The 113,978-nt window shown below is 58.9% G+C and carries 104 protein-coding genes, 4 tRNA genes, 1 pseudogene and 1 riboswitch (2 of these 110 running past the window's edge); of the genes and pseudogenes, 42 read left to right on the top strand and 67 right to left on the bottom strand.

The features are described from left to right. Together AB4N91_RS04640 and ttcA are read right to left on the bottom strand one after the other, a co-directional pair. Positions 1–423, bottom strand: partial view of a DNA-3-methyladenine glycosylase I gene (locus tag AB4N91_RS04640; RefSeq protein ID WP_077749200.1) — the 5' portion only. The gene continues 252 nt to the left of window position 1, outside the view; only the first 423 of its 675 coding nucleotides appear in the window; its start codon is at positions 421–423; its stop codon lies off the left edge, out of view. A 130-nt stretch (positions 424–553) separates the two neighbouring features. Continuing rightward, positions 554–1,378, bottom strand: coding sequence for a tRNA 2-thiocytidine(32) synthetase TtcA (gene ttcA, locus AB4N91_RS04635; RefSeq protein WP_010457122.1), 825 nt, complete (start codon positions 1,376–1,378; stop codon positions 554–556). Positions 1,379–1,817: 439 nt separating this feature from the next. Here ttcA and AB4N91_RS04630 point away from each other — a divergent pair, with 439 nt between their 5' ends. Both AB4N91_RS04630 and AB4N91_RS04625 read left to right on the top strand, forming a co-directional pair. Further along, on the top strand, positions 1,818–2,420 hold the full coding sequence (locus tag AB4N91_RS04630; RefSeq protein ID WP_010457124.1) for a Yip1 family protein: 603 nt from the start codon (positions 1,818–1,820) through the stop codon (positions 2,418–2,420). 149 nt (positions 2,421–2,569) lie between these two features. Continuing rightward, positions 2,570–3,064, top strand: a complete 495-nt coding sequence (locus AB4N91_RS04625; protein ID WP_010457127.1) for a SprT family zinc-dependent metalloprotease — start codon at positions 2,570–2,572, stop codon at positions 3,062–3,064. Between the two features lie 135 nt (positions 3,065–3,199). Here the strand turns inward: AB4N91_RS04625 and AB4N91_RS04620 are convergent, their stop codons facing one another. Next, positions 3,200–4,381, bottom strand: a complete 1,182-nt coding sequence (locus tag AB4N91_RS04620) for a CaiB/BaiF CoA transferase family protein (RefSeq protein WP_460112146.1) — start codon at positions 4,379–4,381, stop codon at positions 3,200–3,202. Between the two features lie 144 nt (positions 4,382–4,525). Continuing rightward, complete coding sequence (locus AB4N91_RS04615) at positions 4,526–5,860, bottom strand: dicarboxylate/amino acid:cation symporter (RefSeq protein ID WP_010457131.1); 1,335 nt, start codon at positions 5,858–5,860, stop codon at positions 4,526–4,528. Positions 5,861–6,199: 339 nt separating this feature from the next. Between AB4N91_RS04615 and AB4N91_RS04610 the strand changes: the two genes are divergently transcribed. Then, positions 6,200–7,198 carry an AraC family transcriptional regulator gene (locus tag AB4N91_RS04610; RefSeq protein WP_083377274.1) on the top strand — a complete coding sequence of 333 codons (999 nt, stop codon included), beginning with the start codon at positions 6,200–6,202 and terminating at the stop codon, positions 7,196–7,198. A gap of 103 nt (positions 7,199–7,301) precedes the next feature. On the opposite strand, the gene AB4N91_RS04605 is transcribed toward AB4N91_RS04610, so the two are convergent. The 4 genes from AB4N91_RS04605 to AB4N91_RS04590 all read right to left on the bottom strand — a co-directional run bounded on the left by AB4N91_RS04605 (position 7,302) and on the right by AB4N91_RS04590 (position 12,782). Continuing rightward, positions 7,302–8,264 (bottom strand): IS110 family transposase, encoded by a 963-nt coding sequence (locus tag AB4N91_RS04605; RefSeq protein ID WP_017341458.1) that lies wholly within the window; start codon positions 8,262–8,264, stop codon positions 7,302–7,304. A 1,729-nt stretch (positions 8,265–9,993) separates the two neighbouring features. Next, positions 9,994–11,340, bottom strand: a complete 1,347-nt coding sequence (locus AB4N91_RS04600; protein ID WP_460112145.1) for an ATP-binding protein — start codon at positions 11,338–11,340, stop codon at positions 9,994–9,996. Next, positions 11,337–12,014, bottom strand: coding sequence for a response regulator (locus AB4N91_RS04595; RefSeq protein ID WP_077749196.1), 678 nt, complete (start codon positions 12,012–12,014; stop codon positions 11,337–11,339). The genes AB4N91_RS04600 and AB4N91_RS04595 overlap by 4 nt, the downstream gene beginning before the upstream one ends. A 165-nt stretch (positions 12,015–12,179) precedes the next feature. Next, positions 12,180–12,782 carry a membrane protein gene (locus tag AB4N91_RS04590; protein WP_010457138.1) on the bottom strand — a complete coding sequence of 201 codons (603 nt, stop codon included), beginning with the start codon at positions 12,780–12,782 and terminating at the stop codon, positions 12,180–12,182. Between the two features lie 147 nt (positions 12,783–12,929). Between AB4N91_RS04590 and AB4N91_RS04585 the strand changes: the two genes are divergently transcribed. Continuing rightward, entirely contained in the window at positions 12,930–13,721 is a 792-nt protein-coding gene (locus AB4N91_RS04585) for a dienelactone hydrolase family protein (protein ID WP_460112144.1), read from the top strand. 174 nt (positions 13,722–13,895) lie between these two features. Continuing rightward, positions 13,896–14,622: pseudogene (locus AB4N91_RS04580) on the top strand (4'-phosphopantetheinyl transferase family protein). A gap of 141 nt (positions 14,623–14,763) precedes the next feature. Here the strand turns inward: AB4N91_RS04580 and AB4N91_RS04575 are convergent. Further along, on the bottom strand, positions 14,764–16,374 hold the full coding sequence (locus AB4N91_RS04575; RefSeq protein WP_010457144.1) for an ATP-binding protein: 1,611 nt from the start codon (positions 16,372–16,374) through the stop codon (positions 14,764–14,766). Further along, on the bottom strand, positions 16,371–17,084 hold the full coding sequence (locus AB4N91_RS04570; protein WP_010457146.1) for a response regulator: 714 nt from the start codon (positions 17,082–17,084) through the stop codon (positions 16,371–16,373). Before AB4N91_RS04570 ends, AB4N91_RS04575 begins: the two co-directional genes overlap by 4 nt. A gap of 732 nt (positions 17,085–17,816) precedes the next feature. On the opposite strand from AB4N91_RS04570, the gene AB4N91_RS04565 reads away from it, so the two are divergent. Beyond that, positions 17,817–20,711 (top strand): ribonucleoside-diphosphate reductase subunit alpha, encoded by a 2,895-nt coding sequence (locus AB4N91_RS04565; RefSeq protein ID WP_010457148.1) that lies wholly within the window; start codon positions 17,817–17,819, stop codon positions 20,709–20,711. A gap of 286 nt (positions 20,712–20,997) precedes the next feature. Here AB4N91_RS04565 and flgE read toward each other — a convergent pair whose 3' ends face one another. The 6 genes from flgE to AB4N91_RS04535 all read right to left on the bottom strand — a co-directional run bounded on the left by flgE (position 20,998) and on the right by AB4N91_RS04535 (position 26,111). Next, positions 20,998–22,311 (bottom strand): flagellar hook protein FlgE, encoded by a 1,314-nt coding sequence (gene flgE / locus AB4N91_RS04560; RefSeq protein ID WP_077749191.1) that lies wholly within the window; start codon positions 22,309–22,311, stop codon positions 20,998–21,000. Positions 22,312–22,342: 31 nt separating this feature from the next. After that, positions 22,343–23,068, bottom strand: coding sequence for a flagellar hook assembly protein FlgD (gene flgD, locus AB4N91_RS04555; RefSeq protein ID WP_077749190.1), 726 nt, complete (start codon positions 23,066–23,068; stop codon positions 22,343–22,345). Positions 23,069–23,083: 15 nt separating this feature from the next. Next, the gene (gene flgC, locus AB4N91_RS04550; protein ID WP_010457154.1) at positions 23,084–23,527 is read right to left on the bottom strand and encodes a flagellar basal body rod protein FlgC; all 444 of its coding nucleotides are present in this window, start codon (positions 23,525–23,527) and stop codon (positions 23,084–23,086) included. A gap of 3 nt (positions 23,528–23,530) precedes the next feature. Continuing rightward, positions 23,531–23,938, bottom strand: a complete 408-nt coding sequence (flgB, locus tag AB4N91_RS04545; protein WP_010457156.1) for a flagellar basal body rod protein FlgB — start codon at positions 23,936–23,938, stop codon at positions 23,531–23,533. A gap of 366 nt (positions 23,939–24,304) precedes the next feature. After that, entirely contained in the window at positions 24,305–25,132 is an 828-nt protein-coding gene (cheR, locus tag AB4N91_RS04540; protein WP_010457158.1) for a protein-glutamate O-methyltransferase CheR, read from the bottom strand. A 46-nt stretch (positions 25,133–25,178) separates the two neighbouring features. Then, positions 25,179–26,111, bottom strand: a complete 933-nt coding sequence (locus AB4N91_RS04535) for a chemotaxis protein CheV (RefSeq protein WP_010457160.1) — start codon at positions 26,109–26,111, stop codon at positions 25,179–25,181. An 82-nt stretch (positions 26,112–26,193) separates the two neighbouring features. On the opposite strand from AB4N91_RS04535, the gene flgA reads away from it, so the two are divergent. The 4 genes from flgA (at position 26,194) to AB4N91_RS04515 (ending at position 28,802) form a co-directional block, all read left to right on the top strand. Next, positions 26,194–26,955 (top strand): flagellar basal body P-ring formation chaperone FlgA, encoded by a 762-nt coding sequence (gene flgA, locus AB4N91_RS04530; RefSeq protein ID WP_077749189.1) that lies wholly within the window; start codon positions 26,194–26,196, stop codon positions 26,953–26,955. 165 nt (positions 26,956–27,120) lie between these two features. Further along, the gene (gene flgM, locus AB4N91_RS04525) at positions 27,121–27,447 is read left to right on the top strand and encodes a flagellar biosynthesis anti-sigma factor FlgM (RefSeq protein WP_010457164.1); all 327 of its coding nucleotides are present in this window, start codon (positions 27,121–27,123) and stop codon (positions 27,445–27,447) included. Between the two features lie 48 nt (positions 27,448–27,495). Then, positions 27,496–27,963: a flagella synthesis protein FlgN gene (locus tag AB4N91_RS04520; protein ID WP_010457166.1), complete on the top strand. Its 468-nt coding sequence runs from the start codon at positions 27,496–27,498 to the stop codon at positions 27,961–27,963. Between the two features lie 92 nt (positions 27,964–28,055). After that, on the top strand, positions 28,056–28,802 hold the full coding sequence (locus tag AB4N91_RS04515; protein WP_042932643.1) for a flagellar brake protein: 747 nt from the start codon (positions 28,056–28,058) through the stop codon (positions 28,800–28,802). A gap of 66 nt (positions 28,803–28,868) precedes the next feature. Here the strand turns inward: AB4N91_RS04515 and AB4N91_RS04510 are convergent, their stop codons facing one another. The 4 genes from AB4N91_RS04510 to AB4N91_RS04495 form a co-directional block, all read right to left on the bottom strand. Beyond that, positions 28,869–30,239, bottom strand: a complete 1,371-nt coding sequence (locus AB4N91_RS04510) for an MFS transporter (RefSeq protein ID WP_083375939.1) — start codon at positions 30,237–30,239, stop codon at positions 28,869–28,871. Positions 30,240–30,309: 70 nt separating this feature from the next. Continuing rightward, positions 30,310–31,551 (bottom strand): glutamine synthetase family protein, encoded by a 1,242-nt coding sequence (locus AB4N91_RS04505; RefSeq protein WP_460112644.1) that lies wholly within the window; start codon positions 31,549–31,551, stop codon positions 30,310–30,312. Between the two features lie 201 nt (positions 31,552–31,752). Then, positions 31,753–32,445 (bottom strand): sensor histidine kinase, encoded by a 693-nt coding sequence (locus AB4N91_RS04500; RefSeq protein WP_077749187.1) that lies wholly within the window; start codon positions 32,443–32,445, stop codon positions 31,753–31,755. Next, entirely contained in the window at positions 32,442–34,046 is a 1,605-nt protein-coding gene (locus AB4N91_RS04495; protein ID WP_010457175.1) for a tetratricopeptide repeat-containing response regulator, read from the bottom strand. Before AB4N91_RS04495 ends, AB4N91_RS04500 begins: the two co-directional genes overlap by 4 nt. Before the next feature lie 204 nt (positions 34,047–34,250). Between AB4N91_RS04495 and AB4N91_RS04490 the strand changes: the two genes are divergently transcribed. Next, on the top strand, positions 34,251–38,402 hold the full coding sequence (locus AB4N91_RS04490) for a CheR family methyltransferase (protein WP_460112143.1): 4,152 nt from the start codon (positions 34,251–34,253) through the stop codon (positions 38,400–38,402). A 1-nt stretch (position 38,403) separates the two neighbouring features. Here the strand turns inward: AB4N91_RS04490 and AB4N91_RS04485 are convergent, their stop codons facing one another. After that, positions 38,404–38,943 (bottom strand): hypothetical protein, encoded by a 540-nt coding sequence (locus AB4N91_RS04485; protein WP_288111616.1) that lies wholly within the window; start codon positions 38,941–38,943, stop codon positions 38,404–38,406. Between the two features lie 145 nt (positions 38,944–39,088). Next, a tRNA-Arg gene (locus AB4N91_RS04480) sits at positions 39,089–39,165 on the bottom strand. Between the two features lie 290 nt (positions 39,166–39,455). Between AB4N91_RS04480 and AB4N91_RS04475 the strand changes: the two genes are divergently transcribed. After that, the gene (locus AB4N91_RS04475; protein ID WP_077749184.1) at positions 39,456–39,689 is read left to right on the top strand and encodes a hypothetical protein; all 234 of its coding nucleotides are present in this window, start codon (positions 39,456–39,458) and stop codon (positions 39,687–39,689) included. A 23-nt stretch (positions 39,690–39,712) separates the two neighbouring features. After that, a complete protein-coding gene (locus tag AB4N91_RS04470; protein ID WP_010457208.1) occupies positions 39,713–39,892 on the top strand; it encodes a PA3371 family protein in 180 nt (59 codons plus the stop codon). Here AB4N91_RS04470 and phnN read toward each other — a convergent pair. Next, positions 39,867–40,439: a phosphonate metabolism protein/1,5-bisphosphokinase (PRPP-forming) PhnN gene (gene phnN, locus AB4N91_RS04465; RefSeq protein WP_172792575.1), complete on the bottom strand. Its 573-nt coding sequence runs from the start codon at positions 40,437–40,439 to the stop codon at positions 39,867–39,869. The two genes, AB4N91_RS04470 and phnN, sit on opposite strands and share 26 nt — an antisense overlap. Positions 40,440–40,824: 385 nt before the next feature. Here phnN and AB4N91_RS04460 point away from each other — a divergent pair, with 385 nt between their 5' ends. Then, entirely contained in the window at positions 40,825–41,151 is a 327-nt protein-coding gene (locus tag AB4N91_RS04460; RefSeq protein WP_003178899.1) for an Arc family DNA-binding protein, read from the top strand. A 101-nt stretch (positions 41,152–41,252) separates the two neighbouring features. Here AB4N91_RS04460 and mgtE read toward each other — a convergent pair whose 3' ends face one another. Then, a complete protein-coding gene (gene mgtE / locus AB4N91_RS04455) occupies positions 41,253–42,695 on the bottom strand; it encodes a magnesium transporter (protein ID WP_010457218.1) in 1,443 nt (480 codons plus the stop codon). Between the two features lie 319 nt (positions 42,696–43,014). On the opposite strand from mgtE, the gene AB4N91_RS04450 reads away from it, so the two are divergent. Continuing rightward, positions 43,015–43,533, top strand: coding sequence for a cell envelope protein SmpA (locus AB4N91_RS04450; RefSeq protein ID WP_460112142.1), 519 nt, complete (start codon positions 43,015–43,017; stop codon positions 43,531–43,533). 19 nt (positions 43,534–43,552) lie between these two features. Here the strand turns inward: AB4N91_RS04450 and AB4N91_RS04445 are convergent. The 7 genes from AB4N91_RS04445 to ltaE all read right to left on the bottom strand — a co-directional run bounded on the left by AB4N91_RS04445 (position 43,553) and on the right by ltaE (position 49,525). Then, a tRNA-Arg gene (locus AB4N91_RS04445) sits at positions 43,553–43,629 on the bottom strand. A 71-nt stretch (positions 43,630–43,700) separates the two neighbouring features. Continuing rightward, positions 43,701–43,777: transfer RNA gene (locus tag AB4N91_RS04440), tRNA-Arg, on the bottom strand. Positions 43,778–43,884: 107 nt separating this feature from the next. Further along, positions 43,885–43,975 (bottom strand) — tRNA-Ser (locus AB4N91_RS04435). Positions 43,976–44,037: 62 nt separating this feature from the next. Then, a complete protein-coding gene (gene csrA, locus AB4N91_RS04430; RefSeq protein WP_003178872.1) occupies positions 44,038–44,226 on the bottom strand; it encodes a carbon storage regulator CsrA in 189 nt (62 codons plus the stop codon). Positions 44,227–44,416: 190 nt separating this feature from the next. Beyond that, the gene (locus AB4N91_RS04425; protein WP_008033100.1) at positions 44,417–45,658 is read right to left on the bottom strand and encodes an aspartate kinase; all 1,242 of its coding nucleotides are present in this window, start codon (positions 45,656–45,658) and stop codon (positions 44,417–44,419) included. Between the two features lie 91 nt (positions 45,659–45,749). Beyond that, positions 45,750–48,374 carry an alanine--tRNA ligase gene (gene alaS / locus AB4N91_RS04420; protein ID WP_010457228.1) on the bottom strand — a complete coding sequence of 875 codons (2,625 nt, stop codon included), beginning with the start codon at positions 48,372–48,374 and terminating at the stop codon, positions 45,750–45,752. Between the two features lie 146 nt (positions 48,375–48,520). Then, complete coding sequence (ltaE, locus tag AB4N91_RS04415; protein ID WP_010457230.1) at positions 48,521–49,525, bottom strand: low-specificity L-threonine aldolase; 1,005 nt, start codon at positions 49,523–49,525, stop codon at positions 48,521–48,523. 197 nt (positions 49,526–49,722) lie between these two features. After that, a riboswitch (FMN riboswitch) is annotated at positions 49,723–49,894 on the top strand. A gap of 102 nt (positions 49,895–49,996) precedes the next feature. Here ltaE and AB4N91_RS04410 point away from each other — a divergent pair. Further along, a complete protein-coding gene (locus AB4N91_RS04410; protein ID WP_007943897.1) occupies positions 49,997–50,506 on the top strand; it encodes a 6,7-dimethyl-8-ribityllumazine synthase in 510 nt (169 codons plus the stop codon). Positions 50,507–50,631: 125 nt separating this feature from the next. Here the strand turns inward: AB4N91_RS04410 and astE are convergent, their stop codons facing one another. The 7 genes from astE to AB4N91_RS04375 form a co-directional block, all read right to left on the bottom strand. Further along, positions 50,632–51,642 carry a succinylglutamate desuccinylase gene (astE, locus tag AB4N91_RS04405; RefSeq protein WP_010457232.1) on the bottom strand — a complete coding sequence of 337 codons (1,011 nt, stop codon included), beginning with the start codon at positions 51,640–51,642 and terminating at the stop codon, positions 50,632–50,634. A 12-nt stretch (positions 51,643–51,654) separates the two neighbouring features. After that, the gene (locus AB4N91_RS04400; protein ID WP_010457234.1) at positions 51,655–51,942 is read right to left on the bottom strand and encodes a hypothetical protein; all 288 of its coding nucleotides are present in this window, start codon (positions 51,940–51,942) and stop codon (positions 51,655–51,657) included. Positions 51,943–51,962: 20 nt separating this feature from the next. Continuing rightward, positions 51,963–53,309: an N-succinylarginine dihydrolase gene (gene astB / locus AB4N91_RS04395; protein WP_083375932.1), complete on the bottom strand. Its 1,347-nt coding sequence runs from the start codon at positions 53,307–53,309 to the stop codon at positions 51,963–51,965. Positions 53,310–53,470: 161 nt separating this feature from the next. Further along, complete coding sequence (astD, locus tag AB4N91_RS04390) at positions 53,471–54,940, bottom strand: succinylglutamate-semialdehyde dehydrogenase (protein WP_167362295.1); 1,470 nt, start codon at positions 54,938–54,940, stop codon at positions 53,471–53,473. Then, a complete protein-coding gene (gene astA / locus AB4N91_RS04385; RefSeq protein ID WP_010457241.1) occupies positions 54,937–55,962 on the bottom strand; it encodes an arginine N-succinyltransferase in 1,026 nt (341 codons plus the stop codon). Before astA ends, astD begins: the two co-directional genes overlap by 4 nt. Before the next feature lie 70 nt (positions 55,963–56,032). After that, complete coding sequence (gene aruF / locus AB4N91_RS04380; protein ID WP_154913983.1) at positions 56,033–57,052, bottom strand: arginine/ornithine succinyltransferase subunit alpha; 1,020 nt, start codon at positions 57,050–57,052, stop codon at positions 56,033–56,035. Between the two features lie 202 nt (positions 57,053–57,254). Next, positions 57,255–58,475: an aspartate aminotransferase family protein gene (locus AB4N91_RS04375; protein WP_010457244.1), complete on the bottom strand. Its 1,221-nt coding sequence runs from the start codon at positions 58,473–58,475 to the stop codon at positions 57,255–57,257. Between the two features lie 286 nt (positions 58,476–58,761). Here AB4N91_RS04375 and AB4N91_RS04370 point away from each other — a divergent pair, with 286 nt between their 5' ends. Then, positions 58,762–63,627, top strand: a complete 4,866-nt coding sequence (locus AB4N91_RS04370; protein WP_154913981.1) for a dermonecrotic toxin domain-containing protein — start codon at positions 58,762–58,764, stop codon at positions 63,625–63,627. A 2-nt stretch (positions 63,628–63,629) separates the two neighbouring features. On the opposite strand, the gene AB4N91_RS04365 is transcribed toward AB4N91_RS04370, so the two are convergent. The 7 genes from AB4N91_RS04365 to acs all read right to left on the bottom strand — a co-directional run bounded on the left by AB4N91_RS04365 (position 63,630) and on the right by acs (position 71,669). Beyond that, on the bottom strand, positions 63,630–64,610 hold the full coding sequence (locus tag AB4N91_RS04365; RefSeq protein WP_010457247.1) for a GlxA family transcriptional regulator: 981 nt from the start codon (positions 64,608–64,610) through the stop codon (positions 63,630–63,632). A 247-nt stretch (positions 64,611–64,857) separates the two neighbouring features. After that, positions 64,858–65,622 carry an ABC transporter ATP-binding protein gene (locus AB4N91_RS04360; RefSeq protein ID WP_010457249.1) on the bottom strand — a complete coding sequence of 255 codons (765 nt, stop codon included), beginning with the start codon at positions 65,620–65,622 and terminating at the stop codon, positions 64,858–64,860. 27 nt (positions 65,623–65,649) lie between these two features. Continuing rightward, positions 65,650–66,762 carry a M14 family metallopeptidase gene (locus AB4N91_RS04355; protein ID WP_154913979.1) on the bottom strand — a complete coding sequence of 371 codons (1,113 nt, stop codon included), beginning with the start codon at positions 66,760–66,762 and terminating at the stop codon, positions 65,650–65,652. 1 nt (position 66,763) lies between these two features. Further along, positions 66,764–67,462 carry an ABC transporter permease gene (locus AB4N91_RS04350; protein ID WP_010457252.1) on the bottom strand — a complete coding sequence of 233 codons (699 nt, stop codon included), beginning with the start codon at positions 67,460–67,462 and terminating at the stop codon, positions 66,764–66,766. Continuing rightward, positions 67,459–68,148: an ABC transporter permease gene (locus tag AB4N91_RS04345; RefSeq protein WP_010457254.1), complete on the bottom strand. Its 690-nt coding sequence runs from the start codon at positions 68,146–68,148 to the stop codon at positions 67,459–67,461. The genes AB4N91_RS04350 and AB4N91_RS04345 overlap by 4 nt, the downstream gene beginning before the upstream one ends. Before the next feature lie 91 nt (positions 68,149–68,239). Continuing rightward, positions 68,240–69,013 (bottom strand): ABC transporter substrate-binding protein, encoded by a 774-nt coding sequence (locus AB4N91_RS04340; protein ID WP_102595633.1) that lies wholly within the window; start codon positions 69,011–69,013, stop codon positions 68,240–68,242. A gap of 700 nt (positions 69,014–69,713) precedes the next feature. Beyond that, positions 69,714–71,669 (bottom strand): acetate--CoA ligase, encoded by a 1,956-nt coding sequence (gene acs / locus AB4N91_RS04335; RefSeq protein ID WP_288110395.1) that lies wholly within the window; start codon positions 71,667–71,669, stop codon positions 69,714–69,716. A gap of 460 nt (positions 71,670–72,129) precedes the next feature. Between acs and AB4N91_RS04330 the strand changes: the two genes are divergently transcribed. The 4 genes from AB4N91_RS04330 to AB4N91_RS04315 all read left to right on the top strand — a co-directional run bounded on the left by AB4N91_RS04330 (position 72,130) and on the right by AB4N91_RS04315 (position 75,598). Next, the gene (locus AB4N91_RS04330) at positions 72,130–72,393 is read left to right on the top strand and encodes a DUF2790 domain-containing protein (protein ID WP_010457261.1); all 264 of its coding nucleotides are present in this window, start codon (positions 72,130–72,132) and stop codon (positions 72,391–72,393) included. Between the two features lie 188 nt (positions 72,394–72,581). Further along, the gene (locus AB4N91_RS04325) at positions 72,582–72,866 is read left to right on the top strand and encodes a hypothetical protein (RefSeq protein ID WP_077748655.1); all 285 of its coding nucleotides are present in this window, start codon (positions 72,582–72,584) and stop codon (positions 72,864–72,866) included. Between the two features lie 517 nt (positions 72,867–73,383). Further along, positions 73,384–74,634, top strand: a complete 1,251-nt coding sequence (locus AB4N91_RS04320) for a ribonucleotide-diphosphate reductase subunit beta (protein ID WP_017340233.1) — start codon at positions 73,384–73,386, stop codon at positions 74,632–74,634. Positions 74,635–75,064: 430 nt separating this feature from the next. Further along, positions 75,065–75,598, top strand: coding sequence for a BRO-N domain-containing protein (locus AB4N91_RS04315; protein WP_010457265.1), 534 nt, complete (start codon positions 75,065–75,067; stop codon positions 75,596–75,598). 160 nt (positions 75,599–75,758) lie between these two features. Here AB4N91_RS04315 and AB4N91_RS04310 read toward each other — a convergent pair whose 3' ends face one another. After that, positions 75,759–76,856 (bottom strand): HNH endonuclease, encoded by a 1,098-nt coding sequence (locus AB4N91_RS04310; protein WP_154912431.1) that lies wholly within the window; start codon positions 76,854–76,856, stop codon positions 75,759–75,761. A gap of 285 nt (positions 76,857–77,141) precedes the next feature. Between AB4N91_RS04310 and AB4N91_RS04305 the strand changes: the two genes are divergently transcribed. Continuing rightward, on the top strand, positions 77,142–78,146 hold the full coding sequence (locus tag AB4N91_RS04305; protein WP_154912430.1) for a hypothetical protein: 1,005 nt from the start codon (positions 77,142–77,144) through the stop codon (positions 78,144–78,146). Here AB4N91_RS04305 and AB4N91_RS04300 read toward each other — a convergent pair. Both AB4N91_RS04300 and AB4N91_RS04295 read right to left on the bottom strand, forming a co-directional pair. Next, a complete protein-coding gene (locus AB4N91_RS04300; RefSeq protein ID WP_154912429.1) occupies positions 78,132–79,304 on the bottom strand; it encodes a hypothetical protein in 1,173 nt (390 codons plus the stop codon). The two genes, AB4N91_RS04305 and AB4N91_RS04300, sit on opposite strands and share 15 nt — an antisense overlap. A 101-nt stretch (positions 79,305–79,405) precedes the next feature. Next, a complete protein-coding gene (locus tag AB4N91_RS04295; protein WP_154912428.1) occupies positions 79,406–80,221 on the bottom strand; it encodes a sulfite exporter TauE/SafE family protein in 816 nt (271 codons plus the stop codon). 112 nt (positions 80,222–80,333) lie between these two features. Here AB4N91_RS04295 and AB4N91_RS04290 point away from each other — a divergent pair, with 112 nt between their 5' ends. From AB4N91_RS04290 to AB4N91_RS04280, 3 genes are all read left to right on the top strand, one after another. Continuing rightward, complete coding sequence (locus AB4N91_RS04290) at positions 80,334–81,101, top strand: AraC family transcriptional regulator (RefSeq protein ID WP_154912427.1); 768 nt, start codon at positions 80,334–80,336, stop codon at positions 81,099–81,101. Positions 81,102–81,194: 93 nt separating this feature from the next. Further along, a complete protein-coding gene (locus AB4N91_RS04285; protein WP_010457271.1) occupies positions 81,195–81,512 on the top strand; it encodes a helix-turn-helix domain-containing protein in 318 nt (105 codons plus the stop codon). Between the two features lie 11 nt (positions 81,513–81,523). Next, positions 81,524–81,796 carry a helix-turn-helix domain-containing protein gene (locus AB4N91_RS04280; protein ID WP_010457272.1) on the top strand — a complete coding sequence of 91 codons (273 nt, stop codon included), beginning with the start codon at positions 81,524–81,526 and terminating at the stop codon, positions 81,794–81,796. 101 nt (positions 81,797–81,897) lie between these two features. Here the strand turns inward: AB4N91_RS04280 and AB4N91_RS04275 are convergent, their stop codons facing one another. Together AB4N91_RS04275 and AB4N91_RS04270 are read right to left on the bottom strand one after the other, a co-directional pair. After that, complete coding sequence (locus AB4N91_RS04275; RefSeq protein WP_154912426.1) at positions 81,898–83,427, bottom strand: amidase family protein; 1,530 nt, start codon at positions 83,425–83,427, stop codon at positions 81,898–81,900. 113 nt (positions 83,428–83,540) lie between these two features. Beyond that, on the bottom strand, positions 83,541–84,617 hold the full coding sequence (locus tag AB4N91_RS04270) for an MBL fold metallo-hydrolase (RefSeq protein ID WP_077748662.1): 1,077 nt from the start codon (positions 84,615–84,617) through the stop codon (positions 83,541–83,543). Positions 84,618–84,830: 213 nt separating this feature from the next. Here AB4N91_RS04270 and AB4N91_RS04265 point away from each other — a divergent pair, with 213 nt between their 5' ends. Then, positions 84,831–85,439 (top strand): TetR/AcrR family transcriptional regulator, encoded by a 609-nt coding sequence (locus AB4N91_RS04265; RefSeq protein ID WP_010457275.1) that lies wholly within the window; start codon positions 84,831–84,833, stop codon positions 85,437–85,439. Between the two features lie 139 nt (positions 85,440–85,578). Next, positions 85,579–86,115 (top strand): DUF1003 domain-containing protein, encoded by a 537-nt coding sequence (locus AB4N91_RS04260; RefSeq protein WP_077748664.1) that lies wholly within the window; start codon positions 85,579–85,581, stop codon positions 86,113–86,115. A gap of 8 nt (positions 86,116–86,123) precedes the next feature. On the opposite strand, the gene AB4N91_RS04255 is transcribed toward AB4N91_RS04260, so the two are convergent. Beyond that, the gene (locus AB4N91_RS04255; RefSeq protein ID WP_154912424.1) at positions 86,124–87,065 is read right to left on the bottom strand and encodes a LysR family transcriptional regulator; all 942 of its coding nucleotides are present in this window, start codon (positions 87,063–87,065) and stop codon (positions 86,124–86,126) included. 15 nt (positions 87,066–87,080) lie between these two features. Here AB4N91_RS04255 and AB4N91_RS04250 point away from each other — a divergent pair, with 15 nt between their 5' ends. Together AB4N91_RS04250 and AB4N91_RS04245 are read left to right on the top strand one after the other, a co-directional pair. Further along, positions 87,081–87,785, top strand: a complete 705-nt coding sequence (locus AB4N91_RS04250; RefSeq protein WP_154912423.1) for a CTP synthase C-terminal region-related (seleno)protein — start codon at positions 87,081–87,083, stop codon at positions 87,783–87,785. After that, entirely contained in the window at positions 87,782–88,111 is a 330-nt protein-coding gene (locus AB4N91_RS04245) for an antibiotic biosynthesis monooxygenase family protein (RefSeq protein ID WP_154912422.1), read from the top strand. The genes AB4N91_RS04250 and AB4N91_RS04245 overlap by 4 nt, the downstream gene beginning before the upstream one ends. A gap of 113 nt (positions 88,112–88,224) precedes the next feature. On the opposite strand, the gene AB4N91_RS04240 is transcribed toward AB4N91_RS04245, so the two are convergent. Next, positions 88,225–88,551 carry a DUF2025 family protein gene (locus tag AB4N91_RS04240; RefSeq protein ID WP_010457284.1) on the bottom strand — a complete coding sequence of 109 codons (327 nt, stop codon included), beginning with the start codon at positions 88,549–88,551 and terminating at the stop codon, positions 88,225–88,227. 235 nt (positions 88,552–88,786) lie between these two features. Between AB4N91_RS04240 and AB4N91_RS04235 the strand changes: the two genes are divergently transcribed. The 3 genes from AB4N91_RS04235 to AB4N91_RS04225 all read left to right on the top strand — a co-directional run bounded on the left by AB4N91_RS04235 (position 88,787) and on the right by AB4N91_RS04225 (position 91,783). After that, positions 88,787–89,914 carry a glycerophosphodiester phosphodiesterase gene (locus tag AB4N91_RS04235; protein ID WP_154501429.1) on the top strand — a complete coding sequence of 376 codons (1,128 nt, stop codon included), beginning with the start codon at positions 88,787–88,789 and terminating at the stop codon, positions 89,912–89,914. 232 nt (positions 89,915–90,146) lie between these two features. After that, positions 90,147–90,452: a PepSY domain-containing protein gene (locus AB4N91_RS04230; RefSeq protein WP_154912421.1), complete on the top strand. Its 306-nt coding sequence runs from the start codon at positions 90,147–90,149 to the stop codon at positions 90,450–90,452. 137 nt (positions 90,453–90,589) lie between these two features. Beyond that, positions 90,590–91,783, top strand: a complete 1,194-nt coding sequence (locus tag AB4N91_RS04225; protein WP_010457290.1) for a GAF domain-containing sensor histidine kinase — start codon at positions 90,590–90,592, stop codon at positions 91,781–91,783. On the opposite strand, the gene AB4N91_RS04220 is transcribed toward AB4N91_RS04225, so the two are convergent. Then, positions 91,780–92,109, bottom strand: a complete 330-nt coding sequence (locus AB4N91_RS04220) for a hypothetical protein (RefSeq protein WP_154912420.1) — start codon at positions 92,107–92,109, stop codon at positions 91,780–91,782. The genes AB4N91_RS04225 and AB4N91_RS04220 overlap by 4 nt on opposite strands. A gap of 208 nt (positions 92,110–92,317) precedes the next feature. After that, positions 92,318–93,940, bottom strand: a complete 1,623-nt coding sequence (locus AB4N91_RS04215; RefSeq protein ID WP_460112141.1) for a methyl-accepting chemotaxis protein — start codon at positions 93,938–93,940, stop codon at positions 92,318–92,320. A 275-nt stretch (positions 93,941–94,215) separates the two neighbouring features. On the opposite strand from AB4N91_RS04215, the gene AB4N91_RS04210 reads away from it, so the two are divergent. Together AB4N91_RS04210 and AB4N91_RS04205 are read left to right on the top strand one after the other, a co-directional pair. Continuing rightward, a complete protein-coding gene (locus tag AB4N91_RS04210; protein WP_010457297.1) occupies positions 94,216–95,238 on the top strand; it encodes a transporter in 1,023 nt (340 codons plus the stop codon). 213 nt (positions 95,239–95,451) lie between these two features. Next, entirely contained in the window at positions 95,452–97,068 is a 1,617-nt protein-coding gene (locus AB4N91_RS04205) for an inorganic phosphate transporter (RefSeq protein ID WP_010457300.1), read from the top strand. A gap of 128 nt (positions 97,069–97,196) precedes the next feature. Here the strand turns inward: AB4N91_RS04205 and AB4N91_RS04200 are convergent, their stop codons facing one another. Beyond that, the gene (locus tag AB4N91_RS04200) at positions 97,197–98,093 is read right to left on the bottom strand and encodes a LysR family transcriptional regulator (RefSeq protein ID WP_145309286.1); all 897 of its coding nucleotides are present in this window, start codon (positions 98,091–98,093) and stop codon (positions 97,197–97,199) included. Positions 98,094–98,214: 121 nt separating this feature from the next. On the opposite strand from AB4N91_RS04200, the gene AB4N91_RS04195 reads away from it, so the two are divergent. After that, positions 98,215–98,973: an SDR family NAD(P)-dependent oxidoreductase gene (locus AB4N91_RS04195; RefSeq protein ID WP_010457302.1), complete on the top strand. Its 759-nt coding sequence runs from the start codon at positions 98,215–98,217 to the stop codon at positions 98,971–98,973. Positions 98,974–99,130: 157 nt separating this feature from the next. Here the strand turns inward: AB4N91_RS04195 and AB4N91_RS04190 are convergent, their stop codons facing one another. Continuing rightward, positions 99,131–99,565 carry a multidrug/biocide efflux PACE transporter gene (locus AB4N91_RS04190; RefSeq protein WP_200666852.1) on the bottom strand — a complete coding sequence of 145 codons (435 nt, stop codon included), beginning with the start codon at positions 99,563–99,565 and terminating at the stop codon, positions 99,131–99,133. A gap of 90 nt (positions 99,566–99,655) precedes the next feature. Between AB4N91_RS04190 and AB4N91_RS04185 the strand changes: the two genes are divergently transcribed. Continuing rightward, positions 99,656–100,510 carry a LysR family transcriptional regulator gene (locus tag AB4N91_RS04185; RefSeq protein WP_077748674.1) on the top strand — a complete coding sequence of 285 codons (855 nt, stop codon included), beginning with the start codon at positions 99,656–99,658 and terminating at the stop codon, positions 100,508–100,510. Between the two features lie 120 nt (positions 100,511–100,630). Here the strand turns inward: AB4N91_RS04185 and AB4N91_RS04180 are convergent, their stop codons facing one another. From AB4N91_RS04180 to AB4N91_RS04165, 4 genes are all read right to left on the bottom strand, one after another. Continuing rightward, the gene (locus AB4N91_RS04180) at positions 100,631–101,866 is read right to left on the bottom strand and encodes an RNA polymerase sigma factor (protein ID WP_460112140.1); all 1,236 of its coding nucleotides are present in this window, start codon (positions 101,864–101,866) and stop codon (positions 100,631–100,633) included. Then, positions 101,866–102,357, bottom strand: coding sequence for an SRPBCC family protein (locus tag AB4N91_RS04175; RefSeq protein ID WP_010457306.1), 492 nt, complete (start codon positions 102,355–102,357; stop codon positions 101,866–101,868). Before AB4N91_RS04175 ends, AB4N91_RS04180 begins: the two co-directional genes overlap by 1 nt. Positions 102,358–102,384: 27 nt before the next feature. After that, entirely contained in the window at positions 102,385–102,729 is a 345-nt protein-coding gene (locus AB4N91_RS04170) for a YciI family protein (RefSeq protein WP_010457311.1), read from the bottom strand. 81 nt (positions 102,730–102,810) lie between these two features. Further along, entirely contained in the window at positions 102,811–103,236 is a 426-nt protein-coding gene (locus tag AB4N91_RS04165) for a YybH family protein (protein ID WP_154912416.1), read from the bottom strand. 140 nt (positions 103,237–103,376) lie between these two features. On the opposite strand from AB4N91_RS04165, the gene AB4N91_RS04160 reads away from it, so the two are divergent. Together AB4N91_RS04160 and AB4N91_RS04155 are read left to right on the top strand one after the other, a co-directional pair. Continuing rightward, positions 103,377–103,862, top strand: a complete 486-nt coding sequence (locus tag AB4N91_RS04160; RefSeq protein ID WP_460112139.1) for a GNAT family N-acetyltransferase — start codon at positions 103,377–103,379, stop codon at positions 103,860–103,862. A gap of 7 nt (positions 103,863–103,869) precedes the next feature. Beyond that, a complete protein-coding gene (locus AB4N91_RS04155; protein WP_010457318.1) occupies positions 103,870–104,475 on the top strand; it encodes a pyridoxamine 5'-phosphate oxidase family protein in 606 nt (201 codons plus the stop codon). A gap of 135 nt (positions 104,476–104,610) precedes the next feature. Here AB4N91_RS04155 and AB4N91_RS04150 read toward each other — a convergent pair whose 3' ends face one another. The 3 genes from AB4N91_RS04150 to AB4N91_RS04140 all read right to left on the bottom strand — a co-directional run bounded on the left by AB4N91_RS04150 (position 104,611) and on the right by AB4N91_RS04140 (position 106,633). Continuing rightward, positions 104,611–105,099, bottom strand: a complete 489-nt coding sequence (locus tag AB4N91_RS04150) for a GNAT family N-acetyltransferase (protein WP_010457320.1) — start codon at positions 105,097–105,099, stop codon at positions 104,611–104,613. Positions 105,100–105,412: 313 nt separating this feature from the next. Then, positions 105,413–105,901: a GyrI-like domain-containing protein gene (locus AB4N91_RS04145; protein WP_010457321.1), complete on the bottom strand. Its 489-nt coding sequence runs from the start codon at positions 105,899–105,901 to the stop codon at positions 105,413–105,415. A gap of 69 nt (positions 105,902–105,970) precedes the next feature. Beyond that, positions 105,971–106,633, bottom strand: coding sequence for a LysE family translocator (locus tag AB4N91_RS04140; RefSeq protein ID WP_077748680.1), 663 nt, complete (start codon positions 106,631–106,633; stop codon positions 105,971–105,973). 138 nt (positions 106,634–106,771) lie between these two features. Between AB4N91_RS04140 and alaC the strand changes: the two genes are divergently transcribed. Continuing rightward, complete coding sequence (gene alaC, locus AB4N91_RS04135) at positions 106,772–107,989, top strand: alanine transaminase (protein WP_102594217.1); 1,218 nt, start codon at positions 106,772–106,774, stop codon at positions 107,987–107,989. Positions 107,990–108,182: 193 nt separating this feature from the next. On the opposite strand, the gene AB4N91_RS04130 is transcribed toward alaC, so the two are convergent. Further along, a complete protein-coding gene (locus tag AB4N91_RS04130; RefSeq protein WP_169858032.1) occupies positions 108,183–109,535 on the bottom strand; it encodes a GntP family permease in 1,353 nt (450 codons plus the stop codon). 82 nt (positions 109,536–109,617) lie between these two features. Next, entirely contained in the window at positions 109,618–110,151 is a 534-nt protein-coding gene (locus AB4N91_RS04125; RefSeq protein WP_010457327.1) for a gluconokinase, read from the bottom strand. A 215-nt stretch (positions 110,152–110,366) separates the two neighbouring features. Between AB4N91_RS04125 and gntR the strand changes: the two genes are divergently transcribed. Then, positions 110,367–111,398: an HTH-type transcriptional regulator GntR gene (gene gntR / locus AB4N91_RS04120; protein WP_010457329.1), complete on the top strand. Its 1,032-nt coding sequence runs from the start codon at positions 110,367–110,369 to the stop codon at positions 111,396–111,398. A gap of 51 nt (positions 111,399–111,449) precedes the next feature. Here gntR and AB4N91_RS04115 read toward each other — a convergent pair whose 3' ends face one another. Next, positions 111,450–112,064: a DUF998 domain-containing protein gene (locus AB4N91_RS04115; protein ID WP_412070807.1), complete on the bottom strand. Its 615-nt coding sequence runs from the start codon at positions 112,062–112,064 to the stop codon at positions 111,450–111,452. A gap of 103 nt (positions 112,065–112,167) precedes the next feature. Continuing rightward, the gene (locus AB4N91_RS04110) at positions 112,168–113,040 is read right to left on the bottom strand and encodes a LysR family transcriptional regulator (RefSeq protein ID WP_010457333.1); all 873 of its coding nucleotides are present in this window, start codon (positions 113,038–113,040) and stop codon (positions 112,168–112,170) included. A 121-nt stretch (positions 113,041–113,161) separates the two neighbouring features. Here AB4N91_RS04110 and AB4N91_RS04105 point away from each other — a divergent pair, with 121 nt between their 5' ends. After that, positions 113,162–113,593: a PACE efflux transporter gene (locus AB4N91_RS04105; protein ID WP_304873457.1), complete on the top strand. Its 432-nt coding sequence runs from the start codon at positions 113,162–113,164 to the stop codon at positions 113,591–113,593. Between the two features lie 57 nt (positions 113,594–113,650). Then, on the top strand, positions 113,651–113,978 hold the 5' portion of the coding sequence (locus AB4N91_RS04100; RefSeq protein WP_010457337.1) for a glutathione S-transferase family protein. 305 nt of this gene lie beyond the right edge of the window; the window shows 328 of its 633 coding nt (coding positions 1–328); the start codon lies at positions 113,651–113,653; the stop codon falls past the right edge of the window.

Genomic DNA, 113,978 nt, shown 5'->3' with positions numbered 1-113,978 from the left:
GTACGTCCACAGCCCGACGATGTCCGTCACCGGCCAATCGGCGATCAATGCGCCGAAGCTGCCCTTCTCATGCGCCACGTCCAGTACGAACTGCGCATTGCGCGGCACGCTCTTGAGCTTGCCCAGGTGTCGGATGATCCGCGCGTCCTGCATCAGGCGCTCAAGGTGTTCGGCGCTCATCAGCACCACCTTTTCCGGGTCGAACTTGAAGAACACTTCTTCGAACGACGGCCACTTGGCGTCCACAAGACTGTGTTTGAGGCCGGCGCGAAACACGCGCAGGGCCATGGTCGAGAGATAACGATCGTCGCTGATCTTGCGCAGTTGCGCCGGGGTCTTGGGAACGGGCAGATGGGCTTCCAGTTCAGCTGCTGAACCGAAGCGATTCAGACAGTATTCGTGCAGCCACTTGTAATCGCGCATGCCCTCTCCTGGAGGTTGAAACAAAAAACAATTGCAGGAGTGAGCCTGCTCGCGATAGCGGTGTGTCATTCAACGTTGATGTCGACTGACACGACGCAATCGCGAGCAGGCTCACTCCTACAGTTTCTGATTAGAGGTTGACCACGTTGACGAACCGCGAAGCGGCGGTTTCGTCGATCTTGAGGCTGGTGAAGTCGAACAGGTTACGGTCCGCCAGTTGCGACGGTTGCACGTTCTGCAAGCTGCGGAAAATGCTTTCGGTGCGGCCCGGGGTCTTGCGTTCCCACTCTTGCAGCATGTCCTTGACCACCTGACGTTGCAGGTTTTCCTGGGAGCCGCAGAGGTTGCACGGGATGATCGGGAATTGCTTGAAGTCCGAGTAGGCCTGAATGTCTTTTTCGTTGCAGTAGGCCAGCGGCCGGATCACCACGTTGCGGCCGTCGTCGGCGCGCAGCTTCGGCGGCATGGCCTTGAGCGAACCGTTGAAGAACATATTAAGGAAGAACGTCTCGACGATGTCGTCGCGGTGGTGACCGAGGGCCATTTTGGTCGCGCCGATTTCGTCGGCAAAGGTGTAGAGCGTGCCGCGACGCAGGCGCGAGCACAACGAGCAGGTGGTCTTGCCTTCCGGGATCAGCTCCTTGACCACCGAGTAAGTGTCTTTCTCGACAATGTGGTACTCGATGCCCAGCGTTTTCAGATAGGCCGGCAACACGTGTTCAGGGAAGCCTGGCTGTTTCTGGTCCATGTTCACGGCCACGATCTCGAACTTGATCGGAGCGACCTTCTGCAAGTGCAAGAGCACGTCGAGCATGGTGTAGCTGTCCTTGCCACCGGACAGGCAGACCATGACCTTGTCGCCGTCTTCAATCATGTTGAAATCGGCAACAGCCTCACCCGCCTGACGGCGAAGGCGCTTTTGCAGTTTGTTCTGGTTGACCGTGAGAGTACCCATGACGCGAGATCCGTAAGGTGTGACGAAAGGCCGGCATTTTACGCAAAAACCCATCGTCGGCGAAGTGCCTGGCGACTGCACTTTATCTGAGCGGAGCATACCCCTGTGGCGAGGGAGCTTGCTCCCGCTGGGTCGCGCAGCGGCCCCAAAACCATCCTGCACCATCGGGTCAGTCAAACCCCGTCGGCCGTTTTTGCGACGGCTGCGCAGCCGAACGGGAGCAAGTTCCCTCGCCACATAGGTCGCGCAAGACCCTACGGCGATTAACAGCAGGGTTTACAGCGCAATTTGCTCTAACGCCCTACAACCTGCGTCGTGAAGACCTTTCTATACTGCGACATAAGGTCGCATACATATCCAGACCTTTTACTTACTTGGCCACTTTGGCCTGTAGGCGCTCCACTGGGGGGCGACGGTAAAAACAAGAGGAGTGACTGGCATGATCCATCACGTAGTGGGGCTCTTCACCCACCCCGACCAGGAATGGAAAGAAATCCGTGGCGACCAAGAGGAAAGCATCAGCCACATGTACCTGACTCACACGCTGATTCTGGCGGCAATTCCCGCTGTGTCGGCGTTTATCGGCACCACTCAGGTCGGCTGGGTCATCGGCAATCGAGCGCCGGTCATGTTGACCCAGGAAAGCGCGCTATGGATGACGATCATGTCGTACCTGGCGATGCTCGGCGGCGTCGCGGTCATGGGCGCATTCATCCACTGGATGGCCCGTACTTATGACGCCAATCCAAGCCTGGCCCGCTGCGTTGCATTTGCGACCTATACCGCGACCCCGCTGTTCATCGGCGGTCTGGCGGCGCTGTACCCTCATATGTGGCTGGGGATGATCGTCGGAACGGCGGCCATCTGCTACACGGTGTACTTGCTGTATGTGGGGCTACCCACTTTCATGAACATTCCATCAGACGAGGGCTTTCTGTTTTCCAGTTCGGTACTTGCCGTAGGCCTGGTGGTGCTGGTCGCCATCATGGCGTTTACAGTGATTGTCTGGGGACTCGGCGTGGGGCCGGTCTACACCAATTAGCAACTCACCACCCAAAAACAAGATCTGCCAACACAGGCCGCCGCAAGGCGGCCTTCTAATGTGTGAGGGGTAACGACCATTCGGCGCCTCGGCGATTCGCAAGGCCCCGGGGTTGCGGCATACTCGACGTCTCTGGAGATCCATCAAGCATGCCCGAGCAACTCAATACCCGCGTCGAAGACTGTTATCAGCTGGCCGAATCCTTTTTCAAACGAACTTTCAAACGCCCCGTGGTGAGCCTCAAGCTGCGCGGTCAAAAAGCCGGTGTCGCGCATTTGCACGAGAACCTGCTGCGCTTCAATCCGCAGCTGTACCGGGAAAACACTGAAGACTTCCTCAAGCAGACCGTGGCCCACGAAGTCGCGCACCTGATCGCCCATCAACTGTTCGGCGACCGCATTCAGCCGCACGGTGAAGAGTGGCAATTGATCATGCGCGGCGTGTACGAACTGCCGCCCAATCGCTGCCACACCTACGACGTCAAACGCCGCAGCGTGACGCGCTACATCTACAAATGCCCGTGCGTCGACAGCGATTTCCCGTTTTCGGCCCAGCGCCATGGCCTGGTACGGCAAGGGCGGCGGTATTTGTGCCGGCGGTGCCGCAGCACGTTGGTGTTCAGTGGGGAGATGCGGGTCGAGTAGTCAGATTTGTGGTGGCGGTGCCGGACTCATCGCGAGCAGGCTCGCTCCCACAGGTATTGATTTCGAGCACAAGCTTTGTGAACGACACAGATCCTGTGGGAGCGAGGCTTGCCCGCGAAGAGGCCGGTACAGACGCTAGAGAATCACCTTGGCACGGCGCAATTCTGCAATCCGCTCAGCACTCATCCCCAACTCCCCCAACACCTGATCCGTATGCTGCCCCAACACCGCGCCGATATGCCGCGGCGCCGGCAATCCCTCTGAGAATTTCAACGGGCACGCCATCTGCGCCTGCGCAGAACCGTCCCCCCGCGGCACCTGCGTCACCAACTCCCGCGCCTGCAACTGCGGATGCTGCACCGCCTCGGCCAAACTCAGCACCGGCTCGACACACGCATCGACCCCGGCAAACAACTCGCACAGTTGCGCAAAGTCATGTTTCTCGAATTCGGCTTTCAACTCATTCTTCAGTACCTGTTGCTCGGCGGGTTTGGGCGACAGGCCCTTGGCCGCCAGCTCCGGCCGCCCCAGCGCGCTGCACAGTTGCTGCATGAAGGCCGGTTCCAGACTGCCCACCGATAACCAGCGCCCGTCCCGCGAACGGTAGTAGTCGTAGAAGCTGCCGCCATTGAGCATCTGATCCTCCCTGCCCGGCTCCACACCACAGGCCAGGTACCCGGCGCCGGCCATGGCGTTGAGGCTGAAGGCGCAGTCGGTCATGCTCACATCCAGATGCTGCCCCACCCCGCTGTGCTGGCGAGCGATCACCGCCGCCAGCAGCCCGATCACTCCGTGCAACGAGCCGCCGGCGACATCTGCCACCTGCATGCCCAATGGCAGCGGCCCGCTCTCGGTGCGGCCGGTGTAGCTCGCCAGCCCCGCCAGCGCCAGGTAGTTGATATCGTGACCGGCGCGGTCCTTGTAGGGGCCGCTCTGGCCATAACCGGTAATCGACACGTAAATCAGCCGCGGATTGATCGCCTTCAAGGCTTCATAGCCCAGGCCCAGGCGTTCCATCACACCGGGGCGGAACTGTTCCAGCACGATGTCGTGGTCCGCCAGCAATTGCTTGATCACCTCCAGCGCCTCGGGCTGCTTGAGGTCCAGCGCCAGGCTGCGCTTGTTGCGATTGAGGTAGGCGTGGCTGGCCGACACCCCGTGATCGTGCGGCGGCAACACCCGGAGCAAATCCATACGGGTCGGCGATTCGATGCGCAGGACTTGCGCGCCCATGTCCGCCAGCAACAACGAGGCAAACGGCCCCGGCAGCAGTGTCGAGAAATCCAGAACCTTGAGTGATGCCAGTGGACCGGGCATGAGCGACCTCCGTGAACGATGCCTTCAGCCTAGGCAGGCAAACGCATTGCAGCAATCACCTGAAGTGTCAGCAGCTGTGACCGTTGCGCTCAAATCACGGGCAAGAAAAAACCCGCCGAAGCGGGTTTTTCAATGCAGCCAGTCTTACTTGACGTTGCTAGGGGTTGGGCCTTCGGCCACGCCCAGGTCGTCTTCTTCACGGGTGTCGGAGATACCGCGACCACCGGAAGCCAGCTCGACTTGCAGCTTGTCTTCGTCCAGCTCTTTCACCCACTTGGCCACGACCAGGGTCGCAACCGCGTTACCGACCAGGTTGGTCAGCGCACGGGCTTCGGACATGAAACGGTCGATACCCAGGATCAGCGCCAGGCCGGCAACCGGCAAGTGGCCAACGGCCGACAGGGTTGCTGCCAGCACAATGAAACCACTGCCGGTCACGCCTGCAGCGCCTTTGGAGGACAACAGCAACACCAGCAACAGGGTGATCTGGTGGGTGATGTCCATGTGGGTGTCGGTCGCCTGAGCGATGAACACAGCGGCCATGGTCAGGTAGATCGACGTACCGTCGAGGTTGAACGAGTAGCCGGTCGGGATTACGAGGCCGACAACGGACTTCTGTGCACCCAGGCGTTCCATTTTGATCAGCATGCGCGGCAGAGCGGATTCCGAAGAGGAAGTGCCCAGTACGATCAGCAGTTCTTCACGGATGTAGCGAATCAATTTGATTACGCTGAAGCCGTGCGCGCGGCAGATGCCGCCCAGTACCACGAGCACAAACAGGATGCAGGTGATGTAGAAGCAGATCATCAGCTGACCGAGTTGCACCAGCGAACCGACACCGTAGGCACCGATGGTGAAGGCCATCGCACCGAACGCGCCGACTGGAGCGAGCTTCATGATCATGTTGATGATGTTGAACATCACGTGGGCAAAGCGATCGATGAAGTCCAGAACCGGCTTGCCGTAGGCACCCAGGCGATGCAGGGCGAAACCGAAGATCACCGAGAACATCAGCACTTGCAGGATGTCGCCGTTGGCGAAGGCGCCGACGATGGTGTTCGGGATCACATTGAGGATAAAGGCAACGATGCTCTGGTCTTTACCGGCCGAGATGAAGCCAGCGATTTTGCTGGTGTCCAGAGTCGTCACATCGATGTGCATGCCGGCGCCCGGTTGCACGACGTTGACCACGACCAGACCGATCAGCAAGGCAATGGTGGAGACGATTTCGAAGTACAGCAGCGCATAGCCACCGGTCTTGCCGACCGATTTCATGTTCTGCATGCCGGCGATACCGCTGACGACCGTACAGAAGATGATTGGCGCGATGACCATTTTGATCAGTTTGATGAACCCGTCACCCAGTGGCTTGAGGGCCACACCGGTCTGCGGATAGAAGTGACCGAGCAGGATGCCGATGGCGATAGCAACGATCACCTGGAAATACAGGGATTTATACAGTGGCTGACGAGTCGTCATTGCAAAGTTCCTCAAGAGTGCCCCGTGACAACATCCGTCTGTTGCCCAAGACACTTCAATTGCGAACCCTCCTGCACTGGAGGGATTTGTTTTGTCGAGCTGCGCAACGGCAGGCATCTGCTTGTTGTATCGCAAGGCCCGTGCCACCTTTAAAAAAATGCCTGCATGCCTTTTGACATCAAGGGTTACAGGTCCAGCCTTGCCACTGACGGGTTACCACAATGTGGCGGATTTCCGCCCATCGACCAGGTCTCGTCCTACAATTTGGCGGATATCCGCCTGTTCATAACGAGGGTCGACAGCTACCATCCGTCGTTCATTGGGTCGGACCTGCCTGCCATGCGTGAACGCACCATCGCCAGTCATTTCGCCCGTGCCGCATTAGGTGGCGCGCGTCGGTTGGGTTATGACTATTCAAATCTGCTGCAACAACTCGGCATCAGCCCCGAGTTGCTCGATGAGCCACGGGCGCGAATTGCGCCGGAGCAGTTCACGCGATTGATCCAGGCGTTGTGGCTGGCCCTCGACGACGAATACCTCGGTTTCGGGCCGACGCCCAGTAAAACCGGGACCTTCGCAATGATGTGCCACGCCGTGATTCACTGCCGCAACCTCGATAAGGCGCTGCATCGCGGTTTATTGTTTTACAGCCTATTCCCTGACGGTCCGCGCCTGACCCTGACCCGCGAAGACGAATGGGTCCGCCTGAGCCTCGACGACTCAAAGTTCCAGGACCCTGATCATTTCCTCACCGAAAGCCAATTGATGGTGTGGCACCGCCTCGGCAGCTGGCTGATCGGCCAGCGCATTCGGCTGGAGCAGGCGACGTTCAGTTATCCAAAGCCCGAACACGGCGCCGAATACGATTTGCTGTTCCCCTGCCCCATGGAGTTTTCCACGGCGCAGAGCAGTTTGCTGTTTCACAGCCGCTACCTGCACATGCCGTTGTTGCAGGACGAACGCACGCTCAAGCATTTCCTCCAACATTCTCCCGCCGACCTGCTCTCGCGCCCGGATGACGGCGACAGTCTGAGCAGCCAGTTGCGCCGCTTGCTCAGCCGCGACAGTGCACGCTGGCCGGACCTGGAAGCAGTGGCTGCGCACCTGCACATCAGCCCGCAGACGTTGCGTCGGCACTTGCGCGAAGAAGGGTCGAGTTTTCAGGAATTGAAGGATCAGTTGCGCCGGGACATTGCGATTTATCACCTGGGGCGAGCGGATCTGTCGTTACAGCAGATTGCCGAGCAATTGGGGTTTTCCGAGCCTTCGGCGTTTCATCGGGCGTTCAAGAAATGGACCGGGTTGACACCGGGCGCCTATCGCGCGCAAGAGAACTGAATCTGCGTTGAATTGACCGGCCTCATCGCGAGCAGGCTCGCTCCTACAGGTGATCGGTGTGAACGCAAATGATGCATTCACTGAAGATCTCCTGTGGGAGATTCTATGTTTGGGGGGAACACCCAAACATAGAATTTGGCTTGTATTCGGTTTGGTTTTTCATCAGGGCAAACATCACTCTGGCCAGCTTGCGTGCCAGGATAACCAAGGCCTGAGTGCCTTTTAGACCTCTGGCCAGATAGCGTTCGTAGTACGGCTTCCAGGTCGGCGAACGGCTGGCAGCCATAGCGCTATTGTGAAACAAGCGCCGGAACTCCGAGTCCCCTCGTTTAGAGAGTCGGCGCTTTTGATCCTTTTGTCCTGACTGCCTCACACGCGGATCCATGCCGAGGAAGGCGACGTACTCGTCGCTGTTGGCAAATTCCCCACGCATAAAAGCAGTGGCCGCTGCGGTGGCCGTCAGGAGCCCTACGCCCTCGATGGCCTGGCAACGCTTCACCTGATCATCAATCCCACCTTCCTCAGCAATTTCCTTGAGCGTTTTCTGAATCATCTTTTCGAACTGGGCAATGGCGGCCAGAAGCTGGTTGAAGTGCTCTTTCAGCAAGGATTCGTTTTTCCAGCTCTGCTTGAGTGCAACACAGGCCCGGACCAACTGAGCCCGACGGCGAAGCAGGCTTTTCATTTGTGTGTAAGCCTTCGGTGGCGGATTCCAGATCCTCAATCTGTCGGATTCGCGGCTCAAGTAACGGGCCAGCAGTTCGGCATCCAACGTATCTGTTTTCGCCCTCATGCCTATTCCATCGCGGTATTTGTTGAGGCGACTGCCATCGATGACGTAAACGTCATGGCCCATTTCATGGGCCATTTCCGTTGTATCAAGGTGATAGATATTGGTCGCTTCTAGCGCGATAGCGCTGTGCGCTGGCAGCGTCTTGAGCCATTGCTTCAAGGTTGATCGCTTGTTCGCGATATTTAGGGTCTTTTCCAGGTCGGATCGATAGATAACGATCTCGTCCTTCGCCACATCCACACCGACGACCACCTGCGAATCCAGGATTGTCATGGCACACCCTCCGAGCTAGGGTTTAGATACTTGACGGGGTTCACCGTTGCGCTGGCTTGTTTCTATCGTCGGTCCGAGCCGATGCATTCCTTATCGGCGCATTAGGTGAAGGGGTGGGACGAAGTCTCCCACGGTCTGTACTGGTCAGAGTCAGATGACGAGCTTTAGTCCCACCCACCCCTTCAAGTCTAAACATACAAGCGAGCCTGCTCGCGATGAACGATGACGCGGTCTACCTGACTGAACGACTACGGCGGATCAAGCCTGTCCAGCATCCGAAACTGATTTTTGGGTTGAATTGACCGGCCTCATCGCGAGCAGGCTCGCTCCTACAGGTGATCGGTGTGAACGCAAATTATGCATTCACTGAAGATCTCCTGTGGGAGCGAGCCTGCTCGCGATGAACGATGACGCGGTCTACCTGACTGGACGACTACGGCGGATCAAGCCTGTCCAGCATCCGCAACTGATTTTTGGGTTGAGTTGACTGGCCCCATCGCGAGCAGGCTCGCTCCTACAGGTGATCGGTGTGAACGCAAATGATGCATTCACTGAAGATCTCCTGTGGGAGCGAGCCTGCTCGCGATGAACGATGACGCGGTCTACCTGACTGAACGACTACGGCGGATCAAGCCTGTCCAGCATCCGAAACTGATTTTTGGGTTGAATTGACCGGCCTCATCGCGAGCAGGCTCGCTCCTACAGGTGATCGGTGTGAACGCAAATTATGCATTCACTGAAGATCTCCTGTGGGAGCGAGCCTGCTCGCGATGAACGATGACGCGGTCTACCTGACTGGACGACTACGGCGGATCAAGCCTGTCCAGCATCCGCAACTGATTTTTGGGTTGAGTTGACTGGCCCCATCGCGAGCAGGCTCGCTCCTACAGGTGATCGGTGTGAACGCAAATGATGCATTCACTGAAGATCTCCTGTGGGAGCGAGCCTGCTCGCGATGAACGATGACGCGGTCTACCTGACTGAACGACTACGGCGGATCAAGCCTGTCCAGCATCCGAAACTGATTTTTGGGTTGAATTGACTGGCCCCATCGCGAGCAGGCTCGCTCCTACAGGTGATCGGTGTGAACGCAGATTATGCATTCACTGAAGATCTCCTGTGGGAGCGAGCCTGCTCGCGATGAACGATGACACGGTCTACCTGACTGAACGACTACGGCGGATCAAGCCTGTCCAGCATCCGAAACTGATTTTTGGGTTGAATTGACCGGCCCCATCGCGAGCAGGCTCGCTCCTACAGGTGATCGGTGTGAACGCAAATGATGCATTCACTGGGGATCTCCTGTGGGAGCGAGCCTGCTCGCGATGAACGATGACGCGGTCTACCTGACTGAACGTCTACGGCGGATCAAGCCTGTCCAGCATCCGCAACTGATTTTTGGGTTGAGTTGACCGGCCCCATCGCGAGCAGGCTCGCTCCTACAGGTGATCGGTGTGAACGCAGATTATGCATTCACTGAAGATCTCCTGTGGGAGCGAGCCTGCTCGCGATGAACGATGACGCGGTCTGCCTGAACGAACGACTACGCCGGATCAAGCCTGTCCAGCATCCGAAACTGATTTTTGGGTTGAATTGACTGGCCTCATCGCGAGCAGGCTCGCTCCTACAGGGGATTTGCGGAGCATGCACTTTTCACGAGCGCCGCAGACTCAATTGTAGGAGCGAGCCTGCTCGCGATGAGGCCCGAAAAACACCGCCAACCCCTCGATCAAACCACCGAAAAATGAATCCGGAACGCCGCCCCGCCCATCGGCGAATCCCCCAGCGTCAGCTTCGCGTTGTAGCTCTCGATAATGTCCTTGACCACCGCCAACCCGATCCCCTGCCCCGGGTGCTGGCGATCCAGCCGCTCGCCCCGTTGCAGAATCCGCGCCCGCTGATCCGGCGGCACGCCCGGCCCGTCGTCTTCAACGCACAACTCGACCCCGCTCAGGGTTTCGCGCACGCTGATGCGCACTTCGCTCAGGCACAGGCGAAAGGCGTTTTCCAGCAGGTTGCCCATCATCTCCAGCAGCGCGCCCTGTTCGATCGGCACGTAACACGGCTCCGGCAGGTTGAAAGCAACGCGCACGCGCTTGTCGCGATAGACCTTGTCCAGCGTGTCGCACAGACTTTGCAGCACCGGCTGCAGGCGCACCTGGTGGCGTACCAGCCCACTTTTACGCAGGCTGGCGCGTTGCAGTTGATAGCCGATCTGCTGGCTCATGCGCTCGATCTGGGTTTGCAGCAACCAGGCCTGATCTCGGTTTTCCGGGCGCTGGGCCATGTCTTCGCTGACGCCTTGCAGCACGGTCAGCGGGGTTTTCAGGCTGTGGGCCAGGTCGTCGAGGGAATCGCGGTAGCGGCTGCGCTGCTCGCGTTCGCTGTGCAGCAAGCGGTTGAGGGAGCCGGTCAGGCGCAGCAGCTCACGCGGGTGTTGTTCGCTGAGGCTTTCGCGGGCGCCGCTTTCGATTTCGTCCAGCTCCTGACTGAGCCGACGCAAGGCCTGCAAGCCCCAGGTCAGGCCGATCCACAGCAGCGCCAGCAGCACCAGCAACGCGGCACCGAAACCGAGGTAGAGGTTTTCGCGCAGGCCTTCGAGGGTGACTTCGTACTCGTGCACCGGTTGCAGGGCGACGATGCTGAACGCCGCGCTTTTGCCGCTGAGCAGTTTGACTTCGACGTCGTAGACGAAGAATTCCTGACCATCGGCCTCACGAATGCGCGCGAATTCGTTGCCGCGTCCGTCGTAACGCGGTTTGTAGTTGATCTTCTCTTCGCCGGTGGCCTTCGAGCGCCAGACCAAATGACCTTCGCGGTCATAGATGTAACCGAGCAAGCGGCTGTCAGTCAGGTTGAAGCGCTCATCGGGCAACTGCGCCGGCATCTGCAGGGCGTTGTTTTCCACCCGCGCGGCAGAAATCAAGGTGTTTACGTCCGACGCCAGGCGTTGCTCGATGGAATCCTGCAACGCCAGGCTGAACGCGCCCTGCATCGCTGGCAGCAACGCCAGCATGAACAGCACCGCCAGGGTGGCGGCGGCCAGCATCAAGCGGACACGAAGGGAGCGAATCAAGTGCAGCGCTCATTGAACAGGTAGCCGAGGCCACGCACAGTGTCGATCGGTTTGAAACCGGCCGGGCCTTCGAGTTTGCGGCGCAGACGGCCGACCAGCACTTCGATGACGTTCGGATCGCGCTCGTCGTCATCCGGATAGAGCTGCTCCATCAAGCGGTCCTTGGCCACCACTTGCTGGTGATGGCGCATCAGGTACTCGAGGATTCGATACTCGTAGGCGGTCAGCGCCAGCGGTTGTTCATCGAGGGACGCTTGTTTGCGATTGAGGTCGAGCAGCAGCGGCCCGGCGACGATGGTCGACTGGGTGAAACCGCTGGAGCGGCGCAGCAAGGCATTCAGGCGCGCATCGAGCTCTTCGAACTGGAACGGCTTGACCACGTAATCGTCGGCGCCGGCGGCGAGGCCTTCGACCTTGTCTTGCCAGTTGCCACGCGCCGTGAGGATCAGGATCGGGAAGGCCTTGCCACGCGAGCGCAGATGACGGATCAGGTCGAGCCCGCTCATGCCCGGCAGGCCGAGGTCGATCACCGCCAGGTCGTGGTTGAACTGCTCGGTCTGGTACAACGCCTCCTCGGCGTTGGCCACGGACTCGACCACGTGGCCGCTGTCCGTCAGGCGGGTTTGCAGGTGATGGCGCAACAGCGCTTCATCTTCGACGACCAGCAGTTTCATAACGCTCTCCTAGGCAAATCGTTATCTCCAGCAGCACAGTTCTCAGTCACACCGCAGAACCCTGTAGGAGCGAGCCTGCTCGCGATGGCGCCAGCACATTCGACATTGATGTCGACTGACACGCCGCTATCGCGAGCAGGCTCACCCCTACAGGGATTGCACTTATCAGAAAGCGTAGTTCGCCGACAGGTAGGTCTGGGCGCTGCTGGTCAGGTCCAGCGAACCCTGCTTGCTGCCACCGCGCTCGCTCATCTCGGTGCTGGCGTTGCTGCGCAGGTAACGGTAACCCAGTTCGACCGAGGTGTTTTGCGACACTTGCTGCAACACGCCAACCTGGCCGCCAATGGCGTAGCCGATGTTGCTGTCGCGGCTGAACCCTGGGGACTCCTGGGTCATTTTGGTCAGGCCGGCCGTGGCACCGCCGAACAATTTGGTGCTGGCGCCTACCGGGTAGAACAGATCGTAGCTGCCCAACAGGTTTTCCTGACGCAGTTTAATGCCATTGTGCGAACCCGACACGTTGTCGTAAGTGGCGTAGTAGCGGCCCTCGCTGTTTTGCTGGCCCAGACGCACACCCCAGGTGGTGTCCTTGCCGATCACGCCGTCGGCGTTCGGGTGGTTGAGGTTGTCGTTCAGGGCGTGGGACTTTTTGACTTTGTCGCTGGTCTGTCCAAGAGTAAGGCTGGCGAAATTATCGTTGGAAGCGAAAGCCGCGGTGCTTGCGCCCATGACGGTGAAAGCCAGAAGCAGTTTTTTAAAGTGAGTCATTGGGGAATTTCCTCATGCGCTATTTGCTTTTTGGGTACGGGGCAAGGTTACGCACCCACCCCTGAACTCCCCCTGAACGCACTCTGAACCTAAGCTGAATCAACTCCACCCGGCTGTTTTGATGACTTTTATGCAGGAGATCCGACCATGCGCGTTTTCCTCGCCCTCCTATTACTGGCCTTGAGCGGGCTCAGCCACGCCGAGATCAAGACTCAGGAGATTCCCTATCAGAGCCCCGATGGCACGAAGCTGATCGGCTATTACGCTTACGACGATGCTATTAAAGGTCAACGTCCAGGCGTGGTGGTGGTGCATGAATGGTGGGGCCTCAACGATTACACCAAGCGCCGCGCCCGTGATTTGGCCGGACTGGGTTACAGCGCGCTGGCCATTGATATGTATGGCGATGGCAAGAACACCGAGCATCCCAAGGACGCCATGGCCTTCATGCAAGCGGCGTTGAAAGACAGTGCCGCGTCCAGCGCCCGCTTCCAGGCCGGGCTCGATTTGCTGAAGAAACAGCCACAGACCCATCCGGATAAAGTCGCTGCCATCGGTTACTGCTTCGGCGGTGCCGTGGTGCTGAATGCAGCGCGTCAAGGCGTTCCGCTGGCGGGCGTGGTGAGTTTCCACGGCGCGCTGGCGACCAAAACGCCCGCAACACCGGGCAGCGTGAAAGCGAAAATCCTGGTGGAGCATGGTGCGCTGGACAGCATGGTGACGGCGGACAACGTCGCGGCGTTCAAGGCTGAAATGGACAAGGCCGGGGCCGACTATCAATTCGTCAGCCTTGAGGGCGCCAAGCATGGGTTCAGCAATCCAGATGCGGATCGGTTGGGCCATGGCGATCATGGTGGGCCGGATATCGGGTACAGCAAGACGGCGGATGAAAAATCCTGGGCGGATATGCAGGCGTTCTTCAAAAAAATCTTCGGTTAAGCAGAAGACCGAGGCGTGGCCTTCGCGGGCAAGCCTCGCTCCTACAGGGCTTGTGTCGTTACGCCATTTCGTGATCGGCTCAAACCTGTAGGAGCAAGGCTTGCCCGCGAAGAACGATAACGCGGTCTACGTCAGGGCTACCCAGCCCGAAGGCAACCCGGCAAAATGCGCGACATGAATTCCACCCCCGCCCTGCCCGTCTGCTGCACCCCGCTCGATGCCCATTGGCCGCTGCCGTTTGTGCTGCCTGATACGGTGCTGTTGAGCACGCACTTCGATACCTCGCAACTGGCCCTCGATGATTTCACGCGCAGCGCCATCGAGCCGCCAGCGAGCATCCAGCGCTCGGTCGCCAAGCGTCAGGCCGAGTTTCTGGCCGGTCGGGTCTGTGCCCGGGCGGCGTTGCAGAAGCTGGAAGGGCTGAGTTTCAGCCCGGCCATCGGCGAAGACCGGGCACCGGTCTGGCCTGCGCATATCAGCGGCTCAATCACCCACAGCACCGGCCGGGCCGCGGCGATTGTCGCAAACAAGACCCACTGGCGTGGATTGGGGATGGACCTGGAAAACCTGCTAAACCCTGAACGTGCCGAACGCCTGGCCGGGGAAATCCTTACCCCGGCGGAATTGCAGCGCATGGCCGCAGGTCATCGTGATCAGTTGGCGATGCTGGTCACGCTGACGTTTTCGGTGAAGGAGAGTCTGTTCAAGGCGCTGTATCCGATTGTTCGGCAGCGGTTTTATTTTGAACATGCGGGAAGTGCTGGAGTGGAGCGAGAGCGGTGAGGTGCGGCTGCGATTGCTGACAGATCTGTCCAGCGAGTGGCGCAATGGCACTGAGCTGGATGCGCAGTTTGGGGTGGTGGATGGGCAGTTGTTGAGTCTGGTCAGCATCAGGGCCTGAGGATTTTTGGTGTTGGCTCGGGCCTCATCGCGAGCAGGCTCACTCCTACAATGGATCTGTGCAACACCGAAGATTCCCTGCAGGAGTGAGCCTGCTCCGGGCGGCGTTCCGACGATGAGGCCAGTACAGACGCCGCAAATCTCACCGCTTCTCCTGATTCCTCGGCCAACTCAGGCTGAAGCACGCCCCGCCCAGGCTCTTGCTCTTGCTGATCAACGCCCGCCCGTCATGCCAATGGATAATCCGCCGCACAATGGACAGTCCCAAGCCATGCCCGCCCGACGCCCGGGTACGGCTGTCATCAAGGCGCAGGAACGGCGTGAAGATTTTTTCCCACGCCGACTCTGGCACGCCCGGCCCGTCATCTTCGATGTCCACCCGGCAACGCTGCTGCCCCACCTGATAACTGACCGTCACCCGCGACGAGGCATGGCGCATGGCATTGCTCACCAGGTTCTGGATCGCCCGGTGTAAATAGCGCGGCTCGGCCTCGACCCAGGCATCGTCACAATCGGCGGCGGACAAGCACAACCCGCGCTGCACGGTGACGTCGGCGCGTAGCGGTGCCAATTCCTCGATCACCTGATTGACCAACGCATCCAGATCGATCCGCTGGAAATTCAGCGCGGGCGAGCCCTGCTCCAAACGCGCGTAGGTCAGCATTTCGTCCACCAGCTTGTCGAGGTCCTCGATGTCGTGGTCCATGCCTTCGCGGTACTTCTCCAGAGCCTGTGGCGTGGTGGCCGAGCCGATCATCTCCAGGCCAAAACGCAGGCGCGCCACCGGGGTGCGCAATTCGTGGGACACCGCGCGCACCAGTTCACGCTGGATCGCCAACAACTGTTGCAAGTGCTCGGCCATGCCATTGAACGCCGAGGCCAGCCGCCCCACCGAATCCGCGCCGCGCGCCGGCACGCGGGTTTCCAGGCTGCCCTTGGCAATACGCGTGGCAGCGGCTTCGAGGCCACGCAAGCGACGCTCAAGTTGTCGCACCAACAGATAGACGATCAAACCGATCAGGCTCAAACCAAGGGCCGCGATCAGCACCAACCATTCGGGCGGATAAGGATTCATCTGGTACAGCGGGCCGATTTCCAGGACCCACGGCGTGCCGACCATGCCGGCAAACACCCGGATCGAGTCACCGCCCTTGCCCAATGCCATCACCGTGTCGCCTTCGGAGATCCGGCGGCTCTGGTCCTCGTCCATGTCCGCCTGGTCGACGGTGACCAGGCGCAAGTCGAAACCGAAGCCTTTGTCTTGTTTCAATTGCGCCAGGCGCTTGGGCTGCTCAGCCACCGGCACGCGCACCAGTTCGTCGGCCAGCAGATAGATAGTCGCTCGCGCCAGTTGCTCGCTGATCTGCTGGACTTCTCCCGTCAAAACCAACTGCTCCTTGTCGCTGACCAGCCGATACACCTTCGCTGCATGCGGGCCGGTCTGTTCCACCAGCGCCTGGCCGCGCAGCACGCGGGTACGCTGCGTCAGGTCGAGGTCGGTCTGGGCGAAGGTCTTCAGCGCCAACGGAATCCCCAGCAAACGCTCCCACACCAGCAAGGCCCGGTGGCGTTCGGTTTCGTTCATCGGTTGCAGGTTGTCGGCCATCAGCGAGAAGGTGCCGTGGGCCAGGCGTTCGCGGTATTGCTCACTGCGCACCTGGTTGAGCAGGTGCAAGGCCAGTACGCCAAGCACCGCGACCAGAATCAGCGCCGCACACATGCCGCCGTAGATGCGCAGGAAGATCGAGTTCACAGGGTGCAGGCTTCCGGAACGAACAGATACCCTTTGCTGCGGATGGTCTTGATCAGTCGTGGATGCTCCGGATCGTCGCCGATTTTGGGACGGATGCGCGAGATGCGCACGTCGATGGAGCGATCCTGGCCGTCATAGCCGATGCCGCGCAGGGCGGTGAAAATTTCTTCCCGGGACAGGATGCGCCCGGCGTTGGCCACAAGCAGCCACAGCAGATCGAATTCGGCGCTGGTCAGTTCGATGCCGTTGTCATTCAGCCAGGCCTCGCGCAATGCGTTGTCCACCACCAGCGGGCCAAACTGCAGGCGTCGTTGTTTTTCCGGGGCCACCTCAGGGGCTTCACTGCGGCGCAACAGCGCCTGGATGCGCGCCAGCAGCAGGCGCGGACGCACTGGCTTGCACACGTAATCGTCGGCCCCCAGGTCCAGGCCAAGAATCTGATCGGTATCGTCGGTGCGGGCGGTGAGCATCAGGATCGGGCCGTCATATTTATTGCGCACCTTGCGGCAGATGCTCAGGCCATCTTCGCCCGGCAGCATCAGGTCGAGGATCACCAGGTCCGGCTTTTCATTAATGATGCGGGCCGCGGCCAGGGCGCCATTGCCCTCGATCGATACGCGCAGGCCATTGGCTTCCAGGTAATCGCGGGTCAGTTCGGCCAGACGCTGGTCGTCCTCCACAATCAATATCTGCCAGGCTTCTTGCTCCACGGTGACCTCTGCTTGCCAACAACACTTATAAGGAAGGATCCGCCCGTCTTTTTGTAATGATTGGGGAGGATAAGAATGCATACACACTGGCCGATTGTATAAACGCCGAACGCCGAGAACACAAGCCGGCAAATGCGTTCGGACAACCCGGATTTTTGTGATAGGGTTCGCGCCCTTAAAAATCCGAATGACTGTTTTCAATCGCTGAAAATCAGTGAAAAACGGTTCGCTCCCGCTAGGTCGCGGCCTACACGCCTGTTCCTTCTTTCACACACAATTTACGCACAGGTTTATCCACAGGTAGTACGTTGCAACACCCTCCAAAACGCATTATCTTGTAGCCCGGCGCCAAAAAAACCCTACATGTAGGGTTTTGGCTTAAAAAGCCTAACCACATTTCAGACCAGAAACTCAAGCGCTTTATTGCTGTTTCCGGTTGAACCAAGCGTGAATTTGAAAGCCCAAACCGCACCTGCGGATGGCACCGTTTTTTGAGGCCAGAACAGCCGGAACGGTACGGGTGTTGCAGTCATTACTGTCACCCTGAATGGAATCCGGTTTCGGGCCCTGGCTCGAGACCAAAGACTTCGGCAAGGAAGCGGCATCATTAGCCTTTTCCTACTGTCCCGAAGTTGTTATGCCCGAGGCCCCTCGGTTGTAGTGCTTCAGGACAGAACGGTGGGCACCATGAAGGTGCTCAAACAAACATAGAGAATGTGGAGACACTCCCCCATGCAAACCGACACAACTCGCGAGAACCCGCAGGGCACCTTGCCGCAGGCCGCTGATTCGACTTCGGATCTGTCCGCCACCGCGCCTGGCCAACTGCGCGTGATCAAGCGTAACGGCACTGTCGTTCCTTATACCGATGACAAGATCACCGTCGCGATCACCAAAGCGTTTCTCGCAGTTGAGGGCGGCACCGCTGCCGCCTCGTCGCGAATCCATGACACCGTTGCGCGCCTGACCGAACAAGTCACCGCGACCTTCAAGCGTCGCATGCCTTCGGGCGGCACCATCCACATCGAAGAAATCCAGGACCAGGTCGAACTGGCCCTGATGCGTGCCGGCGAGCAGAAAGTGGCCCGCGACTACGTGATCTACCGTGACGGTCGTTCGAAAGAACGCGCTGCCCACGCACCGGCCGAAGAAGCGGTCAACGCTCACCCGTCGATCCGCATCACCCGCGCCGATGGCTCATTTGCGCCTCTGGACATGGGCCGCCTGAACACCATCGTCACCGAAGCGTGCGAAGGCCTGGAAGAAGTCGACGGCGACCTGATCCAGCGCGAAACCCTGAAGAACCTGTACGACGGCGTGGCCCTGACCGACGTCAACACCGCCCTGGTGATGACCGCCCGTACCCTGGTCGAGCGTGAGCCGAACTACTCGTTCGTGACCGCTCGCCTGCTGATGGACACCCTGCGTGCCGAAGGCCTGAGCTTCCTGGAAGTCGCCGAAAGCGCGACCCACCACGAGATGGTCGACCTGTACGCCAAGGCCTTGCCTGCGTACATCGCCAAGGGTATCGAATTCGAATTGCTGAACCCGGTCCTGGCCACCTTTGACCTGGAAAAACTCGGCAAGGCGATCAACCACGAGCGCGATCAGCAGTTCACTTACCTGGGCCTGCAAACCCTGTACGACCGTTACTTCATCCACAAGGACGGTATCCGCTTCGAACTGCCGCAAATCTTCTTCATGCGCGTGGCCATGGGCCTGGCGATTGAAGAGAAGCAGAAAGAAGACCGTGCCATCGAGTTCTACAACCTGCTGTCGTCCTTCGACTACATGTCGTCGACCCCGACCCTGTTCAACGCCGGTACCCTGCGTCCACAGCTGTCCAGCTGCTACCTGACCACCGTGCCGGATGACCTGTCGGGCATCTACCACGCGATCCACGACAACGCCATGTTGTCGAAATTCGCAGGCGGCCTGGGCAACGACTGGACGCCGGTTCGTGCATTGGGCTCGTACATCAAGGGCACCAACGGCAAATCCCAGGGCGTTGTCCCGTTCCTGAAAGTGGTGAACGACACTGCCGTCGCCGTTAACCAGGGTGGCAAGCGCAAAGGCGCTGTCTGTGCCTACCTGGAAACCTGGCACATGGACATCGAAGAGTTCATCGAGCTGCGCAAGAACACCGGTGATGATCGTCGTCGTACCCACGACATGAACACCGCCAACTGGATCCCTGACCTGTTCATGAAGCGCGTCTTCGATGACGGCAAGTGGACCCTGTTCTCGCCGTCCGAAGTACCGGACCTGCACGACCTGACCGGCAAGGCTTTCGAAGAGCGTTACGAGTACTACGAAGCCCTGACCGAGTACCCGGGCAAGGTCAAGCTGTTCAAGACCATCCAGGCCAAAGACCTGTGGCGCAAAATGCTGTCCATGCTGTTTGAAACCGGCCACCCATGGCTGACCTTCAAAGACCCGTGCAATCTGCGCAGCCCGCAGCAGCACGTCGGCGTGGTCCATAGCTCGAACCTGTGCACCGAGATCACCTTGAACACCAACAAGGACGAGATCGCCGTTTGCAACCTGGGCTCGATCAACCTGCCGAACCACATCGTCAACGGCAAGCTGGACACCGCCAAGCTGGAACGCACCGTGAACACCGCCGTTCGCATGCTCGATAACGTAATCGACATCAACTACTACTCGGTGCCACAAGCGAAGAACTCCAACTTCAAGCACCGTCCGGTCGGCCTGGGCATCATGGGCTTCCAGGACGCTTTGTACCTGCAGCACATTCCTTACGGTTCCGACGCGGCCGTCGAATTCGCCGACAAGTCGATGGAAGCGGTCAGCTACTACGCGATCCAGGCTTCCTGCGACCTGGCCGACGAGCGCGGCGCCTACGAGACGTTCCAGGGTTCGCTGTGGTCCAAAGGCATCCTGCCGCTGGATTCGCAACAGATCCTGATCGAGCAACGTGGCCAGAAGTACATCGACGTTGACCTGAACGAATCCCTGGACTGGGCACCGGTTCGTGCCCGTGTGCAGAAAGGCATTCGTAACTCCAACATCATGGCCATCGCACCGACCGCGACCATCGCCAACATCACCGGCGTATCGCAGTCGATCGAACCGACCTACCAGAACCTCTACGTGAAATCGAACCTGTCGGGCGAATTCACCGTGATCAACCCGTACCTAGTTCGCGACCTGAAGGCTCGCGGTCTGTGGGACTCGGTCATGATCAACGACCTGAAGTACTACGACGGTTCGGTGCAACAGATCGAGCGCATCCCGCAAGAACTCAAAGAGCTCTACGCGACCGCGTTCGAAGTGGACACCAAGTGGATCGTTGACGCGGCAAGCCGTCGTCAGAAGTGGATCGACCAGGCTCAGTCGCTGAACCTGTACATCGCTGGCGCTTCGGGCAAGAAGCTGGACGTGACCTACCGCATGGCCTGGTACCGTGGTCTGAAAACCACTTACTACCTCCGTGCCCTGGCCGCGACCAGCACCGAGAAGTCGACCATCAACACCGGCAAGCTGAACGCTGTTTCCAGCGGCGGCAACCACGGTGAAGATTCGGTCCTGGCAGCGCCAGCCGGCCCTGCTCCAGTGCCGAAGGCTTGCGCCATCGACGAGCCGGATTGCGAAGCTTGCCAATAAGCTGAGCCGGTGAGCGCCGCAAGGCGCTCGTCTGGATAACCCCCGATCAGTCCTCTGGATTGTCGGGGGTTTTCTTTTGCCCCAAGGAAAGTGGTGACCGGGCTGACGCCTTCGCGAGCAGGCTCGCTCCTGAACTGGACAGGCGCCGCACTGAAGATCCTTTGTAGGAGCGAGCCCGCTCGCGTAGGGGCCATCACTGACAACGCAAAATTCGGCACTCGAGACAAATCCCGCTCATAAAAAAAGCCCCTCTCACGAGGGGCTCTTTATTCAGCGCGAACCAGCATCAGGTCATCTGAATGATGGTCTGCATGATGGTGCTCTGAGTGGAGATGGTCTTGGCGTTTGCCTGGTAGTTGCTCTGCGCCTTGATCAAATCGACCAGTTCGTTGGTCAGGTTGACGTTGGACTCTTCCAGGGAGTTGGACACCACCGCACCCAGCGTACCGGTTTTCGGAGCATCGACACCCGCCTCGCCCGAGGCGAAGGTTTCTTTCCAGCGCGTACCACCGATGGGCTGCAGGCCTTGCTCGTTGGCGAAGCTCGCGACCGCCACCTGGCCGATGGCCTTGGTTTGCTGGTTGCTGAAGTTAGCGGTCATGACACCGGTTTCGTCGATGGTCAGGCTGGAAATCTGGCCAGTGGCGTAGCCGTCCTGAAATTGCTGGGTACGGGCAGTCGGCGAATTGTAAGAGGTAGTCTTGGTCATGTCGAAGGACAGGCCGCCAGTGGCCGCAACCGAACCGTTAGGCCCCCAGACTTTTGGCGTCACGTTGGCATTGGTGACCACGCCCGGCACCCAACCGGTCAACTGGAAGACTTTACCGGTCACAGCAAAGCCAGGACTGCCGGTCATGGTGTTGACGGTACCGTCAGAGTTGAAGGTCACGTTGGCCGTCACTGGCACCGGTGGCTCGGCGGCCGGGTTGGACGGCGAACGACCGTCGACGTAGGTGTACACGGTCCACGCGTTGGTACCGGTTTTCACGTAGTACTGGTCCAGGTTGTGCTGGTTACCCTGGCTGTCATAGATATGCGTGGAGATCGGCTTGTTGTAGCTCAATGGCTCGGCCGGGTTGAACGGTGTAACGGTCGGCAGGGTTTCCGAGGAGTTCAGGTTAATCGTCTGGTCGACGCGAGTGGTGGCCTTGGGCGACAGGCTCGAGGTGTCGATTTTCAGGTCGGTCAGCACGCCATTGATGATCTTGCCGTTGTCATCAACGCCGTAACCTTGCAGGCGGTTGCCGTTGTTGTCGACCACGTAGTTTTCGGCGTCAGTCTTGAACGCACCGGCACGGGTGTAGCTCAGGGAACCGTTGTCGCTGAGGATGAAGAAACCGTTGCCCTGGATGCCCATGTCCAGCACGTTGCCGGTGTTGTTCACGTCGCCCTGGCCGAACTGCTGGGAAACGTTGGCCAGACGCACGCCGTTGCCGACGGTCTTGCTGCCGGTACCCAGGCGAGTGGCCGAGTACACGTCTTCGAATTCTGCACGGGACGATTTGAAACCGGTGGTCGCGACGTTGGCGATGTTGTTGCCGGTCACGTCCAGTTGTTTGTTGGCTGCATAGAGACCGCTAAGGCCGATATTGAAAGACATATTCCACTCCTTTGTGCCGTGTTAGTCGGCTCTATATACCAATGGTCTGTACTTTGGACAGGGCGATACTGCCCAGGCCTGCGAGGTTCAGCATCAACTCACCGCCGGTCTGGCTGATGGTCACGCTGTTGACGGTGGCTGGCAGGTAAGTCACCAGCGCGGTCGCCTTGCTGTCGTAAGTCGCGGTGGCGGCGAATTTGTACGTGCCGGCCTTGGCCACTTCGCCCGCATCGTTTTTGCCGTCCCAGATGAAGCTGGCGTTGCCGGCCTGCTGGCTGCCCATGTCGATGGTGCGAATCACTTTGCCATCGGCGTCGGTGATCTTGATCGTCACCGGATCCACCGATGCCGGAACCACGGCCGTGCCGTTGAAGCTCTTGGAGGTATCGACCACCGCTGTGTCGGTCTGCGCGACCACCGAGCGGCCCACCAGCGAAGATGCTTGCAGCGCTTGCGACGAGTTGTAGTTGCCGGCAATGCCGCTGACCGTATCGTTCAGCGTGGTGATGCCTTCCAGGCTACTGAACTGTGCCAGCTGAGCCACGAAGTCACCGTTGTCTTGCGGCTCGAGCGGGTTCTGGTTCTTCAGCTGGGTAACCAGCAATTGCAGGAACGCGTCCTTGCCCAACGCCTTCTTGCCGGTGGCGCTGTTGGTGGCCGAGGCCAGGCCGTCGCTGCTGGTGTTATTGGCCTTGACCGAAGAGTTGGCCAAGACGTCCTTGATGTTCACGCCGCTGGTGGTATCGGTAACACTCATCTGAGTCGCCCCTTATCACTGACCGAGGGTCAGGACCTTCTGCATCATGGTTTTGGCGGTGTTCATCATTTCAGCGTTGGTCTGGAACGAGCGACTGGCGGAAATCATGTCGGCCATTTCTTCGACGACATTGACGTTCGGGTAGTAGACGTAGCCCTTGGCATCGGCGGCCGGATGGTTCGGCTCGTAACGCGCGTCAAGGTTGCTTTGGTCTTCGACCACGCCCAGCACTTGCACGCCTTGGCCGGCGGCGTCCTGGTTCTGGAACAGCGAATCGCTGCCGCCGCTCTGGCCGCCCTGGAACATGGTGGCGAACACCGGGTGACGGGCGCGATAGGTCTGGTCGATGCTCGACGAGACGGTTTCGGCGTTGGCGATGTTCGAGGCCACGGTGTTCAAGCGCGTGGTCTGCGCGCTCATGCCGCTACCGGCAATGTTGAAAACACTGGATAGGGACATGACTTACTCTCCGCGCAGGGCTGACATCAGCCCTTTGAATTTGCTGTTGAGCAGGGTGAAGCTGGCCTGGAAGCCGACGGCGTTTTCCGCGTAGTTCGACTGTTCCAGTTGGGCGTCCACAGTGTTCTGGTCGATCGACGGCTGCATCGGCGTGCGATACATCAGCGACTCGTCGCCATTGCCCAGGCCTTCGGCCTCGATATGGCGGTTGTTGGTCATGTTCAAGGCAAACGTACCACCCTTGGTTTTCTCGTTCTGTGCGGCGAGCACTTTGGAGAACTCCAGGTCCCGAGCCTTGTAGTTCGGGGTATCGGCGTTGGCGATGTTGTTGGCCAGGACTTCGGCACGCTGAGCGCGGAAGCCCAGGGCTTGTTCATGGATACCGAGCGCTTTATCGAAGCTGATGCTCATGTCGGGAAACCTTCGGGTGACCTGATTTTTCGTAACAGAGACATAGCAAGTGGCGTGCCAATTCAAAAAACCCCGGAAACCGGGGCTTTGCCGGCAGTGGCAAGGCGGCAATGCCAGAAAAGCGGCAACCGATTTCCGCCGCCTGCCGCTTTTCTGCCGCTTATCACCCTCTAAAGAACACCACCCTCCCCTGTGGGAGCGAGCCTGCTCGCGATAGCGGTGTAATAGAAACATTGATGTTGGCTGACACGACGCCATCGCGAGCAGGCTTGCTCCCACAGGGGGATCGTGGTGATGTCAGGGAAATCATCGGGCAAAAAAAACGGGAGCCCCTGAGGACTCCCGTTTTTTGATGCGGCCAACGAATCACTTCGCCTGGTAAATGATCCCCGGGCTGCACTGGACCATCTGGTAATGATCCGGCAAACCGTTCAGCGCTTCGGAGGCGCCGAGGAACAGATAACCGCCTGGCTTGAGCGTGCTGTGAATACGCAACAGGATGTCTTTCTTCACCTCGGCGGAGAAGTAGATCAACACGTTGCGGCAGAACACGATGTCGAACTTGCCCAGGGCCGCGTAGCTGTCCAGCAGGTTGAACGAGCGAAACTCCACGCGACTCTTGATCGGCGCCTTGATCGCCCAGCGCCCCGGCCCTTTGGGGTCGAAGTAACGCTGAAGGCGCTCGGGCGACAGACCACGGCCGATGGCCAGGCTGTCGTACTCGCCGGTCTTGCAGTTGGTCAGCATGGTGCCGGACAAGTCGGTCGCGACGATTTGCGCGCCCATCTTCAACTGGCCCATGTTGACGCGCTCGAACTCATCGATCGACATCGACAGCGAATACGGTTCCTGACCCGACGAGCACGCCGCCGACCAGATCCGCAAGCGCTGGCCGGGGGCCGCCTTGATCGCTTCGGGCAACACCTTGTTCTTCAAGACTTCAAACGGATAGGTGTCGCGAAACCACAGGGTTTCGTTGGTGGTCATGGCATCCACCACCATCTCGCGCAAACCGCTGCGCGGCTGGGTCTGGATGCGCTGAACCAGCTCACCCAGGGATTTGATGCCTTGCTGCTCCATCAGCTTGTTGAGACGGCTCGAGACCAGGTACTGCTTGTTTTCACCGAGCAAAATGCCACAGGCTTTTTCCAGGAATACCCGGAACTGTTCGAAATCCAAATTACCCGTAGACAAAGATGCCGCCTCTTAAATCGTGTTAACCGCCAGGGGCAGAAGGCCCCTAGCTGATATCTGCTGCTTTGATCCGGTCGACTACCCGGGATGCCAGGTCATCAGGACGGAATTTTGCCAGGAAGTCGTCCGCGCCGACCTTCTTGACCATTGCCTGATTGAATACACCCGACAACGAAGTATGCAGGATGATATGTAGCTTTTGCATGCGCGGGTCGTTGCGGATCTCGGCCGTCAGGGTGTACCCGTCCATTTCCGGCATCTCGATGTCGGAAATCATCATCAGGAACTCTTCTTCCGGCTTCTTGCCCTCATCGACCAGCTTGCGCAAGTAATCCAGCGCTTGCCTGCCGTCGTTCAATGCCACCACTTCAACGCCGACCGTTTGCAGGCAACGGGTCACCTGCTTGCGCGCCACCGACGAGTCATCGACCGTCAATACCCGCAAGGACAGCGCCTTGTGCTGGGTTTCGACATCCACCACGCCGACCGAAATCGCTTCCGGTGTCGGCGCCACTTCCGCCAGCACTTTCTCGACGTCGATGATTTCGACTAACTGATTGTCGACCCGAGTCACAGCCGTCAGGTAATGATCGCGTCCCGTACCCTTGGGTGGCGGATGAATCTCCTCCCAGTTCATGTTGACGATGCGCTCCACCGATCGCACCAGGAATCCCTGGGTCTTGGTGTTGTACTCCGTGATGATCACGAAGGGATTGCTTTGATCTTTAAGTGCGCCGGAGCCGGTCGCCATCGCCAGATCAAGAATCGGAATGGTCGCCCCCCGGATATTTGCCACACCGCACACGACAGGACTGGACTTGGGCATCAGGGTCAGTTTGGGGCATTGCAGCACTTCCCGAACCTTGAACACGTTGATCCCATACAGCTGCTGGCCGTCGAGACGGAACAACAACAGCTCAAGGCGATTCTGCCCAACCAGTTGCGTGCGCTGGTTTACTGAATCCATTACACCAGCCATGCACTGACTCCTACACCAACGCTTAAGTGTGTTGCGACGCACATTTATTGCTAAACGGCACGGCGCTTGCTTTTTAACTCTTATGAACACAGAACCGACATTTTTCCGACGCCTGACATCAATTACCCGCAAATTGCTTTGCGCAATGTCGGCCGTCTGCCTGTTCAACGCTGGCAGCCCTGCCCTTGCTGACGCGGTTACCTTGCCTGACATGCTTATCGGCGTCACTCAGGGCTTTCTTGAATTCACCGTAGAAGACTATTTGGCTACCAGTCAAACGGAAGGACGCTACGAAATCGAAGTCAACCAGCTCGATCCGCGACTGCGCATGCCCATGTGCGACAAGGAATTGACAGCCACCCTGGAGAGCCCGGCGACCCCGATCGGACGGGTCACGGTCAAGGTCCGCTGCGACAGCACATCCCCCTGGACAGTCTTCGTGCCCGCTCAAGTCCGCCTGTTTCGGGACGTTGTCACCACCACCCGGCCGCTCAAACGCGCCGGGGTCATCGAGCCCGGCGATGTCATGTTGCGCGAGCGAGACATCAGCCTGATCAACCAGGGTTATTTCACCTCCCTGGAACAAGCCGTGGGGCAGAAACTTACCCGACCAACGGTCGCCAATCAGGTCCTGACGCTGGTCCATCTCGAACAGGCGGAAGTCATCAGCAAGGGCGACCAAGTGGTGATTACCGCCCGCAGTGGTACGCTCAGTGTGCGTATGCCGGGCGAAGCCCTGTCCAACGGCGGCTTGCGTGAACAGATTCGTGTGAAAAACCTCAACTCCCAGCGGGTCATCAAGGCGCAAGTCATCGCGCCGGGCCAGGTGGAAGTTGCCATGTAGAACAATCTGCTGGTGAAAGATGGCGCGCCGCCCGGCTGTTCCCTAAACTGTGCCGCAGGCAGGACAAGCGCTGGCGCATGCAAGCTCATTGATAAATGGGCCTAAAGTTTTCGCAGGGAGAGCCGAAAACATGGCAAGCGTCCAAATACCCAGAGGTTTTTTACCATGGTCATCGATTTCAGCCGTTTGAACAGTTCCTCGTCACTTACCGGTAGTACACGTACCAGCACCGCGAAGGAAACCGCCGAAACCGGCACATCCGCGCCGCTGAATACCCCGGCCGAACAGGCCAGTACCGTCAAAAGCGGGGAATCGGTACACCTCAGCAATGAGGCTCAACAGTTGCAGAAGGTCACTGACAAGCTGCGCGATCAGCCTGCCGTCGACAACGCCCGCGTGGCCGAGTTGAAAGCAGCGATTGCCGATGGCAGCTATAAAGTCGACAGCAACCGTGTAGCCAGCAAACTGCTCAACTTCGAAGCCCAGCGCTAGGCCACGGCCTGCGCCAGGCTTTTGGACGCTTAAACCCCAAGGCCAGCCATGCACGACACTAATTTACTGCAACTGATCACCGACGACTTTGCTCCAGCGCAACGCTTGCTGGAGTTACTGCAAACCGAGTCCCTCGCCTTGCACGGTCGCGACATGCCGCTGCTCGAAGATATTCTGGCGCAGAAGCAGGCAATGATCATTCTGCTTGAACAGCATGGCCGCAAGCGCAGTGAAATCCTCGTCAGCCTCAATCTGCCGGCCGATCGCAGTGGCCTGGAGCAACTTGCCAGCCAGTCGAGCATCGGCGATCAATTGCTGGAACAGAGCGAGAAACTGACCGATCTACTGGCTCAATGCCAGGCAGCCAACGTCAATAATGGCCAGTCGATCCTGGTCCAGCAGGCCGCCACGGCCAATCAGCTGAAAATCCTCACCGGCGGCGAACCGCCAGCGCTTTACGATGCCCGCGGATCAACCTCCAAGCTCGCAAAGCCGCGCCCGCTTAGTCAGGCTTGAGCCTGTTGATGAGCACGCTCTATCAAGACGCCTCACATGCTGGCAGTATGCTAGCAAGTCGCAGTCAAATTTTGCCTGGAGAATGATGAACCGTGTTCAATGCCTTAAACGCGGACGATGCTCCGCAGCCACCCAAGGTGCTATCCACGCCGATGGAAATCGCCGGTAACCTGCGGCAGCTGCAAGAAAGCCATGATCCGCTGATCATCACGTTCCATGAGCGCACCCAACGCTTCCAGAGCTATCTGGTGAACGTTGATCGCGACAGCAATTCGATCGCCCTGGATGAAATGATCCCGCGTGACGGGGAACGTTTTCTGCTGGCCGGAGAACCATTCAAGGTTGAAGGCTTTCATGACGGCGTGCGCATCGCCTGGGAAAGTAACGGTACGCTGACCATCGATGAGTCCGGCGATGCTCGCTGCTATCGTGGCCCACTGCCCGCTGAAGTGATCTATCACCAGCGCCGTAATGCGTTCCGTGCAGCGTTGAAACTGGCGCAACTGGTCAACGTCGAACTGGGCGGTGAGAAACTCAAATCGACCTTGGGCGGCAAGCTGCTGGACATCTCGGCCACCGGCTGCAAACTGCGTTTTGAAGGTGACATCACCGGCAGCCTGCAACTGGGCCAGGTCTATGACCGCTTTGTCGCCGCCCTGCCCTTCGGCAACATGACCGCACCGGTCGAATTGCGTTACCTGCACTTCGAAGAGAGGATCTCCACCACCTTCGCCGGTGTTCGCTTTCATAACATGAGCGGTCTGGTGCAGCGGCAAGTCGAACGGTTCGTCTATCAGCTACAGCGTGAAGCACGCCGTTTCGACAAAGACGACATGTAATACGGTGCTTCAACAAAAAACGGGCAGTCCCTTGCGGTGACTGCCCGTTTTTTTATGCGCAGGTTTTTAGGGCCTGGCTTCGGTGAAGCTTTGCTCACGACCCGCATCCGGGTCTTCTGATGGTGGATCGGTCTCGGGATCCGGCTCTGGTTCAGGCGCAGGTTCCGGGCTGATCGGATTTTGCATCTGATCCTGCACCACCTGCTCATCGACCCGCGGGTCAAGGCACGCCACCAGCGGCGAACTCGACATGCTGTCCGGCATAGCCACGTGATGCAGCGGCGCATCTTCGACCTGATGCAGGTTGGTGACCGCTTTCGGGCGAATCCGCCACACCAGCACCAACGCGAAGAAGCTGAAGAAGGCATACAGCATGTGGCTGCCGAACAGCTTCATCAGGACACCGGCCACCAACGGCCCGATGCTGGCGCCCACGCCGTAAGTCACCAGCAACATCGCTGTCAGGGACACGCGACGATCACCTTCGACGTGGTCATTGGAGAAGGCCACCGCCAGCGGATACAGGCAGAACATCACCAGCGAACAGAAGAACCCGGCGACGAACAGAACCTCCAGCGGCACCTGCTGCATGATCGCCAGCGGCAACGCGGTCAGGGCCAGGACCACCGCAAAACAGCGGATCAACAACGCCCGGTCATAACGGTCAGAGAGCCAGCCCAATGGCCACTGCACCAGCAGCCCGGCAAAAATGCAGCTACCCATGAACAGACCGACCTGCTCGGTGGACAATCCTTGCTGCGAGGCATACAGCGGCGCCAGACCGTAGAAGGAGCCAATGATCAGCCCCGCGCCCAGCACCGTGCTCAATGACTGCGGCACGCGCTTGATGAAGAACCGCGGCTCCATCGGCGCCGGATGCAATGGCGCCGGGTGAATCCGCCGGGTCAGGGCCACCGGCACCAGACACAACGCGAAGCACAGGGCGACCAGCATCAGCAGTTCCAGGCCCAGGGCCGGGTGCATGACCAGAATCAGCTGACCGAGCACCAACCCCAGGTAGGAAGCGATCATGTAGCCGCTGAATACCGTGCCACGCTGGGACGCTTCAGCCTGCTCATTGAGCCAGCTTTCGATCACCATGTACTGGCACATCATGCCGAGGCCGACGATCACCCGCAGGAATATCCACGCCGGCAACCAGTCGACCAGGCCGTGGCCGAGCACCGCCGCGCCGACAATCCCGGCGCAGGCCGAATAGGCGCGAATATGCCCGACCCGGGCGATCAGTCGGTGACCGATCTTGCCACCCAGCACCAGGCCGAAATAGTTGGCGGCCATCAACGCACCCACCCACAAGCTGTCGACGTTATCCGCCGCCAGACGCAAGCCCAGGTAGGTACTCAGCAAGCCTGAGCCGATCAACATCATCAGCGAGGCAAAATAAAGCGCTCGAAAAGGTTTCCAGATTTGGCGCATCGGCGTTCCGAGCGGCTCCTTGCGGTAAGAAACGGGCTATCCGAAAAGATAGCCCGAAGACGACAGGTCGTCAGGCCTGGGTGGCCAGAACACGGCGCTCCCAGGGGGTAATTTCATCAAAGAAGCTGGTCAACTCCATGGTCTTCGAAGCGACGTAGCCTTCGATGAACTCCTTGCCGAACAGTTCCTTCGCCAATTGGCTACGTTTCAGACGTTCAAGAGCGGCATGCAAGGTACACGGCAACGAAAGATTATCCGGGACTTCGAATTCGCCCTGGATCGCCTCGCTCGGCTCCAGTTCGTTCTCGATGCCATACAAACCGGCGGCAAGACTGGCGGCGATCGCCAGATACGGATTCGCATCAGCCCCCGGCAAGCGGTTTTCGACCCGACGGGCGGCTGGTGAACTGGCCGGAATGCGCAATCCGGCGGCCCGGTTGTCGTGGGACCAGCAGGCATTGTTCGGCGAAGCATACGGATGGCACAAGCGCTGATAGGAATTCACGTTCGGCGCAAACAACGCGGTGAAATCCGCCATGCCGGCCTGTTGGCCACCAATGAAGTGACGGAAGGTCGCTGTCGGTTGGTCTGCCGCGTCGCTGAACACATTTCGTCCGTTGCCGATCTCGACGATGCTCTGGTGAATGTGCATCGAACTGCCCGGCGTGTGCGCCAGCGGCTTGGCCATGCACACCACGCTCAGGCCGTGCTTGAGCGCGACTTCCTTGAGCAGGTGCTTGAACAGGAACGTCTGGTCGGCCAGCAGCAACGGATCGCCGTGCAGCAAGTTGATCTCGAACTGGCTGACGCCCATCTCATGCATGAAGGTGTCGCGCGGCAAACCCAGGGCCGCCATGCATTGGTAGACTTCGCTGAAGAATGGCCGCAGACCGTTATTGGAACTGACACTGAACGCCGAATGACCTTCCTCGCGCCGACCGTCCAGGCCCAACGGCGGCTGGAACGGTTGCGTCGGGTCGGGATTGGGCGCGAACACGAAGAATTCCAGCTCGGTCGCCACCACCGGCGCCAGGCCCAGCGCCGCGTAACGGGCGATCACCGCCTTGAGTTGGCCACGGGTCGACAGCTTCGAGCTCTCGCCGGTCAGTTCATCGGCGTCGCAAATGGCCAGTGCCCGCGGTTGCGGGCTCCAGGGCAGGCGGTGGATGTGTGCCGGGTCAGGCACCAGCGCCAGGTCGCCATCATCGCTGCCGTAAAAGCGTGCGGGCGGATATCCGCCCATGATGCATTGCAGCAGCACACCCCGCGCCATCTGCAAACGCCTTCCTTCGAGAAACCCCTCGGCGGTCATTACCTTGCCCCGAGGCACGCCGTTCAAATCCGGCGTGACACATTCAATCTCATCAATGCCCGTCAATCGCTGTGCGAGTGAACGCTGGCCATCGGTTGTCATGACGCAATCCTTTGTAATTGTGCGAGCCGCGAACGGCGACCCGTACAAAATAGGCTCCGCCTGTTCGGAATATCAAGCAGCGCCACACAAAAAGAAACGTCAGGGCAAACAGAGGCTGAACACCCCACCACCCAACGGCCCGCCGTTGCTGATCCGGGTGCGTCCTTCCACGCCATTGCGCTGATGCAAGGCGGCGATCCGTCCGGCGAAATACAAGCCCAGGCCTGTGCTGCCGCTGCTGTGGTTGATGCCCTGCACATAATCGGCCTGACGCTCGATCATCTCGACCGGATAACCGTCGCCATCGTCGTTGATGGACAGCACCAGTTCGCCGGCCTCGTCGCCGACACTGATCAGCAATGACTGGCGGGCGTAACGAATGGCGTTGTTGATGCAGTTGGCCAGCACCGAGGCCACCAGCTCGCGATCAAAGAAACCCAAGGGGCTCAACGGGTCGACTTCATAAGTCGCGACAATGCCGCGACTGGCGAACACTTCCTGATGAGCGGCCAGTTGCGCTTCGATGAAATCATCCAGCTCATGGTAGGCCGGCTGCAACGGCATCTGATTGACGCCCAGTTTGTACAGCCCCAGCAACTGCACCAGCATGCCGTTGAGGTGAGCGAACTCGTACTCGATGACGCCCTGCTCCGGGCTGTGCCGCTCGGGATCGGGCAAGCGGGCCAGCCATTGGCTGTGGGCCTGCATCAGCAGGGTCAACGAGTTCTTCATGTCGTGCACGGTGGAGGCAATCACCGTCGAAAAATCCAGTGCAGAGTTGTCTTGGCTCATCCGCTGAACGCCTTGATTTTCAGTTTCTGAAAGCGCGGATACCGCGCGTCGGTGTCGGGCATCATGCCCACCAGTTTCAGGCAAGCCCGGCATTCATCGAGCTCGGCCGACGCTACGCTGGTATCGGTGCCGTGCAGCAGCGATTGCGCCATGTTAAGGGCGATACTGATGTTCTTCGGTTGCAGCGCCAGCGCTTTGCGAAAGATTGCCCGGGCTTCGACCAGGTTACCGGTCTTGTACACCTGCACACCCTGCCGGTTGAGGTCGGAGGCCGCGTTGCTCTGGCTGAGGATCGTCGGGTCGTCGGTCAGTTTGGCGATCCCTTGCATCACCACTGGATCGTCACCGTAGATTTCCGCACAGTTTTTCAACATCGTCGCGCCGGCGCTCGCCTGGCCGAGCATTTGCAGCTGCTTGGCCACCAGCAGCGCGGCTTCGGCGCTCATGAACTGCTCCATGCCATCGAGGCGCATCATCGCCTGCTCGGTGAGCTTCTCGGCGGTTTCGGCGTCGTTGAGCAACAGGCTGGTGGCTTTCATCAGGCGCGCACGAATCTGCAGGCCAGGATCAGACGGGTTTTCCTTGGCCACCAGACTGAGGGTCGTATTGATCTCCAGTCGGGTGCGGGTATCCAGACCTTTCTCGCTGCCTTTGCTGATCAACGCATGGGCCAGGCCGAGGTTGCTTTCGGCATCCTTGAAGCGTGACTGCGCGCCTTGGGACACGGCCTGGCGATAAGCCTTTGAGGCCGTATCGAAATCTTCGTTGGCCATCGCCAGTTTGCCCAGCAGTGCTTGCCGGCGCACCGCCAGCGGCGACAGGCGAATGGCTTCTTCCAATACTTTCTGCGCGCCCTTGGTATCCCCTTCGGCCACCAGCACATCAGCCATGCCGTCATACAGCGCCGGCATCATCGGAAACACTTTCAGGGCTTTTTCGTAAACGCCTTTAGCCTGGCTGACCTGGCCACGCTTGAACAGCAACTTGCCCAACCCGGCAAACGCCCACGGCAACGGCCGATCGGCAATGATGCTGTCGTAGAGACGTTCCAGCGCTTCGTTTTGATTCAGGTCGCGCAAGGCGTCCGCGCGGTAACGCAGGCACAGCGGCGAATAACGGATGTCCTTCTTGCACAGCTCGATGCAGGCATTGAGCACTTCGAGCGGTTTGCCACGATCGAGCGCTTGCAGGATCGGCTTGAGCAGGTTCTTGCGCTGTTCCAGACGCTCCAGGCGCTGGGCCAGGCCGGAACGGTTGAACGGCTTGGTCAGGTAAGCGTCGGGTTCGTGTTCCAGCGCGCTGAGCACCATGGCCTGGCTGGTTTCGGCAGTGACCATGACGAACACGCTTTCATGGCTGATCAGCTTTTCGATCATCAAGTCTTCGAGGACTTGCTGGCCGTTCTTCTTGCCGTCGCCGAGGTGAAAATCCTGCAGGATGAAATCGTAGGCCTTCTGCGAACACATGCGCAGCGCCTGCTCCCCGGTGTCTGCGGTGTCGACGTCCTTGACCCCCAGTTCACGCAGCATGGACCTGACGGAACTGCGGAAATCCGAGAAATCATCGACGATCAGAAAACTCTTTTGGTGATACGACAGCATCGAAGATTTCCAGGCAATTTGAGAAGAAGACAATGACCGTTCGGGTTATCGGCCAGGAGTGCCGTTCCCTTGAGAACTCCAGCCAATCAAGTGTCTCTAAATATTTGAAGGTGTTATTGAAAAACGGGATTATGCTGCTTTATTGACGCGCTTTTTATAACCGAAGATATCAATAGACCGCAGTCGCCGACTAAGGCAGAAGAAATGACCAGCACCCCCCAGCACTCGGCCCCGGCTCCAGAGCGTAAGGCCCTGAAGCCCAGCACCCTGGATTTTCCAGTGGTAGGCGTTGGAGCCTCGGCGGGCGGGCTGCAAGCCATCAAACTGTTTTTCGAGAACATGCCGCATGACAACGGCATGGCGTTCGTGATCATTCTTCACCTGTCGCCCGATCACCAGAGCATCGCGGACAAGATCATCCAGGAATCGACCCGGATGCCAGTCCTGCAAGTCACCAAAACGGTGCCGATCGAGAAAAACCACGTTTACGTCATCTCGCCGGCTCAGCGGCTGACGATGAATGACGGGGTGCTTGAAGTCAGCAGCAACGACCCGCACGGGTCTCGGCACGCCTCGATTGATCTGTTTTTCCGCGACCTGGCCGAAGTCCACCGCGAGCGCGCTTTCTGCCTGGTGCTGTCAGGCAGTGGCTCCGATGGTGCGGTCGGGCTGTCGCGCATCAAGGAACACGGTGGCATCACCATGGCCCAGGCACCGGAAGATGCCGAGTTTGACGGCATGCCTCGCGCTGCCATCGAAACCGGCAATGTCGATCTGGTGTTGCCGGTGGTGGAAATGCCGCAAAAGCTGCTGGAGCTGTGGCGAAACTCACAGGAAATCAGCCTGCCCACCGCCAACGACCCGGACCTGCAAACGTTCGCCTCTGTGTCCGAGCGTGACGCGGCGCTCGCCGAACAGCTGCTCCATGACATCCTGATCCAGCTGCGCACCGGCACCGGCCATGATTTCAAGCACTACAAGCGCGCGACCGTGTTGCGGCGGATCGAGCGCCGGATGCAGGTCACGGCCCAACCCGACCTGGGTGCCTATTTCCGCTTCCTGCAAAACAATCCCGAAGAAACCAAAGCCCTGCTGGGCGATATGTTGATTGGCGTGACCAACTTCTTCCGTGATCGCGAGGCGTTCGAAGCCCTGGAGCGGAACGTGCTGCCGCAACTGGTCAGTGCCGCCGTGTCGGCGCAGCCCGAGAAAGAAGAAATCCGTGTCTGGTCCGCCGGTTGTTCAACGGGCGAAGAAGCCTACAGCCTGGCGATGCTGCTCAACGATCAACTGCAACTGGACGCCAGCAAAGCCTCGCTGCAACTGTTCGCCACCGACATTGACGAGCGCGCCATCAGCATCGGCCGGGCCGGTCTGTACCCGCAAGCGATCGTGACCGATGTGCCGCCGACGCGCCTGCGGCATTACTTCGTCAAGGAAGATGACCACTACCGGATTCGCAAGGAAATTCGCGAAAAGGTCCTGTTTGCCAAACACAGCCTGTTGTCCGATCCGCCCTTTTCGCAGATTGACCTGATCGTTTGCCGCAACCTGCTGATCTACCTGGATCGCGAAGTGCAGCGTGAAATTCTGCAAATGTTTCACTTCGCACTGCGTCCGGGCGGTTTCCTGTTCCTGGGCTCTTCCGAGAGCGCCGATGCTTGCCACGAACTGTTCGCTCCGGTGGACAAGCGCAACCGGATCTTCCGCGCCAAGACCGGCACGACCAATAGCCGACGTACCCCAACCATGCCGCGCGGCGGGTATGTGCGCAGCAATATTTCCCGTGAGACGCCGCAAAACGCGGTGCAGCGCAAACTGTCCTTTGCCGACATCCATCAGCGCGCCCTCGAAAGCGCGGCGCCACCGAGCATAATTGTCGATGCCAACGCCGACATCCTGCACATGAGCGATAGCGCTGGGCGCTTCCTGCGCCATGTGGGCGGCGAGTTGTCGCGTAACTTGCTGACGCTGATTGTTCCCGAGTTGCGTCTGGAGATTCGCACCACGCTGTTTCAGGTCCAGCAGAGTGGCCTGGTGGTCAAATCCCGTGCGGTGCCGATCAGCCGGGACAACCGGCGTTACAAAGTCGACCTGATGGCGCAGCCTTATAAGGACGAAGAGTCGGACGGCGAGTTTGTCCTGGTGATTTTCGAAGAGGCCGAAGTCGATCCCTCGGAACAGGCCGCCTCGACCCTGACGCAAACCGAAAGCCAGGTGCTGTCCAACCTTGAACGCGAACTGCAACGCACCAAGTTGCACTTGCAGGACACCATCGAACAATCGGAAGTCTCCAGCGAGGAGCTGAAGGCCTCCAACGAAGAAATGCAGGCAATCAACGAAGAGCTGCGCTCGGCCACCGAAGAGCTGGAAACCAGCAAGGAAGAACTGCAATCGATCAACGAAGAGTTACTGACGGTCAACTACGAGCTGAAAACCAAAGTTGAAGAAACCGACAAGATCAACGACTACCTGACCAACCTGATCGCCTCCACCGACATCGCCACGGTGTTCGTTGACCGCAACATGCGGATCAAATGGTTCACTCCGCGCGCCACGGACATCTTCAGCATGTTGCCGGTGGATACCGGACGCTCCTTGCTCGACATCACCCACCGACTGCACTACGACGACCTGGCCCGTGATGCAGCGCTGGTCTTCGAGTCATTGAACATGATCGAGCGCGAAGTCAGCAGCACCGACAAGCGCTGGTACATCGCCCGCCTGCTGCCCTACCGCTCCAGCGAAGACCATATCGACGGGACGGTGCTGACCTTCATCGACATCACCAAACGCCGCGCCGCCGAAGAAGAACTGCGCCTGGGCGAAGAACGCATGCGTCTGGTGGCTGAAAGCACCCGCGATTACGCGATCATCACGCTGGATGAACAAGGGGTGATCACCAGCTGGAACAAAGGTGCCGAGTTGATCTTCGGTTATAGCAAGAGCGAAGCAGAGGGCGCTTATTACGACTTTATTTTCTCTGAAGAGGACCGCGCCAGCGGCGTGCCCGAGAAAGAACTGCAGACGGTGCGCGACCATGGGCGCAGCGAGGACGAACGCTGGCACTTGCGCAAGGATGGCAGTCGGTTCTTTTGCAGTGGTGAGGCGACGTTACTCAGCGGTGACAACCTCCGAGGCTACGTGAAGATTGCCCGGGACCTGACCGGCCACAAACGTCAGCACGAAGCGCAAAGCCTGGCGCTGGCCGAGACCCGCAACACCAATTACCTCAAGGACGAGTTCTTCGCGGTCATGTCCCATGAGCTCAAGCACCCGCTGAACCTGATCCAGCTCAACGCTGAGCTGCTGCGTCGCCTGCCGGTGACCAAGTCCGTGGCTCCGGCCGCCAAGGCCGTCAATACGATCTGCGATGCCGTCAATAGCCAGGCCCGGATCATCGATGATCTGCTGGATGTCGCCCGTGTCCGTACCGGCAAACTCAAGCTGCAACCGGTCGCCACGGACCTGGTCAGCGTGCTGCGTGATATCCACAGCGTCGTGCTCAACGAGCGGCACGAAACCACGGTCGAGTTGCATGTGCCTTCAGAGCCGTTGATGGTGCATGCCGATCCGACACGCCTGGAACAGATTATCTGGAACCTGGTGAACAACGCGCTGAAATTCACCCCGCCCAATGGCCACGTGCAACTGATCGCCAGCCAGGACGGAAACAGGGTGCGGCTGGACGTCAAAGACAACGGCACCGGCATTGCCGCCGAGAACCTTGAGCACGTGTTCGATCTGTTCGGGCAGGCAGAGAAGCAACATGCCACGCACAACCGTGAAGGGCTGGGGATCGGCTTGTCGCTGGTCCGCCAACTGGCAGAAGCGCAACACGGCTCGGTTGAAGTGAGCTCACCCGGATTGGGTGCAGGGTGCACGTTCAGTGTCTACTTGCCGATGGCCAAGACTGATCATGACGCTCAAACCGCTACGCAGGTCGACGAGGGGGCCGGACGGCTGAGCGGCTTGACCATTCTGCTGGTCGACGACTCTGCCGAAGTGCTGGAAACCTTGAAGATGCTGCTGGAAATGGAGGACGCGCAAGTGATTGCCTTCGACCGTCCGGTGGCCGCGCTGGACGCCGCAAAAGGCACGCACTTCGACCTGATCATTTCGGACCTGGGCATGCCAGTCATGAACGGTCACGAACTGATGAGCGCTTTGCGGCAACTCCCGCTGCTCAGGGATGTGCCGGCCATTGCGCTGACGGGCTATGGTGCTCAAAGCGATATTCAGAAATCCCGGCAATCGGGCTTCGACCAGCACATCGGCAAACCGGTGTCCTACGATGAACTGATCGAGACTATCGAGGAACTGCGACGCTCCTCGAGCCTGTCGATCGGCAAATGACTCAGCGCAGATAGGCGCGTTGCACATTGATGCGCCGATCAATCGCCTGCCGCAGGCGATCCTTGTGGTCCGCCCACACCCCGGGGTCGACTTTGGTGGCGCGCATCAGCTCAAGCATCGCGGCTTTGGCCGCCAGGTACTCCGACCAGGCGTCTTCGGAACGGATTTTCAAACGCTCCCGTTCGGTCATTTCCATGCGTCGCAATGCCAGTGTCGGTTCATCGGTAATCACTGGGGCCAACGTCAATTGCACCCGATGCGGCGCGACAAACGCTTGACTGTCCGCCACCAGCTCTCTCGCCCGCTGAGCGCCCCACTTCAACGCGGAACAATAATATTCACCTACCGCACGGTCATGAAACTCCTCGCAAATCGCCCCGCCACCGTCAGCGTATATACCGATGAACACCTGCGTGACGCCCCCATGACCGACCCGTGCCTGCACCTCGACCTGCACACCATCGCTGAGCACTTCTTCATGGGTATGGTGAAGTAGCCTGCTGTTGGTCCATAACCAGAAATGTGCACCTCTGTGTCGCATCGCGTCACTCCTTGAATGGTACGAGGAGTAAGGCACAGCAACGATGGACTTGCCATGTAGGTCGTCGGGTCGACGGGCATAAAAAAGCCCCGCTGGAGGATTCTCCGGCGGGGCTTTTTATCACAGCGCAGGGCTGAAAATCAGGTGGTGTCCCAGGGCAGGTTCGAACTGCCAACCTTCCCCTTAGGAGGGGGATGCTCTATCCAATTGAGCTACTGAGACACAGATCGCCCCGCAGGGATGCGGTGCGATAGACGGCGAGCATGTTAACGGCCAGGCCTGCTTTTGTCATGTCGTCCGTAGGGCTTTTTAAGTGTAGGCAGCCGCCCCTTGTCATCGTGGCTTAATTTACCGTGCAAATTGCATCCTCTCAAAATGCCATCATTGCAATTTGCAACGACGGCCTCTTTAAGTAATAAGTTAATTCTTTGTTTTTAAAGGATTTAATTGCCGTTAGACTCTTGGCACGCGGGCTGCTTTAGCTGTTCTGACGAACAACCGAGGTTAGCCTCATGAACAGCGTCCTTTTACTCTCGAATGCAATCGCTCTTACCGTCCTGCTGGGTGGTCATTTTGCCGCCGAGAGCGGCGCTGAGCAGGTCGCGCATCGGATGCCGCATTACCTCCAGCTGCAAAAAGCCCCGCAATTGGCGGTCATGAACGATCAGCGCGGCTTTGTTGGCCAGGACGTAAGCCAGCAAAATTATCTGCCGGTGTCTCAGACTTCGGAACGCTTGGTATTTTGAATCACCCTATCAGGAGCACAGCAATGTCCAAATCAGCCGCAGGATTTTTGATCCTTGCCTTACTGAGCGGCATTCTTCATCTGTCATTGGTCCCGGACACGGTTGCCACCGTACCCCTGATCGCCTGCGGCGTTTTCGGCGCGTTATTCGTGCTGGCACTGATTATCGGACGCAAAATCAAATTCGATCCGGTTCTGCGCTGACGTTCAGCAATTTCAGAAGATTGGCGACGGTGACGGCAATCTCGCCTGAGTTGTCGAGTCGATAGATATGAGAATCAACGAGAGGATCCTTCGCTGTAAATAACCTGTTGCGGCGCAATCTGGCTTCAATTTCTGCAAGGCTCTCACGGCCTCGCTTCATCAGTCGCTCGCGTAATACCTCATCCTGGACCGTCAACAGCACCGGCAATAATGTCGGGTAGCGTTGCAGTGCCTCGGCCAGGTGACCACGAGAGCCATTGACCAAGACATGACGACCTTCTTCCAGCCAATGGTCGATCTGGACCGGAATGCCGTAATCCAGGCCATGGGCGTGCCACGACAGCGCAAAGTCACCCTTGTCGCGGCGTTGTTCGAACTCCTCGCGAGAGACTCCGATGGCATCTTCGCCTACGGATTCAGCCGAACGCGTAATGACCCGTCGTACCACTTCGCCGTTTATCGAGCGTAAAGGTTGTCGAGCCGCTTCGATGAGGCTGTCTTTGCCGGATCCGGAAGGCCCCATCAAGTAAATCAGCCTGCCATCCATCCTGAATCCCCCCCCTGTGCGGGTCTGCCACTAGTAAATCGGCCATTTGCCACTATCCTGTATAAGGTAAGGACCAAGGATCGAATCCGCGTAGCATGCACCTTCAGGCGTCTTCGGGCATCACCTGACGGGAAGAGCACGCGGTCAGCGATACGGGCAGGGACCAAAGTTTTCTAACCAGTCCACATTTTCGATAAAGGTGCTGGCATAACGCCTTTACCCAGCTCAATATTTGTCACAGAATTGACGCCAATGATCTGGCTGCTTTGAGGCATGATGCGAGCCTCTATCAATTCAGGTTGAACATTTGGCCAGAGAGCTTGTCCTATCAGACATCCTGCGGCCAATCCCGAGAACCGCTCCCCTGAACTAACCGGTTAAATATATGCGCCCATTGAAACAGGCAATTTATTCCAGCCGTACGGCTGACAAGTTCGTCGTACGTCTGCCAGACGGAATGCGTGAACGCATTGCCGAGGTGGCTCGCAATCATCATCGCAGCATGAACTCCGAAATCATTGCGCGCCTTGAGCAGAGTCTTATTCAGGAAGGTGCACTGGGCGAAGAGTTGAGCATGCGCCTGGACAGCCCGGAGCTGTCATTGCACGAACGTGAACTGCTGCAACGCTTCCGCCAACTCTCCCACCGTCAGCAAAATGCTCTTGTTTCGCTGATTGCCCATGACGCCGAAATGGCCGCAGACGCTTCCTGATTCGACCCGAAAGCCAAGCCAGCATAATCGCTGGCTTTTTTTTGCCTGAAATTCGGCCATAAAAAACCCGCCGAATTGGCGGGTTTCTTAAAGCAGGTCAGTCAGAGCAGGAAAATCGTTGCCAGCCCGAGGAAGATGAAGAACCCGCCGCTGTCAGTCATGGCAGTGATCATAACGCTGGCACCCATCGCCGGATCGCGCCCAAGCCGCGCCAGAGTCATCGGGATCAAGACCCCCATCAACGCCGCCAGCAACAAGTTAAGCGTCATGGCGGCGGTCATCACCACCCCGAGGGACCAACTGCCATAAAGCAGATAGGCCACAACGCCAATCACGCCACCCCAGACCAGGCCATTGATCAAACCGACGGCCAGCTCCTTGCGCATCAATCGCGAGGTATTGCCGGTGCTCACCTGGTCCAGCGCCATGGCTCGAACGATCATGGTGATAGTCTGGTTGCCCGAGTTGCCACCGATACCGGCCACGATCGGCATCAATGCCGCCAGTGCCACCAGTTTTTCGATGGAGCCCTCAAACAGGCCGATCACCCGGGATGCGATAAACGCGGTGATCAGGTTGACCGCCAGCCAGGCCCAACGGTTGCGCAGGGATTTCCAGACCGAAGCGAAGATATCTTCTTCTTCGCGCAGACCCGCCATGTTGAGTACTTCGTTTTCGCTCTCTTCACGGATCAGGTCGACCATTTCATCGATGGTCAGACGGCCGATCAGCTTGCCGTTCTTGTCGACCACAGGCGCCGAGATCAAGTCGTAACGTTCGAACGCCTGAGCGGCATCGTAGGCATCTTCGTCCGGGTGAAAACTCACCGGGTCGCTGGCCATGACTTCCGAAACCTGCTTTTCCGGATCGTTGACCAGCAAACGCTTGATCGGCAGCACGCCCTTGAGCACGCCGTCGTAGTCGACCACAAACAGTTTGTCGGTGTGGCCCGGCAGCTCCTTGAGACGCCGCAGGTAACGCAGCACGACTTCGAGACTGACATCCTCACGGATGGTCACCATCTCGAAGTCCATCAGCGCACCGACTTGCTCCTCGTCATAGGACAACGCGGAGCGGACGCGCTCACGCTGTTGACCATCGAGGGTTTCCATCAGCTCGTGGACAACGTCTCGCGGCAGCTCGGAAGCCAGGTCAGCAAGTTCGTCGGCGTCCATGTCCTTGGCCGCAGCCAGGAGCTCGTGATCGTCCATGTCGGCGATCAGGGTTTCACGAACCGAGTCGGATACTTCGAGGAGAATGTCGCCGTCGCGATCCGCCTTGACCAATTGCCAAAGCGTCAGACGATCGTCCAGCGGCAAGGCTTCAAGGATGTAGGCAACGTCGGCGGAGTGCAGATCATCGAGCTTGCGTTGCAGCTCGACGAGGTTTTGCCGGTGAACCAGGTTCTCGACCCGGTCGTGATGCGGACCTTCCTGGCGATGAGTCAGGTCTTCGACCACCCGCTGGCGCTGCAACAGCTCAACGACTTGAGCGAGGCGGTCCTGCAAGCTTTCCTGCGTTTTCTTTACTTCTACTTCAGACATAGGCGAACTCCACTCCCAGCAGCGGGGCACGCCGGAAGGATCAATCAGTCAATTCATGATTGGAAAAACGGGATACTGAGTAACTACTGGGTAAGTCCATGGAGGTATTCCACAAGCCCCGGCGGGGCTGACGGGCGCAATGATACACCGCCCGACGGTTTTAAACGTCAAAAAATCATGGCTGAAACAAGCGGTTGCAAGACAAAGCTGAGTGCAGTCCTGATCTCTCCAACTGCGACGACTCATTCTGAAAAGAAAACACACCCTCATCGAAAAATGTAGCGGCTACCCTGACATGGACCGTCATGGAGGACGTTTAATGCCATCAATTGCCTTTTATTTTTTACTGCTTGCCCTGCTCTGCCTTTCACCCCGGTTGCAGGCAACCATCCTTCACCGTTGCGAAGCACCCGACGGTCGCCTCACCTTCACAACCCTGAGTTGCGCGGAGGGTGAAAGCTTCTCGCAGCAAGAGGTGCGCACTTTCACGCCCGGCAACGCGATAGCGCTCATGCCTGAGGCTGACGCTCGGGAGACACCCTCGACGAAAACCGGAAGGAAGGAGCCAACCATTGTCGGCCAGACTGAGGACAAGTGCGCAAACCTGATAACCGCCAAGGAACGTCGCGAAGCAATCATCAATCAACGGATAGTCGCGGGCATGACACAACAGGACGTCGAGAGCGCCCTGGGCAAGCCGGACAAGATCAGTATCAGGAATTCCGCAACAAGCTACCGCTACGAACTCAAGCGAGGTCGCAGCGCACACGTGGAGTTCGACGAGAAAGGATGTACAAAGGGAAAAGCCAAATCCCAGACGGCAAAAAGCCCGCGTTAAACGCGGGCTTTTTGGTGTTTGGTGCACTCGACAGGATTCGAACCTGTGACCGCTCGGTTCGTAGCCGAGTACTCTATCCAGCTGAGCTACGAGTGCATTTGTGTTTTTATACCAGATCACAACTGGTTGGAGCCAAGTCATTTGCATTACTGCAAACAACCCTTAAATGGTGCACTCGACAGGATTCGAACCTGTGACCGCTCGGTTCGTAGCCGAGTACTCTATCCAGCTGAGCTACGAGTGCATTTGTTGCCGCGCATTATAGGCCGTCTAATCTCTATGTAAAGCACTTTTTCTAGTAATTTCAAACACTTACCGAAAAAGCCAGATTACAACGTACTACGCAAATAATGGCGGAGAACGGGGGATTCGAACCCCCGACACCCTTTTGAGGTGTACTCCCTTAGCAGGGGAGCGCCTTCGGCCACTCGGCCAGCTCTCCGCAACACGGGGCGTATATTAACCAGCTTCTTCCCCGTTTGCAAACATAAAAAACGATAAAAATTAATGGCTTGGTTCGTCGTCCTTCTCTTTCTTGATCCGCAAGTAGATTTCCTCACGGTGAACCGCAACCTCTTTAGGTGCGTTAACGCCAATACGCACTTGATTTCCTTTGACGCCGAGCACGGTCACGGTGATTTCGCCATCACCAATAATCAGGCTTTCTGCGCACCGACGAGTCAGAATCAGCATACCTTTCTCCTCACGCATTTCATTTCAGGGACAACAGTCTGCAAAAAAAAGGCACTCGACCTACAACCGGAAAACGATCGCAGCCCTACATGCCTGAGTATTGACCAGCGCGAGCAAAAGAACAGTTCCTGGGTCGCGCCATTCAAAAAAGACAAAGGGCGCGGTCAGACCGCGCCCTTTGGCAAACGCATCACTCGCCTGTTCGGGCCGGTGCGTCCAGTTCGAAAGCTGTGTGCAGAGCGCGCACAGCCAGTTCCAGATACTTCTCTTCGATCACAACGGAGACTTTGATTTCCGACGTCGAGATCATCTGGATGTTGATGCTTTCTTTCGCCAGGGATTCGAACATGCGGCTGGCCACACCTGCGTGAGAACGCATGCCGACGCCGACGATCGAGACCTTGGCGATCTTGATGTCACCGACCACTTCACGGGCACCGATCTCGCGAGCGGTGTTTTCCAGTACGGTTTGTGCGGCCTGGAAGTCATTGCGGTGCACGGTGAAGGTGAAGTCGGTGGTGTTATCGTGCGCAACGTTCTGCACGATCATGTCGACTTCGATGTTCGCGGCACTGATCGGGCCGAGAATCTTGAATGCAACGCCCGGGGTGTCTGGCACGCCACGGATGGTCAGCTTGGCTTCATCGCGATTGAAAGCGATGCCGGAAATGATCGGCTGTTCCATGGTTTCCTCTTCATCAATAGTAATGAGGGTGCCCGGACCCTCCTTGAAGCTGTGCAGTACGCGCAGCGGAACGTTGTACTTGCCGGCGAATTCCACCGCACGGATCTGCAACACCTTGGAACCGAGGCTGGCCATTTCCAGCATCTCTTCGAAGGTAATCTTGTCCAGGCGCTGGGCCACGGACACCACACGCGGGTCGGTGGTGTAGACGCCATCGACATCGGTGTAGATCTGGCATTCGTCGGCCTTCAAGGCCGCCGCCAGCGCCACGCCGGTGGTGTCGGAACCGCCACGACCGAGGGTGGTGATGTTGCCATGCTCGTCGACGCCCTGGAAACCGGCGACAACCACCACACGACCTGCCTTCAGATCACCGCGAATCTTCTGGTCATCAATCTGCAAGATACGCGCTTTATTGTGCGCGCTGTCCGTCAGAATCCGCACCTGGTTGCCGGTGTAAGACACCGCAGGCACGCCGCGCTTGATCAGCGCCATGGCCAACAGTGCAATCGTCACCTGCTCGCCCGTGGAAACGATCACATCCAGCTCACGCGGAACCGGTTGGCCATCACCACTGATTTGCTTGGCCAGATCGATCAGACGGTTGGTTTCGCCGCTCATTGCCGACAGGACAACCACCAGGTCATCGCCGGCATCGCGGAATTTCTTAACCTTGTCGGCGACCTGCTCGATTCTCTCGACAGTGCCGACTGAGGTGCCTCCAAATTTCTGTACGATCAAAGCCATTTCAAAGCCGCCTCTGCCCATGAAGGGCGCCCAAATAATCACTCAAACAGCGTTCCCGCCCGCCACTAGACGACGGGCCGGACACCCTGCCTTATAAACCCTGCTCTACAAATGGAACCGTCAGGGCCAGTGCCGCGTCCAGTGCGCCAGCGTCAGTACCACCGCCTTGCGCCATGTCTGGACGACCACCGCCCTTCCCGCCCACTGCCGCAGCGGCTTGCTTCATCAAATCACCGGCTTTGAGTTGGCCAGTCAGGTCTTTGGTTACGCCTGCAACCAGAACGACCTTTTCCTCATGGACACTGCCGAGCAGGATCACTGCGCGGCCGAGTTTGTTTTTCAGCTGATCGACGAGCGCCAGCAGCGCCTTGGCGTCCTGACCGTCCAGACGCACGGCCAGCACTTTCACGCCTTTGACGTCCAGGGCAGAAGCCGACAGATCGTCGCCCGCCGCGCTGGCCGCCTTGGCCTGCAACTGCTCGAGTTGCTTCTCCAGCAGACGGTTGCGCTCCAGCACAGCCGACAGCTTGTCGATCAGGTTGTCGCGGCTGCCCTTGACCAGGTTGGCCGCTTCCTTGAGTTGTTCTTCTGCAGCGTTCAAGTAAGCCAGTGCCGCAGCACCGGTGACTGCCTCGATACGACGCACGCCCGACGCAACACCGCCTTCGCTGATGATTTTCAGCAGGCCGATGTCACCGGTACGGTTGGCGTGGATGCCACCGCACAGCTCGACGGAGAAATCACCGCCCATGCTCAGCACGCGCACGTTGTCGCCGTACTTCTCGCCAAACAGCGCCATGGCGCCTTTTTTCTTGGCGGTTTCGATGTCGGTTTCTTCGGTTTCAACGGCGGAGTTCTTGCGAATCTCGGCGTTGACGATGTCTTCCAGGGCCTTCAGTTGCTCAGGCTTGATGGCCTCGAAGTGGCTGAAGTCAAAGCGCAGGCGCTGACTGTCGACCAACGAGCCTTTCTGCTGAACGTGATCGCCCAGCACTTTACGCAACGCCGCATGCAGCAAGTGAGTGGCCGAGTGGTTCAGCGAAGTGGCGTGGCGCACCTCGGCTTCAACGTGGGTTTCAACCGGCGAACCGATGATCAGGCTGCCCGATGCCAACACACCGTGGTGCAGAAATGCGCCGCCGGTCTTGGTGGTGTCACGCACGTCGAAGCGGCCACCGCTCGACTGCAGATAACCGCAATCGCCGATCTGGCCGCCGGACTCAGCGTAGAACGGGGTCTGATTGAGAACGACCACGCCTTCTTCGCCTTCACTCAGTACGTCGACCGCCTGGCCTTCTTTATAGAGGCCAACAACTTTCGCCGAACCGCTGGTGGCTTTGTAACCGGTGAATTCGGTGGCCACATCAACCTTGACCAGGCTGTTGTAGTCCATGCCGAAGGAACTGGCGGAACGGGCACGGACGCGCTGGGCTTCCATTTCGCGTTCGAAGCCTGCTTCGTCGATGGTCAAGTTGCGCTCGCGAGCGATGTCGCCCGTCAGGTCCATCGGGAAGCCGTAGGTGTCGTAGAGCTTGAACACCACGTCGCCCGGCACCACGTCGCCTTTCAGTTCAGCCAGATCCTGCTCAAGGATTTTCAGGCCCTGCTCCAGGGTCTTGGCGAACTGCTCTTCTTCGGCTTTCAGGACGCGTTCGATGTGTGCCTGTTGGGCTTTCAGCTCAGGGAAGGCTTCGCCCATCTCGGCAACCAGGGCCGCTACGATCTGGTAGAAGAAGCTGCCCTTGGCGCCCAGTTTGTTGCCATGACGGCAGGCGCGACGGACGATCCGGCGCAGCACATAACCCCGGCCTTCGTTGGACGGCAGCACGCCGTCGGCAATCAGGAAACCGCACGAACGAATGTGGTCAGCCACGACTTTCAGGGAAGCCTGAGCGTCGTTGGTGCAGCCGATAGCCTTGGCCGATGCGCTCAGCAGACTCTGGAACAGGTCGATTTCATAGTTCGAGTGAACGTGCTGCAGCACGGCACTGATCCGCTCCAGGCCCATGCCGGTGTCGACCGACGGCGCTGGCAGCGGGTGCAACACGCCATCGGCGGTGCGGTTGAACTGCATGAACACGTTGTTCCAGATCTCGATGTAACGGTCGCCATCTTCTTCCGGCGAGCCCGGCGGGCCGCCCCAGATGTCGGCGCCGTGATCGTAGAAAATCTCGGTGCAAGGACCGCACGGGCCGGTATCGCCCATGGTCCAGAAGTTATCGGAAGCGTATGGCGCGCCCTTGTTGTCGCCGATGCGGACCATGCGCTCGGCCGGAACACCTATCTCCTTGGTCCAGATGTCATAGGCCTCGTCATCGCTGGCGTAGACGGTGACCCAGAGCTTTTCCTTCGGCAGGTTCAGCCACTGCTCGGAGGTCAGGAAGTTCCAGGCGTAGGTGATCGCGTCGCGCTTGAAGTAATCACCGAAGCTGAAGTTACCCAGCATTTCGAAGAAGGTGTGGTGACGGGCGGTATAACCGACGTTTTCCAGGTCGTTGTGCTTGCCGCCGGCGCGCACGCATTTCTGGCTGGAGACAGCGCGGGTGTACGCGCGCTTTTCCTGGCCCAGGAAGCAGTCCTTGAACTGGTTCATCCCCGCGTTAGTGAACAGCAGGGTTGGGTCGTTGCCCGGGATCAAAGAGCTGGAGGCTACACGGGTGTGGCCTTGCTCTTCGAAGAAGCGAAGGAAGGCTTCACGGATTTCTGCGCTTTTCATTAGGTTCTTCCACGGAGGCTGCGGCCAAAGGCCTGTACGAAACGTCAACAGACGAAGCGACGGCAAAGGGCCGCATTATATCGGCCCAGCGCGCGGGGTACAGCGTGTTTATACGATAGAAACGGTCAATTGGACCGCCAAGGCGATCAGTTGCGAGAAAACTCGACGAATGTCGCGACGACCTGCTCGATTTGAGCGCGGTCAACGTCCATGTGCGTGACCATCCGCAGGCGTCCGGCAGCGCTCAGCTTGATGCCACGCTCGGCGGCAAAGGCCTTGATCGCCTCGGCCTTGTCGCCCATGTTCACGTAAACCATGTTGGTCTGCACCGGCTCGACTTCGTAACCGGCCTTTTGCAGTCCGTCGGCCAGAAATTGCGCATTGGCGTGATCGTCGGCCAGACGCTGAACGTTGTTATCCAGCGCATAAAGCCCCGCCGCGGCCAAAAGACCGGCCTGGCGCATGCCACCACCGACCATCTTGCGCAGGCGACGCGCCTTGCCGATCAACTCTGCCGAACCACACAACACCGACCCGATCGGCGCGCCCAGGCCTTTGGACAGGCAGACCGAAACCGAATCGAAGTGCTGTGTGATCTCGCGGGCATCAACACCCAACTTGACGGCCGCGTTGTAAAGCCGAGCGCCGTCCAGGTGCAGCTGCAACCCATGTTCACGGGTAAGGCTGCGTGCCCGGGCGAGATACTCCAGCGGCAGGACTTTGCCCTGCATGGTGTTTTCCAGCGCCAGCAACCGTGTACGAGCGAAATGGAAGTCGTCCGGTTTGATCGCGGCGACGACGTGCGCCAGGTCCAGCGAGCCATCAGCCTGCACTTCCAGCGGCTGCGGCTGGATCGAGCCAAGCACCGCCGCGCCGCCACCTTCGTACTTATACGTGTGCGCCTGCTGGCCGACGATGTATTCGTCACCCCGTTCGCAATGAGCCATCAGGCCCAGCAGATTGCTCATGGTGCCCGTCGGCACGAACAACGCAGCGGCAAACCCCAACCGTTTTGCCAGTTCCGCTTCCAGGCGGTTGACCGTCGGATCTTCGCCATAGACGTCGTCACCGGTGGGCGCACTGGCCATCGCGTCGAGCATTCCGGCGGTCGGTTGGGTAACGGTGTCGCTGCGAAGATCGATAACGCTCATGAATCTGGCCTCGGTAAGCAGGGGAAAATCCCTTTCAGGTAGGAATTACTGCGGTCATGACAACGATTAATCAACCCCAAGCGAAGGAAAAGACCCGTCAAGTGAGCGAAAAAGTCGATAGCAATCATCAGATAGCAGCAATGCACAGGCAGGAAATATGTGTTAAAAACGCTGCGCCGCCAAACAATCTGGCGGCAAAACGTTCTCAGGGCGGGGTGCAACTCCCCACCGGCGGTAATTGCGCGCAATGCGCATAGCCCGCGAGCGCTTGGTGACAGACATGGCTTCGGTGGTGTCTGGCGGCAAGGTCAGCAGACCCGGTGTGATCCCGGGGCCGACGGTCATAGTCCGGATGAAGAGAGAACGGGATTGGCGCCAAAGGGCCGTCCGCAGGCATTCGTGCGAGCGTGCGTACCCTTAAATCCCATTCGATTCATATGCCCTGTTTTTTACATAAACAGGAGTCAGAACATGCAACCCACCGCAATCGATAGCAAAAGCAAAAACCATCAGGGCGAGCGCGTTGCGTTCATCCAGGCCTGCTGGCACAAGGAAATCGTCGACCAGAGCCGTAAGGGCTTCGTTGCCGAAATGATTGCCCAGGGTTATCAGGAATCGGAGATCGATTTCTTCGAAGTCGGCGGCGCCTTTGAAATTCCACTGCACGCCAAGCTGCTGGCCAAGTCCGGCCGTTATGCCGGCATCGTCGCCGCGGGCCTGGTGGTCGACGGCGGCATCTACCGTCACGAATTCGTCGCCCAGTCGGTGATCAGCGGCCTGATGCAGGTTCAGCTGGAGACTGAAGTGCCGGTGTTCTCGGTGGTTTTAACCCCGCACCACTTCCATGCCGGCGAAGAGCATCAGAAGTTCTTCTTCGAGCATTTCGTGCATAAAGGCCAGGAAGCGGCGAAGACCTGTGCCGATACGCTGCACAAGATGCGTGCATTGCGTCGCAGCGAGCCTCGCGCGGTAGCCGTCTAAACCCCGAGCCAGCCCCCGTAGGAGCGAGGCTTGCCCGCGAAAGCGATTTTAAATTTAACATCAATGTTGATTATGAAATCGCTTTCGCGGGCAAGCCTCGCTCCTACAGGGGACTACTGTGTCTGTTATGCGAGGTTTTCGTCGGTGGCGGGCACGATCAGGATGCCGGCGCGCAGGCCGTTTTTGACCTTGGGGTTCGGGAAGATGATCCGGGCGCCCTTCTCTTCGATGATCCAGCGGGTCTGGGCGATGTCTTCGGCCAGTACGTAACCCACGTCCAACTCCGAAAAGTTCTCGATGTCCGCCGGCAGGTTCAGGCGGAAGCTATCGCTGTGCTTGATGATTTCCCGCGCCACGCTGAACAACTGCAAACCGTCCAGGCCTTCGTCGGTCACCGCAGGCTCGGTGCCTTCGATAATCTGCTGGAGGCGGGTTTCAAGCAGCGAGACGTTCACACCGTCGTTCTGCCCAAACGGCCGCGCCTTGCCCAGCTCAAGGGTGAAAGACTCGGCAGCGAGCTTGTCGTAGGTGTAAGAGCTGAACACAATCGACGGCTTGTTCTGCAACAGCACCGCTTCCATACCGGCAGCACGCAAACGGGCCAGCTCGAGGCGTGAATGCTGGCGCCCCTCTTTCCAGGGATACAACGCGAACTGCTCGATTTTCGAACCACGAATCGCAGTGTGCAGGTCGTAATGCAGGCGGCTGCGATCCGGCAGGCTGAAGAAACTCGCCGCCAGCCGCTCCAGTTCACAGGCGCGCAGGGCTTCGGAGCCGCTGGTTTGTTCGTGACGGCCGTTGAACAGCCGATTGACGTCCTGCTCGACGAAGCGCTCGCCTTTGCGAATCGCTTCCGGGTTGCCAAACAGGAACAGAATGCGTGCGCGCGGTTTCAAGTCGCCGCGAGCGATGTCATGCAACAGGCGATCGAGCAACTCGATCGGCGCTGTTTCGTTGCCATGGATACCCGCTGACAGCAGCAGGTCCAGGCCATTGTCGCGCGCCTCAGGCGGCCGGACTTCCAGCGCACCTTCGCTCAACCAGCGCATGCGCACGCCTTCGACAGTCAGTTGAGTCTTCTCCGCCGGTTCGCGGCCGGCGAGGGTCAGTTCAAGCAGTTTGCCGAGGGCGAGCATAGAGCGATTTCCTTAGTGGTCGTGTGCGCAATCCGGGCCGTGCACGTGGTCTTCGTCGCCGACTTCAGCCGGTTCCATTTCCAGTTGCAGACTTACCAGATTAGTCGCCAATGGGCGCAGCAGCAGGTTTGCGTATTCGGCATCACCTTCTTCAACGTCCACGCCGATCAGCAGCTGGCCGCGGCCGTCCTGCTGGATCCACAGCTCTTTGCCTTGCCACAGGACCGCGACGCGGGTGCAGGACGTTTCCAGTTGCGTGCCGTCGGTGTCTTCAAGGATCAGCTGCAGGGTATCGCTCATGTTTTTTACGCTCTCGACGTTCAATTGATCTGGAAAGGATAAACCGCGCCCAGTTTAAGGATTTGCGTCAGTTCATCCAGTGCCGTCCGGCACTCAAGCAGCAATTGCGGGTCCGCCAGGTCGGTTTCGGCCATGCGGTCACGGTAGTGCTTGTCGACCCATTCGGTCAGCGTGCCGTACAACGGTGCCGTCATGATAACCCCTGGATTGACCGCCGCCAGTTCGGTTTCATTCAGTGCGACACGCAACCGCAGGCAAGCCGGGCCACCGCCGTTCTGCATACTTTGTTTCAGATCGAAAACCTTCACTTCGCGGATCAGGCCGCCGGAGCTGGTCAAACCTTGCAGATACTGCCAGACGCGTTCATTGCCACGGCACTCTTCCGGCACGATCAACAGCATCGAACCGTCAGGGCGGGTCAGCAATTGGCTATTGAACAGGTAGGAACGAACGGCGTCTTCGACGGTAACGGCAGAACGCGGGACGCAAATTGACTGGAATTTCCCACCGACTTTTGCGAGTTTGCCCTGCAGTTCAGCGAGCATCTGCTCGGTGTCGAGGAACGCGTCCTCGTGATAGAACAGCACCTCGCCGTTACCTACCGCGATCACGTCGTTGTGGAACACGCCCTGATCGATCACCGATGGGTTCTGCTGAGCGAAGACCACGCCGTCATCGCTCAAGCCGTGCAGGCGGGCAACGGCTTGCGAGGCTTCAAGCGTCTGGCGCGCCGGGTACTTCTGGGGAGCCGGGTAGCGGGTGTCGAATGCGGAGCGACCGAACACGAAGAACTCGACGCCGGCGTCACCGTATTCACGGCAGAAACGGGTGTGGTTGGCCGCGCCTTCGTCGCCGAACTGCGCCACCGCCGGCAAGGCGGCGTGGTGAGCAAAGTGTTTCTGGTCAGCGAACATCGCCCCCAGCACGCGGCTGGTGGTCGGGTGTTCGATGCTGCGGTGGTATTTGCAGTTGAGGTTGGCAGCGGTGAAATGCACGCGGCCATCCGCAGTATCGGCACTCGGGCTGACCGTGGCGGCGTTGGCCACCCACATGCTCGACGCCGAGCAACTGGCGACCAGCAAGGGCATCGCGTCTTTGGCGGCTTTCTCGATCACTTGCGCGTCGGTGCCGCTGAAGCCCAGACGGCGCAGGGCCGCAACGTCAGGACGTTCCTGAGGGGCCAGAACGCCTTGCTGAAAGCCCATTTCCATCAGCGCTTTCATTTTCGCCAGGCCTTGCAGCGCGGCTTCCTTCGGGTTCGAAGACTGCTGGCTGTTGCTCTGGGACGCGACGTTGCCGTAGGACAAACCGCCGTAGTTATGGGTCGGCCCCACTAGACCGTCAAAATTGACTTCATAGGATTTCATCAGCGAGGCTCCACGAGAATCTGTTGTTATGGCTTCAGTAACTATTCAGTAAGACCGCGTCGCGGCCATCGCCAGCAAGCTGGCTCCCACAGTGATGGGGTCGTACACAAAATGTGTGAACACCACCGAACCTGTGGGAGCCAGCCTGCTGGCGATGGGCATCACGCCATCTTCACGCCAGGCGTAAGCGATGCAGGCAACACCAGGTTCGGCGTTTCCAGCGAGGCCACCGGGTACGCGCAGTAATCTGCGGCGTAGTAGGCGCTGGCGCGGTGGTTGCCCGAAGCGCCGACGCCGCCGAATGGCGCGCTGCTCGCGGCGCCGGTCAGCTGCTTGTTCCAGTTGACGATACCGGCACGGCTTTCCAGCCAGAACTGCTGATAACGCGCTTCGGAATCCGACAGCAAACCAGCCGCCAGCCCATAGTCCGTGTCGTTGGCTTCAGCAATCGCCGCTTCAAAATCAGCGTAGCGGATCACTTGCAGCAACGGGCCGAACAGCTCCTCGTCAGGACGATCGGCGACAGCCGTCACGTCCAGGATGCCCGGTGTCAGCAACGCGGCTTGCGCCTGAGGCTGAGTCATTTCCAGCAGCGCCACGGCGCCATTGGCCAGCAGATGCTCTTGCGCATCCATCAGCGCTTTCGCCGCGCCGAGGGAAATCACCGAGCCCATGAACGGCGCCGGTTGCTGGTCAAACGCACCGACTTCAATCGTCGAGCTGACCGCCACCAGACGCGCCAGCAACGTGTCGCCCCAGGCGCCCTGCGGTACCAGCAAGCGACGGGCACAGGTGCAACGCTGGCCGGCGGAAATGAATGCCGACTGGATGATGGTGTAAACGGCAGCATCGAGGTCTGCGACCTGATCCACCACCAGCGGGTTGTTACCGCCCATCTCCAGGGCGAGGATCTTGTCCGGACGACCGGCAAATTGCTGGTGCAGGTGATTGCCGGTGCGGCTCGAACCGGTGAAGAACAGACCGTCGATGCCCGGGTTCGCCGCCAGGGCGATACCGGTTTCGCGAGCGCCTTGCAGCAGGTTCAACACACCCGCCGGCAGACCGGCTTCGATCCAGCACTTAACCGTCAGTTCGGCGACTTTCGGCGTCAGTTCGCTGGGCTTGAACAGCACGCTGTTACCGGCCAGCAGTGCCGGCACGATGTGACCGTTCGGCAAATGCCCCGGGAAGTTGTAAGGCCCGAACACCGCCACCACGCCGTGTGGCTTGTGGCGCAACACGGCGGTGGCGTCGCCCAGCGGACCGCTCTTCTCGCCGGTACGCTCGCGGTAGCTCTGCACCGAGATCGCAATCTTGTTGACCATGCTGGTCACTTCCGTTGCGGCTTCCCACAACGGCTTGCCGGTTTCCTCACCAATGGTGCGGGCCAGTTCGTCAGCGTGGTTTTTCAGCGCGGCGGCAAAGGCTTCAAGCACAGTAATGCGCTCGTCCAGGGTGCGACGGGCCCAGCCCGGAAACGCCTGACGAGCAGCCTGCACGGCCGACTCAACCTGAGCGGCGGTCGCGCCTTCGCCGGTCCACAGCACTTGCTGGGTCACCGGGTTCAGCGACTGGAAGGCTTCGCCCTGACCGGCCAGCCATTCACCTGCGATGTATAGCGAATTCATTATTTCGACTCCCTGGCAGCAGACAACGGAACGGCGCGCACTTGATCACCGGCGTTGAGTTGAAGACGTTTGGCGGTCAGCGGATCAACGACCAACGTACCGGCGGCGAAGCGTGCTGGCGCGGCAGTGATGCGGCAGTCTTCGCGCTTGCGGTTGTGAATCAGGAACGGAGTAGCGTCATCACCCGGCGTGCCGATGGCCAACACCAGTGCCTGGCTGTCGCGCACGGCGCGGATCTTGCCGGTTTCGCACTCGACCGCAGGGCCGGCGTCGAAGATGTCGACGTAGCCTTGGTAGCTGAAACCTTCGCTCTTGAGCATGGCCAGCGCCGGCTCGGTGTCAGGGTGAACCTGACCGATGACGTTGCGCGCGTCTGGCGACAGAAAGCAGGTGTACAGCGGAAATTTCGGCATCAGTTCGGCGATGAACGCCTTGTTGCCCACGCCAGTCAGGTAATCGGCCTGGCTGAATTCCATCTTGAAGAAGTGACGGCCCAGGCTTTCCCAGAATGGCGAGCGCCCGGCTTCGTCGGACACGCCGCGCATCTCGGCAATGATCTTGTTGCCAAACAGCTGCGGGAACTCGGCGATGAACAGCATCCGCGCCTTGGCCAGCATGCGGCCGTTGAGGCCCGTGCGGTAATCGGCGTGGAGGAACAGCGAGCACAACTCAGAGTTGCCGGTCAGGTCGTTGGCCAGGAACAGCGTCGGGATCTCGCGGTAGATGTTCAGCTCTTGCGAAGCGCTGACCGTCAGGCCGACCCGGAAGTTGTACCAAGGCTCACGCAGGCCGACAGCGCCGGCGATGGCGGAAATGCCCACCACGCGGCCATCATCGTCTTCGAGCACGAACAGGTAGTCTGCATCGCCCCGCCCGGCTTCACCGCGAAAGGTCTTCTCGGCCCAGCCGACCCGATGGGCCAGACGTTCTTCGTTGGCCGGCAAGGTGGTCAGGCCAGTGCCGGTGCTGCGGGCCAGGTCGATCAGAGCGGGTAAATCGCTGCTGCGTACAGGACGAACGATCATGCTATCTCCTCAAACGGGCCGCTTGCGCCACCCGCGAAACTTCGCTGCTTTCTAAACACTCAAGCAGTCGTTAAACCGCCACCAGGCGCACGCTCGCACCCTCACCGACGCCCAGGGCTTCGGCCGCTTCCAGATCCAGGGTCACGGGTTTGCCCGGCGCGTAATCGAGCTCAAGCAATACAGCGCGGTAATCCTGCAACTGGGCGTTGGCCACCAGGTACTGACGACCGACACCTTTGACCGTCTCGCCAATTTTCACCGGCACCACACGGCTCTGCGCGATCGAACGGATCCCGGAGACGCGGGCATGCAACGTCGGGCCGCCGTCGAAAATGTCGATGTAGTGATCGGTCTCGAAGCCTTCGCGCATCAGGATGTCGAAGGTGATCTGGGCTCGCGGATGCACCTGGCCCATCGCTTCTTGAGCGGTGTCCGGCAGCAAAGGCACGTAGATCGGGTAATGCGGCATCAGTTCGGCGAGGAAGGTCCGGCTCTTCAGGCCGCACAGACGCTCGGCTTCGGCGTAGTTGAGGTCGAAGAAGTTGCGACCGATGGCGTCCCAGAACGGCGAATCGCCATTTTCGTCGCTGTAACCGACGATCTCGGTCACCACGGAATCGGCAAAGCGCTCCGGATGGCTGGCAACGAACAGCAGACGACCACGGGAGTTGAGCTCGGCCCAAGGCGACCCCACCAACTCGCGCTGCACGTAGAAACTGGTCAGCAAGCTGTTGCCGGTCAGGTCGTGGCACTGCGAGAGCACGTGAATCTTGTTATGAATCTTCAGCTCGCGGGAGGCGTGCACGAAGGTTTCATTGCGAAAGCTGTAGAACGGCTCGGAGTAACCGGCGGAGGCAACGATTGCGGAGCAACCGACCAGTTTGCCGGTGGTCGAGTCTTCGAGGACGAAGAAATAGCTTTCTTCGCCGTTGAAGCTGACTTCCGCGGAAAACGAGGCTTCGCTTGCGGCGATCTTGTCGCTCAGGCGTTCAACGTCATCCGGCAAGGAAGTGACACCAATCGGGCTGTCCGCAGCCAGACGCTGTACCTCGCCCAGATCAGCCATTTGCGCGGGGCGCATCACCAGCATGGTGTCACTCCTTTCTCGTAACTCTTTTGGGGGAAATAAGCCGAACCCTTGCAGGAGCGAGGCATGCCCGCGAAAGCGGTGTGTCAGCCAATAACAAGGTGTCTGACACGCCGCTTTCGCGGGCAAGCCTCGCTCTACAGAAGAGCGGGTCCGGCATAAAAATTGGGTTCGACGCCTGAAATATCAGGCGTCGAAGGGTCTATCAGGCTTGCGTCAACTTGGCCACAGCGCGTTCGAAGCGGTCCAGGCCCTCGTCGATATCTGCGTCTTCAACCACCAGGCTTGGGGCAAAACGCACCACGTCGGGGCCGGCTTGCAGAATCATCAGGCCTTCACGCTCGGCGGCGTTGAAGACGTCTTTGGCCTTGCCTTTCCAGGCGTCGCTCAGTACACAACCGATCAACAGGCCCATGCCGCGGACCTTGGTGAAAATGCCGTACTTCTCACCGATCTGCTCAAGGCGCGCCTTGAACTTGGCATGCTTGGCCTTGACGCCGGCCAGCACTTCAGGGGTATTGACCACGTCGATCACCGCTTCCCCGACCGCGCACGCCAGCGGGTTGCCGCCGTAGGTGGTGCCGTGGGTGCCGACGACCAAATGCTTGGCCAGGTCTTCGGTGGTCAGCATCGCCGCGATCGGGAAACCGCCGCCCAGGCTCTTGGCGCTGGTCAGGATGTCCGGGACTACGCCGTAATGCTGATAGGCGAACAGGTGGCCGGTACGACCCATGCCGGTCTGCACTTCGTCGAAGATCAGCAGCGCATTGTGCGCGGTGCACAGATCGCGAGCGCCTTGCAGGTACTCAAGCTCAGCCGGGATCACACCGCTTTCGCCCTGGATCGGTTCCAGAACCACGGCGCAGGTCTTGTCGGAAATGGCGGCTTTCAGCGCAGCCAGATCGTTGTACGGCACGTGGGTGATACCGGTGATCTTCGGACCGAAACCATCGGAATACTTGGACTGGCCACCGACGTTCACGGTGAACAGGGTACGGCCGTGGAAGCTGTTGAGCGCGGCGATGATTTCGTACTTCTCGCTGCCGAACCGATCAAAACCGACGCGACGGGCCAGCTTGAAGGCGGCCTCGTTGGCTTCGGCGCCGGAGTTGCAGAAGAAAGCACGCTCGGCAAAGGTGGCGTTGACCAGCTTATGCGCCAGGCGCAAGGCCGGCTCATTGGTGAACACGTTGGACACGTGCCACAGCTTGTTCGCCTGCTCGGTCAAGGCACTGACCAGCGCCGGGTGCGCATGGCCCAATACGTTAACGGCAATCCCGCCAGCGAAGTCGATCAGCTCGCGGCCAGACTGGTCCCAGACATGGGAACCGGCACCACGCACTGGAATGAATGCGGCAGGCGCGTAGTTGGGAACCATTACCTGGTCGAAATCGGCGCGTTCTACCGCAGCGTGCTCAACGGACATCGGAGTCTCCTGAAGAGGAACACTCGCCGGAAACTGGCGAGCGATGGGGGGATTGTAAGGACAGTTTTCAGCCCGGCCTTGCCGCCAAGCGACAACTTCTTATAGCGCAAACCCCGGTTTCAGCCGGGTTTACGGCAATGCGACATATAGGGTCGCAAAGGCGCAGTTTAAACCGCCGGCACAGGTTATAGGCAGGCTTGTCGAGCGGTGCGGTAAATATGTACCGCACCCGCCCCGCCATCCTCTGTTTTGCTGGCGACTCATCCAAACGCTAAGGGAATAGCGCATGAGTCGACACGAAAACGATCGCCCTTCAAATGTCGGTGGCAATGAATCCGCCACGCAACCGGACGATCACTACCATCATCTGTTCAACAACCTGCCGACCTGGGTATTGGAAGCCTCGCCCGCGACACGCGATGCCCTCAAAACCGCCTCGCTTGCCGCGCCGCACTGGCACGGCACCGCGACATCCCTGCAACACCAGTCGCTGAAAAAGCTCAGCCAGGAACATTGGACCCAGCGAAATCGTCTGGACTCAACGCTGTCGAGGCTGCAAAGCGCACGCGCCTTCGCCGAAGCGTTGCTAAGCGCGGCCTTGAAAACCCGGTTTGATCTGGAAGTGGACGTTAAAACCACCTTCCTGCGCCTGTACATTCCACAAGCCGTGCCCTGGTTCGGGATCAAGACGGGGGCTGCGCGCACCTGGACCGTGTCGCTGCTCGACGCCGCCCTGCATAACTTTCAGGCATCGGAAATGGCGGCGGATGCTTACGAGCCCGCCTCGACGTTCATTACCGAACCATCGCCCGCAGGGCAGTTCGATACGCTGCCGGCGGTCAATCAGAAACTGACCATCGCTGCCTTTGTGAGGCTGTGCCGGGAACTGGACATCGGCGCCCGCTACACCACGTACCTCAAAGACAATCTGGGGCTGACCAACCCGGTGGCCGGCGCGGTGTTGAAAGCGAAGGTGATCAGCTCGCATAAAACGGCACTCAAAGCCGCGCTGCAAATGGCTCAAATCCGCAAGGATATTCCGGAGGATGCCTATCACTCGATCCTGCGCCTTGTGGAAGGTCGTTCCGGGGCGCGACTCAATGGCCAGCCGCTGTACGGTCATGACCTGACCCTCATGTCCTCCTCCCTGACCGGGATTGTCGTTTTCGCGCCGAGCCTGGAGCGCGCGCGCAAGGGAACACGGATCATTGCCTACATTCCCGACGATCCCGAGCACCCGCTCAAGGAGTACCCGAACACCCTGGCGTTCATGACCGAGCTGACCCGCAAGCTACGCGCCCCGGCCTACCAGACGTTCTTCAGCCGCTTCGTCGAGCATAAGGAAAGGGGCCCTTTTTTTGCTGATCTCAACCGCCGCCTCCAGCACGTGACCTGGCATCAACACAAGCGTGGCGACCCACTGCCGAGCTGGCGCGAAACACCCATCGACAGGCCCAACCTGCGGTTTTCAATGACGCCGTTCAGCGCGGACCTGTGGAACTATCTCTATCAGCGACAACTGAACAAGATCCTCAACGACGCCAGCACGCTGGCCGTCTCCACCGCCTCCGCCGACCGAAATGCGCGCTGGGCTTTGTGGGATGCCGTCAGCAAAGTAGCTTCGACGCTGCTTGAAATCGCAACATTCGTGGCATTGCCGTTCGTCCCGTTTCTTGGCGAAATAATGCTGGGTTATATGGCTTACCAGTTACTCGACGAAACATTCGAAGGCATCGTAGACCTGGCCGAAGGACTGAAAACAGAGGCGGTCGGGCATTTGATTACACTCGCTGAAACAGTGGTTGAGGTGGGCACATTCGCGGTGGGTGGTGCGATCGCTGCCGGCGCCTTCAGCCGTTTGCTTTCGCGCGAAGCGGTCGCGCTGGTCGACCCGCTCAAACCCGTCGCAACGCCGAAAGGAAAAACCCGCTACTGGAAGCCGGATCTGACCCCTTACGATCAGGCACAGCGTTTGCCCGAAGGCGCCAAACCCGATCAGCTTGGCCTCTATCGCCACGGGGGCAAGACGCTGCTGCCTCTGGAAGGAAAACTGTACGCTGTGAAACCCGATGGCACCTCCAACGCGTTTCAGATTGAGCACCCGACCCGCGCCGACGCTTATCAGCCGTCTTTACTGCACAATCATCACGGCGCCTGGCACACCGAGCTGGAACAACCGCTGGAGTGGGATCGGGAAACGGTCATGCGTCGAATCGGCCAGGGTGTCGAGTCGTTCAGCAACGCCGAACGCGAGCAGATCCTGCGGGTCAGCGGTTTCCACGACAACGTCGTGCGCGAAATGCATGTCGAACATTACCGCCCGCCTTCGCTGCTGACCGACACGATCAAGCGTTTCAAGATCAACCGGGACATCGACACCTTTATCGAGCAGATCGGCAGTGATCAACCCGAGCACTATCGAAAGGCTGATTCGACCCTGCAACATCAACTGCTGAGTGGCTACGACGGCTGGCCTGTCGACACGCCAATGCCGACAGCGCAAGCCCAAACATCAGCCTTCAGACAACGGACCGCAGAACTGGCCCGGGATTACCGCAAATCGCTGTTCGATCTGCGTTATCGCGCGTTGGAAAAAACCGATGACCTGCGGGTTCAGCGGCTGATCGATGATGTGCGGGGGTTACCTACCGATATCGCCGAGGAACTGGTGAGCAATGCGTCCGGCACGGAACTGAAACAGCTGCACAACGGCCGCACGCCCCAGCGTCTCAAGGACGCCGCGCTCAAAGCCATGGAGGCCGTGCGTGCCATCCGAGCCTCAGAAGGTTTTTATTCCGAAGCGCTGGACACCACCGACACCCACCGACTGGCCTTGCAAAGCCTGAACTCGCTGCCCGATTTACCAGCCGGGTTGCGTATCGAAGTGCGGGACTACTCGGCCGAGGGGGCTTTGCGCGACAGCATTGGCCAGGCCGATGCGCCCCTACAAAAAATACTGGTTCGCGCTGAAGACGGGACTTACCACGTACACCAAGACTCGGATTCGTCGCCGGAGGATTTTTATCAGGCCTTGTTCCGGGCGCTGCCGGATGCGCAACGCAACAAGTTGAACCCTTCGATCACAGATGCCCAGGTCCTTAAACAACGCATCGCCGAACACGCACTGGAGCAACCGGCCTTACGCAGGCTGTTTGCAAAAAATCCCCATCGGAAACCGTTCTATGACCCGACCACCATGCGCCTGCCCGGTGGTACCGAGGGCTACAGTCGAATCGCCCGCGAGACACCGACGCTCAACGACCGGGTTCGCGAGGTTTACCCCAACCTGCCTCAGGAAGAAATGCAGTCCATTGTCCAGACACTGCAACTTCATCCCGATGGTGCTCGCGTAGAACTTTCACGCTTGAGGAGGGAGTTGGCCCGACTGCATCAGGACCTGCGCGCCTGGGTCAGTGATTCCCCAACAACTCATCCTGAAACCGGAAGCCCGCTCAGTGAGCTTGATCAACAAGCCGAGCGAAACAACCGACGGTTGCTGGCCCAGGAAATCCAGCGCAGCTGGCGTCGACAGTCCGACCGGGATTTCGACACACCGGAGGGGGTGACCCAATATGTGCTCAGGTTTGCAGAGCCGATCCTCGGCGACTTGCCGTCGTTGACTGCCGATTTCAGTCATGTGTCGCAGCTGTCCCTGGAAGGCACCCGCAGCGCACAGGCCATTCCCGCGTTTCTACGAGGTTTCAGTGGGCTGCGCCGCCTGGAATTGCGCCGCTTTTCCCTGAACACCCTCCCCGACGCCATCAGCCAAATGCCCGACCTTCACGCCTTGGTCTTGAGCGATTGCGGCATCCGGGTCGACGCCGCCACGTGGTCGAAGCTGGCGTCAATGAAGCAACTGGCCATGCTCGACCTGTACAAAAATCCGTTTGAAACCTTGCCGCATATCGACACGATGAGCGAGCTGGCGCACCTGGACCTGAGCGACACCCGCCAGACAGGGATTGCGGCCAGCCTTCTGCAACACCCGAAGCTTCAAACCCTCCTGCTGATGAACAACCACATCAGCGAGTTGCCTGCCGGGTTATTCGAGAGTTCGCTTTACGACAAGCGCGGCCTGCACCTCACCAACAACCCGCTGTCGAACAGCGCGCGAGAATTGATCAAGCAACACCACTTCGAAACCGCCTACGACATGGGCGTCTATGCACCAGAAGCCGATATCGATCGGGTCAAGGCGCTGTACCCCAGCATGGAAATCGAGCAGGCGAGCGAGTTCGTCTACGAATTGCCGGGGACTCTGGAGGATGGCCGCAGCTATTTGACGCGCCTTGAACAAGAGCTCACCCAGCTGAAAAACGATTTGTCCGCGTGGACCGCCGATGTCCCGCAGCAGCACCCGGTGACGGGCGAACCGTTCAGCGACGAGCAACTCGTTGCCGAGCAAACGAACCGCGACGAATTCAAGCAAGCGCTCGAGAAGTGCTGGCAGCGCGAGTCGGAACTGGATGAGTTCAACGAAGCACTTGAGCCGACGTTCGAACTCAGGGTCCGTCCGGTCATCAATGGAGAACTGCCGACCTTGAGTGCGGACTTCAGCCATGTTTCCGCGCTTGAGGTTGACAGTGCCGAGGGCGCAACACGCCTGGGGCGTTTCCTTGAGTCCTTTCTCAACCTCAAAAGCCTGCGGCTGCGCGAGTGTGACCTGGGTGACATTCCCGATTCGGTGTTCAAGATGGGACGCCTGCGCTCGCTGTCGCTCCCCGATTGCCGGGTCAGCCTTTCAGCGGAGTCGGCAAGTGCATTGGCGGGAATGGAGCAGCTTGATTACCTCGACCTGAGCTTTAACCCGTTGGGGCGCACGCCGGATCTAAGCCAAATGCCCGACTTGTCGACCGTACTGCTCAACGACACCGGCATCACTGACATACCCGACGGCCTGCTTCAGCTGGCGGATCTCGACTGGGCTGACCTGAGCATGAATGCAATAACCGAGGTGCCCAGCGACCTGCTGGAATTGCCGGTGGAAATTGCTGAAAACATCACCTTGAGAGGCAATCCGTTTTCCCAGGAAAGCCTCGCGCGACTGGTCCGCTTCTTTGAACTGACCCGTGCGGATTTTGGCGTGGAGGAGGTCATCAACCGAGGGGAAATACAGGTGTCGACCTCAGAGGGTTCCGAGATCGACGAGTAACATCAACCGCGCTCGGACGGCACCGACGACAACTCGAATGGACTGCTGCTGCGCCGCTGGTTGCGATCTTCCCGCGGCGTGGCACCAAAGAAGTTGCGGTAGGCGCTGGAGAAATGCGGCCCCGATGAGAAGCCACAGGACAGGCCGATCTGAATGATCGACTTGCTGGTTTGCATCAACATCTGCCGGGCCTTGTTCAGGCGCAGTTCCAGGTAGTACTGGCTCGGCACGCGGTTGAGGTATTGCTTGAAGATCCGCTCCAGTTGTCGACGGGACACGCACACGTGCTGGGCGATTTCGTCGGTGGTCAGCGGCTCTTCGATGTTGGCTTCCATCAGCAACACCGCTTGGGTGAGCTTCGGATGGCTGGAACCGAGGCGGTTCTGCAGCGGGATGCGCTGGCGTTCGCCACCCTCGCGGATACGCTCGACTACCAGTTCTTCCGACACAGCGCCGGCCAGTTCGGCGCCGTGATCACGGGCCAGCACGGCCAGCAACAGATCGAGTACCGACAAGCCGCCACACGCGGTCAGTCGATCACGATCCCAATCGAACAGATGGCTGGTGGCGATCACTTTAGGGAAGCGTTCGGCGAAATCGTCCTGCCAGCGCCAATGCACGGCAGCGCGGTAACCGTCGAGCAAACCCAATTGCGCCAACGGGTAGACACCGGCAGACAAACCACCAATCACGCAACCGGCACGCACCAGTTGTTTCAGCGAACTGCTGAGCGCCGGCGCGAGGGTGGTCGGCGGCTCATCGGCGAGCAGAAACAGCTTCTGGAAGTTTTCGAGCTTGCCGGCCCACGGCTCACCCGGCAGTTGCCAGGCGCCTTCGGTCGGCGGTTCGGCCTGCAAAAACGACAATTCGTAGACAACATCCGGATGCACACGCTGGGCAACACGCAAGGCCTCCTCAGCCAGCGCAAGCGTCAGTGCTTTAGTGCTGGGCCAAATCAGGAAACCAATTCGATGGGCAGTCATGGCGGGCAATCCGAAACGAAAACAGTGATGAAGGCATGGGCCAATGCTAGCCCGTAAATGAACGCAAATCTCGAAACCAGCAGCATTCCCCTGTTGGAGCAAGGCTTGCCCGCGAAAACGGTGGTTCAGTCAACATGATTGCTGTCTGAACCACCGCATTCGCGGGCAAGCCCCGCTCCTGCCGGGATTGGGACCAGCCTTTAGGTTGCGAAGCATGCACTATCCCGGTGCGCAACGGGAGTTCGGTTTACTTCAGGCTGCCCGACAGGAATTGCTGCAAGCGTTCAGACTGTGGATTGACCAGCACTTCACGCGGGTTGCCGCTTTCTTCAACGATACCTTTGTGCAGGAACACCAGCTGATTCGACACTTCACGGGCGAAGCCCATTTCATGCGTCACCACGACCATGGTCCGGCCTTCCAGCGCCAGGGCCTGCATCACTTTCAGTACGTCGCCGACCAGTTCCGGGTCGAGGGCCGAGGTCGGTTCGTCGAACAGCATCACCTCAGGCTCCATCGCCAGCGCACGGGCAATCGCCACGCGCTGCTGCTCGCCGCCGGACATGTGGCCCGGGTAAGCGTCTTTACGATGGGCCACGCCAACCTTGTTCAGGTAGTGCTCGGCTTTTTCGCGGGCCTCGGCCTTGGACATGCCCAGCACGTGAACCGGCGCTTCCATGATGTTTTCCAGCGCGGTCATGTGCGACCACAGGTTGAAATGCTGGAACACCATCGACAGGCGTGAGCGCATGCGTTGCAGCTGTTTCGGGTCGGCCGCTTTCAGCGCGCCGTCCTTGTTTGCCACCAGTTTCAGCTCTTCGTTGTTGAGCAGAATCTTGCCCGCGTGCGGCTGCTCGAGCAGGTTGATGCAGCGCAGAAAAGTACTTTTGCCAGAGCCACTGGAGCCGATGATGCTGATCACATCACCAGCCGCCGCTTTCAGGGACACGCCCTTGAGCACTTCGTGACTGCCATAGCGTTTATGCAGGTCTTGGACTTCAAGTTTGTACATGCGGTCGGTTCTCACAAAAACAGTCAGTCAGTCGTTGAGCAAGCGCCCGTGACGCAGCGCTTCGCGCCCCGCCACCTTGGCCAGCCAGAAACCGGGTTGGGCATAACGCAGCCGTTCAATGGCAAACAGCACCCCGGACGTACCAGCACACACCGTGCTGACCCGATCCGATAACGGATCGATCACTTCGAAAATCTCGTCACCGGCTTCGATCCACTCACCGGGTTTACGCAAAAAGCTGATCACACCCGGGTGCGGCGCGAACAGCAACTCGGTGCCCTCGAACGGCATGCCTTCGCACGCCTCATGCGCAGGCTTGGGCCATTCGCCGCTGATCAAGCCTTGCTCGGCGAGGAACGCCAGAATGCCTTCGGCATAAGCCTCGGCGTCCGCGCGACCGGTATCAGCCTGACCACCCAGTTCGATGGTCGTCGCCAGACAGGCCAGCGGAATCTGCGCATCCGGGAACTGACGCGACAAACGCAGCCACGGCAGCGAGCACGCCTCGTCAAAGGAACTGCCGCCGGAATCTTCCGCCAGCAGCCCCACTTTCACATTCAGGTGCGCGGCCAGCGAACGCCATTGCGGCCAGTGTTGCGGCAAGGCGTACATGTGCAGCGCCGCTTCGGCATCGCAATGCAAATCCAGCACGACATCAGCGGTGCACGCGTGGCTGAGCAAGATGCGCTGCATGCCTTGCAGCTGGCTTGCGGCCGGCGGCAATGCCGCCAGTGCGTCACTCATTGCTTGGCGGATCAAGCGGATATTGGCGTGCGGATCATCGCCCAGGTGCCCGTCCAGCTCAGCGGCCACTGGCGCGCTCAGCTCGACGAAATCGCGGTTGAAATTCTTGCCGCTGCCCGCTTCGAAACGACCTTGATGGCTGCCTTGCAACAGTTGACCGAGGCCCAGTGGATTGGCCACCGGCACCAGCTCGATCACGCCGTTGAGCAGGCCTTGGGCTTCGAGTTCGGCCAGGCGCTTTTTCAGCTCCCAGGCCGTGCGCATTCCCGGCAGTTCATCGGCGTGGAGGCTGGCCTGGATGTAGGCCTTGCGCTCGCCACTGCCGAAGCGGAACACCGAGATCTGGCGCTCGCTGCCCAGGTGGTTCCACGGCAATACGTGATCGATGCGTTCCATATCAGTGCTTCCGCGGGGCCAGATAGCCCAGCCAGCGGCGCTCGGCCAGTTTGAACAGCTTCACCAGAATGAAGGTCAGGCACAGATAGAACACGCCGGCCGTGATGTACGCTTCGAACGGCAAGTAGTACTGAGCGTTGACCGTGCGCGCGGCACCGGTGATGTCGATCAGGGTCACGATGGACGCCAGACTGGTGGTCTGCAGCATCATGATCACTTCGTTGCTGTACTGTGGCAGCGCCCGGCGCAGAGCCGATGGCAGCAGGATGCGCTTGTACATTTTGTAGCGCGACATGCCCATGGCCTTGGCCGCTTCGATCTCGCCGTTCGGCGTGGCGCGCAGGCTGCCGGCGATGATTTCGGCGGTGTAGGCGCTGGTGTTGATCGCAAAGGCCAGGCACGCACAGAACGTTGCACTGGACAGCCACGGCCACAAGAAGCTTTCACGTACCGCTTCGAACTGCGCCAGACCGTAGTAGATCAAGAACAGCTGCACCAGCATCGGCGTGCCGCGGATCACGTAGGTGTAGAGCCAGGCCGTCATGTTGACGACGGCGTTCTTGGAAACGCGCATCAAGCCCAGCGGCAACGCACACAGCAGGCCGAAAAACAGCGACAGCGCGAGCAATTTGAGGGTGGTCACCAGGCCGCCGAAGTACAGCGGCAAGGCCTCCCAAATGACGTTGTAGTCGAAGATCATAGATCAGCCGCCCTTACGCCTACCGAGTAGCGCTTCTCAAGGTGACGCAATGCCAGCAACGAGACACTGGTAATCACCAGGTACATCGCCGCCACTGCGAGGAAGAAGGTGAAAGGCTCGCGGGTGGCGTCTGCCGCCTGCTTGGCCTTGAACATCATGTCTTGCAGACCCACCACCGAAATCAGCGCGGTGGCCTTGGTCAGTACCAGCCAGTTGTTGGTGAAGCCCGGAATGGCCAGACGGATCATCTGCGGCACCAAAACCCGGAAGAACACCTGGAAACTGCTCATGCCGTAGGCCATGCCGGCTTCTGCCTGACCTTTGGGGATCGCCATGAAGGCGCCGCGGAAGGTTTCCGACAGGTACGCACCGAAGATGAAGCCCAAGGTGCCGATACCGGCGGCCAGCGGGTTCAGGTCGATGTAGTCGTCAAAGCCGAGCATCGGCGCCACGCGGTTGAGCAGGTCCTGACCACCGTAGAAAATCAGCAGGATCAGTACCAGATCGGGAATACCGCGGATCACCGTGGAATACAGGTCGCCCAGCCAGGCCAGCCAGCGAACCGGCGACAGACGCAATGCAACGCCGATCAGGCCCAGAAAGATGGCCAGGACCATGGAGGACAAGGCGAGCTGAAGCGTCAGCCATGCGCCATCGAGGATGACAGCCCCGTAGCCTTTCAACATGATTCAGGTCCTCGAATGTTGGGATGAAAAAATGGCGCAAACCTCAGAGATCCTGTTGCTTGCGCCATTTCGGACTTGTCGCCGGGACGTGTTACTTGCCGTAGATGTCGAAGGCGAAGTATTTGTCCTGGATTTGCTTGTACTTGCCGTTCTCGCGAATGGCAGCGATCGCGGTGTTGATCTTGTCTTTCAGCGCATCGCCCTTGCGAACCGCGATACCCACGCCGTCGCCGAAGTATTTGACGTCGGTGAAGGCCGGGCCAACGAAGGCGAAACCTTTGCCAGCGTCGGTTTTCAGGAAACCGTCATCGAGCAGCGTAGCGTCTGCCACGGTGCCGTCGAGGCGGCCGGCGGCCACGTCGAGATAGATTTCGTTCTGCGAACCGTAAGGCTTGATCTCGGCACCCAGCGGGGCCAGGACTTCGCGGGCGAAACGCTCGTGGATCGAACCACGTTGCACGCCGATGTTTTTGCCCTTGAGCTCAGTCAGGCCGTCGCTGACTTGAGTGCCAGCCTTCATGACCAGGCGCGCCGGGGTGTTGTAGTACTTGTTGGTGAAGTCCACGGATTTCTTGCGGTCTTCAGTGATCGACATGGACGACAGGATCGCGTCGATCTTGCGCACTTTGAGCGCCGGGATCAGACCGTCGAACTCTTGCTCGACCCAAGTGCACTTGACCTTCATCTCTTCGCACAGAGCGTTGCCGATGTCGTAGTCAAAACCAACAATGCTGCCGTCCGGTGCTTTGGAAGCAAACGGAGGGTAAGCCGCTTCGATACCGATTTTCAGAGGCTTTTCATCAGCGAAAGTCGGCAGGGACAGCACGGACAGTGCCAGGGCGCCAAGCAGCACGAGTTTCTTCATCTTGGGACTCCATCGGTAAAGGGCTAAAACGGCAGAGTGAGCGACAGCCCAATATGCGAATGAGTGGAACCGCAAAGCGGTGCTGCGTCGTAGGAACCGCGCGCTTTTTTCAACGCGAGCCACAACGAGCGAGTGATCGGCATTCTAACGACAGGCCCGAAGCCGATATTTCTTCAATGCGACAACTAATTACAGATGCACCGAGAAAGCCGCTTGAGCGCGTTGACAGCCCTGCAAATTCATGCAAGAGCAAAAGACAGTGAACCGATCACTGCTGCAAATTGCGGGCCTATTATTGGCAAACCCTTCTAATCCGGCAAGCGCAGCGTTGTGTCTTATTTTTTAGCCGGGCTGGAGAGGCCCGGGAGTGGGGGTTGGCGTTTCCCAATGCCCCGCATCGGAGCGCGCGGTTACACATTCAGTTACTTGAAGGGTGGAGGGTAACAGTGGGAAAGCGCCTACAAGTGAAGTCGATAATTATTGGCCGTTGTTTATTGAGTGCCTGACAGATCGCCATCGCTAGCAGGCTAGCTCCCACAGGGATCTCCAGGGGATTCGCAATTTGAAACGAGCGCAGTTCCCTCTGTGGGAGCTAGCCTGCTAGCGATGAGGCCCGACCGGCCAACACAAAAACCTCAGACAAAAAAAGCCCCATCCGGCACAACACCGGATGGGGCTTTTACTGACTCAGAGATGTCGGTTAAGCGACATTCATGATCTTGTGCTCATCAATCAAATGCTGCACCACACCCGGATCCGCCAGGGTGGAGATATCACCCAACCCATCGTATTCGGCGGTCGCAATCTTGCGCAGGATCCGGCGCATGATCTTGCCCGAACGGGTTTTCGGCAGCCCCGGTGCCCACTGGATCACGTCCGGCGAAGCAATCGGACCGATCTCTTTACGCACCCAGTTTTTCAGTTCCAGACGCAGTTGCTCGCTCGGCTCTTCACCCGCGATCAACGTGACGTAGACATAAATGCCCTGCCCCTTGATGTCGTGCGGCACACCGACCACGGCCGCTTCGGCAACTTTCGGGTGCGCAACCATCGCGCTTTCGATCTCGGCGGTGCCCATGCGGTGGCCGGACACGTTGAGCACGTCGTCCACACGCCCGGTGATCCAGTAGTAACCGTCTTCATCGCGACGTGCGCCGTCACCGGTGAAGTACATGCCACGGAAGGTCTTGAAGTAGGTGTCGACGAAGCGGTCATGGTCGCCGTACAGCGTGCGCGCCTGGCCTGGCCACGAATCGAGAATCACCAGGTTGCCCTCGGCCACGCCTTCGATGATGTTGCCCAGGTTGTCGACCAACGCTGGCACCACGCCGAAGAACGGACGTGCCGCCGAACCCGGCTTGAGGGCGTGGGCGCCCGGCAGCGGGCTCATCATGTTGCCGCCGGTTTCGGTCTGCCACCAGGTGTCGACGATCGGGCAACGGGACTTGCCCACATTCTTGTAGTACCAGTCCCAGGCTTCCGGGTTGATCGGCTCACCCACCGAACCCAACAGACGCAAACTGCTGCCATCAGCACCTTCAACAGCGGCTTGACCCGACGCCATCATCGCGCGGATCGCGGTCGGTGCGGTGTAGAGGATGTTGACCTTGTGCTTGTCGACGATCTTCGCCACCCGGGTGATGTCCGGGTAGTTCGGCACGCCTTCGAACAGCAGCGTGGTCGCGCCGTTGGCCAATGGGCCGTAGACGATATAGCTGTGGCCAGTGACCCAGCCGACGTCGGCGGTGCACCAGTAGATTTCGCCCGGGCGGTAGTCGAACACGCGCTCGTGGGTCATGGCGGCGTACAGCAAGTAACCGCCGGTGGTGTGCTGCACGCCCTTCGGCTTGCCAGTCGAACCGGAGGTGTAAAGGATGAACAGCGCTTCTTCGGCGCCCATCTCTTTCGGCGCGCAGACACTGCCCGCCACTTTCATCAGGTCTTCGTACCAGATGTCGCGATGCTGGTTCCACTTGATGTTGCCACCGGTGCGCTTGCACACGATGACTTTCTGGATGCTGCTGGTTTCCGGGTTGGTCAGCGCGTCATCGACGTTGGACTTGAGCGGGATCTTCTTGCCGGCACGAATGCCTTCGTCAGCGGTGATGACCACTTTGGATTTGCAGTCGATGATGCGACCGGCCAGGGCTTCCGGCGAGAAACCACCGAACACCACCGAGTGAATCGCGCCGATCCGGGTACAGGCCAGCATGGCGACCACGGCTTCGGGGATCATCGGCATATAGATAGTCACCACGTCGCCGCGGTGCACATCCTGGCCGCGCAAGGCGTTGGCGAACTTGCAGACTTGTTCGTGCAGCTCGCGGTAGGTGATGTTGCGGCTTTCGGCCGGGTCATCCCCTTCCCAAATAATCGCCACTTGATCGCCGCGCTCGGCCAGATGACGGTCGAGGCAGTTGTAGGAAACGTTGAGGGTGCCGTCGGCGAACCATTTGATGTCGACATGGTGATCGTCGAAGGAGGTCTGCTTCACCGTGGTGAAAGGCTTGATCCAGTCGAGGCGCTTGGCTTGCTCGCGCCAGAAGCCGTCCGGGTTGACGACCGACTGCTGGTACATGGCTTTGTAGGTTGCCTCGTCAGTCAGCGTATTGGCCAGAACCTCGGGACGAACGGGATACAGAGAAGCCGCACTCATCTTTCTTACCTCGGTGAAATAGTTGTTTTTGTATGGCCCCAGTTGTAGCCGGGCCGGGCCTATAGAACCATTCGACGATGGTAGTAACAAGCCCCTACAAATTACCGTGATAAGCCTGGAATGCGCCGCTAAAAGCACATCAACCCCCTGTGGGAGCGAGGCTTGCCCGCGAAGAACGATAACGCGGCCCACCTGAAAACCACATCGCCGAGATCGCCAATTGTTCGGTTTCTACCACCTTAATCGGTGATTGTTACGAAATCTGTCAAAGGTGTTTATCAAAACCCCACCTATATGAATGCACCCCCCACGCCTAAAATCAGCCCGCCAACAAGGCAACGTGATTAACCAAGTTGCAGCCCCCACGAAGGCCGTTAATCCAAGACTCTTTAATCAAGTTCCACACGCAACCCCAAAAAGGTTGCGTGACCCCATTCGACCTCTAAAAGGTAAATCTGAAATGAAAGCTTTATTAGTTCTGGCCCTCAGCAGCCTGTGCGCAACCGCCATGGCAGACGAGGTCCCGACTGATGTCGCACAGCAGAAACCCGCCATCGAGGAATACACTTACTCGACTCATCTGGACATCGCCAAAGTTATCTCCATGAGTGAAGTTCCTAATGTGTGCGAAGTTGTTCCGGTGAAAATGGAATACGACGACTCCCAAGGTCAACGCCACATCCTGCGCTACAGCATCATGGGCAACGGCTGCACTAACGGCTGATCACCCGCCCGCCTCATAACGGTTCGACCCATCCGCCCCGCCCTTTCAAGGCTGATGCAGCGCCGAACCGTATATATCGATTAATACGATTATTTTAAGCATTTATTTGCGCTTTTTAATCAAATTAGTTGGCGTAGCATTCACTCCATACCCAAGGCACAAAACGCCAACGAACCTGGAGCACTACCATGAAAACCAAACTGATCCTCGCCCTGACCCTTTCTGTTCTGGCCGCCAACACCTTCGCTGCTGACGGTTTCGATCGCACTGTCGCTTCTGATGGCTACGACCGTACCGGTACGGCTTCCTTTGCCGCCGATGGTGCCGATCACGTCGGTGCAGCCAAACTGGCTTCGGATGGCTTCGATCACACCGGTGCCGCCAAAGTCGCCGCTGACGGCTTCGATCACACCGGTGCGGCCAAACTCGCTGCCGATGGCGCCGATCACGTCGGTGCGGCACGCCTGAGCTGATCATCGAGCGTGACTTTACAGCCCGGCTTCGGTCGGGCTTAGTTGTGTCTTGAACCACCGAAAACCGATTCAAAACACAACATGTAGTGAAAAACCGCTTTTTTTGCCTATTTTTTGAACAAAAAAGTAGCGCATCAAAATTTATGAAAAAAAATCTTAACCCGCGATCTCCAGCCAAAGCCCTGTAAACCCTCGCTCCGACCGAAAAACCCGCCTTCTCGACCGCTCCATGCGCGGATTCGCCCCACCACGGCCGCAAAAATTTCCCTATAATGCCGGCTTAAACGGGCCTGCAATATTCCCTTACAGGGATAACAGCCAGTCTGAAGCCCACGCCGACGTCCTCACCGATTTCTGCGCCCCTCAGAGGCTCTCGGAACCCCGTAAAAATTTATGTTTATTTGCCTGCGTGTACCGCTGCAAAAAACGCTATCCAACGCGGCCAGTACGGCCGTGTGAAAAATAACCAATCAGTTTTCACACGGGCATCTGGCCCTCACGCAGGAGACGACACGTCATGCTGAGCTGGGACGAATTCGACAAAGAAGACAGCGGCGAGACCGTGGTAAAAGGCGCCAACGCCGGCCACGCGACTGAAGCCAACATGGACCGACTCGACACCGCTGGTGGTGTCGCCGCTCAAGAAGCTCGCGCCGTTACCGCGAACGACTCTGCCGCCATCGCCCGTGCCAAAGCAGCCCTGGACAACCTCGACATCGCCGAAGGCCTCGCCGAACTCGAAGGCGCCTCCGCCCGTGTAGCCGTCGACGAAAAGCGCATGATCAACTGCCGCGCCGACCTCAACCAACTCGTACCGTTCAAGTACGACTGGGCCTGGCAGAAATACCTGGACGGCTGCGCAAACCACTGGATGCCGCAAGAAGTCAACATGACCGCCGACATCGCCCTCTGGAAAGACCCGGAAGGCCTGACCGACGACGAGCGCCGCATCGTGATGCGCAACCTCGGCTTCTTCTCCACCGCCGACTCCCTGGTTGCCAACAACCTGGTCCTGGCCGTGTACCGCCTGATCACCAACCCGGAATGCCGCCAGTACATCCTGCGCCAGGCTTTCGAAGAGGCGATCCACACCCACGCCTACCAGTACTGCATCGAATCGTTGGCCATGGATGAAGGCGAGATCTTCAACATGTACCACGAGATCCCATCGGTCGCGAAAAAAGCCACTTGGGGCCTCAAATACACCCGTTCGATCTCCGATCCGAAGTTCGAAACCGGCACCGTCGAAACCGACAAAGAACTGCTGCGCAACCTGATCGCCTACTACTGCGTTCTGGAAGGCATCTTCTTCTATTGCGGCTTCACCCAGATCCTCTCCATGGGCCGCCGCAACAAAATGACCGGCGTCGCCGAGCAGTTCCAGTACATCCTGCGCGACGAATCCATGCACCTGAACTTCGGCATCGACGTGATCAACCAGATCAAAATCGAAAACCCGCACTTGTGGGATGCCGAGATGAAGGAAGAGGCTTCGCAGATGATTCTGCAGGGCACTCAGCTGGAGATCGAATACGCTCGCGACACCATGCCTCGCGGCGTGTTGGGCATGAACGCGGCGATGATGGAGGACTACCTGAAGTTCATCGCTAACCGTCGTTTGAGCCAGATTGGTTTGAAGGAAGAGTACCCAGGGACGACTAACCCGTTCCCTTGGATGAGCGAGATTATGGACTTGAAGAAAGAGAAGAACTTCTTTGAGACTCGGGTAATTGAGTACCAAACCGGTGGTGCGCTTAGCTGGGATTGATTTCCGAGCTTGCCACGATTTGATGATGGTTATTTGAATCGGCAAATCGAATAAGCAAAAGCCCCAATCTGATCGAACGATCTGATTGGGGCTTTTTTTATTGGGAAGTGAATAACCATTTTCGTCCCTACACGACAACGCTAAAACTCCTACAGAACTTACAGCGGCTTCCTCATTGATGCCCATTCAAAGCACCTCTAAGCTCCATTACAGGTGCCTAAGAAACGCCCAACGTAGAAAGCTTGGCCATTCATTCATATCCGCAATCACCTTTAGGTGATTTGTCGTTCGGGTGTGTGATGGCTTTGCTCGTTGGGATTTCTTAAGTCCACTCTACGTTGGGTTCAGGCCCTCCAAAATCTAAACGTAGAGGTAATGGATATGCCTAAACATGATCGACCCAACACTCTCGCAATTCTGGAGATCAGCTATGTCTGATCCCTTTTCGGTAATGGCCTTCTCACGCCACAACCTAGTCCTCCACGCCCTCCTCCTGGAAAACCAACCCTGGTTCTGCGCCCGCGATATTGGTCGACTGATGGGTTTCCACCTGAACGATCGCGTAGTCAGCAAACTGGATGAAGATCAGCGGCACACGTTGCTGATCGACTACCACGGGCAACCAGAAAAACGATTGATGCTCAGCGAATCAGGCGTCTATGCGCTGCTGGTCTATCACTACGCACCGGGGAATCGATTGTTGCGAGAGTGGCTGACACATCAAGTAGTCCCGGCGTTGCGCGACGCGGGACCGTCGAAGAACGCGGATCGACCGATGTTGAGTTTGTTGGATTGGCCGGAGATGTCGTTGAGTCTGTTGCATTGGCAGGATGAAGGTTGGATTCGGCTGCGGGACATGCCTTATCTATTATTGAATCGAACGCGAAGGCGCGTTCCAGTAGTTAAGCCATGGTGGCGTAAGGTCTTTGAGGCGTTTCACTCTTCAAAGCATTCAGTCGGTTAGACCTTGTAGGATCGACAGAAATAAGCATCGCAGTGTGCCGTAGGATTTCTCGCAGACAGTTCACTCTGTATCCTCCGAGGGTTCAACCCTCGGAGTTGTTATAAGAAAGCGACTGGAGCGCCCTTCAGATTAGGTTCAATAGCCTTGGCGCATCGCTCAATCAGCGTTCAATGACTTCCAGCCGCTGCTTCAGCCTCTCATTCACCAACGCCCCGTGCACTCCAGAATGAATTTCCCTATGGCAACTTGGGCATACTGCCCCCACATAGCGTGGATGATCTAACCCACCATCTGAGAGTCGGTTTACGTGATGGGGCTCTAAGTAGGGCGTGCCATCCTTTCTCATAAAAGGAGCCGGCTTCTCACAGCTCTCACATTCACCCTCGGCGCGCATCAACACATAGTGCGCAACCTTACGGCTGCGTTGGTAGATCTTACGAGGAGCAGATTGCCCCAAATCATCGCTGCTAGGCTTACATGCAGCAAGCGCAGCCAACCGCGCAGCAGCTAGAGACCCGGAAAAGTCAGCCTCATCTTCATCCTGTTCTTCAGCTTCAATGATTTCACCAGGAATGCCCACAGGGACTAACCGAAAAACAATCGCAGTCCGATCCTGGCCACTAACATCCGGCTGGGTCCGCTCAAACATGTCGGCGCAAGAAAACTCGCCCACGTAAGCGTTGCCTTTACCTTTGCCAAGGGACTTAAACAAGTGCAGCGCTCGGCCATCCTCGGCGTGCTCAGCAATAGCTCGGTTACCTCGGGTCAAAGTCATCGGTCCGCTTTGTCCCTCACCGGTATAAAGATAGGCGCCGTTGTCCCAATCGTCGGTATACCCAAATTGCGCCCCACTGTCGCCAGTGAATAAAAATATTGCAGGGTAGGTAGCAGACGGTGCTATGCCGCTTTGCAGGCTCCCCCCGAACGGTCCATTGATTTCGGTTTTCCGGTCGTAAACAGCCCCCGGCGTGAACTGCAATACGGGCACGCCCTCCCCACGCGGTAACTCCACAATAGTAAAGCCTCGCTTTTCAAGGTACCTGTTAGTGGGGTGCCCGCCAGAGAAGTCTCCTACGGCAATGCCAGTAGCCAACGAGACAATTTTTTTCGCCGGATATAGTTCACCGCCCTCGTGAACGGCGTAACGGTGAGCTAGATTATTTTCCCAGCCCTGCCACTCGCGTTTACTCCGAAATTTACGATCAAACTCCAGCAACGCTTTGTCTATCCGTTCCTTCGAAACCGCTTTGATCGCCACGAGCGCTGCCCTTTATTGACAATTTCCGTAGGAAAATTCCTACAACTGCCAAAGTACCAAAGGGTTTCAATACGTAACAGGGCTAATAGCCACTATTTCTAGAGTTGGCCGCGGAATGATGGTGTGTAGATATATTCAGTGCTGCTCTTAGTTTTTCGCCAGCAAGCTCGTTCCTATAAGTCTGGTGGGTGGCTGCGGACTTTGTGGGAATTTGAAAACATTCAGTGCAACCCGCCCCGCCTCCCGCTATTAATACCCTTCCCCACTCAAGGACCCGAGCCCGCCATGAAATTCGATCTCGCCTACTGCCTCAGCCTTGACGACAAGCTGTCGATCTATGACGTGCGCGATCTCAATTTCGACGAAACCATGGAGTTCGACTCCGCCAAGGAACACTTCCAATGCCCCAACGACGCCTGTCGTTTGGCCTTCGATGCGGCGAATGTACTGACGACGTTCAACGCCAAAAACGTGAACTACGTTCGCACCCCGCACTTCAAGAACACGCCCAGCACCCGGCATGTGGCGGATTGTCCCTACGTCAGCCTCAAGGCGTCGGCGTCAGGTGTGGACGCGGACGGTGCGGAAACGGATGACAGTCGCGAGGAGCATTTCCCGTCGGAGTTGTTGCTGACTCGGCGTGAGTATGTGCGTAAGCCATCGAACCCGGCGGTGGCGGCGGATGTGGTGCGGGACGATCCGAAGCCAACCACTGAGGCTAGCAACACAGAACACCCGAGCCGTGAATCGGCGCCGGACAAGACCAGTGTCTTCGCCCATCCGGTGGAATGTTTTGTGTCGAACTTCGAGGACAAGGACCTGCTCAAGCGCATGCCGCTGAAGATTGGCGAGCACACGGCGCCTTATGGGTCGTTCTTCAAGAAGATCGAATACCTGACGGATAACAAGGGGCTGATTTACTGGGGCAAGATCAAGGAGATCAAGGATTACACGCAGAGCTTTCGCATCGATTTCGAGCAGAAGGTCTGGTTCAAGCAGGCGGACGAGGCGAAGAAGAAGCCGTATTCAGTCAACGTTTACCTGAGCAAGAAGTTGATCGAGAACTACCGCAAGCGCAAAGCGTTTCTGGAAGAGATCAAGCATGCCATCGACAGTGAAGCGGAGTTGTATTGCTTCTTTTATGGCGTCACGCCGGAGTTGAAGCAGGTGCCAAGCAAGAAAAACCCCGAGCAGACGTTCGGGGTGTTCAGTGCGAATATCGAGAACCTGGATCACTTTGTTATTCGGGAAGCGCCGGGGTTATCGGGTACGCAATCAGGGCAGCTGTAGCGCAACGCCGCCGGGGTGTTGCTTGATCAGGCTATACGGCAGGACACCCCAGCCCACATTTCCACACACTGCGGCCACGTGAGGAAAGGACGGATCTAACTTGATCCCCTGCTCGGTGAAATACCAGGAAGGAAAACTCCAGCGGTCCTCGTCGTCGTAGTCGCAGTCGTCGTCCCCTTCTGGTGTGACCGTCATTTGATTGGGATAGAGATTAAGCAATTGCGCCACCAGCCACGGAGCCAGCTCTTTGCCGCGGTAATCAGAATAGGCACTGAATGACTCAGACGAAGAAATGTAGGCGTCGTAGTTTTCCTCGTAGTGCAGCGGCTTTCCCTGTCCCACCCACAGCACGTCATCAAGGGTCAGAGATTGGCCCGTTTTAGCATCGAGGTTGAGTGAGTCATTGACCTGATCCGGGTAAGCACCGCCACAGAAGTACTCGGTTGAGACACGGACGCTCATGACGTTCGGCGTCATCCACAGAGGCTGACTCGTCTGTGCGTAGTAGGCGTCAGCGTGGTTAGCGAAGCATCCGTAATACCCCACAACCTCCTGCCACAAACGGCCCATCAATTGCTGATTGATACGCTTACGCTCCTCAGCGTTGTAGCCCGAAACCACTTCAAACAGCTCGGCTTTGGATTGTGGGTCGCGCCACCATTGCAGCGTGTAACCCATGAAGGTTTCAGTCTTGCCTTGTGTAAGCTTCATACCCTGCAAGCGCAGGTATTCATAAGGCGCCTTGTCGTGAAGTCTGGCGAGATAGGGCAAGGTGTCAGCGGGAATCTGAGGAAGGTTCGCTGGCTGCAGATCAATCTTCAAGACTTTGCCTTTAGGACTAGTCCATTCTCCGGACCAGCCGCTGGACTTTGGTTGTAGGCGAATTGTCGGAAAAGGTTTGTGCTCTCCATATCGCTGGTCACCCTCTTCCAGCACAAGTGCTTTTCCTTCCTTTGAGCCACTAAGCACCAAGTCCTTGCGGTACTTTTGGTAAAAGTAACGACCCTCACTGCCATCGGCGCTCACCTCCAGCACAATCGGCATTTTTCCCAGAGTCCCGGTATAGACCTGCCTGCCGCTGTCGGCCCACAACATCGTAGAAAACGTGGAGCACACCAATACGACAATGCCAGCAAGACGAAACAGTCCTTTAAACATCAAATCATCCTTGAATGCAGCGAGTATTGGCTCGCAAGAAAGAGCGGCGGATTATGGCGAACCCGTGTTCGAGAATCGATAAAAAGCTAACGTGATGACGATCAGTTCAGGCACATACTGACCATCACCAACACCAGCAACCCCACATAGACCCGCGCATGCACCCGATCCGGTATCCGCCCGATCCAAGGCGTAGCCAGCCGAATCCCCACCAACGATCCCATCGTCAACACCGCAAACGCCAGCAGATCCACATAGCCGATAAACCACGGCCCCAGATCAAACTCGGTGAACCCCGCCATCGCCATGTAAGTCAGCGTCCCGGCCAACGCCACCGGCAGGCTTAACGGATTAGCCATGGACGTCGCCTGACTCATGCTCAACCCGCACCGTCGCAACAACGGCACGGTCATGACGCTGCCACCCACGCCGAGAAAGGTCGCGATAATGCCGATTCCTACGCCACCGCCAGACACTTCCGCCCTCCCCAATCGTCGTGGGATTTCGGTGTCGGACGCTGTCAGAAAACCACGTCGGAACAGGCAATCCACAATGGTCACGCCCAGGTACGCGATGAAGGCATAACGAATCACCTCTCCCCTCACCCACATCGCGGCGAGTGCTCCGAGGATTGCGCCCAGGCCGATGAACCCGCCCAGCGGCCACAGATAATGACGAATGAGATTACCGGCGCGACGGTGTTTGCCGGTGGCGATCAGTGCGTTGACGATCATCACGCAGGTCGAAGTCGCCACGGCAATGTGCATTGCCGATTGGCTGACGGGGTCATCGGCACCATGGCTAGCCATGAGCATGCGATAAAGCAATGGCACCACAACGAAGCCGCCGCCGAAACCGAACAACACCGCAGTGACGCCAGTCACGCACCCGAAAAATGCCAGCAGGAGATAGAACATTGCGCGTCGTCCGTTGGTTGAGAGCGGTCGACAATAGAGCGATGAGCCTTGGCCTGCTTCAGCAAGTCAGCCAATAATGTTCGCGTTTACGCCAACCGCGAGAATCCGCTCAATGCGCAATGTTTCGATCAATCTGCTGGATGACACGCCGCGCTCGGTAGTGGCGGTCGGTACGGATTATCCCCACGGTCATGTGTTGCCCCGTCATACGCATCGGCGGGCACAACTGCTGTACGGCGCGACGGGGGTGATGCAGGTCAGCACGCACGACGGCAATTGGGTGGTGCCGCCGCAGCGAGCGGTGTGGATTCCGGCGGGGGTGGCGCATGAGGTGCTGATGCTGGGGGTGAGCACGCGCAGTTTGTACATCGAACCTGATGCGGTTGATTTGGGGGATTGTTGCCAGGTGATCAGTGTGTCGCCGTTGATGCGGCACTTGTTGATGGAGGCGGTGGAGATCCCGCTGGCGTACGACGAGGCCGGGCGCGATGGCGCGCTGATCGACTTGCTGCTGCATGAACTGGCGCGCAGTGCTCACTTGCCGTTGCACATTCCGTTACCGGTCGATGCGCGGTTGCTAGGGTTGTGCCAAGGCTTTTTGCAGCGGCCCGACGCGCATCAATCGCCGCAGCAATGGGCCGATCAATTGCACATCAGCTTGCGCACGTTCAATCGGCTGTTCCGTCAGCAGACAGGGCTGAGTTTCAGCCAATGGCGCCAGCGAGCCTGCGTGGTGCTGGCCTTGGCGCGGTTGGCGGCGGGGACGCCGGTGACGCGGATTGCGCTGGATTTCGGTTATGACAGCCCGGCGGCATTCTCGACCATGTTTCGCCGCGTATTGGGGCAGGCACCGTCCGTCTGGATGGAGGGGGCGACATAGAAAAAATCAAAAAATGAGTTTGATCCGGGCGCAAAACAACTGTACAAAACAACAGTACTTTTTGGATTAGCACTCTCGAGCCCGGAGAACACCATGGCCTCTCTTGCGATGAAAATCACCCTGGAACGTATCGCCCTTTTCCAATTCACCCCGGCCCACTGTGCCCAGGCCCGAGCGATGCTGGGTTGGAGCGTGGAAGAGCTCTCGGAGGAATCCGGTGTCTCCGTGGACGCCATTGTGCGATTCGAGGCCGAACGCGATGTGCTGGATGTCACCCGGCTGGCGTTGGCCTATCGGTTTGAATCGGAAGGCCTGGTGTTCTTCCCCGGATTTGCGCCGGGTCGGGGGATGAATGTGAGAGGGTCGACGCCTGATCCGGTGGGTCGGGCGGACTACGCGATGGTTGAGTGAGGAGTCAGCAGATGAATGGAATCGATGAATGCGACAGGCTTGGTCATCCGTCTTCGGGTGCTGCCGATGCGGGGGAAATGAGGGCCAAGGCCGAATACCTGATGAAGATCGGCATGCTGCTCGACACCGGTCAGTTGGGCAAGCTGGAAGCGGCGCAGAGGCTTGGACTGTCAGCAGGGGAAATGGATGAAATTCTCGACGGGAATGTTTGCGACCTTACGGTGGCGAAGATCGCGGGCCGCTCCATGGCGAGCGGCCCGACGGCAGAAGATCAGGCGTTCTGAGGCATGACTGGATCGCCCTTTCAGGAAGGCTCATGGCTTGCCTCGCAGGTGGAGCAGCCACGGCCTTTAACGCCCACCATCACCTGCCTTGGTCTTGGACTTTACTGCTCCCGAAACGCCGGATTCTGACGCTCTAACGACGCTTGTTCATAGCTGTAAGCCAGCGCCAGCAGTTGGGGTTCACTCCAGCGCTGGCCGAAAAAGAACACAGACGTTGGCAGTTCATCGCTGTTCATGCCCGACGGTACGGTTATGGCTGGATAGCCAGCGACTGCGGCACTGAATTGCGAGTAGCCATCGGCATCGGCGAACATTGCATCCAGATCATGTTCAGCCATTTGCTCATCAATGGCAGCCTTGAAGCTGGCACTGAGCACGCTGAACATCTCGGTTGCCTGTGAGTGGGTCATGTCCAGTTCGTTGATGTCGTTCAGCATTTGCTGCCCGTAGCCTTCGGCACCCGGATTCAGCTCGTTGAAATCGATCAACTGTTGAAGTGTCTGAATCGGCAACCCTGAGCGGCTGGCCAGGTACTCGGGCAGTTCATGTTTCATGCCTGCCATGAGGGTGTTGAAGTAGCCATCGATATCCGGCAGTCGGACGCTCAACGGCACCAGGATCGCGCCTTGCTCTTCCAGTGTGGCCAATGCCATCAGGAATTCAAAACCGGGTCGAAGCACAGTGCCGTTGGTGCCGACGTACTCGGTCGGATAACCGATTCTTTTGCCTTGCAGTGCATCCGTGTTGAGCAGCGCGGTGTAGTCAACGCCCACTGGCGCATCGCTGGTGACAGGGTCACGGGCGTCAACGCCTTGCAGGGCGTTGAACATCAGCGCGGCGTCACGAACGGTGCGCGTCAGGGTACCCGGCGTATCTTGCAGACGGGTGATGGGAATGATGCCCGATCGGCTGAACAGACCCAGCGTAGGCTTGACGCCCACCACGCCATTGGCCGAAGCAGGGCACGCGATGGAACCGTTGGTTTCGGTCCCCATGGCCAACGGTGCGAAACCGGCGGCAACACCGGCGGCTGAACCCGAGCTGGAACCACAGATTTCGCCATTTAACACGTGGGGGTTTTTACCTTGGCCACCTCGGCCACTCCAACCGTGGGGCAAGCCCATTTCCCGGACGTAAGCCCATTCGCTCATGTTGGTTTTGCCGAGAATGACGGCACCTGCGTCACGCAGCTGTTGGACCACAAACGCGTCGTTCGCAGCAGGCTGACCGACCATGGCCAACGAACCCGCGCTCGTTTGCATCTGATCCGCCGTGTCGATGTTGTCCTTGAGCAGAACAGGAATGCCGTGCAGCGGACCACGCACTTTTCCGTCCTGACGCTCCTGGTCCAAAGCGGTGGCAATGTCGATGGCCTGTGGGTTGAGCTCGATAATCGCGTTGATCGTCGGCCCTTGCTTGTCCAGCGTGTGGATGCGCGCCTGCAAATACTCCACCAGTGTGACGGAGGTGAGTTCGTTGCGCGCCATCCGCTCGGTAAGCTCGCTGACGCTCGCATATTCGAGCGACTGGGCAGTGACGGAGGCGTTGCTGTCTGCGAATGCAGGTCCGGTGACCGATAGCAGAATGATCTGCGCCAGTGCCGTCATGCGGCTTTTTAAAACGTCCTTCATTTACAGCATCCTTGATATGGCTAATCGCGGGTGAGTCATTTCACCCGCCGCACAGCCTACCGAAACCGTAGGAAACGGCTGTCAGTCACAAGGAGCTGTCAATGTAGGAAACATCATCCAGACTTGTAGCCGCTACAAGCCAAACGCCCTTCTTCCTTCACTGTACTTTCCATTTCCGACCACCATGCGGCCCCTCGCTGTGGGTACATGACGTTGAACGCCTCGCCCATTTGCGGCGTGGTGATCGACACATTGCGTTCCCAGGCCAAGGCGAGGATCCGGTCGAAGGGCTCGAACCAGGCGTGCATCGACAAATCGAAAGTGCCGTTGTGGATGGGCAGTAACCAGCGGCCCTTGAGGTCGATGTGCGCTTGCAGGGTTTCTTCCGGCTGCATGTGAATGTGCGGCCACTCGACGTTGTAGGCGCCGGTTTCCATGAGGGTCAGGTCAAACGGGCCGTGCTGTTCGCCGATGCGTTTGAAGCCATCGAAATAACCGCTGTCGCCGCTGAAGAAGATCCGCGTGTCGCCATCGATCATCACCCACGAGGCCCAGAGCGTGCTGTTGCCATCGAACAGGCCGCGCCCGGAAAAGTGCTGCGACGGTGTGGCGATGAACTGGATGCCATCGACTTCCGTGCCCTGCCACCAATCGAGTTGGCGCACTTTGCTGGCATCGACGCCCCACTTGACCAGGGTGTCGCCTACGCCCAGTGGGGTCAGGAAGTAGTTGGCCTTGTCCGCCAGTGTGAGCACCGTTTGATAATCAAGGTGGTCGTAGTGGTCATGCGACAGGATCACCGCTTCTATCGGCGGCAAGTCATCGAGGCTGATCGGTGGCTGGTGGAAACGCTTGGGGCCGGCCCATTGCACGGGTGAAGCGCGCTCGGCGAAGACCGGGTCGGTGATCCAGAATTTGTCCCGCAGTTTCAGCAGTACGGTGGAGTGGCCGAGGCGATAGACGCTGTGGTTGGGCGCGGCAATCAACGCGGCGTGGCTCAGGGATTGCACCGGGACGGGCGCAGTTGGGCGAGTGTCGCGCGGTTTGTTGAAAATCATGTTCCACATGATGCGCAGCATTTTTCGCACGCCTTCACGTTGCACAGGCACATGATTCTGGAACAGCCCTTGTGCCTGACGGGAAGCTTCGGGTGTGGAGGCATTGTCCGCAGGGGAAATTGAGTCGGCCATGTCTGAGTAACTCCAGAAAAACCGCAAAGCGCGGATTTCACGGTGGGACGATAATTGGCCAAAGCACGCACGCATCAGCCGGAGATTCTAGTATTCACTGCACAGGATTAACGAAACATTACACTGCACAGTGTAGTTTCTAGGTTGCATCAAAGCGGATCACAAGTAAACTGCCGAGTGTAATTCTTCTCTGCCGACTGCCGAAGCGTACTTATGACAGCTCCACAGCGCCTCACCGACCGAAAACGCGAAGCCATCATCCAGGCGGCGATTGCCGAATTCCGTGCCAACGGTTTCGACATCACCAGCATGGACAAGATCGCCGCCACCGCTGGGGTGTCGAAGCGCACGGTGTACAACCACTTCCCCAGCAAGGAAGAATTGTTCGCCGAAATCCTCAATCAACTGTGGGCGCGGGTGACCGCCGAACAGGAAACGTCTTACCGCCCTGACCTGCCCCTGCGCGAGCAAATGCGCCTGATGTTGCAGGCGAAATTGCAGATGCTGGGCGATGAAAACTTTCTCGACCTGGCGCGGGTGGCGATCGCCGCCACCATCCATTCTCCCGAGCGTGCGCAGAACATGGTGGCCCGGATGGGCGAGCGTGAAGAAGGCCTGACTGTGTGGATCCGCGCCGCCCAGGCGGACGGTCGATTGAAGCCGGTCGCTCCCGAATTTGCCGCGCAGCAGATCCAGGGGATGCTTAAATCCTTTGCGTTCTGGCCGCAGATTTCCATGGGGCTGCCCCCGCTGTCAGATGAGATGCAACGCACCGTGGTGGAGTCAGCACTGGACATGTTCCTGGCCTGTTATCAGCGCTGAATCGAGCTGCCATAAATGACAATCTCTGCCGAAACACCGATCACAGGGCGCGCTGAATAAAACGCGGCAATGTGTTTCAAAATGAAAATGGCGCTGGGGCTATAGTGAACGTCAGTCCCAGCGCCACGCAGAGATCATCATGACCACGCCGACCCACGAAACCAAACCCGCCGCTGCCGTCGACCATCTGCGCTTTCACCGCCCCCATGCTCACTTGGAGCCAACGTTCGGCAACGACAAGTTCGCCCTGCGCGCCGAGGCCTTTGCACGGTTCTTCGGCACGCCGACTTTCCTGGGCGCCCAGACGCTGATCGTGGCGATCTGGATATGCCTTAACGTCTCTGGCGTGACCCAGTTCGACGTTTATCCGTTCATCCTGCTCAACCTGGCGTTCAGCCTGCAGGCGGCGTATGCCGCTCCCCTGATCCTGTTGGCCCAGACCCGTCAGGCGGCGCGGGACAAAGCCCAGACCGATGCCGATGCCCTGCACCGCGAATCCATCGCCGTGGCCAACAGCGAACGCCAGGCACAAGCGGCGCAGAACACCGCGCAACTGCTCGAGCTGCTTGAACTGAACACCCGGCTTACGGAAATGACCAAGAACCTGACCGAACGCATTGAAAGTCTGACCTCGGAAATGCATCAGCATTTAGTGAATGATCATCCGAAGGATTAGCACCCCGGTCACGGCAGTCGAAGCGCCCGCCCCAGCTCATCGAACAACGTCACCACCGAGCGCAACGCGCGGCAGTCCGGACGGGTCAGCAACCAAAGCGCGGTGTCGTAACCGTGCAGCGGACCAGTCAGTGGTTGCAGTTCATCACCGATCAAAAAGTCCGGTAACGCCGCAACGCCCAGCCCGGCACGCACCAACTCGGTCACCGACAACATGCTGTTGCAGCGATAACCAGGCGTGACGCCGGGCAGTTGCTGGCGCCGCCATGCCACGGTGGGGTGGTCGGGAAGAAAGTCATCCGGCGCGATCCAGGTCAGCGAGGCCAGGTCTTCAGGATCGACTGATTTCAGGTACGCCGCACTGGCACAGACCCGATAGGAAATATCCGCCAGACGTCGACCAACCAGATGCTCGGGCGGTGCGCGAGTCAGGCGCAAGGCGATATCGGCATCCCGACGGCTGAGGTTGGCGAAGTCGTTGGAGGTGCTCAGTTCGAGGGTCAGCGCCGGGTAGGACGGCATGAACTGCGCCAGCGCCGGCAGCAACAACCCTTGCAGGACAGAATCGGTGCAGGTCAGCCGCACCGTGCCGCTGATGACTTCACCGCCCTGCTCCACGCCAATGCGCGCCGCGTCCAGCGCTTGTTCCGCGCGCTCGGCTTGCTCGGCCAGGGTCTGGGCGAGTGTGGTCGGCAGGTAACCGGCGCGACTTTTTTCGAACAGTTGCTGGCCCAGCGCGGCTTCCAGTCGGCGAACGGCGCGAAACACCGTCGACACGTCGACCTTCAATAACGCCGATGCCCGGGCCAGAGAGCCGCCGCGCACCAAGGCGAGGATCAGCGCCAGGTCTGGATAGTCGAGTCGATAGTGCGTCGCTGCATTGATCACTTGGGATAACGCCAATATTGAATGCGTGAGCGCCAATCTATAGTGGGTGCCAGGAATCAACAAGCGTCGAGATCACTCATGGAAAGCACCACCCTGCGCATCGCCCTGATCGGTGACTACGACCCACAGGTCACCGCCCACCAAGCCATTCCCGTGGCGCTCGGCATGGCTGCCGAACACCTGAACGTGGATGTGCAATTTCAGTGGCTGGCCACCGATCACATAAACGCCACCCCGTTACACCACGTCGACGGTTTCTGGTGCGTGCCCGCCAGCCCTTACCGCGACATGGACGGCGCGTTGCGGGCGATCCGTTTTGCCCGTGAGCAGCAGCGACCGTTCCTCGGCACCTGCGGCGGTTTTCAACACGCGGTGCTTGAGTTCGCTCGGAACGTATTGGGTTGGGAAGACGCCGAGCACGGCGAAACCCATCCCGGTGCAGCACGCGCATTACTCACGCCGCTGACCTGCTCATTGGTGGAAGCAACGAACAGCATTCACCTGGTTGAAGGCTCGTTGATCGCCAACGTGTACGAAAGCGCCGAGATCGTTGAGGGATATCGCTGCCGCTATGGCGTGAACCCGGCGTTCGAGCGTGAGTTATTGAGCCAACAGTTGTGCGCCGTTGGCCATGACTCGACCGGCGACCTGCGGGCGGTGGAGCTCCAGGGTCATCCGTTTTTCGTCGCCACCCTGTTCCAGCCCGAACGTGCCGCGCTCAACGGCACGCTACCGCCGCTGGCCCGGGCGTTGGTCGAAGCCTGCAAAAGGCAACAGCCATGATTGCCGATACGCCATCAGCGCCGTACTACGCGGTGATTTTTACCTCGCTGCGCACCGACGGTGATCAAGGCTACGCCGAGGCTGCCGAACGCATGCTGGAACTGGCCCGTGAGCAGCCGGGGTTTCTCGGTGTTGAGTCGGCTCGGGGTGAGGATGGGTTGGGAATTACGGTGTCGTACTGGGCCAGCGAGGCGGCGATTCTGGCGTGGAAACATCATCCTGAGCACAGTGCGATCCGTGAGCGGGGGCGGTCGACGTGGTATTCGGCGTGTCATACGCGGGTGTGCAAGGTTGACCGGGCGTATGGGTTCAAGGCCGTAAAATGATGCGGTGTTCTTCTGGCCGCCTTCGCGGGCAAGCCTCGCGCCTACAGGTTGTCGGTGCCCTCTGTAGGAGCGAGGCTTGCCCGCGAAGAGGCCAGTCCAGACACAGTAAAACTTCAGCCCCGAACCAGACTCCGCACCGCCGAAATCTCCGGCACTTCCCGCCGATTCATGTACACCCGCAACGGCTCGGTCACATTGATCCGATCATCAATATTCTGATCCAGCAACAATTGAATCAACTCACGCTTGAGCGTCATGGCCTGCCCAGGCCCCGGCGCCCAGACAAATTCACTGGTGGGAATGATCCCGTCATCCGCCACGTCCATACCAAACGAGTCTTCGCTGAAACGCACAATGTAGTGGCCAGTTTTGCGATTGAGGCCAACGAAGCCTTTGAGTTGGTCGGCGGCCTGGCAGATAAGCTCGGAAGTGATGCGCATATAAACCTCACAAAAGGTCGTTAACGACCGGTGAACGATGGTTTACACGCAAGGACAGGCATTCGGATTTCCCTCTGCCGGGGAAACGCCGGGGCCAAGAGTACTGCAAAGAAGCGCACAAAAGCGCTGAAAAAATCTGCTTTAAACACGTTTATGTCGGTCTGGCGATAGCGCTGGCGGCGCTCAGTTGTTAAAAGAGACGTCTTTGAAAATTCAACGCGAAAGGACCTCGACCATGCCTGTTACCTTCACCAAAAGCGCCCTGCTGCTGAGCATGCTGCTGGGCTTCGGCCAGGCACAGGCCGCCAACGAGCCCAGCCCGACTGCACTGGCCACCCGTTTGGGCATCCCGCACCCGGCGGTCATCGCCCACCGCGGCGCATCCTACGATGCACCGGAATCCACTGCCGCGTCTTACAGACTGGCCCGTGATCTGGGCGCCGATTACCTGGAACTGGACCTGCAACGCAGCAAGGACGGCGTGCTGTTCGCCCTGCACGACAACAACCTGCAACGCACCACCGACGTTGCCACCAAATTCCCCGATCGCAAGGACAGCCCGGCCAACGCGTTCACCCTCGCCGAATTGAAAACCCTGGATGCCGGCAGCTGGTTCAACGCCGCGTACCCGGATCGCGCACGTCCGTCCTTCGTCGGCCTGAAGATCCTGACCCTCGACGAAATCATCGACATCGCCCAGGGCAATCCGCTGCACAAGCCCGGCCTGTACATCGAAACCAAAGAACCAAAGCAATTCCCCGGCCTCGAACGCGACCTCAAGGACAAATTGCAGGATCGCGGCTGGCTGAGCCCGGCCGGTTCCAAACTGGCGAAAAGCAATCTGGCGGTCGGCCAGGGCAAGGGCAAAGTCGTGCTGCAAACCTTCGAGAAGAGCAGCCTCGAACTGCTTGAAAAGGAAATGCCGCAAGTGCCGAAGATCCTGCTGCTGTGGGTCGGCGAAGGCAGTATCGAGCCTAAGTCCAAAGTGACGTTTGCCGAGTCCGGCGACAAGGACAAGGCCACCTACTACGCCAAACAGGAACCGAAAGACAAAGCCGAATTCCAGCAATGGGTCGAGTACGCCAAGGCCCAGGGTGCGATCGGCACCGGTCCTTCGGCCGCGTTGACCAAGGGTGGCGATCAGAGCTATTCGGACCTGGTGAAACCGTGGATGAACCAGTACACCCACGATCAAGGCCTGCTGGTGCACGCCTACACCATCGACGAAGCGGTTGATTACCAGAAAGTCATGGACGCCGGCGTCGATGGCATCTTCACCAACCGCGCCAGTGAATTGCTGAAGTTCTACAAGCGCCCGGCGGCCGGGACGGTGGCGCAGTTGCTGCAGAACAACGGGTACTGATCGCTAGCTGACACGACACCGCGTCGTCTTCTTCGCGGGCAAGCCTCGCTCCTACGGGTTTTGAGTCGATCACAAATAATGCGACCGCCCCAAATCCCGTAGGAGCGAGTGATGCGGCAATCCGACTTGCTCGCAAATCTTCCAAACGACACGGTGATTGGAATTAAGGGTGAATTAAGTTGCCACAGTTAATCTGGACTCACTTAAACAGATCACCCCAAGGAATGAACCCATGAAAACCCTGACTGCCCTGTTCACCGCTGCTGCCCTGACCCTCACCGCTGGCCTGGCTCAGGCTGACGTTCGTGTCGACCAGATCCCTGAGCTGGTCAAGAGCGGCAAGATCAAGCCACTGGAAGAAATGAACCAGGAGGCACTGAAACGGCACCCAGGCGCGATCATCACCGACACGGATCTGGACAACCACTTCAACAACTACGAGTACGAAGTGGAACTGAAAACCGCTGACGGCAAAGAATTCGACGTGGACTTCGATGCCACCACCGGCAAAGTCCTGAGCGATAAACAAGACACCTGATACCCGTATCAAACAAAGCCGCACGATCTTCGGATCGTGCGGCTTTTTTGCATGCCGGATTCGCATAATCAACACGCGCCAACTCGGCGGTAGCCCGCTAGAATCCCTCAACGGTGATTACACAGAGATGGATTGAGATGGGGCAAACAGCGGCAGCAGACATCGCCACGATCGGCCGGATCAGCGCGGTGCCGGCGATTCTCCAGGTGATCCGTGAATTGACGGGGCTGCGCTTCGCCGCGGTGGCCCGCGTTACCGAAGACTCATGGACCGCTTGCGCCGTACTCGATCAGCTGGACTTCGGCTTGCAGGTCGGCGGCGAGCTGGAGGTGGTCACCACCTTGTGCCACGAAATTCGCCAGGCGCATCAGTCGGTGGTGATCGACAAGGCCAGTGAAGACCCGCTTTACCGCGATCACCACACGCCTCGCCTCTATCAATTCGAAAGCTATATTTCGGTGCCGATCTTTCGCCCCGACGGACGCTTTTTCGGCACCATCTGCGCCCTTGATCCCAATCCTGCATCGCTCAAATCCAGCACGATCCAGAGCACCATGGAATCCTTTGCGCGAATGCTGGCGTTGCAGATCGAGGCGGAAGAGAACCTGCAAAAAACCGAAGCGGCATTGATGGCGGAACGCAAAAACACCGCGTTGCGCGAACAGTTCATCGCCGTGCTCGGCCATGACCTGCGCAACCCGTTGTTCGCGATCAGTGCCGGCGCCGAAATGCTCTTGCGCAAGCTTCCCGACCCGGCGAATCAGCAACGGGCCCGGCACATTCTGACCAGTGCCCGGCGCGCGACCCGACTGGTCGATGATGTGCTGGATTTCGCTCGTGGTTCGTTGGGCAGTGGTATTCCGGTGGACATCGCACCGTGCCCGGACCTGGGCGACGCCTTGCGGCACGTGATTTCAGAAGTCCAGAACATCTATCCCCAACGCACCCTTCGCATGTCCATTGGCGAGCTGCACGGTATTCAGTGCGATCGCGAGCGGGTCGCGCAATTGCTTTCCAATCTGGTGGCGAACGCCGTTGCCCACGGCGATCCCGAGGGCTCGGTAGACGTGAGCGCGCAGATCCACGACGGGCAGTTCGTGCTGAGCGTGACGAATCAGGGGCTCATCGCCGAGGACGCGTTGCCCCATCTGTTTCGCCCCTACGCGCGACCGGCCCGCGGAACACCGCAGACCGGCCTCGGGTTGGGGTTGTACATCGCCAGTCAGATTGCGCAGTCCCATGGTGGAAAGCTGGAAGTGCGCTCGACAACGAAGGAAGGCACGCAGTTTGTTTTCAGCTTTCCGGTGCAGACAGTTCCGGGAAAAGCTTAAGTCGCAGCAATGACGTTGAAGTTAGAAACGGGCGATACAGCGACATTTCCAGAGTCATCGGCTAACGAGTAATTCGCCTTCACGGGACCAAGCTTAATGAACTGTTTTTCAATGTAAAAGTGCACACCTGCCACCTCTTCAACCCCCGTGATTGTATGCGTGAACACCGACACGTCATTCCAGATCACTTCGAGCTTGTCCCCTTTGTTGTAGTTCTGGTTGCCTTCGACTAGCGCCCGCAAACCATTTTCGCCTACAGGTTCGGTGAGCTCGCCATCGTCAACCCCTTCTACTTTCAAACGACTTAATTGCAGATCCATAGACATAAAAACGCTCCTTGTGAATACAGCAGCGCCACTGCGCTGATAGCGCTATCAAACGCTCGTGCACGGCAATCGTCTACTGTCAGAACTAACAGGTGCTCCGTAAAACCGAACCAAAATGCCAGGCGCCCGACCAGCGGCGTAACCCTTATGGATCCGAGAGCGACGGGCGTACCGACTCGGTAACCGACCTGATACGCCGCCGTTTCCGTTACGCGCTCAGACGCGCCGTCACTTCATTCAACTGCCCCGACAACCCATGCAAATGACGGCCGGCCGCTTCGGTGCGCTGCACATTGTCCAGGTTGGTGCTGGCGATGCTGGTGATTTCAGTGAGGTTGCGTGAGATGTCCTCGGCCACCGAGGTCTGTTCTTCGGCGGCGGTGGCGATCTGGCGGTTCATGTCGCGGATGGCTTCCACGGCATGGGTGATCCGCTCCAGCATGGCGCCGGCCTGGGTCACTTGCTCGACGCTTTCTTCGCTGCGCGACTGGCCGCTTTCAATCGCCTGAGCCGCGTCCACCGCACCGGTTTGCACGGTCTGGATGATCTGGTTGATCTCGATGATCGACGCCGCCGTGCGCTGGGCCAGGCTGCGCACTTCATCGGCCACCACCGCAAAACCGCGTCCGGCTTCACCGGCACGGGCCGCTTCGATGGCCGCGTTGAGCGCCAGCAGGTTGGTTTGTTCGGCGATACCGCGAATCACTTCGAGCACCTTGCCGATGCGTCCGCTGTCCGTTTCCAGTTGGCGGATGACCGTGGCGGTGTTGGCGATTTCGCCGCGCATCCGGGTGATGGTGTGAATGGTGCCCTGCATGACTTTTTCGCCGTGTTGGGCGGACTGGTCGGCATCGTCGGCGGCGCGTGCGGCATCGGCGGCGTGACGGGCGACTTCCTGTGCGGTGGCCGACATTTCGTTCATCGCCGTGGCCACCTGATCGGTGCGGTTGAACTGCTCATTGGTGCCGCTGGTCATGAGGCTGGCGATCGAGTTCAGCTCACTGCTGGCGCTGTCCAGGTCCTTGGCGCTGCGCTGCAAACGGCTGAACGTTTCGGCGAGAAAATCACGCAAAGTGTTGGCCGCAACCGCCAATTTACCCAGCTCATCCTGACGGGTGCTGGCCACGCGATCGGCAAACTTGCCCTGGCTGAGTTGCGCGACGTACTCGATCAGTTTGCGAATCGGTTCAATCAGGTTTCGGTTGACCAGCCACAGGCTCAAGAGCCCGATCAACAGCCCCGAGACGAGCATCACAATGAGCCCCAGCAACACGGTGCGATCGGCTTCGGCACTGATTTGCTTCGACTGCTCGACACCCTGCTTGCGCAATTCGCTGACCAACTCGGTCATCTGTTCGCTGGTCGCACGGTCGACACCTTTGACCGCCGCGTCGCCTGCCGTCGGGTCGGCGCCCGCCACCACGTAGGCGTCACGGCCCTTCTGATAGGCAGCGCCCAGCAAACGGTGTTCGTCACGCAGGCGTTCGATGCGGGTTTTCAGTTGCGGATCGATACCTTTTTGCACGGCCAGCTCACCGAGAATGCTCTGCACATCGCGCTGACGGTCTTCGAACTGTTTCCAATACTTGTCCAGGTCGGCCGGTTGCTTGCCACGCAGCAGGACGTTTTTCCATTCCTGAACCTGCACCTTGAATTGCAGGTTGGCTTCATCGATCAACTGCGAGGTGTGCAGCGGGCCTTCAATCAGGTTGGCGTAGCTCTGAACACCGCCGGACAGAAAGTGAAAGCAAGCCAGGGCGATCAACAGTACCGCCAACAGGCTGCCGCTCAACAGGGCGAGAATTTGTGCTCTCAGGGATTTTTGCAGCATCGAGTGATACTCATGACAGGGGGTGAGACACGCGGCAAACACAGCGTGAAAGGTGTCCGGACATCCCTGTCTGAAACTTGGCTCATGGCCGAAGCCGCGCAAGGTAACTTAAGCAGGATCGGCGGGCCAGAGCGGTTCTTGAATCCATTCCGACCACCGGCAATGCAATCGTTTGCGGTTATTTTTTCGTCACAAAAACGTCATCCACAGTTGCGATGATGCGGCTCAAGTGAACCTGTAAAACCCGCGACAGGCGCCTTCCCTTGCGAGCCCCAATGAACCACAGCATCGACCAAAGCCATCGCGACCCGGACCTGTTCGGTCTGCTCTACGGTTTCAGCTTTCGCCCCGGTGAGCGGGGTCGGGAGATTGATTCGGCGAAAGCGCTGCAATACCTGCAACAGCCGGACGAGAGCGATGAATTCCTGTGGCTGCACCTGAACCTGGCGCATGCCGCTTGCGAGCGCTGGATGAAAAGCCACCTGGCATTGCCGGACGAGTTTTTCGAAGCCTTGCACGAAGGGTCTCGATCCACGCGCATCGAGCATGTGGATTCGGCGTTGCTGGCGGTGGTCAACGATGTGGTGTTCAACCTCAGCAGCATGGTGTCGTCGGATGTGTCGACGCTGTGGGTGTGCGCCCGCAGCCGGCTGATCATCAGCGCCCGCCTGCAACCGCTGCACTCGGTGGACAAGTTGCGCTCGTCGGTGAAGGCCGGCGAGTGCTTTCGTTCACCGCTGGAATTGCTGGTGCATCTGCTCCGCGATCAGGGCGAGGTACTGACCCAGATCGTGCGCAAGACTAGCCTCAGTGTCGATCAGATCGAAGATGAATTGCTGTCCTCGCGGCTGTCGACCAACCGTGCGGAACTGGGTGCCAATCGCCGGGTGCTGGTGCGCCTGCAACGGCTGCTGGCGCTGGAGCCGGGTTCGTTGTTGCGATTGCTCAACCGGCCGCCGCACTGGTTGCAGAAGGAAGACGTGAAGGAGTTGCGCAAGTCCACCGAGGAGTTTGCGCTGATCATCAACGACCTCACGGCGCTGGGTGAGCGGATCAAGCTGTTGCAGGAAGAGATCGCGGCCAACCTGAACGAGCAGAGCAACCGCACGCTGTTCACCCTGACCGTGGTGACGGTGCTGGCGCTGCCGATCAACATCATTGCCGGTTTTTTTGGCATGAATGTGGGTGGGGTGCCGTTGTCGGGGGATCCGGAGGGGTTCTGGATTCTGGTGGCACTGGTGGCGACGTTTACCGTGATTGCGGGGCGTTGGGCGTTTCGCAAACGCCAGGATTATTGAGCCTTCACCCCATCCCCTGTAGGAGCGAGGCTTGCCCGCGAAGGCGTTTTACCTGATACATCGCTTTCGCGAGCAAGCCTCGCGCCTACAGGGACCGGGTGAATTCTGATTAACGGATCAGCAAAAAAACCAAACCCTGATCTAGGGCAGTTTCTCTGTAACATTTGGCAACGATCATGACAGACACTCCTTCCTTCCTCAGGATTGTCTGTCATGGCTACGCCCTCCTACACCGCCCAAACCCAGGCTCCCGCCCGCAGTGCCAGGCCTCAACTCGATAAAAAACCCAGCCTGCTCACCCTCGTGGTGTTTTTCGGAGTGCTGGCCAGCGGGTTGTTGTTCACCGCCTACAGCCTGATGCACGACATGAGCGAACTCGGCACGGAGGTCACCACCTGGACGCCGTTTCTGCTGTTGGGCGTGGCGCTGCTGATCGCCCTGGGCTTTGAGTTCGTCAACGGTTTCCACGACACCGCCAACGCCGTGGCCACGGTGATTTACACCAACTCGATGCCGCCGAATTTCGCGGTGGCCTGGTCCGGGTTCTTCAACTTCCTCGGGGTGCTGCTGTCGAGTGGCGCGGTGGCGTTCGGCATCATCGCCCTGCTGCCCGTGGAACTGATTCTGCAAGTCGGGTCCTCCGCCGGCTTCGCGATGATCTTCGCCCTGTTGATCGCGGCGATCCTGTGGAACCTCGGCACGTGGTGGCTGGGCTTGCCGGCCTCGTCGTCGCACACCTTGATCGGTTCGATCATCGGCGTCGGCGTGGCCAACGCCCTGATGCACGGCCACGACGGCACCAGCGGCGTGGACTGGGCTCAAGCGACCAAGATCGGCTATGCGTTACTGTTGTCGCCGCTGGTCGGCTTCGGTTTTGCCGCGCTGTTGCTGCTGGCCTTGCGTGCGTTCGTGAAGAATCGCGCGCTGTACAAGGCGCCCGTCGGCAACACGCCACCGCCGTGGTGGATTCGCGGCATGTTGATTGTGACCTGCACCGGGGTCTCGTTCGCCCACGGTTCCAACGACGGCCAAAAAGGCATGGGCCTGATCATGCTGATTCTGGTCGGCACGCTGCCGATGGCCTATGCGCTGAACCGCACCATGCCGGCCGATCAGGCGCTGCAGTTCGCCGCCGTCGCCGAAGTCACCCAGCAAGCGCTGGTCAAAAGCGTGCCGATGCCGGCCCCCGCCGATCCGCGCCCGATCCTCTCTGAATACGTGCGCAGCAAGGAAGCCACTCCGCAACTGATCCCGGCCCTCGCCGCCCTTACGGGCAGTATCGGCGCAGAGGTCAAGGGTTATGGCTCGCTGTCCAAAGTACCGGCCGAAGCCGTGGGCAACGTGCGTAACGACATGTACCTGACCAGCGAAACCATTCGCCTGATGGACAAGAACAAAGTCGGCCACTTCGACGCCGACACCACCGGCAAGCTGCAACTGTTCAAGCAACAGATCGACAACTCGACGCGCTTTATTCCGCTGTGGGTGAAGATCGCGGTGGCGATTGCGCTCGGGCTGGGCACCATGGTCGGCTGGAAGCGCATCGTGGTGACGGTCGGCGAAAAGATCGGCAAGACCCACCTGACCTACGCGCAAGGCGCCTCGGCGGAAACCGTGGCCATGCTGACCATCGGCGCGGCGGACATGTTCGGCTTGCCGGTGTCGACCACTCACGTGTTGTCCTCGGGCGTGGCCGGGAGCATGGTCGCCAACGGCGGTGGCTTGCAGATGAAGACCATCCGCAATCTGCTGATGGCGTGGGTGCTGACCTTGCCGGCGGCGATTGTGCTGTCAGGCAGCCTGTATTGGTTGTTCACCCAAATCTTCTAGCCCCACACATAACCCTGTAGGCGCGAGTGGTGCGGCAATCCGACTTGCCCACGAAGAGCGATAACCCGGTCATTCGGTCAGACCGCGTTATCGTTCTTCGCGGGCAAGCCTCGCTCCTACAAGGGCGGTTAGGTTGTGGACTGGATGACATTGGCCAGCCAGTCCATGAACGCCCTCACCCGCAGCGGCAAATGCCGTTGCCGGGCGTAGAGCAGCGAGACCTCCATCGAGGGTGCGCTGAACTGCGGCAGCACCGCCACCAGATCACCACTGCTCAAGTGCGATTGCATGCCATTGACCGGCGCCTGAATCAGTCCGAATCCCCCCACGCACGCCAGCTCATAAGCATCGGTGCTGTTGACCGTCACGCTGCCCGCCATCGGCAGTTGCCGGGGCTTGCCTTCCACCTCGTACAGAAAGCCGTCCGACCGCGAACCCAATACGCCGACGTAATGCACCATCCGGTGCTGCGCCAGGTCTTCGAGTGTTTCGGGAATCCCGTAGCGCGCCAAGTACGCCGGGCTCGCGCAGTTGACCATGGCGAAATCACACACGCGACGAGCGACCACCGACTGGTCCGGCTGCGACCCCACGCGCAACACGCAATCAAAACCCTCCCGAAGCAGATCGACTCGCCGGTCAGTGGTGCTGATTTCCAGTTCCAGGTGGGGGTGGCGCGCCATGAATTCCGGCAGTTGCGGCATCACCACCTGGCGGGCCAGAAAGTTCGGCATGTCGATGCGAATCCGCCCGACCAACGAGGCCGGGTCCTGGCGAAACAGGCCCTCGATGTCGTCCATGTGCGACAACAAATCCTTGCTGCGTTCGTACAGCACCAGCCCGTCCTGAGTCGCCTGGACCCGGCGCGTAGTGCGTTGAAGCAAGCGTGTCCCCAGCAGCGTTTCCAGCGCTTGAACGTGATCGGACACCGTGGACCGGGGCAGGCCCAGGCTTTCCCCCGCCAGAGTAAAACTCGACATTTCGCTGACGCGAACGAAGGTGCGCAGCAGTTCCAGCTTGTTCATGAGCCGCCCCTGTATTGTTCGGATTAACCGACCAGTGATTCCGATTTCATCCTGTTTATCACTTCAGAGCGGATAAATAAACTTCCTCCACACCGTCACTCACCACCTTTGAGGAAGTCCCATGAACCGTAAAATCGCACTGATCACTGGCGCCAGCCGCGGCCTCGGCAAAAACGCAGCCCTGCATCTGGCCGCCCAAGGCGTCGACATTATCGGCACCTACAACAGCAAGGCCGATGAGGCGCAAGAACTGGTCGCCGACATCGAACGCCTCGGCGCTCGGGCGGTGATGCTGCAACTCGATGTGAGCCAAAGCGAACGCTTCGAAGCCTTCGCCACCCAGGTCGCCGATGTGTTGCACAGCCGTTTTGATCGCCAGCACTTCGACTTCTTGCTCAATAACGCCGGCATTGGCCTGACCGCGAACTTCGTCGACACCACCGTCGCCCAGTTCGATCTGCTGATGAACATCCACCTGAAAGGGCCGTTCTTCCTCACCCAGAACCTGCTGCCGCTGATGGCGGACGGTGGGCGCATCCTCAACGTATCCAGCGGTCTGACCCGTTTCAGTTTGCCGGGTTACGGTGCTTACGCCGCGATGAAAGGCGCGATGGAAGTGCTGACTCGCTATCAGGCGAAGGAACTCGGTGCCCGCGGCATTTCCGTGAACACCCTGGCACCGGGCGCCATCGAAACCGATTTCGGCGGTGGCACCGTGCGCGATAACAGCGACGTGAACAGCTACATTGCCGGCAATACCGCGTTGGGTCGGGTGGGTCAGCCGGATGACATCGGCGCTGCGATTGCTTTACTGCTGGCGCCGGGCAGCCAGTGGATCAACGGCCAGCGCGTTGAAGCGTCCGGTGGGATGTTCCTGTAACCCCTGAACCTGTGGCGAGGGAGCTCGCTCCCGCTGGGTTGCGAAGCAGCCCCAAAATCTCGGTAACTGTCGAAGATTTTGCGAGGCGCTTCGCATTCGAGCGGGACGGTGCGGCGATCCGACAAGCTCCCTCGCCACAAAAACGGTTCACTCTGGATTAACGAGCAGTGGACACCATCAACATGCGCTCACGCACCACGTCATACGCCCAGTGATACACGTAGGTGTACGGCAGGAAAAACAGCAACACGCCGATATCCAGCAGGAACGCCTGCCACAGGCTGACGTTCAGCCACCACGCAATCAGCGGCACCCCCATCGCCACCAGCCCGCCTTCGAACAACAGCGCATGGACAACCCTTACCCAGGCGTTGTGCACGATGCCATAGCGTTTGAGCAAACGGTCGAACAGCCCGTTGAAGACCACGTTCCAGGCCAGCGCCAGGGCGGCGATGACCAACGTGACGACGCCCATCTCGAGCATCGGTTTGTCCATGATCCACGCCAGGAGCGGCGTACAGATCAGGATGGCCAGCACTTCGAAAGCGATGGCCTGGAAAATACGTTCAGTGATGGATTTGTTGACGCTCATGATCAGGAATCTCTGAGTGACTGTGGTTGCCATCATCCAGCCCTACGTCGATACTTCCTAACCAATAACCATCGACAAAGGCGATAGTTCATGGCTTCTCAGGAAGTGTTGCAAGCGTTTGTCCAGGCGGCGACGCAAGGTTCGTTTTCTGCGGCAGCGCGCAAACTCGGCCGCAGCCAGTCGACCATCAGTGCAGCGGTTGCCAGCCTTGAAATCGATCTGAACCTGGTCCTGTTCGACCGCAGCAGCCGCAAGCCGAGCCTGACCCCGGCCGGGCACGTGATGCTGCAGCGGGCCGAGGAGATCCTGGCCGCCACCAGCCGCCTGGCAATGACCGCCAGTCTGCTGTCCCAAGGGGTTGAGCCGAAGTTGACGGTGGCGATTTCCGACACTTATCAGTCCGACCGTTTCGAAGCGGCGTTGAGCGCGTTCGATCAGCGTTATCCGGACCTTGAACTCGAATGCCTGATCGCTGAATGCGATGACCTGGTGGCCTTGGTGCAAAGCGGCCGGGCGCATGTGGCCTTTGCCGAAAAGCAGGACAGTTACCCGCCGGACCTGGTCAGCTCGACCGTGGATGAACGCACGGAAATTGCCCTGTTCGTGTCCCGCGAGCATCCATTGGCAGCGCTGGGCCTCGTCGATCAAGATGTGTTGCAAAAGCATCGGGAGTTGCGACTGGCGACGATCGTCAATCCGTATGAAAGCCGTGCGAAGGGACGCGTCTGGTCGGCGCCGAGTTACCTGATGCTGCTGGAAATGGCCCAGGGCGGGTTCGGCTGGGCACCGTTGCCGCGATGGTTGGTGGAGCGGTTTGGCCCGGGGACATTGCAGGAGCTGGACGTGCGGGGCTGGCCGAAACCGGTGTTTGTCGATGCCTTGTGGTCGCGGCTGCATCCGCCGGGGCCGGCAGGGAGCTGGTTGCTCGGCAAGCTGCTGGAATGAAGGTCCTGCGGACCTTATCGCGAGCAGGCTCGCTCCCACAGTGGATCGCGGTGATCACAAAATTTGTGTACGCCCCCCCGTAGGAGAAAGCCTGCTCGCGATGGGGCCCGTCAGTTCACATCACCTCAGCGCCTTGATCCGCGCCTCGATAAACCGCTGCTCCGGCACCTGCTGCGTCAATTCCAGCGCCCGCTCATACGCCGCCCGCGCCTCTTCACGCCTCCCCAACTGCCGACAAAACTCCGCCCGCGCCGAATGCGCCAAGTGGTATTCCAGCAGATCACCCCGACCCAGAATCCCGTCCACCAGCACCAGCCCAGCCAACGGTCCGTCTCGCCTGGAGATCGCCGCTGCACGGTTCAACTCAATCACCGGTGAAGGCACCGCCGCCAGCAGCACGTCATACAAACCCACAATCTGCTGCCAGTCCGTCTCCCCCGCCGTGGGCGCTTCGGCGTGCACCGCCGCAATCGCCGCTTGCAGGCAATAAGGCCCGAACCGTCCGGTGGTCAGCGCCGCCTCCACCAGCGCGCAACCTTCGGCAATCATCCCGGCATCCCACAACGAGCGGTCCTGTTCATCCAGCACAATCAGTTCACCGCTCGCCGACGTGCGGGCCGGGCGTCGTGATTCATGCAACAGCATCAACGCCAGCAGCCCTATCACTTCCGATTCCGGCAGCAACTCCATCAACAGCCGCCCGAGCCGGATCGCTTCGCGGGTCAGGTCCTCGCGGGTCAGTTCGGCGCCGACAGACGCCGAGTAACCTTCGTTGAACACCAGGTAAATCACCCTCAGCACACTGTCGAGACGCTCGGGCAGTTCCGCCAGTGTCGGCACTTGATAAGGGATTTTCGCGTCACGAATTTTCGCTTTGGCGCGCACGATGCGCTGGGCGATGGTCGCCGGTGCCGAGAGAAAGGCGCGGGCAATTTCCTCCGTGGTCAGGTCGCACACTTCGCGCAGGGTCAACGGCACCTGGGCATCCGACGCGAGGGCCGGGTGACAACAGGTGAAGATCAACCGCAAACGATCGTCTTCCACGTCCTCATCACTCCAGTCGGCCTGTTCCAGCTCCTCCAGTTGAGCAATCAACATCGGCCGGGACGCGGCAAAACGTGCCCGCCGACGCAACACATCAATGGCCTTGAAGCGCCCGGTGGACACCAGCCACGTGCGCGGGTTATCCGGCACGCCGTCACGCTGCCAACGCTCGACCGCGACGAAAAATGCCTCGTGCAGGGCCTCTTCGGCGAGGTCGAAATCGCCGAGCAGACGGATCAGCGTCGCCAGAATCCGCCGCGACTCTTCGCGGTAGACCTGCTCGACCCGAGCCGTGACCGAAGCGTCAGTCATCAGTCCGGCATGCCTTCAGTCACCAGCATCACCAAGCGATCGAGGCTTTGTCCCCAGCCATCGTAAAACCCCATGGCCTCGTGGGCCTGGCGATCTTCTTCGGACCAGTGCATGGCCCGGGCGGTGTAGAGGGTTTTGCCGTCCTTGTCTTCGAGGGTCACTTCGGCCGACATGAAGGGTTTGCCCGAAGGAATCCACCCGGGAGTGAACGCGTCGGTGAACACCAGGCGTTCAGGCGCGACGATTTCCAGGAAGACTCCCATGGTCGGATACTCAGTCCCGTCCGGTGCGCGCATCAGGGTGCGAAACTGGCCGCCGACCCACAGATCCATTTCGCACTCCGGGGTGGTCATGCCATGCGGTCCCCACCATTGAGTGAGCAAGGCCGGCTCGGTCCAGGCGCGGAAGAGCTTGCGGCGCGGCGCGTCGATCAGACGACTGATGGACAGCTCGAATTCGGCAGGCTGATGTTTATAGGGTTGTGGACTCATGGGGATCTCCTGTCTTGTGCTTGTTATTCAGGGATTCAATTGGCGAACGGGCCGCACCTCGACACTGCCGACCCGGGCCGCCGGGATGTTGCCGGCGACCTGGATCGCTTCATTGAGGTCTTTGGCATCGATCAGGTAGAAGCCGGCCAACTGCTCCTTGGTTTCGGCGAACGGGCCATCGGTGATCGACATCTTGCCGTTGCGCATGCGCACGGTGGTCGCGGTCTGCACCGATTCCAGCGCCTCGGCTGCGATCATCCGGCCGCTGCCCTGGATCGCCTCGGCGTAGGCCATGCACTCGGCGTCATGGGGACTGTCGGGCAGCGAGTGCAACTCTTGTTCGTTGCTGTAGACCAGGCATAGGTACTTCATGTGGGCTCTCCCGGATCGAACTGATCAACTATGGCTGCTGATTGGCGTTTTGGCGCTGCTTCCCGATAAACAGTCCGGTGATCAAGGTTCAAGGTTGAACAGCGCCGTGCCGCTGGTCATGTCGAACGGGGCCGACCAGTGTTCGTGGACGATGCGCCAATGCCCGGCATCGCGCCGATAGCAGGCGGTCACACGCATCCAGCAGGCCTGGGTTTCACCTTGTTCGTTGGTGCCGCCGCAATGGGCCAGCCAGTGAGCGAAGGCGATGTGCTCGTCCGCGACGATGTTCAAGTGAGCGAAGTCGAACGTGTGCGCGCCCTGGCACATTTCCATGCACTCCTCCCAATGCGCGCGGTAAGCCGCCTTGCCGCGAAACTGCAAGGCCTTGACCGCGTCGTAGGAGACGATGTCGTCGGCATACAGCTGCATGAGTTCTTTGACGTCCTTGGCGATGACCGCCTCACGATAGGTGTCGATCAGGGCCTGGATTTCTTGGGTTGCGTTCATGGTGGTTCTCCGTGGTTTTTGTTGTGAAGACACCCTTAGTCGTCTGGCGCAGCGCCAAATCGACAGTCGAAATAAAAATAATCCATGAATGCAAACTCGTTAGAATCCAACGCCTATTTTGTTGGAAAAAGGACACTCCAGTGACAATCCGACTCGTGCCTTACGAAAGCCTGAACGCGCGCCAGCGCCAGCAGATCGAGGCCATCGAAGTGCATAAAGAGCAGATTAAATTCTCCGGCGACATACACGGTGCATTGCACACCTTGCTGTCCAAACCCGGCCCCGGCGTCAAGGGATTTGCGCTACTGGCCGAGGAGGTTCCCGTGGCCTTCCTGCTGCTCAAACGCCCGCCCGTGTTGCCGGCCTGGGCCGATGAACACAGTGCGACCTTGCATGCGTTGCAAGTCGATCACCGCGCTCAAGGCAAAGGTTATGGGAAGGCTTGCCTGCAAGCTTTGCCCGACGTGGCTCGTCAGGCGTTTCCGGAAATCAAAGCGCTGGAGTTGTCGGTGGACGCGGACAATGAGGCCGCCATTGCGCTCTATGCAAAATTTGGCTGGGTCGACAGCGGCGAGGCGTACAAGGGCCGGATCGGTTATGAACGGCGCATGAGTCTGGTTTTCTGAGGTGGTTATGCTCAACAGCATCGAAGCACTGGAAGCGATCTACGGCCAACCCCACGACCGCGCCGTGCGCAAACAGATTGCCTTTCTGAACGAGGACTATCAGGCCATGGTCCGCGCCTCGCCGCTGGTCATCATCAGCTCGGCCGGTCCTGATGGCCTGGACGGTTCGCCTCGTGGCGACACGCCGGGATTCGTGCGGATCATCGACCCAAAGACCCTGGCGATCCCGGACCGTCCGGGCAACAACCGCATCGACACGCTGCGCAATGTGGTGCTCGATTCGCGGGTGTCGCTGCTGTTCATCATCCCCGGCATCGGCGAGACGTTACGGGTCAACGGCACGGCGCAGATCAGCGCGGAACCGACGTTGCTGGAGAGCTTTGCGGTGAACGGCAAACCGGCGCGCACAGTGATGCTGGTGACCGTGGACGCGGCATACTTCCATTGCTCGAAAGCGATTGTGCGTTCGGATTTGTGGAACCCCGAGAAGCATCTGGAGCGCTCGGCACTGCCAACGGCGGGGGCTTTTCACAAGCGCTTGAATGACGGGCAGTTCGATGCCGAAACATATGACCGGGAAGCGCCGGCGCGGGTGCGGGACAGTCTTTACTGACACGCCCCCTAACCAATGTGGGAGCGAGCCTGCTCGCGATGGCGGTCTGACAGTCGACACTTCTGTTGAATGTTATGCCGTCATCGCGAGCAGGCTCACTCCCACAGGGGATCTTCGGTGCTTGATATACGTTGGTTACAGCGCCAGAACCATCTCATGCCACGCCATTCCGCCGTGGTCGGAGGCCGACGGCTTGATGTAGGCAAAGCCGAATCCGGCGTACAGCGGAATATGCCGTTCCTTGCACATCAGATGGATGTGGGTCTTGCCCATCGCCCGCATGCGCTCGATGAATTCGCCCATCAAACGCTTCGCCAGCCCCTGCCCCTGAAAATCCGGGTGCACCACCACCGACATGATCACGACGTGCGGCCCGGCCGGGTCGTGGCCAATCAGCTCCTTGAACGCTTCGTCTGACATTTCAACCTGAAACGCTGCACCGGAATTGATGAAACCAGCTACAACGCCGTCCACTTCGGCGACGATGAAACCGTCGGGCCAGGTGGCAATGCGCGTGGCGATTTTTTCCCGGGTGGCGGCTTCGTCGCCTTCGTAGGCAACGGTTTCGATGGCGAAGCAGCGGTCCAGGTCGGCGGGAGTGACGTGGCGGATGACGGTGTTCATGGCAGCTCGGATTCAGCGTGGGAAAGGCTGGGGATCATAAATTAATAAGGTGTTCATATCGATCACTGCTGATGTCGTAAAGGCTTCGTATAGGCGCTTTCATTGCCGATCGGATCGGATTATTGGTGTTGCCTGTCTCTGATCATCGATAGGGGGAACACACCATGAGCAGCGTTCAGATCGGACTTCTCTTGCTGTTGGGCATCAGCACGTTTGGCTTTGTTACGTTGTCGATTGACGTGATGCGGTCGCGACGGATGAAGCGGAGCAAGTAACGATCAAGAGGCGGACGTGGGTCCGCCTCTTGATGCGGTCATTTGTCTTTTAGCGGCAGCCAGATTTCCAGCACGCCGGTGTTGAGCTTCGGGTTGAAGTCTTCGCTGTAGCGTTCGAACTCTGGCGCGTCCGCCGCCTGATGGCCGGACTGCGGCAGCCAGGTTTTCCAGATGTACTGAAAGGTCGCGGGCAACTGGTCCAGTGTGCCTTTGTGCTCGAACACCGCGTAATGCTGGGGTAGAACCTCGACCCAGCGGTACTTCTCGGGCAGGTCGTCGAGTTTGGCGATTTCGACGCCGGCGATGTACTCAAACCCGCCTTTGCCATCGGGATTGCAGCAAATACCGTAGGTCACTTCACCTTTTTGGCCGGGTATCTTGCCCATCTCGGGAATGAATTTTTCCCAGAGTTCGGGAATGCCTTGTGTGGTCTGCTGGGTAAATCGACCACCCAGCCCTGCAATGAGCAGAAAATGCCCATGTTCGAAGCGTGGCTCGGCCGGTTTCACGCCTGTTTGCTCATCCATGACTCAACTCCTTGCTGCAAAAAAAATGGGTTCGGCTGGGAGTATAGAAGCCAAACCCGATTCGCCTAATTACAGGGCGTGCAACTGCTCGACGGCGCCCGCACCAACAAACTCGTTATAGCCCGATAGAATCACGTACACCGCGAAATAGCAGAAGATCGCCGCCGATGCCATGTAGGAGTAACGCAGCAGTTTGTCGCCCAGCAACTTGCCGCCGTGGCTCGCGGCGAAGCACAACGCGACGCACCAGAACACTCCGGCGCACAGAAAACCGCCGAGAAACAGCGCCGAACTGACGGCATCACCGCCACCGGAGCGCGCGATGAGCGTACCGCCCACGGCCGCAAACCAGAGAATGGCGCTGGGTGACGACATGGCCAGGAAAATCCCGCGGAAAAACTCCTTGCGGTGAGAGTTCTGCCCCACCTCGGCGGACTGCGCCAACACCGCTTCATGGTGAATCGCCGAATAGATCATCTTCGCCGCGAAATACACCAGCAACGCTGAACCGCCGATCCACAGCACCCAACGCACGGTTTCGTATTGCAGCAAAACGGTCATGCCCGCCAACGCCAGCACCGCGTAAATCAGGTCACCGACGCAAGTGCCCAAGCCCAGGGCAAAGCCTTGAAAATAGCCGCGCTGCATGGCCAGGGTGATCATCGCGATGTTGGCCACGCCGATATCCAGGCACAGCGAAAGGCTCAGCAGAAAGCCGCTGGTAAATTCCATCAACCGGGTTCCTTCGGACAAATTTGTTTACAGAGTCGCTGGACAGTGTGCCACAACAGCCCTTACATTCCGCCACAGGCCACCGCAGTGGCCAGCGTCGCTCGGACGGTTCCGGGCGCTCACGTTACCGAGGCAACAATGGCTAACCCAGGTTCGCCGCGCCGCTTTGCGCGCATAGATCGACTCCCCCCTTACGTATTCAACATCACTGCCGAGCTGAAGATGGCCGCCCGTCGTCGTGGCGAAGACATCATCGACTTCAGCATGGGCAACCCTGATGGCCCTACTCCGCCACACATCGTCGAAAAACTGGTCACCGTCGCCCAGCGCGAAGACACCCACGGCTACTCGACGTCCAAGGGTATCCCGCGTCTGCGCCGGGCCATTTCCAATTGGTACAAGGATCGCTACGAGGTCGATATCGACCCGGAAACCGAAGCCATTGTCACCATCGGTTCCAAGGAAGGCCTGGCGCATCTGATGTTGGCCACCCTCGACCAGGGCGACACCGTGCTGGTGCCGAACCCCAGCTATCCGATTCACATCTACGGTGCCGTGATTGCCGGCGCCCAGGTGCGTTCGGTGCCGCTGATCCCGGGCGTGGACTTCTTCGCTGAACTGGAAAGCGCGATTCGCGGCTCGATCCCGAAACCGAAAATGATGATTCTCGGCTTCCCGTCGAACCCCACCGCCCAATGCGTGGAACTGGACTTCTTCGAGCGGGTGATCGCCCTCGCCAAGCAGTATGACGTTTTGGTGGTGCACGACCTGGCTTACGCCGACATCGTCTATGACGGCTGGAAAGCCCCGTCGATCATGCAGGTGCCGGGCGCCAAGGACATCGCGGTGGAATTTTTCACCCTGTCCAAGAGCTACAACATGGCGGGCTGGCGCATCGGCTTCATGGTCGGCAACGCTGAACTGGTCAACGCTCTGGCGCGGATCAAGAGTTACCACGACTACGGCACCTTCACCCCGCTGCAGGTCGCGGCGATTGCGGCGCTGGAAGGCGATCAGCAGTGCGTCAAGGACATCGCCGAGCAGTATCGGCAGCGTCGCAACGTGCTGGTCAAAGGCCTGCACGAACTGGGCTGGATGGTCGAGAATCCGAAAGCGTCGATGTATGTCTGGGCCAAGATTCCCGAAGCCTATGCGCACTTGGGCTCGCTGGAATTCGCCAAGAAATTGCTCGCCGAGGCCAAGGTCTGCGTCTCGCCAGGCGTCGGGTTTGGTGAGTATGGGGATGATCATGTGCGCTTTGCGCTGATCGAAAACCAAGACCGGATTCGTCAGGCCGTGCGTGGGATTCGCGGGATGTTTCGGGCGGATGGCCTGGCCCCGAAATCCGCCGGCTAACACTTAACCTGTAGGAGTGAGCCTGCTCGCGATGAGGCCATCACATCCAATTGAAGTGTCAACTGCCGCACCGCTATCGCGAGCAGGCTCACTCCTACAAGGGTGATGTGTTGGGCCATGAAATCATCACCCACAAAAAAACCGCATTGCTGCGGTTTTTTTGTGCCTGCGCCTTGCTTAAACAAAGAGCCGCTTAAACGAACATCGACAGCAACAGGATAAAGCCCAGCGCAACGATGGACAGGATGGTTTCCATCGCGGTCCAGGTCTTGAAGGTTTCCGCCACGGTCATGTTGAAATACTGCTTCACCAGCCAGAAACCCGCGTCGTTGACGTGAGACAGGATCAACGAACCGGCACCAGTGGCCAGCACCAGCAGCTCACGGTTCACACCCGGAATCATCCCCACCACCGGCACCACGATGCCTGCGCCAGTGATGGTCGCCACGGTTGCAGAACCGGTCGCGATACGAATCACCGCCGCCACCAGCCACGCCAGAAGGATTGGCGAGATCTGCGCGGCCACCGCCATGTTGCCGATGACATTGCCAACGCCGCTGGTCACCAGCATCTGCTTGAAGCCACCACCGGCACCGATGATCAGAATGATCGCAGCGGTCGGCGCAAGGCTCGCGTCCAGCCATTTGAGCATCTGGTTGGAGCTAATGCCTTGCTTGTAGCCGAAGGTATATAGCGACAGCAGCAACGCCAGCAGCAGGGCCGAGATAGGGTGACCGATCAGGTCCATGAAGGTGCGGAAGAAGTTACCGTCCGGCAGCACCACATCGGCAAAGGTCTTGAGCAACATCAGGAAAACCGGCGACAGCACGGTGATCAAGGTGATGGAGAAACTCGGGAGATCGGCAGAGTCGTTTTCACGTGCCAGTTGATCCACCAGTTCCTGGTTAGGATGGCCGGGGATGTATTTGGCGATGAACGTGCCGTAGATCGGACCGGCAATGATGGCCGTCGGCAGCGCAACGATGAGACCGTAAAGAATGGTTTTACCGATGTCAGCGCCAAACACGCCGATGGCCAGCAACGGACCCGGGTGCGGCGGAACCAGGCCGTGCACGGCGGACAGACCGGCCAGCAGCGGGATACCGATCTTGATGATCGACACGCCGGTACGTCGGGCGACGATGAACACCAGCGGGATCAGCAGCACGAAGCCGATTTCGAAGAACAGCGGAATGCCGACCAGGAACGCGGCGAACATCATCGCCCACTGCACCTTGTCCTTGCCGAACGCACGAATCAGGGTCTGGGCAATCTGATCCGCCCCGCCCGACTCGGCCATCATTTTGCCGAGCATGGTGCCCAGCGCGAGGATGATCCCGACAAAACCGAGCACCCCACCGAAGCCGTCCTGGAACGCCTTGATGATGGTGCCGATCGGCATGCCGGAGGTCAGCCCGAGAAAGGCTGCGGCGATGATCAGGGCAATGAACGGGTGGAACTTGAACTTGGTGATCAGGACGATAAGCCCGATCACCGTGACCACTGCATCGAGCAGCAGGAACGTCTCGTGGGACATGCCAAACATTAGGGGTGTCTCCTGGTTGTTGTTGTTATTAAAGCGGGTAACTCGCACGCCATCAGGACAGCGCTATCTCTTCGGAAAAAACTCATACGGCCTGTTTCAGGCCATGGGCCTGCCACCAGACATGCGCTTGCTTCGCCAGTTGCTCGACGCTGTGGTTCGAAGCGTCCAGCGCCAGGGTCAAGGGCTCGCCAACGGGGGATTCAAGGGTGGCGAACTGACTGTCGATCAGGGTCGAAGGCATGAAGTGGCCCGGCCGGTGGGAGACACGATCAGCGGCGACTTCAGGGGTCAGCTCAAGGAACACGAAGCCCAGGCCCGGCAAGGCGCTGCGCAGACGTTCGCGGTAACTGTGTTTGAGGGCCGAGCAGGTCAGCACCGGGCGCTGGCCTTGAGCGTCGACGCGGCGCAATTCATCGCACAGGCTGTCGAGCCAGCCGGCACGGTCTTCGTCGTTCAGGGGGATGCCCGCGCTCATCTTTTCGATATTGGCGGCAGGGTGGAAAGTGTCGCCTTCAATGGCGGTCGCGCCGCTGAGTTGGCACAAGGCCTCGCTGACGCAAGTCTTGCCGCAACCGGCAACGCCCATGATGACCAGGGCGGTGATGGAATGATTCATGTAACACCTCAGCGCGCAGACAGCGCTACCTTTGCCAGTTATGACGCTTGAGCAAAAGCAGAAGTTGCCGACGCCTTCTTGTCATTTTTGTGGGTTGCAGCATGTTCGTTCCCAATGCCAAAAAGCGGGGATCAGGCAAACCCCGCTCACGCATTTGCAGCTGCATCGAGACAGCGCTACCTTAGTGCCTCGAATTTTGTTTGGCAAGCCGTCCGATGATCTCCACTAAAAACGATAAGAATACGCGCACCACTGGCCGCCCTACCCTGAACGAAGTGGCACGCCTGGCCGGTGTCAGCCCGATCACCGCCTCCCGCGCCTTGCGCGGCGTCAGCACGGTGGCCACCGAACTGGTGGAAAAAGTGCAGAAAGCGGCCCTTGAACTCAACTACGTGGTTAACCCTGCCGCCCGCGCCTTAGCCTCGGCCCAGAGCCATTCGGTGGTGGTTTTGGTGCCTTCGCTGTCCAACCTGCTGTTCATCGATACGCTGGAAGCCATTCATCAGGTTTTGCGCCCCAAGGGCTTCGAAGTGCTCATCGGCAACTTCCATTATTCGCGCGATGAAGAAGAAAACCTGCTGCGCAATTACATGGCGTATCAGCCTCGCGGTTTGCTGCTGACCGGTTTCGACCGCACCGAAAGTTCGCGACGGATGATCGAGGCGAGCAACATTCCGTGCGTGTACATGATGGAACTGGACAGCGCCGCCGGGCTCAATTGCGTGGGTTTCTCGCAACTCGCGGCGGGTGAAACGGCGGCGCACCATTTGCTGTCACGTGGGCGCAAGCGCCTGGCCTACATCGGCGCGCAGCTGGATCAACGCACCTTGCTGCGCGGCGAAGGTTTCCGCAAAGCCCTGCAAAAGGCCGGTTTGTATGACCCGGACCTGGAAGTGCTGACGCCGCGCGCCTCCTCCGTCGGCCTGGGGGGCGAACTGTTCCTGCAACTGCTCGCCAATCATCCTGATGTCGATGCCATTTTCTTCGGCAACGACGACCTGGCCCAGGGCGCCCTGCTTGAAGCGATGCGTTGCGGGATCAAAATCCCCGAACAAGTGGCGATCCTCGGTTTCAACGACCTGCCCGCCTCGGCGCACATGGTCCCGCGCCTGAGCAGCATCAGTACCCCGCGCGAGGCGATTGGCCGACGTTCGGCGGAGTTGATGTTGACCTTGCTGGCGGGCAACACCGTGGCGAAACCGGTGCAGGACATGGGGTTTGAGTTGAAGGTGCGCGAAAGTACCTGACACGGCATCTGATCGTTCCCACGCTCTGGTCTGCATGGGAACGATCAGTTACTAAGCGCGACGGCTTATCAGCACCCCGGCAAACACGCCAACCCAAAGGATCGACACGCCATAGTTGATCCGCTGGTACAAACCAAACCCCTGCCCCACCTCAACAGCCTGTCCCATCAATGGCAGCACCAACAACGCCCCAAGGGTGCATACCAGGGAAAACCAGGCGAACCATTTCAAGCCCAATACTCGCGACGCTAGATAGACCCATAGCGCGTTGGCGATCAACAACGTCAGAAACATCACCAGGCCCGAAAGGTTATGCAGCTTCTGACTGTCGGAGGGATTTTCCAGACCACAGCCGATATCGCAGGAAAAATAACCGGCGCCGAAACTGGCAACACCGTGCAGCACAATCAGCACCGCGCTCAGTCGAGCGAGTTTCGAGGTATGGAAGGTCGCGAACGCGGCCAGACCGAAGACGATAAACAACACACCCAATGGGTAATTATTGATCAGCGGCGACACGCCATGAGTCGGTGCCCCAATTGCACCCAGCTCACTCATTGCCTGATTGAGATGGCTGTATCCCGGATACAAACTGCCGGCAATCACTACACCAACCAGCAGCCAGATCGGCGCCAACAAACCCGCCACAAAACCCCATTTGATCATTCCCTTGTTCACGCGCCATTACTTCCTTGATAGACCTGTCCGAAACAGACAAGTGGTCAGCAACTTAGTGGCTCTTCGAAGAAAAGTCACCCCTGTCCGAGCATCATCCCCCCATCAATTCCACAAACGCCATCGCGCCTTTCTGCAACGGCTGGCTCTTGAGCCATACCGCGTGCACCGGCAGCACCAGACCGTTCTCGATGTTGCGGAAACTCAGGCGCTTGAGTCTTCCGGCATCGAGCAACGGTTGGACCACCGACAACGGAAAATTGCCCCAGCCCAACCCGGCTTCGACCATTTCCAGCGCCATGGCGAGGGTGTCGGTGCGCCAATAGGATTCGCCCACCAAAGGCCGGGTTTCGCTGATCGGCAGGTCGCGACTGGCAACGATGATTTGCCGCACGTGAACCAGATCCTCCAGAAACAAATCCTCGCCCTGAAACAGCGGATTGTCCGCTGCCAGCGTGGCGATCACGCGCTCGGTGCCGACGAACTGGAATCGCTCCAGTACGTTCATGCTCAACCCCGCGAAGGCCAGGCAAACGCTGACGCGACCGCTGTGGAGCATCGCCAGCACATCGTCCTGGGGCGCGCTGAGCAGTTCTATCTCCAGGAGCGGATGACGCTGGGCGATGACCTTGATCGCGGCCAGCAAATGGCGCTTGTCGAGGTCTGCCACGACGCCAATGGACAACTTGCTTTCCAGCCCCAGCGACAGCTCGATCGCATGCACCTGCAGCTGCTTGAGCTGTTCGGCGATCAACCGCGCGTGCGGCACCAACGCACTGGCCATCGCCGTCGGCACCGGTTCGCGATGGCTGCGATCGAACAGCGGATATCCGAGCTCGGCTTCCAGGTTGGCAATGCCCATGCTCACCGCCGACGGCACTTTGCCCAGCGCACGCGCCGCCGCCGAAAACGAACCGCGCTCGATCACGGCCAGGAACAACTCGATGCTGTCGCTGTTAAAATTCATTCCTCGTCCTATCAATAAAACTGAAAGCTTCTGACTTTTTCTGTCAGCACTATTGAAGCTATCTTTCGTCGCCTTCGCCAGTGCTGCTGGCTTCAAGTTCGCGAGAAAGAGGCAAAACTCCATGCAAGGCGTTAAACGAAAACTGGTCTACGTGTCGCTGTTCGAAGTCTTTGGCATGACCTTCTCGACCCTGGGCCTGGCATTGCTGTCCGGCACCTCACCCGGCAGCACCGGGCCGTTGGCCGTCATCATCACCACCATCGCAGTGACCTGGAATTTCATCTACACCACACTGTTCGAGCGCTGGGAACGTCGTCAGCCATCGCGCACCCGCACCGTTAAACGGCGCATCGCCCATGCCGTGGGATTTCAACTAACCTTGATAGTGTTTCTCATCCCGCTGATCGCCTGGTGGATGAACATCAGCCTGGTGCAGGCTTTCCTGCTGGACTTGGCGCTGATCATTTTCATCCCGTGCTACACCTTCGCGTTCAACTGGCTGTTTGATCGCACGTTTGGTTTGCCAGCCTCGGCGTTGCCGGATCCGGTTTGAAAACCGCGCAATGTCTGTCAGATTCCTGAAGCGTCGAATCGCTAACGGAGTAGCTCAATGGAACATGCACTGAAGATTTTGGGTAAGGCGTCGTCCATCAATGTCAGAAAGGTCCTGTGGACCTGTGAAGAACTGGGCGTTGCCTACGAACGCGAGGATTGGGGTAGCGGTTATGCCTCAACCCACACACCGGAGTTTCTGCGGCTCAATCCCAACGCCCTGGTGCCGGTGATCATCGACGACGCTGGAGTGCTGTGGGAGTCCAACACCATCTGCCGTTATCTGGCCGGCAAACACCAGAACACCGATCTGCTCCCCCACGAACCGGCCGCGCGCGCTCGGGTCGAGCAATGGATGGATTGGCAAGCCACTGAACTCAATGCCT

Source organism: Pseudomonas sp. H3_D04 (genome assembly GCF_054669175.1).
Note: the sequence above shows the minus strand (reverse complement) of the source record. Positions and strands in the feature narration are given on the sequence as shown.

Excerpts from the sequence above, each read along its gene's own strand:
- astA (WP_010457241.1), bottom strand. The coding sequence starts at position 55,962 with ATGATCGTTCGTCCTGTACGCAGCAGCGATTTACCCGCTCTGATCGAC.
- phnN (WP_172792575.1), bottom strand. The coding sequence starts at position 40,439 with ATGGATGGCAGGCTGATTTACTTGATGGGGCCTTCCGGATCCGGCAAA.
- AB4N91_RS04240 (WP_010457284.1), bottom strand. The coding sequence starts at position 88,551 with ATGCGCATCACTTCCGAGCTTATCTGCCAGGCCGCCGACCAACTCAAA.
- AB4N91_RS04180 (WP_460112140.1), bottom strand. The coding sequence starts at position 101,866 with ATGACTGACGCTTCGGTCACGGCTCGGGTCGAGCAGGTCTACCGCGAA.
- alaC (WP_102594217.1), top strand. The coding sequence starts at position 106,772 with ATGGCTAACCCAGGTTCGCCGCGCCGCTTTGCGCGCATAGATCGACTC.
- AB4N91_RS04475 (WP_077749184.1), top strand. The coding sequence starts at position 39,456 with ATGAACAGCGTCCTTTTACTCTCGAATGCAATCGCTCTTACCGTCCTG.
- AB4N91_RS04210 (WP_010457297.1), top strand. The coding sequence starts at position 94,216 with ATGAACCACAGCATCGACCAAAGCCATCGCGACCCGGACCTGTTCGGT.
- AB4N91_RS04185 (WP_077748674.1), top strand. The coding sequence starts at position 99,656 with ATGGCTTCTCAGGAAGTGTTGCAAGCGTTTGTCCAGGCGGCGACGCAA.
- AB4N91_RS04205 (WP_010457300.1), top strand. The coding sequence starts at position 95,452 with ATGGCTACGCCCTCCTACACCGCCCAAACCCAGGCTCCCGCCCGCAGT.
- AB4N91_RS04370 (WP_154913981.1), top strand. The coding sequence starts at position 58,762 with ATGAGTCGACACGAAAACGATCGCCCTTCAAATGTCGGTGGCAATGAA.
- aruF (WP_154913983.1), bottom strand. The coding sequence starts at position 57,052 with ATGCTGGTGATGCGCCCCGCGCAAATGGCTGATCTGGGCGAGGTACAG.
- AB4N91_RS04425 (WP_008033100.1), bottom strand. The coding sequence starts at position 45,658 with ATGGCTTTGATCGTACAGAAATTTGGAGGCACCTCAGTCGGCACTGTC.
- flgB (WP_010457156.1), bottom strand. The coding sequence starts at position 23,938 with ATGAGCATCAGCTTCGATAAAGCGCTCGGTATCCATGAACAAGCCCTG.
- flgE (WP_077749191.1), bottom strand. The coding sequence starts at position 22,311 with ATGTCTTTCAATATCGGCCTTAGCGGTCTCTATGCAGCCAACAAACAA.
- AB4N91_RS04275 (WP_154912426.1), bottom strand. The coding sequence starts at position 83,427 with ATGAAGGACGTTTTAAAAAGCCGCATGACGGCACTGGCGCAGATCATT.
- AB4N91_RS04485 (WP_288111616.1), bottom strand. The coding sequence starts at position 38,943 with ATGCGACACAGAGGTGCACATTTCTGGTTATGGACCAACAGCAGGCTA.
- AB4N91_RS04250 (WP_154912423.1), top strand. The coding sequence starts at position 87,081 with ATGGAAAGCACCACCCTGCGCATCGCCCTGATCGGTGACTACGACCCA.
- AB4N91_RS04340 (WP_102595633.1), bottom strand. The coding sequence starts at position 69,013 with ATGAAGAAACTCGTGCTGCTTGGCGCCCTGGCACTGTCCGTGCTGTCC.
- AB4N91_RS04105 (WP_304873457.1), top strand. The coding sequence starts at position 113,162 with ATGCAAGGCGTTAAACGAAAACTGGTCTACGTGTCGCTGTTCGAAGTC.
- AB4N91_RS04350 (WP_010457252.1), bottom strand. The coding sequence starts at position 67,462 with ATGATCTTCGACTACAACGTCATTTGGGAGGCCTTGCCGCTGTACTTC.
- AB4N91_RS04510 (WP_083375939.1), bottom strand. The coding sequence starts at position 30,239 with ATGCGCCAAATCTGGAAACCTTTTCGAGCGCTTTATTTTGCCTCGCTG.
- AB4N91_RS04470 (WP_010457208.1), top strand. The coding sequence starts at position 39,713 with ATGTCCAAATCAGCCGCAGGATTTTTGATCCTTGCCTTACTGAGCGGC.
- AB4N91_RS04260 (WP_077748664.1), top strand. The coding sequence starts at position 85,579 with ATGACCACGCCGACCCACGAAACCAAACCCGCCGCTGCCGTCGACCAT.
- alaS (WP_010457228.1), bottom strand. The coding sequence starts at position 48,374 with ATGAAAAGCGCAGAAATCCGTGAAGCCTTCCTTCGCTTCTTCGAAGAG.
- AB4N91_RS04410 (WP_007943897.1), top strand. The coding sequence starts at position 49,997 with ATGCAACCCACCGCAATCGATAGCAAAAGCAAAAACCATCAGGGCGAG.
- AB4N91_RS04330 (WP_010457261.1), top strand. The coding sequence starts at position 72,130 with ATGAAAGCTTTATTAGTTCTGGCCCTCAGCAGCCTGTGCGCAACCGCC.
- flgM (WP_010457164.1), top strand. The coding sequence starts at position 27,121 with ATGGTCATCGATTTCAGCCGTTTGAACAGTTCCTCGTCACTTACCGGT.
- AB4N91_RS04610 (WP_083377274.1), top strand. The coding sequence starts at position 6,200 with ATGCGTGAACGCACCATCGCCAGTCATTTCGCCCGTGCCGCATTAGGT.
- AB4N91_RS04285 (WP_010457271.1), top strand. The coding sequence starts at position 81,195 with ATGGCCTCTCTTGCGATGAAAATCACCCTGGAACGTATCGCCCTTTTC.
- AB4N91_RS04490 (WP_460112143.1), top strand. The coding sequence starts at position 34,251 with ATGACCAGCACCCCCCAGCACTCGGCCCCGGCTCCAGAGCGTAAGGCC.
- AB4N91_RS04230 (WP_154912421.1), top strand. The coding sequence starts at position 90,147 with ATGAAAACCCTGACTGCCCTGTTCACCGCTGCTGCCCTGACCCTCACC.
- AB4N91_RS04300 (WP_154912429.1), bottom strand. The coding sequence starts at position 79,304 with ATGTTTAAAGGACTGTTTCGTCTTGCTGGCATTGTCGTATTGGTGTGC.
- mgtE (WP_010457218.1), bottom strand. The coding sequence starts at position 42,695 with ATGTCTGAAGTAGAAGTAAAGAAAACGCAGGAAAGCTTGCAGGACCGC.
- AB4N91_RS04595 (WP_077749196.1), bottom strand. The coding sequence starts at position 12,014 with ATGAAACTGCTGGTCGTCGAAGATGAAGCGCTGTTGCGCCATCACCTG.
- AB4N91_RS04225 (WP_010457290.1), top strand. The coding sequence starts at position 90,590 with ATGGGGCAAACAGCGGCAGCAGACATCGCCACGATCGGCCGGATCAGC.
- csrA (WP_003178872.1), bottom strand. The coding sequence starts at position 44,226 with ATGCTGATTCTGACTCGTCGGTGCGCAGAAAGCCTGATTATTGGTGAT.
- acs (WP_288110395.1), bottom strand. The coding sequence starts at position 71,669 with ATGAGTGCGGCTTCTCTGTATCCCGTTCGTCCCGAGGTTCTGGCCAAT.
- ttcA (WP_010457122.1), bottom strand. The coding sequence starts at position 1,378 with ATGGGTACTCTCACGGTCAACCAGAACAAACTGCAAAAGCGCCTTCGC.
- AB4N91_RS04535 (WP_010457160.1), bottom strand. The coding sequence starts at position 26,111 with ATGGCTGGTGTAATGGATTCAGTAAACCAGCGCACGCAACTGGTTGGG.
- AB4N91_RS04265 (WP_010457275.1), top strand. The coding sequence starts at position 84,831 with ATGACAGCTCCACAGCGCCTCACCGACCGAAAACGCGAAGCCATCATC.
- AB4N91_RS04270 (WP_077748662.1), bottom strand. The coding sequence starts at position 84,617 with ATGGCCGACTCAATTTCCCCTGCGGACAATGCCTCCACACCCGAAGCT.
- AB4N91_RS04115 (WP_412070807.1), bottom strand. The coding sequence starts at position 112,064 with ATGATCAAATGGGGTTTTGTGGCGGGTTTGTTGGCGCCGATCTGGCTG.
- AB4N91_RS04375 (WP_010457244.1), bottom strand. The coding sequence starts at position 58,475 with ATGTCCGTTGAGCACGCTGCGGTAGAACGCGCCGATTTCGACCAGGTA.
- AB4N91_RS04505 (WP_460112644.1), bottom strand. The coding sequence starts at position 31,551 with ATGACCGCCGAGGGGTTTCTCGAAGGAAGGCGTTTGCAGATGGCGCGG.
- AB4N91_RS04170 (WP_010457311.1), bottom strand. The coding sequence starts at position 102,729 with ATGAAGTACCTATGCCTGGTCTACAGCAACGAACAAGAGTTGCACTCG.
- AB4N91_RS04565 (WP_010457148.1), top strand. The coding sequence starts at position 17,817 with ATGCAAACCGACACAACTCGCGAGAACCCGCAGGGCACCTTGCCGCAG.
- AB4N91_RS04325 (WP_077748655.1), top strand. The coding sequence starts at position 72,582 with ATGAAAACCAAACTGATCCTCGCCCTGACCCTTTCTGTTCTGGCCGCC.
- AB4N91_RS04605 (WP_017341458.1), bottom strand. The coding sequence starts at position 8,264 with ATGACAATCCTGGATTCGCAGGTGGTCGTCGGTGTGGATGTGGCGAAG.
- AB4N91_RS04295 (WP_154912428.1), bottom strand. The coding sequence starts at position 80,221 with ATGTTCTATCTCCTGCTGGCATTTTTCGGGTGCGTGACTGGCGTCACT.
- AB4N91_RS04320 (WP_017340233.1), top strand. The coding sequence starts at position 73,384 with ATGCTGAGCTGGGACGAATTCGACAAAGAAGACAGCGGCGAGACCGTG.
- gntR (WP_010457329.1), top strand. The coding sequence starts at position 110,367 with ATGATCTCCACTAAAAACGATAAGAATACGCGCACCACTGGCCGCCCT.
- AB4N91_RS04360 (WP_010457249.1), bottom strand. The coding sequence starts at position 65,622 with ATGTACAAACTTGAAGTCCAAGACCTGCATAAACGCTATGGCAGTCAC.
- AB4N91_RS04130 (WP_169858032.1), bottom strand. The coding sequence starts at position 109,535 with ATGTTTGGCATGTCCCACGAGACGTTCCTGCTGCTCGATGCAGTGGTC.
- AB4N91_RS04245 (WP_154912422.1), top strand. The coding sequence starts at position 87,782 with ATGATTGCCGATACGCCATCAGCGCCGTACTACGCGGTGATTTTTACC.
- AB4N91_RS04175 (WP_010457306.1), bottom strand. The coding sequence starts at position 102,357 with ATGAGTCCACAACCCTATAAACATCAGCCTGCCGAATTCGAGCTGTCC.
- flgA (WP_077749189.1), top strand. The coding sequence starts at position 26,194 with ATGAACACAGAACCGACATTTTTCCGACGCCTGACATCAATTACCCGC.
- AB4N91_RS04195 (WP_010457302.1), top strand. The coding sequence starts at position 98,215 with ATGAACCGTAAAATCGCACTGATCACTGGCGCCAGCCGCGGCCTCGGC.
- AB4N91_RS04155 (WP_010457318.1), top strand. The coding sequence starts at position 103,870 with ATGCTCAACAGCATCGAAGCACTGGAAGCGATCTACGGCCAACCCCAC.
- AB4N91_RS04290 (WP_154912427.1), top strand. The coding sequence starts at position 80,334 with ATGCGCAATGTTTCGATCAATCTGCTGGATGACACGCCGCGCTCGGTA.
- AB4N91_RS04625 (WP_010457127.1), top strand. The coding sequence starts at position 2,570 with ATGCCCGAGCAACTCAATACCCGCGTCGAAGACTGTTATCAGCTGGCC.
- AB4N91_RS04150 (WP_010457320.1), bottom strand. The coding sequence starts at position 105,099 with ATGAACACCGTCATCCGCCACGTCACTCCCGCCGACCTGGACCGCTGC.
- AB4N91_RS04220 (WP_154912420.1), bottom strand. The coding sequence starts at position 92,109 with ATGTCTATGGATCTGCAATTAAGTCGTTTGAAAGTAGAAGGGGTTGAC.
- AB4N91_RS04165 (WP_154912416.1), bottom strand. The coding sequence starts at position 103,236 with ATGAACGCAACCCAAGAAATCCAGGCCCTGATCGACACCTATCGTGAG.
- AB4N91_RS04140 (WP_077748680.1), bottom strand. The coding sequence starts at position 106,633 with ATGGAATTTACCAGCGGCTTTCTGCTGAGCCTTTCGCTGTGCCTGGAT.
- AB4N91_RS04495 (WP_010457175.1), bottom strand. The coding sequence starts at position 34,046 with ATGCTGTCGTATCACCAAAAGAGTTTTCTGATCGTCGATGATTTCTCG.
- AB4N91_RS04460 (WP_003178899.1), top strand. The coding sequence starts at position 40,825 with ATGCGCCCATTGAAACAGGCAATTTATTCCAGCCGTACGGCTGACAAG.
- flgD (WP_077749190.1), bottom strand. The coding sequence starts at position 23,068 with ATGAGTGTTACCGATACCACCAGCGGCGTGAACATCAAGGACGTCTTG.
- AB4N91_RS04400 (WP_010457234.1), bottom strand. The coding sequence starts at position 51,942 with ATGAGCGATACCCTGCAGCTGATCCTTGAAGACACCGACGGCACGCAA.
- AB4N91_RS04450 (WP_460112142.1), top strand. The coding sequence starts at position 43,015 with ATGCCATCAATTGCCTTTTATTTTTTACTGCTTGCCCTGCTCTGCCTT.
- AB4N91_RS04305 (WP_154912430.1), top strand. The coding sequence starts at position 77,142 with ATGAAATTCGATCTCGCCTACTGCCTCAGCCTTGACGACAAGCTGTCG.
- AB4N91_RS04620 (WP_460112146.1), bottom strand. The coding sequence starts at position 4,381 with ATGCCCGGTCCACTGGCATCACTCAAGGTTCTGGATTTCTCGACACTG.
- AB4N91_RS04520 (WP_010457166.1), top strand. The coding sequence starts at position 27,496 with ATGCACGACACTAATTTACTGCAACTGATCACCGACGACTTTGCTCCA.
- AB4N91_RS04110 (WP_010457333.1), bottom strand. The coding sequence starts at position 113,040 with ATGAATTTTAACAGCGACAGCATCGAGTTGTTCCTGGCCGTGATCGAG.
- AB4N91_RS04590 (WP_010457138.1), bottom strand. The coding sequence starts at position 12,782 with ATGACTCACTTTAAAAAACTGCTTCTGGCTTTCACCGTCATGGGCGCA.
- astE (WP_010457232.1), bottom strand. The coding sequence starts at position 51,642 with ATGCTCGCCCTCGGCAAACTGCTTGAACTGACCCTCGCCGGCCGCGAA.
- AB4N91_RS04630 (WP_010457124.1), top strand. The coding sequence starts at position 1,818 with ATGATCCATCACGTAGTGGGGCTCTTCACCCACCCCGACCAGGAATGG.
- AB4N91_RS04585 (WP_460112144.1), top strand. The coding sequence starts at position 12,930 with ATGCGCGTTTTCCTCGCCCTCCTATTACTGGCCTTGAGCGGGCTCAGC.
- AB4N91_RS04615 (WP_010457131.1), bottom strand. The coding sequence starts at position 5,860 with ATGACGACTCGTCAGCCACTGTATAAATCCCTGTATTTCCAGGTGATC.
- AB4N91_RS04145 (WP_010457321.1), bottom strand. The coding sequence starts at position 105,901 with ATGGATGAGCAAACAGGCGTGAAACCGGCCGAGCCACGCTTCGAACAT.
- ltaE (WP_010457230.1), bottom strand. The coding sequence starts at position 49,525 with ATGAGCGTTATCGATCTTCGCAGCGACACCGTTACCCAACCGACCGCC.
- flgC (WP_010457154.1), bottom strand. The coding sequence starts at position 23,527 with ATGTCCCTATCCAGTGTTTTCAACATTGCCGGTAGCGGCATGAGCGCG.
- AB4N91_RS04235 (WP_154501429.1), top strand. The coding sequence starts at position 88,787 with ATGCCTGTTACCTTCACCAAAAGCGCCCTGCTGCTGAGCATGCTGCTG.
- AB4N91_RS04280 (WP_010457272.1), top strand. The coding sequence starts at position 81,524 with ATGAATGGAATCGATGAATGCGACAGGCTTGGTCATCCGTCTTCGGGT.
- AB4N91_RS04200 (WP_145309286.1), bottom strand. The coding sequence starts at position 98,093 with ATGAACAAGCTGGAACTGCTGCGCACCTTCGTTCGCGTCAGCGAAATG.
- AB4N91_RS04355 (WP_154913979.1), bottom strand. The coding sequence starts at position 66,762 with ATGGAACGCATCGATCACGTATTGCCGTGGAACCACCTGGGCAGCGAG.
- AB4N91_RS04365 (WP_010457247.1), bottom strand. The coding sequence starts at position 64,610 with ATGACTGCCCATCGAATTGGTTTCCTGATTTGGCCCAGCACTAAAGCA.
- AB4N91_RS04125 (WP_010457327.1), bottom strand. The coding sequence starts at position 110,151 with ATGAATCATTCCATCACCGCCCTGGTCATCATGGGCGTTGCCGGTTGC.
- AB4N91_RS04190 (WP_200666852.1), bottom strand. The coding sequence starts at position 99,565 with ATGAGCGTCAACAAATCCATCACTGAACGTATTTTCCAGGCCATCGCT.
- AB4N91_RS04500 (WP_077749187.1), bottom strand. The coding sequence starts at position 32,445 with ATGAGCCAAGACAACTCTGCACTGGATTTTTCGACGGTGATTGCCTCC.
- astB (WP_083375932.1), bottom strand. The coding sequence starts at position 53,309 with ATGAAATCCTATGAAGTCAATTTTGACGGTCTAGTGGGGCCGACCCAT.
- AB4N91_RS04215 (WP_460112141.1), bottom strand. The coding sequence starts at position 93,940 with ATGCTGCAAAAATCCCTGAGAGCACAAATTCTCGCCCTGTTGAGCGGC.
- AB4N91_RS04315 (WP_010457265.1), top strand. The coding sequence starts at position 75,065 with ATGTCTGATCCCTTTTCGGTAATGGCCTTCTCACGCCACAACCTAGTC.
- AB4N91_RS04345 (WP_010457254.1), bottom strand. The coding sequence starts at position 68,148 with ATGTTGAAAGGCTACGGGGCTGTCATCCTCGATGGCGCATGGCTGACG.